At 71.2% G+C, this 113,118-nt stretch carries 107 protein-coding genes and 1 tRNA gene (2 of these 108 cut by a window edge); 44 read left to right on the top strand and 64 right to left on the bottom strand.

The annotated features are described in order from the left end of the window. A protein-coding gene (locus EDF48_RS15395; protein WP_131881046.1) for a phosphatase PAP2 family protein crosses the window boundary here: on the bottom strand, positions 1-599 show its 5' portion. The gene continues 100 nt to the left of window position 1, outside the view; only the first 599 of its 699 coding nucleotides appear in the window; it begins with the start codon at positions 597-599; its stop codon lies beyond the left edge, outside the window. 89 nt (positions 600-688) lie between these two features. On the opposite strand from EDF48_RS15395, the gene poxB reads away from it, so the two are divergent. Beyond that, the gene (poxB, locus tag EDF48_RS15390; protein ID WP_131881044.1) at positions 689-2,413 is read left to right on the top strand and encodes a ubiquinone-dependent pyruvate dehydrogenase; all 1,725 of its coding nucleotides are present in this window, start codon (positions 689-691) and stop codon (positions 2,411-2,413) included. Between the two features lie 66 nt (positions 2,414-2,479). Here poxB and EDF48_RS15385 read toward each other — a convergent pair whose 3' ends face one another. After that, complete coding sequence (locus EDF48_RS15385) at positions 2,480-3,163, bottom strand: SDR family NAD(P)-dependent oxidoreductase (RefSeq protein WP_123339147.1); 684 nt, start codon at positions 3,161-3,163, stop codon at positions 2,480-2,482. A 101-nt stretch (positions 3,164-3,264) separates the two neighbouring features. Here EDF48_RS15385 and EDF48_RS15380 point away from each other — a divergent pair, with 101 nt between their 5' ends. Both EDF48_RS15380 and EDF48_RS15375 read left to right on the top strand, forming a co-directional pair. After that, a complete protein-coding gene (locus EDF48_RS15380) occupies positions 3,265-4,107 on the top strand; it encodes a helix-turn-helix transcriptional regulator (RefSeq protein WP_123937270.1) in 843 nt (280 codons plus the stop codon). A 141-nt stretch (positions 4,108-4,248) separates the two neighbouring features. Next, the gene (locus tag EDF48_RS15375; protein WP_131881042.1) at positions 4,249-5,742 is read left to right on the top strand and encodes a putative Ig domain-containing protein; all 1,494 of its coding nucleotides are present in this window, start codon (positions 4,249-4,251) and stop codon (positions 5,740-5,742) included. Between the two features lie 91 nt (positions 5,743-5,833). Here EDF48_RS15375 and EDF48_RS15370 read toward each other — a convergent pair whose 3' ends face one another. Further along, the gene (locus EDF48_RS15370; protein ID WP_123937268.1) at positions 5,834-6,616 is read right to left on the bottom strand and encodes an SDR family oxidoreductase; all 783 of its coding nucleotides are present in this window, start codon (positions 6,614-6,616) and stop codon (positions 5,834-5,836) included. An 86-nt stretch (positions 6,617-6,702) separates the two neighbouring features. Here EDF48_RS15370 and EDF48_RS15365 point away from each other — a divergent pair, with 86 nt between their 5' ends. Then, a complete protein-coding gene (locus tag EDF48_RS15365; protein ID WP_123294637.1) occupies positions 6,703-7,551 on the top strand; it encodes a helix-turn-helix transcriptional regulator in 849 nt (282 codons plus the stop codon). A 10-nt stretch (positions 7,552-7,561) separates the two neighbouring features. On the opposite strand, the gene EDF48_RS15360 is transcribed toward EDF48_RS15365, so the two are convergent. The 4 genes from EDF48_RS15360 to EDF48_RS15345 all read right to left on the bottom strand — a co-directional run bounded on the left by EDF48_RS15360 (position 7,562) and on the right by EDF48_RS15345 (position 10,481). After that, the gene (locus EDF48_RS15360) at positions 7,562-8,200 is read right to left on the bottom strand and encodes a hypothetical protein (RefSeq protein WP_131881040.1); all 639 of its coding nucleotides are present in this window, start codon (positions 8,198-8,200) and stop codon (positions 7,562-7,564) included. Between the two features lie 205 nt (positions 8,201-8,405). After that, on the bottom strand, positions 8,406-8,711 hold the full coding sequence (locus EDF48_RS15355) for a Dabb family protein (RefSeq protein ID WP_165932417.1): 306 nt from the start codon (positions 8,709-8,711) through the stop codon (positions 8,406-8,408). 29 nt (positions 8,712-8,740) lie between these two features. After that, the gene (locus EDF48_RS15350) at positions 8,741-9,628 is read right to left on the bottom strand and encodes an SDR family oxidoreductase (protein WP_131881036.1); all 888 of its coding nucleotides are present in this window, start codon (positions 9,626-9,628) and stop codon (positions 8,741-8,743) included. A 121-nt stretch (positions 9,629-9,749) separates the two neighbouring features. Continuing rightward, the gene (locus tag EDF48_RS15345; RefSeq protein ID WP_131881034.1) at positions 9,750-10,481 is read right to left on the bottom strand and encodes a S1 family peptidase; all 732 of its coding nucleotides are present in this window, start codon (positions 10,479-10,481) and stop codon (positions 9,750-9,752) included. Between the two features lie 148 nt (positions 10,482-10,629). Between EDF48_RS15345 and EDF48_RS15340 the strand changes: the two genes are divergently transcribed. Further along, complete coding sequence (locus tag EDF48_RS15340; RefSeq protein ID WP_131881032.1) at positions 10,630-11,112, top strand: hypothetical protein; 483 nt, start codon at positions 10,630-10,632, stop codon at positions 11,110-11,112. A 16-nt stretch (positions 11,113-11,128) separates the two neighbouring features. On the opposite strand, the gene EDF48_RS15335 is transcribed toward EDF48_RS15340, so the two are convergent. The 3 genes from EDF48_RS15335 to EDF48_RS15325 all read right to left on the bottom strand — a co-directional run bounded on the left by EDF48_RS15335 (position 11,129) and on the right by EDF48_RS15325 (position 15,951). Continuing rightward, the gene (locus tag EDF48_RS15335) at positions 11,129-12,178 is read right to left on the bottom strand and encodes a carboxypeptidase-like regulatory domain-containing protein (RefSeq protein WP_131881030.1); all 1,050 of its coding nucleotides are present in this window, start codon (positions 12,176-12,178) and stop codon (positions 11,129-11,131) included. Between the two features lie 236 nt (positions 12,179-12,414). After that, the gene (locus EDF48_RS15330; protein ID WP_165918707.1) at positions 12,415-14,550 is read right to left on the bottom strand and encodes a metallophosphoesterase family protein; all 2,136 of its coding nucleotides are present in this window, start codon (positions 14,548-14,550) and stop codon (positions 12,415-12,417) included. A gap of 114 nt (positions 14,551-14,664) precedes the next feature. Next, positions 14,665-15,951 (bottom strand): HupE/UreJ family protein, encoded by a 1,287-nt coding sequence (locus EDF48_RS15325; protein ID WP_131881028.1) that lies wholly within the window; start codon positions 15,949-15,951, stop codon positions 14,665-14,667. Between the two features lie 122 nt (positions 15,952-16,073). On the opposite strand from EDF48_RS15325, the gene EDF48_RS15320 reads away from it, so the two are divergent. Then, positions 16,074-16,808 carry a hypothetical protein gene (locus tag EDF48_RS15320; RefSeq protein ID WP_131881026.1) on the top strand — a complete coding sequence of 245 codons (735 nt, stop codon included), beginning with the start codon at positions 16,074-16,076 and terminating at the stop codon, positions 16,806-16,808. Positions 16,809-16,831: 23 nt separating this feature from the next. Here EDF48_RS15320 and EDF48_RS15315 read toward each other — a convergent pair whose 3' ends face one another. The 5 genes from EDF48_RS15315 to EDF48_RS15295 all read right to left on the bottom strand — a co-directional run bounded on the left by EDF48_RS15315 (position 16,832) and on the right by EDF48_RS15295 (position 23,238). Next, complete coding sequence (locus tag EDF48_RS15315; protein ID WP_207895507.1) at positions 16,832-17,755, bottom strand: ROK family protein; 924 nt, start codon at positions 17,753-17,755, stop codon at positions 16,832-16,834. Continuing rightward, positions 17,752-19,440: an ABC transporter ATP-binding protein gene (locus EDF48_RS15310; protein ID WP_131881024.1), complete on the bottom strand. Its 1,689-nt coding sequence runs from the start codon at positions 19,438-19,440 to the stop codon at positions 17,752-17,754. The genes EDF48_RS15315 and EDF48_RS15310 overlap by 4 nt, the downstream gene beginning before the upstream one ends. Continuing rightward, positions 19,440-20,333, bottom strand: coding sequence for an ABC transporter permease (locus tag EDF48_RS15305; protein ID WP_111085912.1), 894 nt, complete (start codon positions 20,331-20,333; stop codon positions 19,440-19,442). The genes EDF48_RS15310 and EDF48_RS15305 overlap by 1 nt, the downstream gene beginning before the upstream one ends. A 55-nt stretch (positions 20,334-20,388) precedes the next feature. Further along, positions 20,389-21,348 (bottom strand): ABC transporter permease, encoded by a 960-nt coding sequence (locus EDF48_RS15300; RefSeq protein ID WP_131844871.1) that lies wholly within the window; start codon positions 21,346-21,348, stop codon positions 20,389-20,391. 93 nt (positions 21,349-21,441) lie between these two features. Beyond that, on the bottom strand, positions 21,442-23,238 hold the full coding sequence (locus tag EDF48_RS15295) for a peptide ABC transporter substrate-binding protein (protein WP_131881022.1): 1,797 nt from the start codon (positions 23,236-23,238) through the stop codon (positions 21,442-21,444). 216 nt (positions 23,239-23,454) lie between these two features. Between EDF48_RS15295 and EDF48_RS15290 the strand changes: the two genes are divergently transcribed. From EDF48_RS15290 to EDF48_RS15280, 3 genes are read left to right on the top strand one after another with little or no spacing between them, the layout of a single operon-like run. Next, positions 23,455-24,639 carry an ROK family protein gene (locus EDF48_RS15290; protein ID WP_111085915.1) on the top strand — a complete coding sequence of 395 codons (1,185 nt, stop codon included), beginning with the start codon at positions 23,455-23,457 and terminating at the stop codon, positions 24,637-24,639. Next, the gene (locus EDF48_RS15285; protein WP_207895506.1) at positions 24,632-26,197 is read left to right on the top strand and encodes a M81 family metallopeptidase; all 1,566 of its coding nucleotides are present in this window, start codon (positions 24,632-24,634) and stop codon (positions 26,195-26,197) included. Before EDF48_RS15290 ends, EDF48_RS15285 begins: the two co-directional genes overlap by 8 nt. Beyond that, positions 26,194-26,934, top strand: a complete 741-nt coding sequence (locus EDF48_RS15280; protein ID WP_131881018.1) for a copper homeostasis protein CutC — start codon at positions 26,194-26,196, stop codon at positions 26,932-26,934. The genes EDF48_RS15285 and EDF48_RS15280 overlap by 4 nt, the downstream gene beginning before the upstream one ends. Positions 26,935-26,983: 49 nt before the next feature. On the opposite strand, the gene EDF48_RS15275 is transcribed toward EDF48_RS15280, so the two are convergent. The 6 genes from EDF48_RS15275 to EDF48_RS15250 form a co-directional block, all read right to left on the bottom strand. Next, positions 26,984-27,523, bottom strand: coding sequence for a hypothetical protein (locus EDF48_RS15275; RefSeq protein WP_131881016.1), 540 nt, complete (start codon positions 27,521-27,523; stop codon positions 26,984-26,986). 2 nt (positions 27,524-27,525) lie between these two features. Beyond that, complete coding sequence (locus tag EDF48_RS15270; RefSeq protein WP_131881014.1) at positions 27,526-28,653, bottom strand: XRE family transcriptional regulator; 1,128 nt, start codon at positions 28,651-28,653, stop codon at positions 27,526-27,528. A gap of 135 nt (positions 28,654-28,788) precedes the next feature. Beyond that, positions 28,789-30,129: an extracellular solute-binding protein gene (locus tag EDF48_RS15265; protein ID WP_131844876.1), complete on the bottom strand. Its 1,341-nt coding sequence runs from the start codon at positions 30,127-30,129 to the stop codon at positions 28,789-28,791. 64 nt (positions 30,130-30,193) lie between these two features. Beyond that, positions 30,194-31,144: a carbohydrate ABC transporter permease gene (locus EDF48_RS15260; RefSeq protein ID WP_243698122.1), complete on the bottom strand. Its 951-nt coding sequence runs from the start codon at positions 31,142-31,144 to the stop codon at positions 30,194-30,196. Further along, positions 31,141-32,052, bottom strand: coding sequence for a sugar ABC transporter permease (locus EDF48_RS15255; RefSeq protein WP_123294575.1), 912 nt, complete (start codon positions 32,050-32,052; stop codon positions 31,141-31,143). Before EDF48_RS15255 ends, EDF48_RS15260 begins: the two co-directional genes overlap by 4 nt. Further along, positions 32,049-34,082, bottom strand: coding sequence for a beta-galactosidase (locus EDF48_RS15250; protein WP_131881012.1), 2,034 nt, complete (start codon positions 34,080-34,082; stop codon positions 32,049-32,051). The genes EDF48_RS15255 and EDF48_RS15250 overlap by 4 nt, the downstream gene beginning before the upstream one ends. A 216-nt stretch (positions 34,083-34,298) precedes the next feature. On the opposite strand from EDF48_RS15250, the gene EDF48_RS15245 reads away from it, so the two are divergent. The 4 genes from EDF48_RS15245 to EDF48_RS15230 all read left to right on the top strand — a co-directional run bounded on the left by EDF48_RS15245 (position 34,299) and on the right by EDF48_RS15230 (position 38,738). Beyond that, complete coding sequence (locus tag EDF48_RS15245; protein ID WP_131881010.1) at positions 34,299-35,321, top strand: LacI family DNA-binding transcriptional regulator; 1,023 nt, start codon at positions 34,299-34,301, stop codon at positions 35,319-35,321. An 81-nt stretch (positions 35,322-35,402) separates the two neighbouring features. Continuing rightward, on the top strand, positions 35,403-36,422 hold the full coding sequence (locus EDF48_RS15240; RefSeq protein ID WP_131881008.1) for a Gfo/Idh/MocA family oxidoreductase: 1,020 nt from the start codon (positions 35,403-35,405) through the stop codon (positions 36,420-36,422). Further along, positions 36,419-37,447 (top strand): Gfo/Idh/MocA family oxidoreductase, encoded by a 1,029-nt coding sequence (locus tag EDF48_RS15235; RefSeq protein WP_243698121.1) that lies wholly within the window; start codon positions 36,419-36,421, stop codon positions 37,445-37,447. The genes EDF48_RS15240 and EDF48_RS15235 overlap by 4 nt, the downstream gene beginning before the upstream one ends. Positions 37,448-37,496: 49 nt before the next feature. Further along, complete coding sequence (locus EDF48_RS15230) at positions 37,497-38,738, top strand: MFS transporter (protein ID WP_131881006.1); 1,242 nt, start codon at positions 37,497-37,499, stop codon at positions 38,736-38,738. A 15-nt stretch (positions 38,739-38,753) separates the two neighbouring features. Here the strand turns inward: EDF48_RS15230 and aztA are convergent, their stop codons facing one another. Then, positions 38,754-39,386, bottom strand: a complete 633-nt coding sequence (aztA, locus tag EDF48_RS15225; RefSeq protein ID WP_243698120.1) for a zinc ABC transporter ATP-binding protein AztA — start codon at positions 39,384-39,386, stop codon at positions 38,754-38,756. A 50-nt stretch (positions 39,387-39,436) separates the two neighbouring features. Between aztA and aztB the strand changes: the two genes are divergently transcribed. The 4 genes from aztB to EDF48_RS15205 are packed head-to-tail and all read left to right on the top strand — an operon-like array spanning position 39,437 to position 43,669. Beyond that, positions 39,437-40,315 carry a zinc ABC transporter permease AztB gene (aztB, locus tag EDF48_RS15220; protein WP_131881004.1) on the top strand — a complete coding sequence of 293 codons (879 nt, stop codon included), beginning with the start codon at positions 39,437-39,439 and terminating at the stop codon, positions 40,313-40,315. Beyond that, a complete protein-coding gene (locus tag EDF48_RS15215) occupies positions 40,312-41,538 on the top strand; it encodes an ABC transporter (RefSeq protein ID WP_131881002.1) in 1,227 nt (408 codons plus the stop codon). Before aztB ends, EDF48_RS15215 begins: the two co-directional genes overlap by 4 nt. 35 nt (positions 41,539-41,573) lie before the next feature. Beyond that, complete coding sequence (locus tag EDF48_RS15210) at positions 41,574-42,464, top strand: metal ABC transporter substrate-binding protein (RefSeq protein ID WP_131881117.1); 891 nt, start codon at positions 41,574-41,576, stop codon at positions 42,462-42,464. Between the two features lie 26 nt (positions 42,465-42,490). Continuing rightward, on the top strand, positions 42,491-43,669 hold the full coding sequence (locus tag EDF48_RS15205) for a hypothetical protein (RefSeq protein ID WP_131881000.1): 1,179 nt from the start codon (positions 42,491-42,493) through the stop codon (positions 43,667-43,669). Between the two features lie 80 nt (positions 43,670-43,749). Here EDF48_RS15205 and EDF48_RS15200 read toward each other — a convergent pair whose 3' ends face one another. Continuing rightward, positions 43,750-44,106, bottom strand: coding sequence for a VOC family protein (locus EDF48_RS15200; protein ID WP_131880997.1), 357 nt, complete (start codon positions 44,104-44,106; stop codon positions 43,750-43,752). Between the two features lie 177 nt (positions 44,107-44,283). Between EDF48_RS15200 and EDF48_RS15195 the strand changes: the two genes are divergently transcribed. From EDF48_RS15195 to msrA, 3 genes are all read left to right on the top strand, one after another. Beyond that, complete coding sequence (locus tag EDF48_RS15195; RefSeq protein WP_131880995.1) at positions 44,284-44,742, top strand: DUF4383 domain-containing protein; 459 nt, start codon at positions 44,284-44,286, stop codon at positions 44,740-44,742. A 123-nt stretch (positions 44,743-44,865) separates the two neighbouring features. Beyond that, the gene (locus tag EDF48_RS15190) at positions 44,866-45,687 is read left to right on the top strand and encodes an aldo/keto reductase (protein WP_123294565.1); all 822 of its coding nucleotides are present in this window, start codon (positions 44,866-44,868) and stop codon (positions 45,685-45,687) included. Between the two features lie 99 nt (positions 45,688-45,786). Then, entirely contained in the window at positions 45,787-46,308 is a 522-nt protein-coding gene (gene msrA / locus EDF48_RS15185; protein ID WP_131880993.1) for a peptide-methionine (S)-S-oxide reductase MsrA, read from the top strand. A 151-nt stretch (positions 46,309-46,459) separates the two neighbouring features. Here msrA and EDF48_RS15180 read toward each other — a convergent pair whose 3' ends face one another. Next, positions 46,460-47,461, bottom strand: a complete 1,002-nt coding sequence (locus EDF48_RS15180) for an aldo/keto reductase (RefSeq protein ID WP_131880991.1) — start codon at positions 47,459-47,461, stop codon at positions 46,460-46,462. Between the two features lie 159 nt (positions 47,462-47,620). Between EDF48_RS15180 and ppk2 the strand changes: the two genes are divergently transcribed. The 3 genes from ppk2 to EDF48_RS15165 all read left to right on the top strand — a co-directional run bounded on the left by ppk2 (position 47,621) and on the right by EDF48_RS15165 (position 49,664). After that, complete coding sequence (ppk2, locus tag EDF48_RS15175) at positions 47,621-48,529, top strand: polyphosphate kinase 2 (RefSeq protein WP_123339522.1); 909 nt, start codon at positions 47,621-47,623, stop codon at positions 48,527-48,529. 86 nt (positions 48,530-48,615) lie between these two features. After that, positions 48,616-49,152 (top strand): hypothetical protein, encoded by a 537-nt coding sequence (locus tag EDF48_RS15170; protein ID WP_131880986.1) that lies wholly within the window; start codon positions 48,616-48,618, stop codon positions 49,150-49,152. Next, a complete protein-coding gene (locus tag EDF48_RS15165) occupies positions 49,149-49,664 on the top strand; it encodes a DUF6611 family protein (RefSeq protein ID WP_131880984.1) in 516 nt (171 codons plus the stop codon). Before EDF48_RS15170 ends, EDF48_RS15165 begins: the two co-directional genes overlap by 4 nt. A 42-nt stretch (positions 49,665-49,706) precedes the next feature. Here the strand turns inward: EDF48_RS15165 and EDF48_RS15160 are convergent, their stop codons facing one another. Continuing rightward, positions 49,707-50,516 carry an N-acyl homoserine lactonase family protein gene (locus EDF48_RS15160; protein WP_131880982.1) on the bottom strand — a complete coding sequence of 270 codons (810 nt, stop codon included), beginning with the start codon at positions 50,514-50,516 and terminating at the stop codon, positions 49,707-49,709. A 77-nt stretch (positions 50,517-50,593) separates the two neighbouring features. On the opposite strand from EDF48_RS15160, the gene EDF48_RS15155 reads away from it, so the two are divergent. Beyond that, entirely contained in the window at positions 50,594-51,244 is a 651-nt protein-coding gene (locus EDF48_RS15155; protein WP_131880980.1) for a cyclase family protein, read from the top strand. Further along, entirely contained in the window at positions 51,241-51,927 is a 687-nt protein-coding gene (locus EDF48_RS15150) for an alpha/beta hydrolase (RefSeq protein ID WP_131880978.1), read from the top strand. Before EDF48_RS15155 ends, EDF48_RS15150 begins: the two co-directional genes overlap by 4 nt. Positions 51,928-51,957: 30 nt before the next feature. On the opposite strand, the gene EDF48_RS15145 is transcribed toward EDF48_RS15150, so the two are convergent. The 10 genes from EDF48_RS15145 to EDF48_RS15100 form a co-directional block, all read right to left on the bottom strand. Further along, a complete protein-coding gene (locus tag EDF48_RS15145) occupies positions 51,958-53,235 on the bottom strand; it encodes an amidohydrolase family protein (protein ID WP_131880976.1) in 1,278 nt (425 codons plus the stop codon). 20 nt (positions 53,236-53,255) lie between these two features. Further along, on the bottom strand, positions 53,256-54,074 hold the full coding sequence (locus tag EDF48_RS15140) for an ABC transporter ATP-binding protein (RefSeq protein ID WP_131880974.1): 819 nt from the start codon (positions 54,072-54,074) through the stop codon (positions 53,256-53,258). Then, complete coding sequence (locus EDF48_RS15135; protein WP_243698119.1) at positions 54,071-55,813, bottom strand: dipeptide/oligopeptide/nickel ABC transporter permease/ATP-binding protein; 1,743 nt, start codon at positions 55,811-55,813, stop codon at positions 54,071-54,073. Before EDF48_RS15135 ends, EDF48_RS15140 begins: the two co-directional genes overlap by 4 nt. After that, positions 55,806-56,867 (bottom strand): ABC transporter permease, encoded by a 1,062-nt coding sequence (locus tag EDF48_RS15130; RefSeq protein ID WP_111086468.1) that lies wholly within the window; start codon positions 56,865-56,867, stop codon positions 55,806-55,808. The genes EDF48_RS15135 and EDF48_RS15130 overlap by 8 nt, the downstream gene beginning before the upstream one ends. 79 nt (positions 56,868-56,946) lie before the next feature. Then, positions 56,947-58,527, bottom strand: a complete 1,581-nt coding sequence (locus EDF48_RS15125) for an ABC transporter substrate-binding protein (RefSeq protein ID WP_165932416.1) — start codon at positions 58,525-58,527, stop codon at positions 56,947-56,949. Positions 58,528-58,637: 110 nt separating this feature from the next. Then, a complete protein-coding gene (locus tag EDF48_RS15120) occupies positions 58,638-60,029 on the bottom strand; it encodes an amidohydrolase family protein (RefSeq protein ID WP_131880969.1) in 1,392 nt (463 codons plus the stop codon). Continuing rightward, the gene (locus tag EDF48_RS15115) at positions 60,022-60,627 is read right to left on the bottom strand and encodes an isochorismatase family cysteine hydrolase (protein ID WP_111086471.1); all 606 of its coding nucleotides are present in this window, start codon (positions 60,625-60,627) and stop codon (positions 60,022-60,024) included. The genes EDF48_RS15120 and EDF48_RS15115 overlap by 8 nt, the downstream gene beginning before the upstream one ends. Before the next feature lie 113 nt (positions 60,628-60,740). Then, the gene (locus EDF48_RS15110; RefSeq protein ID WP_131880967.1) at positions 60,741-61,259 is read right to left on the bottom strand and encodes a cytidine deaminase; all 519 of its coding nucleotides are present in this window, start codon (positions 61,257-61,259) and stop codon (positions 60,741-60,743) included. Then, the gene (locus EDF48_RS15105) at positions 61,256-62,017 is read right to left on the bottom strand and encodes an amidohydrolase family protein (protein WP_111086473.1); all 762 of its coding nucleotides are present in this window, start codon (positions 62,015-62,017) and stop codon (positions 61,256-61,258) included. Before EDF48_RS15105 ends, EDF48_RS15110 begins: the two co-directional genes overlap by 4 nt. Before the next feature lie 141 nt (positions 62,018-62,158). Continuing rightward, positions 62,159-62,659 carry a hypothetical protein gene (locus EDF48_RS15100; RefSeq protein WP_131880965.1) on the bottom strand — a complete coding sequence of 167 codons (501 nt, stop codon included), beginning with the start codon at positions 62,657-62,659 and terminating at the stop codon, positions 62,159-62,161. Positions 62,660-62,769: 110 nt separating this feature from the next. Between EDF48_RS15100 and EDF48_RS15095 the strand changes: the two genes are divergently transcribed. Further along, complete coding sequence (locus EDF48_RS15095) at positions 62,770-63,465, top strand: GntR family transcriptional regulator (RefSeq protein ID WP_200849186.1); 696 nt, start codon at positions 62,770-62,772, stop codon at positions 63,463-63,465. Positions 63,466-63,576: 111 nt separating this feature from the next. Here the strand turns inward: EDF48_RS15095 and EDF48_RS15090 are convergent, their stop codons facing one another. Genes EDF48_RS15090 through EDF48_RS15070 form a run of 5 tightly spaced genes read right to left on the bottom strand, consistent with a single transcriptional unit; the run spans position 63,577 to position 70,933 of the window. After that, a complete protein-coding gene (locus tag EDF48_RS15090) occupies positions 63,577-65,010 on the bottom strand; it encodes an amidase family protein (RefSeq protein ID WP_131880963.1) in 1,434 nt (477 codons plus the stop codon). After that, a complete protein-coding gene (locus tag EDF48_RS15085) occupies positions 65,010-67,019 on the bottom strand; it encodes a primary-amine oxidase (RefSeq protein WP_131880961.1) in 2,010 nt (669 codons plus the stop codon). Before EDF48_RS15085 ends, EDF48_RS15090 begins: the two co-directional genes overlap by 1 nt. Before the next feature lie 28 nt (positions 67,020-67,047). After that, positions 67,048-68,604: a gamma-glutamyltransferase gene (locus EDF48_RS15080; RefSeq protein WP_131880959.1), complete on the bottom strand. Its 1,557-nt coding sequence runs from the start codon at positions 68,602-68,604 to the stop codon at positions 67,048-67,050. Then, positions 68,601-69,695, bottom strand: coding sequence for an FAD-dependent oxidoreductase (locus EDF48_RS15075; protein WP_165932415.1), 1,095 nt, complete (start codon positions 69,693-69,695; stop codon positions 68,601-68,603). Before EDF48_RS15075 ends, EDF48_RS15080 begins: the two co-directional genes overlap by 4 nt. Next, positions 69,692-70,933: an aminotransferase class V-fold PLP-dependent enzyme gene (locus EDF48_RS15070; RefSeq protein ID WP_131844896.1), complete on the bottom strand. Its 1,242-nt coding sequence runs from the start codon at positions 70,931-70,933 to the stop codon at positions 69,692-69,694. The genes EDF48_RS15075 and EDF48_RS15070 overlap by 4 nt, the downstream gene beginning before the upstream one ends. A 100-nt stretch (positions 70,934-71,033) precedes the next feature. On the opposite strand from EDF48_RS15070, the gene EDF48_RS15065 reads away from it, so the two are divergent. Together EDF48_RS15065 and EDF48_RS15060 are read left to right on the top strand one after the other, a co-directional pair. After that, positions 71,034-71,540 (top strand): RidA family protein, encoded by a 507-nt coding sequence (locus tag EDF48_RS15065; protein ID WP_165932414.1) that lies wholly within the window; start codon positions 71,034-71,036, stop codon positions 71,538-71,540. Further along, positions 71,537-72,739, top strand: a complete 1,203-nt coding sequence (locus EDF48_RS15060) for an MFS transporter (RefSeq protein ID WP_159572869.1) — start codon at positions 71,537-71,539, stop codon at positions 72,737-72,739. The genes EDF48_RS15065 and EDF48_RS15060 overlap by 4 nt, the downstream gene beginning before the upstream one ends. On the opposite strand, the gene EDF48_RS15055 is transcribed toward EDF48_RS15060, so the two are convergent. Next, complete coding sequence (locus EDF48_RS15055) at positions 72,726-74,180, bottom strand: aldehyde dehydrogenase family protein (protein ID WP_111086482.1); 1,455 nt, start codon at positions 74,178-74,180, stop codon at positions 72,726-72,728. The two genes, EDF48_RS15060 and EDF48_RS15055, sit on opposite strands and share 14 nt — an antisense overlap. Before the next feature lie 46 nt (positions 74,181-74,226). Beyond that, the gene (locus EDF48_RS15050; protein ID WP_131880951.1) at positions 74,227-75,246 is read right to left on the bottom strand and encodes a phosphotriesterase; all 1,020 of its coding nucleotides are present in this window, start codon (positions 75,244-75,246) and stop codon (positions 74,227-74,229) included. A 224-nt stretch (positions 75,247-75,470) separates the two neighbouring features. Here EDF48_RS15050 and EDF48_RS15045 point away from each other — a divergent pair, with 224 nt between their 5' ends. The 9 genes from EDF48_RS15045 to EDF48_RS15005 all read left to right on the top strand — a co-directional run bounded on the left by EDF48_RS15045 (position 75,471) and on the right by EDF48_RS15005 (position 86,379). Further along, on the top strand, positions 75,471-77,099 hold the full coding sequence (locus EDF48_RS15045; protein WP_131844901.1) for an amino acid permease: 1,629 nt from the start codon (positions 75,471-75,473) through the stop codon (positions 77,097-77,099). Between the two features lie 13 nt (positions 77,100-77,112). Continuing rightward, a complete protein-coding gene (locus tag EDF48_RS15040) occupies positions 77,113-77,952 on the top strand; it encodes an urea amidolyase associated protein UAAP1 (protein ID WP_131880949.1) in 840 nt (279 codons plus the stop codon). Continuing rightward, positions 77,952-78,656: an urea amidolyase associated protein UAAP2 gene (locus EDF48_RS15035; protein ID WP_131880947.1), complete on the top strand. Its 705-nt coding sequence runs from the start codon at positions 77,952-77,954 to the stop codon at positions 78,654-78,656. Before EDF48_RS15040 ends, EDF48_RS15035 begins: the two co-directional genes overlap by 1 nt. Positions 78,657-78,682: 26 nt before the next feature. Beyond that, positions 78,683-82,348 (top strand): urea carboxylase, encoded by a 3,666-nt coding sequence (uca, locus tag EDF48_RS15030; RefSeq protein WP_131880945.1) that lies wholly within the window; start codon positions 78,683-78,685, stop codon positions 82,346-82,348. Next, on the top strand, positions 82,345-84,063 hold the full coding sequence (atzF, locus tag EDF48_RS15025; protein WP_131880943.1) for an allophanate hydrolase: 1,719 nt from the start codon (positions 82,345-82,347) through the stop codon (positions 84,061-84,063). The genes uca and atzF overlap by 4 nt, the downstream gene beginning before the upstream one ends. 23 nt (positions 84,064-84,086) lie before the next feature. Then, positions 84,087-84,779 carry a TetR/AcrR family transcriptional regulator gene (locus EDF48_RS15020; RefSeq protein WP_131880941.1) on the top strand — a complete coding sequence of 231 codons (693 nt, stop codon included), beginning with the start codon at positions 84,087-84,089 and terminating at the stop codon, positions 84,777-84,779. 45 nt (positions 84,780-84,824) lie between these two features. Then, the gene (locus EDF48_RS15015; RefSeq protein WP_131880939.1) at positions 84,825-85,433 is read left to right on the top strand and encodes a biotin transporter BioY; all 609 of its coding nucleotides are present in this window, start codon (positions 84,825-84,827) and stop codon (positions 85,431-85,433) included. 71 nt (positions 85,434-85,504) lie between these two features. Beyond that, positions 85,505-85,960, top strand: a complete 456-nt coding sequence (locus EDF48_RS15010) for a hypothetical protein (protein WP_131880937.1) — start codon at positions 85,505-85,507, stop codon at positions 85,958-85,960. Continuing rightward, positions 85,960-86,379 (top strand): hypothetical protein, encoded by a 420-nt coding sequence (locus EDF48_RS15005; protein WP_131880936.1) that lies wholly within the window; start codon positions 85,960-85,962, stop codon positions 86,377-86,379. Before EDF48_RS15010 ends, EDF48_RS15005 begins: the two co-directional genes overlap by 1 nt. 102 nt (positions 86,380-86,481) lie before the next feature. Here EDF48_RS15005 and EDF48_RS15000 read toward each other — a convergent pair. After that, a tRNA-Ser gene (locus EDF48_RS15000) sits at positions 86,482-86,571 on the bottom strand. Positions 86,572-86,714: 143 nt separating this feature from the next. Between EDF48_RS15000 and EDF48_RS14995 the strand changes: the two genes are divergently transcribed. Then, a complete protein-coding gene (locus EDF48_RS14995; RefSeq protein WP_131880935.1) occupies positions 86,715-87,680 on the top strand; it encodes an SGNH/GDSL hydrolase family protein in 966 nt (321 codons plus the stop codon). Positions 87,681-87,690: 10 nt separating this feature from the next. Continuing rightward, the gene (radA, locus tag EDF48_RS14990) at positions 87,691-89,052 is read left to right on the top strand and encodes a DNA repair protein RadA (RefSeq protein WP_243698118.1); all 1,362 of its coding nucleotides are present in this window, start codon (positions 87,691-87,693) and stop codon (positions 89,050-89,052) included. Between the two features lie 36 nt (positions 89,053-89,088). Here radA and EDF48_RS14985 read toward each other — a convergent pair whose 3' ends face one another. Then, positions 89,089-89,472, bottom strand: coding sequence for an SseB family protein (locus EDF48_RS14985; RefSeq protein WP_131880933.1), 384 nt, complete (start codon positions 89,470-89,472; stop codon positions 89,089-89,091). Positions 89,473-89,753: 281 nt separating this feature from the next. Here EDF48_RS14985 and EDF48_RS14980 point away from each other — a divergent pair, with 281 nt between their 5' ends. Further along, entirely contained in the window at positions 89,754-89,963 is a 210-nt protein-coding gene (locus EDF48_RS14980) for a cold-shock protein (RefSeq protein ID WP_017887662.1), read from the top strand. A 74-nt stretch (positions 89,964-90,037) separates the two neighbouring features. Next, on the top strand, positions 90,038-90,769 hold the full coding sequence (locus EDF48_RS14975) for a DUF3800 domain-containing protein (RefSeq protein ID WP_123339190.1): 732 nt from the start codon (positions 90,038-90,040) through the stop codon (positions 90,767-90,769). Positions 90,770-90,862: 93 nt separating this feature from the next. On the opposite strand, the gene EDF48_RS14970 is transcribed toward EDF48_RS14975, so the two are convergent. Continuing rightward, the gene (locus EDF48_RS14970; protein ID WP_131880932.1) at positions 90,863-91,531 is read right to left on the bottom strand and encodes a hypothetical protein; all 669 of its coding nucleotides are present in this window, start codon (positions 91,529-91,531) and stop codon (positions 90,863-90,865) included. 64 nt (positions 91,532-91,595) lie between these two features. Further along, positions 91,596-92,138 (bottom strand): amino-acid N-acetyltransferase, encoded by a 543-nt coding sequence (locus EDF48_RS14965; RefSeq protein ID WP_173170102.1) that lies wholly within the window; start codon positions 92,136-92,138, stop codon positions 91,596-91,598. A gap of 98 nt (positions 92,139-92,236) precedes the next feature. Here EDF48_RS14965 and EDF48_RS14960 point away from each other — a divergent pair, with 98 nt between their 5' ends. Next, positions 92,237-92,689, top strand: a complete 453-nt coding sequence (locus EDF48_RS14960) for an SRPBCC family protein (protein WP_131880931.1) — start codon at positions 92,237-92,239, stop codon at positions 92,687-92,689. Between the two features lie 85 nt (positions 92,690-92,774). On the opposite strand, the gene EDF48_RS14955 is transcribed toward EDF48_RS14960, so the two are convergent. Both EDF48_RS14955 and EDF48_RS14950 read right to left on the bottom strand, forming a co-directional pair. Further along, complete coding sequence (locus tag EDF48_RS14955) at positions 92,775-95,294, bottom strand: ATP-dependent Clp protease ATP-binding subunit (RefSeq protein ID WP_123294552.1); 2,520 nt, start codon at positions 95,292-95,294, stop codon at positions 92,775-92,777. A 222-nt stretch (positions 95,295-95,516) separates the two neighbouring features. Then, positions 95,517-95,993 carry a Clp protease N-terminal domain-containing protein gene (locus tag EDF48_RS14950; RefSeq protein WP_165932413.1) on the bottom strand — a complete coding sequence of 159 codons (477 nt, stop codon included), beginning with the start codon at positions 95,991-95,993 and terminating at the stop codon, positions 95,517-95,519. A gap of 70 nt (positions 95,994-96,063) precedes the next feature. Here EDF48_RS14950 and EDF48_RS14945 point away from each other — a divergent pair, with 70 nt between their 5' ends. Next, positions 96,064-96,996 carry an NAD(+)/NADH kinase gene (locus tag EDF48_RS14945; RefSeq protein WP_111086944.1) on the top strand — a complete coding sequence of 311 codons (933 nt, stop codon included), beginning with the start codon at positions 96,064-96,066 and terminating at the stop codon, positions 96,994-96,996. A 150-nt stretch (positions 96,997-97,146) separates the two neighbouring features. Here EDF48_RS14945 and EDF48_RS14940 read toward each other — a convergent pair whose 3' ends face one another. From EDF48_RS14940 to tilS, 14 genes are all read right to left on the bottom strand, one after another. Further along, on the bottom strand, positions 97,147-98,205 hold the full coding sequence (locus tag EDF48_RS14940) for a sigma-70 family RNA polymerase sigma factor (RefSeq protein WP_123294550.1): 1,059 nt from the start codon (positions 98,203-98,205) through the stop codon (positions 97,147-97,149). A 378-nt stretch (positions 98,206-98,583) separates the two neighbouring features. Further along, positions 98,584-98,715, bottom strand: coding sequence for a hypothetical protein (locus tag EDF48_RS19565; protein ID WP_258373406.1), 132 nt, complete (start codon positions 98,713-98,715; stop codon positions 98,584-98,586). A gap of 146 nt (positions 98,716-98,861) precedes the next feature. After that, on the bottom strand, positions 98,862-99,065 hold the full coding sequence (locus EDF48_RS14935; protein WP_131880928.1) for a hypothetical protein: 204 nt from the start codon (positions 99,063-99,065) through the stop codon (positions 98,862-98,864). A 29-nt stretch (positions 99,066-99,094) separates the two neighbouring features. After that, entirely contained in the window at positions 99,095-100,621 is a 1,527-nt protein-coding gene (gene lysS, locus EDF48_RS14930; protein ID WP_131880926.1) for a lysine--tRNA ligase, read from the bottom strand. Between the two features lie 217 nt (positions 100,622-100,838). After that, entirely contained in the window at positions 100,839-101,531 is a 693-nt protein-coding gene (locus EDF48_RS14925; protein ID WP_165932412.1) for a Rossmann-like and DUF2520 domain-containing protein, read from the bottom strand. Continuing rightward, positions 101,528-103,285: a PH domain-containing protein gene (locus tag EDF48_RS14920; RefSeq protein WP_131880921.1), complete on the bottom strand. Its 1,758-nt coding sequence runs from the start codon at positions 103,283-103,285 to the stop codon at positions 101,528-101,530. Before EDF48_RS14920 ends, EDF48_RS14925 begins: the two co-directional genes overlap by 4 nt. 8 nt (positions 103,286-103,293) lie before the next feature. Further along, positions 103,294-103,815: a PH domain-containing protein gene (locus tag EDF48_RS14915; RefSeq protein ID WP_131880919.1), complete on the bottom strand. Its 522-nt coding sequence runs from the start codon at positions 103,813-103,815 to the stop codon at positions 103,294-103,296. 58 nt (positions 103,816-103,873) lie between these two features. Beyond that, the gene (locus EDF48_RS14910; RefSeq protein ID WP_131880917.1) at positions 103,874-104,362 is read right to left on the bottom strand and encodes a DUF3180 domain-containing protein; all 489 of its coding nucleotides are present in this window, start codon (positions 104,360-104,362) and stop codon (positions 103,874-103,876) included. Continuing rightward, the gene (gene folK / locus EDF48_RS14905; RefSeq protein WP_131880915.1) at positions 104,359-104,916 is read right to left on the bottom strand and encodes a 2-amino-4-hydroxy-6-hydroxymethyldihydropteridine diphosphokinase; all 558 of its coding nucleotides are present in this window, start codon (positions 104,914-104,916) and stop codon (positions 104,359-104,361) included. Before folK ends, EDF48_RS14910 begins: the two co-directional genes overlap by 4 nt. Further along, positions 104,913-105,302: a dihydroneopterin aldolase gene (gene folB, locus EDF48_RS14900; protein WP_123294543.1), complete on the bottom strand. Its 390-nt coding sequence runs from the start codon at positions 105,300-105,302 to the stop codon at positions 104,913-104,915. The genes folK and folB overlap by 4 nt, the downstream gene beginning before the upstream one ends. Continuing rightward, complete coding sequence (folP, locus tag EDF48_RS14895) at positions 105,299-106,165, bottom strand: dihydropteroate synthase (protein ID WP_207913281.1); 867 nt, start codon at positions 106,163-106,165, stop codon at positions 105,299-105,301. Before folP ends, folB begins: the two co-directional genes overlap by 4 nt. A 9-nt stretch (positions 106,166-106,174) precedes the next feature. Beyond that, complete coding sequence (gene ftsH, locus EDF48_RS14890; protein ID WP_123294542.1) at positions 106,175-108,163, bottom strand: ATP-dependent zinc metalloprotease FtsH; 1,989 nt, start codon at positions 108,161-108,163, stop codon at positions 106,175-106,177. A 135-nt stretch (positions 108,164-108,298) separates the two neighbouring features. Beyond that, complete coding sequence (hpt, locus tag EDF48_RS14885) at positions 108,299-108,850, bottom strand: hypoxanthine phosphoribosyltransferase (protein WP_111086933.1); 552 nt, start codon at positions 108,848-108,850, stop codon at positions 108,299-108,301. Between the two features lie 9 nt (positions 108,851-108,859). After that, positions 108,860-109,879, bottom strand: a complete 1,020-nt coding sequence (gene tilS, locus EDF48_RS14880) for a tRNA lysidine(34) synthetase TilS (RefSeq protein WP_131880913.1) — start codon at positions 109,877-109,879, stop codon at positions 108,860-108,862. Between the two features lie 64 nt (positions 109,880-109,943). Here tilS and EDF48_RS14875 point away from each other — a divergent pair, with 64 nt between their 5' ends. Further along, positions 109,944-110,435 (top strand): inorganic diphosphatase, encoded by a 492-nt coding sequence (locus EDF48_RS14875; protein ID WP_111086931.1) that lies wholly within the window; start codon positions 109,944-109,946, stop codon positions 110,433-110,435. Positions 110,436-110,636: 201 nt separating this feature from the next. On the opposite strand, the gene EDF48_RS14870 is transcribed toward EDF48_RS14875, so the two are convergent. Together EDF48_RS14870 and EDF48_RS14865 are read right to left on the bottom strand one after the other, a co-directional pair. Beyond that, positions 110,637-112,085, bottom strand: coding sequence for an NlpC/P60 family protein (locus tag EDF48_RS14870; RefSeq protein ID WP_131880911.1), 1,449 nt, complete (start codon positions 112,083-112,085; stop codon positions 110,637-110,639). A gap of 33 nt (positions 112,086-112,118) precedes the next feature. Next, positions 112,119-113,118 carry the 3' portion of a M23 family metallopeptidase gene (locus EDF48_RS14865; RefSeq protein WP_131880909.1) on the bottom strand. It continues 278 nt past the right edge of the window, so the window shows 1,000 of its 1,278 coding nt (coding positions 279-1,278); its start codon lies beyond the right edge, outside the window; the stop codon is at positions 112,119-112,121.

The following is a 113,118-nucleotide window of genomic DNA, read 5'->3' as shown; positions in this document are numbered from 1 at the left end:
GCGTCGGTCGGGTAGTGCACGGCGTCGATCGACACCGAGAAGAACACGACGACGATCGCGACGATCCCGAGCGTCAGCGCCAGTCGGTGCCACCGGGTCTCGCGCAGCAGCCAGATCAGCGCGATCACGAACGCCGTGATGTAGACGGTGTGCCCGCTCGGGTACCCGGGGTCGGGCTGCACCGGGAACGGGTGCGGCAGGACGGCGACGTCGGGCCTGGCTCGGTGGACGATCTCCTTCACGACCGCGGACGGCACCCACGTGATGGCGATCGTGCCGCCGAAGGCCAGGGCCGGACGGAGACTCCGGGTGCGCCACCAGATCACGGCCACGACGACGACGGTGATCCCGATCGCCGGACCCGGACTGATGACGTGGTAGACCGCCGTGGTGAACGCCCCGATCGCGCCGGTGTGCAGCGCGTTCAGTGCCTTCGACAGTCCGAGGTCGACCGTGCCGAGGGCGAACCCGATGAGCGTGATGACGACCACGGCGATGACCGCGATCGCGACGGAGACGAGCGGGTAGGGCGACGGCTCGAGGATCCCGGCGCCGTCGGACTCCGGTCGGCGGGGGCGGAGCAGCGGCGCGTCGGTCATCCGACCATCGTCCCAGCCCGGACTCCGACCACGGGCCCGGCGAGCCTCTGAAAGCACTCAGCGCAGCCGCCCGCGAGTAGACAGGAGGCATGCCAACCGTTGCCGAGAACATCGTCGCCACCCTCCGCAAGAACGACGTCGCCCGCGTCTACGGCCTGCCGGGGGACTCCCTCAACGGCTTCACCGACGCGCTGCGCAAGGACGGCACGATCCGGTGGGAGCACGTCCGCCACGAGGAGGCCGCCGCCTTCGCCGCGAGCGCCGAGGCCGAACTGACCGGCGAGCTCGCGGTCTGCGCCGGCAGCTGCGGCCCCGGCAACCTGCACCTGGTCAACGGCCTGTTCGACGCCAACCGGTCGCGCGTCCCGGTCCTCGCGATCGCCGCACACATCCCCACCGCCGAGATCGGCTCCGGCTACTTCCAGGAGACTCACCCGCAGGAGCTGTTCCGCGAGTGCTCGGTCTACGTCGAGTACGTCGCGGACCCGACCCAGATGCCGCGCCTGCTCGAGATCGCGATGCGCGAGGCCGTCGAGAAGCGCGGGGTCGCGGTGCTCGTCATCCCCGGCGACGTCCTGCTCGCCGAGGCGAAGGACGACCGCACCACCCGCATCGAGCGCACGACGCCCCGCATCGTGCCGAGTGAGGCCGAGCTGCTCCGCACCGCCGAGCTGCTGAACGGCGCCGACAAGGTCACGATCCTGGCCGGAGCGGGCGTCGCCGGCGCCCACGACGAGGTCATCGCGCTGGCCGAACGGCTGCAGGCCCCGATCGTGCATGCCCTGCGCGGCAAGGAGCACATCGAGTGGGACAACCCCTACGACGTCGGTATGACGGGCCTGCTCGGTTTCGCGTCCGGGTACCGCGCCATGGAGGACGCCGACGTCGTGCTCATGCTCGGCACCGACTTCCCGTACCAGCAGTTCTTCCCGGCCAAGGCGAAGCACGTACAGGTGGACATCCGCGGGTCGCAGCTCGGCCGACGGCACCCGGTCGACATCGGCCTGGTCGGCACCGTGAAGGACACCGCGCTCGCCCTCATCCCCCTGCTGACCGGGTCGCACCCGACGACGCACCTCGACAACGCCCTGAAGCACTACCGGAAGACCCGCGAGAAGCTCGACGACCTGGCCGTCCCCGCGGGCCGGAAGAAGCCGCTGCACCCGCAGTACGTCGCGCGTGTGCTCGACCGGATCGCCGCCGACGACGCGGTGTTCATCCCCGACGTCGGCTCCCCCGTCGTGTGGGCCTCGCGCTACCTGACGATGAACGGCAAGCGTCGCCTGATCGGCTCGTTCGTGCACGGCACGATGGCGAACGCGGTCCCGCAGGCGATCGGTGCGCAGACGGCGTTCCCGGACCGCCAGGTGATCGCACTCGCGGGTGACGGCGGCCTGACGATGCTGCTCGGCGAGCTCATCACGATCGTGCAGAACAAGCTGCCCGTGAAGATCGTCGTGTTCGACAACTCGTCGCTGAACTTCGTCGAGCTCGAGATGAAGGCCGCCGGGTTCGTGAACTACGGCACCGAGCTGCAGAACCCGGACTTCGCCACGGTCGCCGAGGCGATCGGCATCAAGGGCTTCAAGGTCGACGTGTCCGACGACTTCGAGGACGCGATGGCCGCCGCGCTCGCGCACGACGGTCCCGCGCTCGTGTCCGTCCGCGCGAACCGGCAGGAGCTGTCGATGCCCCCGGCGGTCACGCTCGAGCAGGCGAAGGGCTTCACGCTCTACGCCATCCGCACGGTGCTGTCCGGTCGCGGCGACGAGCTGCTGGACCTCGCGTCGACCAACGCGCGTCAGCTGCTGTAGACGCGACCGCACGGCGGACTGGAGGCACGGTGCCAGCTGGCACCGTGCCTCCAGTCCGTCACGACGTCACCACCCGAGCGGCTGGCCGTCCTCCAGGAACACGCCGGTCGGGCCCTCCGGGCCCACGCTCGCGGCGGCCGCGACGGTCGCCGCGCTCACCTCGACGGGGCGACCGTGCGGGTTCGGCACCCCACCGAGCTCGGTCGCCGTGTAGCCGGGCTCGAGCACCACGAAGCGCACCTCGGGTGCGATGCGGGCGTACTGCACCGTGAGCATCGAGACGGCCGACTTGCTCGCGCCGTAGACCGCGGCCTGCACGGTCGACGCCGCACTGTCCGGGTCGTGGACCGCCGTGAACGAGCCGAGCGCGCTGCCGACGTTGACGACGAGGGGGCTGGCCGATCGGCGCAGGATCGGCAACGCGGCCTCGGTCGTGCGGACGATGCCGACGGCGTTCGTGTCGAACACGGCGAGCGCGTCCGGTCCGTTGAGACCCCACATCGCGATGCCGGCGTTGTTGACCAGGACGTCCAGGCCGCCGTTCGCGTCGATGTGCGCGAAGGCTGCGGCGACCGAGTCGTCGTCGCGGACGTCGAGCTGCACGGAGCGGGCGCCGATCTCGGCGGCGACGGCCGCTCCCTGGTCGGCGTCGCGAGCGCCGATCCAGACGGTGTGGCCGGCTGCGACGAGCTGGCGGGCGGTTTCCTTGCCGAGGCCACGGGTGGCGCCGGTGATGAGTGTCGTTGTCATGGGTCCAGCGTCACGCTCGACGCGGTCGGCAGGGAGTCGCCCGGTTGTCGTAGGACTGGTGGGGCCAGGACGCGGCCGCGACGTGCGCGCAGACTGGGGGCATGGCGGACACGGACTTCGGGCACACCCTGCGACGGCTCCGCGACCACGTCACCCCGGCTGCGGCCGGCATGACCGTCGGGCCACGACGTCGGGCGGCGGGACTGCGGCGTGAGGAACTCGCGGGCCTCGCGGGGATCTCCGCCGACTACCTGACCCGCCTGGAGCAGGGTCGCGCGACGTCGCCGTCCGCCCAGGTGGTCGAGGCGCTGACGCGTGCCCTCCGGGTCTCGGACGCCGAACGCGAGCTGCTGTACCGGCTCGCCGGGCACGCGGCCCCGGGCGCGGACGTCGTGCCGTCGCGGATCCCGCCGAGCGTGCAGCGGCTGCTCGACCGGCTGGCGGACACCCCGGTCGCGGTGCTCGACGCCGCCGGGAACCTGCTCGTGACCAACGCTCCGCACGAAGCCCTGATGGGGCCGATCGGCGGGATGCGCGGGAACGAACGGAACACCGCCTGGCGGCACCTGGTCGGTGCCGGCAGCCGCGCCGTGCACACGCCCGCGGAACAGGCGGCGTTCGAGGAGAACCTGGTCGCCGGACTCCGGATGACCGCGGCCCGCTACCCGCTCGACCGGCAGTTGCAGCAGCTCGTGCGGGACCTGCGGGCGGCGAGCCCGCGGTTCGTCGAACTGTGGGACTCGGGTGCGACGGCCCTGGGCGAGACGGCCCGCCGCAAGGTGATCGACCACCCCGACGTCGGGCTCATCACACTCGATTGCGACACCCTGGTCGTCGGGCCGGAGGACCTGCGGATCCTGGCGTACACGGCGGTGCCCAGGTCGGTGGACGCCGAGCGGTTGGCGCTGGCGATCGTGCTGGGGACGCAGTCGTTGGTGGAGTGAGCACTCGCCCCCAATTCGTGGGGGATGCTCGCGACGTGGCCCTCAGCCCGTTCCAAGGTTGGCTACGATCCGAGAGCGCCGGCTTCCGGCGATCTCAGACGTCCGGTCTCCTGCCGGACTGCACACCCGAGGGGACCACCCGTGCAGCACAGCACTGCAACACTTCGACGCGCCTGCGCGATCGGCGCGACCATCGCCGTCATCGGCCTGAGCACCGGCTTCGGCGCGTTGACGGCCACGACCGCCTTCGCCGACGAGCAGCCCGTCGCGCCGACGAGCACCGCGACCGCGTCCCCGGCGCAGGGCACTGACAGCACGGCCGACGGCGCTGACGAGTCGGCTCCGCCGGTTCCCGCGGCGACGTCCACGCCGACGGCCGAGGCGACAGCTGATCCCACCGCGGAACCGTCCCTGCCGGTCAGCACGCCGGCCGCGACTGCGACCCCCGATCCCACCGCGCCCGTCACAGCAGAACCGGCCGCGACGCCGACCGTGACGATCACCGGGGACGCGACCGTCGGCAGCACCCTGACGGCGACCGGGCACGACTTCACCGGCGAGCTGACCTACACGTGGGCCAGCGGCGACGCGATCCTGCCGACCACCACCGACTCGTACGTCGTCGCTGCCGCGGACGCCGGCAAGACCATCAGCGTCACGATCACCAGCGACACCGACGAGTCCGCGACGACCACGACGGCCGTCGTCACGCACGCGGCGGCCTTCCCGGAGGCCTCGACCGAAGACGACCCGATCACGTTCTCCGCGGTCGCAGGTGAGCGTTTCACCCACACGTTCGCCGCAGAGGGCTTCCCCGCACCGACGTACTCGGCCGCCTACTACTCGCTCGACGATCCGTACGCGAGCGAGGACGACGGTGACGAGTCCGGGTACCTGCCGTACGGCCTGTCCCTTGACCACGCCACCGGCGCGCTCTCCGGGAAACCCCGCTACTCCGGCACCTACGCGTTCCGCATCGTCGCGACGAGCGGCACCACGACCGCGTCGCAGTACGTCAACATCACGATCGACGCCGCCGCACCGCTCGGCGTGGAGGTCACCGCCGAGGACAAGGACACCTTCCTCACCGCGCACTCCACCAGCTGGGTCATCGAACGCGACGGCACCGTCTGGACGTTCGAGAACGAGACCACCCGTCAGCCCGACGGCGGGTACATCGGGTTCGGGGCCGGGTTCGAGGGCGGCCAGCCCACCATCGACCAGGGCGGGACCCTGCTCGTCAGCGGCCACCTGGTCGACCGCTTCGGCAACGAGGTCGACGACGCCGACGGCTACCCGGTGCCGTTCACGGTGACCTCGGATCACCCTTCCGACGTCATCACGCCGAGCCGCGATCCGTGGGTCGCGACCGACGTCACGTTCCCCGAGGCGTCGACGCACTCCCTCGAGGTCGCCTCGAGCGGGTTCGCCACCGCCTTCGCGGTCGACGTCCAGCCCACCGCGGCTCTGGCCGTCTCCCCCACGGGCACGGTCGCCACTCCGACCGTGACCACGGGCGAGCTCGCCTACACGGGGTCGGACGCGATGCACCTGCTCCCCTGGGCCGGCGGTCTCGCCGTCATCGGTGCCGCGGTCGTCGCACTGCAGGCCGTCCGCCGCCGGAAGCAGCACTGACGGGTGCACGAACAAAGGCCCCGCAAGCGGGGCCTTTGGCTGGCGACGTTCCGGTAGCCGGCCCGTCGTGCTTCCAGCGTAGCGGTGGGCGTCAGGCCCCGGCACCCCCGTCGACCGGAACGATCGCCCCCGTCACCATCGCCGCGCGGTCGCTGAGCAACCACGCGGCGACCTCGGCGACCTCCGCTGGCTCAGCCATCCGCCCGAGTGGGACCGAAGCGGTGATCTGGGCGGTGACGCCAGGCGTCGCCGCCTCCCACGCTTCGATCATCTCGGTCGCGGTGCCACCCGGCGTGATCCCGTTCACCCGGATGTGCTCGGGCGCCCAGGTCACCGCGGCCGTCTCGGTGATGCTGTTCAGTGCGCGCTTCATCGCGCCGTACGCCGGCAGCGCCGGGTTCGCGCGGCGGCTGCCGATGCTCGACGTGTTGACGATCGCGCCGCCGCCGGAGCGACGCATCAGCGCGGCCTCGGCGGTCATCGCCACCCAGTGACCGCGGAAGTTCACGGCGAACTGGGTATCGATGTCCTCGTCGCTGGTGGTGTCGAGCGGTCCGGGCTGCTGGATCGCGGCGCCGTTGTTGAACGCCCCGTCGAGTCGGCCGTGCAGCTCGTCGACCTGCTCGACGGCCGCGCGGATGCTGTCCGGGTCCGCGAGGTCGAGTGCGACAGCGTCTGCCGTGCCCCCGGCCGCACGGACTTCGGCGACGATCCCCTCGAGTGCGTGGGCGCTGCGGGCAGCGAGGACCACACGGGCGCCTTCATCCGCGAAGAGCCGAGCAGCCGCGGCGCCGATGCCACGGCTCGCGCCGGTGATGAGGATGACCTTGTCGGACAAGAGGCCGATCGGGTTGGATGTGATGTCGTTCGTCATGCGCTCAGCGTCACGCCGAGGGAGCGTGCGGATACAGGTACGAGCGGTACCAGGATCTCCGGCCGGAACCGGTGGAGACTCGGGTCATGGACAAGCCGGAACTCGCCGCCTTCCTCCGCTCACGACGTGAGCGGTTGCGCCCCGAGGACGTCGGACTGCCGACCGGGTCGCGCCGCCGGACGCCTGGCCTCCGCCGTGAGGAAGTAGCGGTCCTCGCCCACATCTCCACGGAGTACTACGTCCGGCTCGAGCAGGGGCGTGCGCCCCGCCCGTCAGCAGAAGTACTCGCCGGAATCGCAGGATCGCTCCTGCTGACATCGGCGGAGTCGGAGCACCTGCACGCCTTGTCCGGCACGGCACCGTTGCAGGTCGGCCGAGTCCAGCGTGACGTGCGCCCGAGCATCCTCGCGCTCGTCGAACGATTGCCGCAGACCGCTGCGATCGTCTTGTCCGCCAGCTTCGAGGTCCTCGCCTGGAACCCCCTCGCGGCGGCGCTCATGGAGGACTTCGCGTTGCTCGCACCGGCCGACCGGAACCTCGCCCGCCGCGCCTTCCCGACCGAAGCCGTCCACCAGGCAGCTCGGCCCTACGGAATCTCGGACGGCGCCGAGTTTCAGCGGCACGTCGTCATGCAACTTAGGACGAGCCGAACGCGGTACCCGGACGACCCTGACGTCGTCGGTCTCGTCGAGGAACTCCGTGACGGCAACCCGGTGTTCGCGCGCCTGTGGGATCGCCACGACGTGCAGACGACACCGGTGCTCACCAAGACGTTCGACCACCCAGCGGTGGGGGCGGTGACGGTCGACTGCGACAGCCTCGCGTTGACGGATCGGGACCAGCACCTCGTCCTCTACACGGCCCCGCCCGGGTCACCCGATGCCGACGCGCTCGCGCTCCTCGGCCTGCTGGGTGTCGATTCCCCCAGTCGGTAACGACGGCCCGTCAGGCGCAGTACTCGTACGGCGGCATGGCGACCGCACCCACCCAGATCATGCCGACCGTCGCGCCGTCCTCCCCGAGCTGGAACGTGATGTAACTTCCGCCGATCTGGACACTCCACAGCGAGAACGGTCCTTGTTCCTCGCCGTAGGTGCCCGTGTACTGCAGGTCCGGGTACGCGGACTGCACCTCGGCCAGCGCAGTGCCGACACCGATCCCGGCTGCGGTCTCGGGCGAGTTCGTCGTCACCGGTTCCGGGCTCAGACCGCCGACGGCGACACCGGCCACGTTGCCGCCGCGCGGGACGACAGCGAGCCAAGGCGCATCGGCGCTCTCCCAGAACGAAGTCTCCGGGCTGGCCGGGCACGCATCCGAGCTGCGGGTGTAGGCCGCAGACAGGTCGTCGATCTCCCCCTGGAGTTCGCCACCGAGGGCGATCGGGCCGACCTCCTCCGCCGAGATCGTCCAGGTGGCGGGGTCCGACAGGCTGAACGCCGCCTCCGTCGCGGTGGGGGTCGGCGTGCTCGTGTCTGCCGTCGGCTCCGGCGGCGCGACGGCACTCGCGGTCGCGGTCGCGATAACGGTCCGGGTCGGCGTCGAAACCGGCGCTCCGGAGCATGCTGCCAGCACAGTCGATGCCATGAGCGCAATGATGATCCCGGTGGTCCGGACGGCACCCTTCACAAGGCCGCCACCGTCGTCCAGCAGTGGCTTCGTACCGTCCTGCACGCGCGGGTTCTGGTTGCCGGGCATCGTCTGTTCCCTCCGACGGCGGATGTCGAGCAATCCACCGTACGTCGACGCCCGACGGGCAACGGGCCCCCCGGCGTCCATCGCAACCAGAGCGTTACTTGGCGGCTGCGTCCTCGACGTCGAACACCACGACCCGGGCACTCGCACCACCGATGAACTCCGCCACCGGCCGGTGCTCCGGATGCGGCAGGTACCCGGCGAGCGCTGCCCGATCGCGGAACCGGACCACGAGCATCCAGTGGAACCCGCCCTCCAGACGCTCGGTGCTCACGCTCGTCCCCGACTGCACGGACTCGACACCGTCGATCCGCGGCAGGTGCTCGCGCGACAGGGCGTCGGCCTCGGACGACCGGTCCGCTCCGTCCCACTCGACCAGCACGGTGTGCGTCACTCCTGACACGTGGTCTCCTTCGTCTGTCACGACGCCGATCAGAACGCGGGCGTTCCGCCGGCGATCGTGATCGTCGACCCTGACTGGTAGCTCGACTCCGGGCTCACCAGGTGCACGTACGCGGCACCGAGCTCGGCCGGCTGTCCGGGCCGACCGAACGGCGAGGTCTCGCCGAAGTGCGACACGGTTTCGGCGTCGTCGGATCCCGGCTGCAGCGGCGTCCAGACCGGTCCGGGGGCGACGGAGTTCACACGGATGCCCTTCGGCGCGAGCTGCTGGGCGACGGCCTCGGTGAAGAGCTTGATCGCACCCTTCGACACGGCGTAGTCGATCTTGTCGGCCGAGGGAGTCGACGCCTGGATCGAACCGGTCGTCACGATGGTGGAGCCCGGCTCGAGGTGCGGCACCGCTGCCTTGGTCAGCCAGAACAGCGAGTAGATGTTGGTCTTGAACGTCGAGTCGAACATCGACGTGTCGAGGGTCAGGATGTCCTCGTTGCTGTCCATCCGGCCGGCGACCATGACCAGGGTGTCGAGGCCGCCGAACTCGTCGACGCCCTTCTGCACCAGGTCCTTGCAGTACTGCTCGTCGGAGATGTCCCCGGGGAAGAGCACGGCGCGACGCCCCTCGGACTCGAGCAGGTCGCGGACCTGTTCGGCGTCCTCCTGCTCGTCCGGCAGGTAGGACAGCACCAGGTCGGCACCCTCACGCGAGAGGGCGATGGCGGCGGCGCGACCGATGCCGGAGTCGGCGCCGGTGATGATGCCCCGGTAGCCGGTGAGGCGTTCCCGGCCGACGTAGCTCTCTTCGCCGTGGTCGGGCTTCGGGTCCATCTTCCACGCGGCACCCGGCAGCGACTGCTCCTGCTTCGGGTACGGCGGGGCCGGGTAGAGGGTGTTCGGGTCGCGCTTGTCGTACTGGCTCATGCGTTCCACTGTCGTCGTCGCGCGTGGACGCGCGTTCAGCCGCTGCGGTCCTGGGACACGGCTGATGACTGACGGGAGGCCCGTGGCGGCGTCGCCACGGGCCTCCCGTCCATCAGTCGCTTCAGACGCCGGCCGTGGTCCGGATCCAGGACGAGGCCTGCGACAGCAGGGCGTAGTTCGAGCCAGCCTTGGTGTCGGCGCCGGGGTCGGCGCTGTCACCGGTGGAGCAGACGGCGACGACCTTGCCGTTCACGAGCAGCGGGCCGCCGGAGTCGCCGTGGTTCGAGGCGCCGGTCACGCCGGTGAGGTGCTGCGCACGACCGCTGTACGCATCGGTGCTCGCACCGGTGAGCGAGACGGTGGCCTGGTAGAGCCCGTCGGACTGGGTCGCGTTCGCGCGCAGGCCGTAGCCCTGGACGGTGCCGGTGCCGCTCGACTTGGCGGTCGCGGTGAGGTCGAGGGGCGCGTAGGTGGACAGCGAGTAGGCGGTCCGCAGGTGGACGAGCGCGATGTCGCCCGCGGGCGAGGCGCTGACTCGGTCGACGGCGACGGCCGTGCCCCGGTTGGTCGTGGAGTTCGAGTGGTAGACGTTCATCGCGCCGATGCCGTCGATGCAGTGACGGGCGGTGAGGATCCACGAGGCGTTGATCTGCTCGCCCGTGCAGTTGCTGACGTAGCCCGACGGGATGGAGCCGCCCGACGCTTCGAGCTGGACGGCCCACGAGGTGGTGGGGGCCTTCTCGCCACCGACGACCTTCGTGCTGGCCGGCAGTGCCGAGGCGGGTGACGCGGCGAACACGCCCGCGGTGATGACGGCCGCGGCGGCGAACGCGGCTGCGATGGACTTCTTCATGACGACTCCTCTGTCGGGGGAAGCACCTGACCCGTTGCGTTGTGCAACTGGTCAGCATCCTGACCCTCGTTCGGGGGCCGCGCCAGTCCGCACTTCGGCGGACGGGGCCGCCCAAGGATCGTGTCGACCGGGAAACCGAAGGAGCGACATGAGCACGAACACCGCTCGGAGGACGCGCCCGACCGTCGTCACCATCGCGTCCGGCATCTGGTGCGCTGTGGTGCTCGTCCGCCTCGGGTTCCTGGTCGTCGCGGTGGTGAACACCAACGGTGGGCTCGCCGTCGCACTGGTCGGCGCGTTCATCGGCCTCGCCTTCGCGGCCCTGTTCGTCTGGCTGGCGATCCGAATGGCCCGCGGATCGGGGTCCGCACGGCTCTGGCTCGCCATCGTGACCGGCTTCGCCGTGGTGAACACCGTGGTCGGGCTCGTGCTCGGCGCAGGGGCCGTGGGCTTCCTCTACCCGATCGCCCTCGTCGCTGCGACGGTCCTGAGCTACCTGCCGACCACGCGAGGGTTCTTCCCGAAGACCGAGCGCCGCGTTCGACCCGCCGAACCCCGCACGGTCGGCTGGGACCCGACGACAGGTGAACGCATCACCGAGCCGGCACCCACCGACGGACGCGCCGGCTGACGGATCAGCGGCCCCGTCAGTGGGTGCTCCAGAACGAGATCGACCGGCTCTCGTCGCGGATGACGATCGTGTGCGACGCCGCGCGGTCCGCGACGGGCCGGTTGCCCTCACCGCCGTACCAGTACGACACGTACCGGCGCTGGGTCGGCGACCAGCCGACGACCTCGACCTTGTAGCGTCCGGGGCTCAGGACTGCGCCGAAGGTCCCGCCCCGACCGGGCGACCAGTAGCTCAGGTGCGTGTCGAAGGTGCTGCCGATCGACTCCCCGTACACGTGCACGGTGGCGCCGGTGAAGTCGGTGTCGAGCTGCGGGTTGAGGATCCCGGTCAGGGTGACGCCCCGGGTCGAGCTCGCATCGATGCCGTCCACGACCGTCTCGGTGCGGCCCCCGGCCTGGTGCGCGACCCGGACGTACGAGCGCTCCGCAGTGGAGCCGGGATCGCGGTGGAAGCCCCACGACTCGTTGCGCAACGCCGGCCACGAGTCGAGCGTCTCGTCGTGCGCGTTGACCTGCACGCTGTAGTCGTCGCTCGGCAGGCCGTGCACCCAGTAGTGACCGTCGGGCGAGGTGACGGTCCGCCGCACGGTGCCGGTGTTCCAGCCACGGACGACGACCGCTGCGCCGGACAGGTCCGCGCCGTACGGGTTGTGGGCGGTGCCGCCGATCGAGGCACCCCGCCGCATCACGACCACGACGGTCTCGTGCCCGCCGGCGCTGACCACGACGCCGGTCCGCTCCGCCGGGACCACGTCGTCGAAGCCGTACGAGCCCTCGCGCTCACCGTGCAGCGTCCAGGTGCCTGCCGGGACCGCGTCGAACGTCATCCGGCCGCGGCGGTCGCTCGTCGCCGAGTCAGCGGTGCTGCCGTCCGGGGTGCGGAGGTCGACGACCACGCCCTCCATCGCGAGCGGCCGCTTCTCCGGGTCGGTCAGCATGACGGTGAGCGCACCGTCGTCCGGAGCGGCCACCGCCGCGGTGACGGGCGCGATGACGGGCGCGATGAGCACGCCGATCAGTGTGAGTGCGGTCGTGATCCCGACCGTCGCGCGTCGTCGTCCCGTCATGGTGTGCCCCTGGTCCCCTGGTGGGGCCGCCCCTGGCCCCGGTGGTGTGGAGCGTAGCCGCGACCCGCGCGGAGCGCGCGGTCGCTGTCACCGATCGCTCACAAGCACCATCTGTGACCGAACGCTCACACAACGCGTTCGGAGCCGATCGATCCCACGGAGACCTGCGGCCGCGCGGCACGAGGGCCCCGCGACCGGAGTCGCGGGGCCTTCGCTGGTGCGCTGGTGCGCTGGTGTTACTTGATGACGATCGACTGCACCGGGCTGGTGCTCGTCGTCAGGCTGTCGGTGCCGGCGAAGACGGCGTGCAGCTTGTGCGTGCCCTTCTTCAGCGCGAGCGCCGAGGTGACCTTGCCGTTCTTGACGGTGACGGTCGCCAGGCGCTTCGTGCCCTGGTAGATCCGCGCGGTGCCGTTCACGGTGAAGCCCGTGGCCTTGACCTGCACGGTCGCCTTGCCGCCGCTGTACTTGAGCGCCGTCCGGGACGGGGCCTTCGTGACGGTGACGGTGGTGGCCTTCGCGGTCGCCGAGTCGGTGCCCGAGAAGGTCGAGTCCGCGTTGACGAACTTGGCGGTGAGCGAGTGCGTGCCGATGGCCAGGGCGCTCGGGAGCGTCATGGTCGCGGTGCTGTTCTTGACGGGGACGGTGCCGAGGACCTTCTTGCCGTCCGAGACCGTCAGCGTGCCCTGCTGCTTGCCGATGCCACCGGCGATGGTCGCGGTGACCGTGGCCGGCTTCGCCGCGTTGACGGTCTGCGACGCGGCGGAGACCGCGAGCGTCGTGGCGGTCGCGGGCAGCGTGGCGTGCAGGTCGAACTGGTCGACGGTCGAACCGATCGCGGCCGGGTCGGCGGTGGCGGTCGGTTGGAGCGTCACGCCGCAGCTGTCGACGTTGCCGTGCTGGACCGCCGAGTTGAGCGTGGTGCAGTCGCCGGCGCGGATGTCCTGCACGGAGAGCTTCTCGTCGGTGACCGAGACCTTGACGAAGGAGCGGACGTGCTCCTGGTTCTCGACCGAGTTGGCCCAGTGGCGCTTGCCGGTCGGGTCGAGCGGGTCTGCGCCGTAGCCGCTCTGGGTGGCGTCCGGAGCGGTCAGGTCGTAGTACTTCGAGCCGGAGGCCGAGTTCGCCGTCATGTAGATGACGCCGCCGGGGCCGGAGAAGACCTCGGGAGCAGCGGGCTGCTCGTTGACGTTGGCCTTCTTGCCGTTCTTGATCGCGTAGCTGCGCGAGTAGGAGTGGTCGTGGCCCTGCAGGACGAGGTCGACACCCATGTCGGAGAACGCACGCGTGAAGTCGAACCGGCGCTGCTGGTTGTCCTTGTCGTTCGCGTGGTCGGCCGGCGAGTAGATCGAGTGGTGGTAGACCAGCGTGGTCCACTTCGCGTCGTCGCCGTAGCGGTTGATGACGTCGCGCACGTAGTTCACGTGGGCAGCGTCCGATCCGGCCGCGTAGGCGTTCGAGTTGATGTCGATGAACAGGACGCCCTTGTACATGTACCAGTAGTCGCCACCCGAGTTCGCGGTGGTGTTGCCGCCCGGGTAGAAGTCCGGCACCTTGAGCGAGTTCGGCACCTGGTTGTGCTGCTCGTACGCCTTGCCGCCGACGTCGTGGTTGCCGATGGTCGAGGCCCACGGGTAGCGCTTGAGGACGTCGCTGCTGTCGGCGAACGCGCCCCACTCGTACTCGTTGTTGGCGTGCTCGATCTGGTCGCCACCGGAGACCAGGAGCTCGGCGTCCGGCTCGGTCGTCGTGGCGTACCGCAGCGTGTCCGCCCAGCCGGCGCCGTCGTCGTCGACGTAGCCCGACGAACCGATCTGCGGGTCACCGAAGAACAGGAAGTCGAAGTCGCCGGAGAAGCTCTTCGTGGTGAAGGTGTACGACGCCGACCAGGCCGACCCGTCCGCCGCACCGACGTGGTACGTGTACGAGGTGTTCGGCTCGAGGTCCGAGATCGTGGCGTGGGCGTTGATGTAGCCCGACTCGGCGGCGATGCCGTCGATGCTCTTCGTGTTCGAGTCCGTCGTGCTCGTGTCGACTGCGGTGTTGGCGGCCTTCGACGCGGCGATCGTCGACTTGGCGTCGGTGAAGACCCCGTCGGTCATCGACGCGGTCTTCTGGATCTCGAGCGACTGCGCGACGTTCGTCGGGAAGTACCACGAGGCGATGCGCTGGCTCTCGGTGGCACCGACGCCCAGCAGGATGTGGAGCGGGCCGCCGGTGGAGATGTTGGTGGTGGGGGTGTTCGTCGCGGCGGATGCGACGTTCGTGCCGACCATCGAGGCGCCGGCGATGAGCGCGGCCCCGAGGACGGCTCCGCACACCCGGAGGGTGGTGGTTCTGCGCCGTGTGGTGGCGCCGGACAGGAGACTCATGGTGGTCCGTTTCTCAGACGTGGGATGGTGCAGCACGGAAGACTCTGCATGCACTGCGAAACGTCTTGGTAAACGCTGAGTGACAAGTCGTCGCTGTTCAGGAGCGGACCACCGTCATCCCGCTGCGAGCCGCTCGACGAACCAGATCATCCCCATCACGAACACCCCGGCGGTCACGACTCCGGTGACCCAGAGCGAGACCCGGTGGGCCTTCCGACGCAGGAGGGACAGCGGTGGGAAGACGATGACGATGATCGCGAGCTGCACGGCCTCGATGCCGACGTTGAAGACGAGGAGCGACACGAGCAGCTGCCACGAGAACGCCTCGTGGATGCCCAGCGCCCCGGCGAACCCGAGCCCGTGGATCAGCCCGAACGCGAACACGACGGCCAGGCGTGTCCAGCCCGCCCGGTCGAGCGAGAAGTGCCCGTGTTCACCGACCACGAGTTCGTCGGCGCGCGACCGGCGCCGCCAGAGCCGCCACAGGTACCAGCCGGCCACGGCGGCGATGGACAGGGCGATGAGCGGCTCGACGACGATCGCGGGCGGGCTGACCACCCCGAGCGCGGCGAGGATGAACGTGATCGAGTGCGCGATGGTGAACGCCGACGCGGTGTAGACCACCTCGCGCAGGCGCCGTGACCCGGCGATGAGCGCGACGAGGAACAGGATGTGGTCGATGCCGGTCAGCAGGTGCTCGGCACCGAGGCGGAAGAACTCCCAGAAGCGCTGCCCGGCCGACTGCTCGGTCGAGAACGACGGCTGCGAGGCGTCGAGCGTCGCTGATCCCTGCTTCGCGTCGACGTCGTAGGTGACGATCGTCTTGGTGTCGCGCACGAAGGTCTCACTGTCCGGGAACAGTGTCGACGTCACGACGTGTCCGGTCTGCGTCTCCGACGGCTCCGGGCAGGTGAAGTCAGCCGTCACGTGGGCGTACGGCACCTCGTCCTGCAGGTCGACCGTGACGCTGTCGCCGAGCACGCCCGTGCAGGCCTGCCCACCCGCGCCGGACACCGAGAACCGGTCGAACACGTACTTCCCGAGCGCGTCAGTGTGCGCCTCGGCCGCCGACACCATCCCCGGGAAGTCGCCGTCGTCCCAGGCCGCCTGACCCTGCGTGTGGAACGCGTCGTCGTGCTCGCTCGTGGCGACCGACACGAGCATCAGGTCGTACTCGAGCCCGAGCTCCGCGTGCACGACGGTCGGTTCCGTCGATGTCACCTTCGCGTAGACGACCGAGCTGAAGCCGTGCGCCGATGCCGGCGACGCCCCGGCCAGCACGCCGACGACGAGCACCCCGAGCAGCAGGAGCGCGGCGACGACCCGTGCGATCAGCGCGGACGGGCGGGACGGACGGGCAGGGCGGGCGCGCAGCAGCGCGACGGGGGTTCCGGAAGGCACGCGCAGACGATCCGGCCCTCGGACGACCGGCAGGTGAACAGGTGGTGACCAGCAGTGGGACAGGTGCCGGACAGCCGCCGGAGCCGGCCCGGTGCGGCACACCGACGTGTTTCGATGATGCAGTGACCCGCCTCGCTGCCCGGACGACCGTCCTGCTGACCACCGTCGCCCTCGTCAGCACCGGCGTCGCCCTGCTGGCCGGGTGCTCGGCGACACCCGGCGGGACCGACACTGGAGCCGGAACCGACGCCGGCGACGGCACCGGCACGTCGGCGACGGCGCACGCCACGGCCGGTGCCCTCGGCGCGGGCTTCTCCGACCCGACGCAGCCGCCGGCACCCGAGGCCACCATCCACCCGGAGCCGGGTTCGTGGTCCGGGGTCCACGCCCCCGACGACTACGACGTCGTACTCCTGTCGGACGCCGGTGACGCCGACGACGCCCCGACTCGGACCCTGCTCGACGCCGTCGCGTCGTGGGCGGCGGACGAGGACGTCACCGTCACGAGGGTGTCGGCGACGGACGCCGACGACCGGATCGCGGCGGTCACCCGGGCGATCGACGAGCGGTCCGACCTGGTGATCAGCGTCGGCAACCACATGGTCGACCCGCTCGCCGCGGTGTCGCCGACGGCGCTCCACCAGCAGTTCCTGGTCGTGGGTGCCGAGATCGCCGAGCCGACGTCGAACGTGACGGCCGCGGACTGGACCGGCGGCGGCTTCCGTGGCGAAGGACTCGGACCGTCGAGCCACTACGACCCGTCCACCTTCACGGAGGAGCGCGCCGACCGCGCACTGCGCGCGGGTCTGGCGGCCGTGCTGCACGACCTGCGCGGCATCGTCGTCTGGTTGCGCTGACCCGACCCGCCCCGGGTCCGTCGCTACGCCGGCTCGGCCTCGAGCACGAGCGCGCGCACCTGCGACGCGGCACCGAGCGCCACGGCGTCCGACCCGAGGGTCGACTGCGCCAGCCGGATCGTCGCACCGCTCACCGGGGGCTCGGCCGCGATCGCCGCGGTGATGGCCGGTTCGAGCAGGTCCCACGACCGCGCGATGCCGCCGCCGATCACGATCGTCGTGACGTCGAGGATCCCCGCGGTGAGCAGGGCGGCGCGCGCCAGGCCCCACCCCGCGGCCTGGAAGACGGCAGCGGCGTCCGTGTCACCGGCACGTGCGGCGACGGCGACGTCACGCGCCGACAGCCGCCGGCCGGATCGTTCGGCGTACCGGTCGGCGATGCCACGCGCGCCCGCGATCGTCTCGAGGTGTCCGATCTGTCCGCAGGTGCACAGCGCGTCACCGAAGCCCGGCACGTGGCCGATCTCACCGGCGGCGCCGCGCGGCCCCGCGAACAGCCGTCCGCCGAGCACGAACGCACCGCCGACCCCGGTGCCGAGGGTCATCCCGAGCACGTCGGACTCCCCCGCGACGGCACCCGTGGCGATCTCGCCGAGCAGGAACGCGTTCACGTCGTTGTCGAGCGTCGCCGGCACGCCGAGGGCGTCGTTGACCGCGCGGGTCACGCCGTAACCGGCCCAGCCGGTGAACGAGTTGCCCGTCACCAGGACGGTGCCCGTGGCAGCGTCGACCACGCCGGCCGCGCCCACCCCGACACCCGTCAAGGAGGCCCGGTGCCGGACGAGCAGGCCCGTCACCGCCCCGACGGCGGCCGTCACGATCGCCGCCCCGCCCGCGTGGGCGGGCGTCGGCAGGTCGACGCGGTCGATGACCTCGAGGTCCGGGGTCGTCAGCACGACCTTGGTGTTCGTGCCGCCGACGTCGACGCCGGCGATCACCCGGGTCACGCGGTCACCGCCGCGAGCGAGGCGAGACGCTCCGTCCGGCGCTGCCGTTGCAGGACGGGGTCCGGCACGGGTACGGCGGCGAGCAGGCGCCTGGTGTAGTCGGTCGTGGGGTGGAGCAGAGTCGTGCCGGTGGTGCCCTGCTCCTCGACGACACCCTGGCGCATCACCACGACGCGCTCGGCGAAGTGCTGCACGACGGCCAGGTCGTGCGAGACGAACAGGCACGCGAACCCCAGGTCGTCCTGCAGTTCACCGAGGACCTCGAGCACGGTCTCCTGCACGCTGACGTCGAGCGCCGAGGTCGGTTCGTCGGCGACGAGCAACCGCGGCTCGAGCACCAGGGCACGGGCGAGCGAGACCCGCTGGCGCTGCCCGCCCGAGAGCTCGCGAGGTGCACGCGAGGCGAGGGACCGCGGCAGCCGGACGGCGTCGAGCACCTCGTCGATCCGGCGGCGACGGTCCGCCGACGACATCCCACGGCGGTGCACGGCGAGCGGTTCGGCGATGCACTCCGCCACGGACATCCGGGCGTCGAGCGAGGCCACCGGGTCCTGCAGCACGACGCCGATGCCAGCGCGGAGTGCACGGCGGTCACGGCCCTTCGCGGTCCGCAGGTCCTGCCCGAACAGCGACACCGTGCCGGACGTCGGCGTGATGAGCCCGAGCGCCACCCGGGCCGCGGTGGACTTGCCGGAGCCGGACTCGCCGACCAGGCCGACCGTCTCGCCCGCGTGCACGGCGATGTCGATCCCCTGCAACGCGTGGACGGCGCGCGCCCCGCGCCCGAACGTCACCGTGACGTCCCGCAGGTCGACCACCGGGGCCGCACCGGGCCTCCCGGCCGCCGCGTCAGCGGACCCCGCGTCGACCGGGGCGGCGGGACGGTCGCCCGCCACGTCGAGCCGCGGCACCGCGGCGAGCAGCCGCTTCGTGTACTCGTGCTCCGGACGGAGCAGGACGTCCTCGACGCTGCCGGTCTCGACGATCTCGCCCTGCAGCATGACCGCGACGCGGTCTGCGAAGTCCGCGACGACGCCCATGTTGTGCGTCACGAGCAGCACGCCCGTGCCGGTGTCGACGGCGAGCTTCCGGAGCAGTTCGAGGATCTCGGCCTGCACGGTCACGTCGAGGGCGGTCGTCGGCTCGTCCGCGATGAGCAGCTTCGGCGAGTTCGCGATCGCCATCGCGATCACCACGCGCTGGCGTTGCCCACCCGACAGCTGGAACGGGAATGACCGCGTGCGCGACTCGGGGTCGGGGATGCCGACGCGGCGGAGCAGGTCGACGGCCTCGGCCGCGGCCTGCGCGGCGGTGACCGTTCGGTGGTTCCGGATCACCTCGGCGATCTGCGCGCCGACCCGGGTGAGCGGGTCGAGGGCCGTCGCGGGCTCCTGGAAGACCATCGACACCGTCGAGCCCCGCAGGGCACGGAGCGACGGTTCGGGAGCACCGACGACCTCGTGACCGGCGACGAGCGCGCTGCCGGTCGCGGTCGAGTTGCCGGAGAGCAGCCCCATCGCGGCGAGCGCGACCGTGGACTTGCCGGAGCCGGACTCGCCGACCAGGGCGAGCGTCTCGCCGGGCGCGACCGACAGGGACACGCCCCGGACGGCCGACACCGTGCCGGACTCGGTGCTGAACGAGACGCCGAGGTCGGTCGTCCGCAGGATCGGTTCGGTGGTCATCAGCGGCCCCTCACGTCGAAGGCGTCCCGGAGTCCGTCGCCCACGGCGTTGAACGCGCAGACGATCAGGATCACGGCCAGACCCGGCGGCACGATGAGCCACCAGCGTCCGGAGTACGCGGCGGTGAGTCCCGCCGAGAGCATGCCGCCCCAGTCCGTCGCGGGCGGCTGCACGCCGAGCCCGAGGTACGAGACGTAGGCGACGAGCAGGATCGCGTCGGCCACCTGGAACGTGGCGGCGACGACGATCGTGGACACCGAGTTCGGCAGCAGGTGCTTGCCGATCGCGCGGGCGTGCGAGCCGCCGATCGCGCGCAGGGTGAGCACGTAGTCGCGGTTCTTCAGCGTCAGGGTCTCGGCGCGGATCAGGCGGGACGGCACCAGCCACGACACCAGCCCGAGGATCAGGATGAGCCCGGCGACGCCGGGGGTCGTGATGGCCGAGATGACGAGCAGGATGAACAGCGCCGGGATCGCGATGCCCGCGTCGACGACGCGCATCATCAGCGCGTCGACCCAGCCGCCGACGTAGCCCGCGACGGAACCCCACAGGGTACCGACGACGGTGGCCAGGACCCCGGCGGCGATGCCGACCATGAGCGAGACCTTGCCGCCGTACATCAGCCGGCCGAGCACGTCGTGGCCGACGGCGTCGGTGCCGAGCCAGTGCGCCGCGCTCGGACCCTGGTTCGCCTGCTCGAGCAGGGTGTGGGTCTGGTCGGTCGGGTACAGGAACGGCCCGACGAAGCAGAACAGGACGATGACGACGATCACGGCCAGGCCGATCACGGCGAGCGTGTTGCCGCGGAACCGACGGGCGGCGAGCCGGAACCCGGTGGCCGCGACGGTGACGGGAGCGCCCGGTGCTTCGGGTGCCAGTTGTACGGCGCTCATGCGCGGCTCGCCTTCACGTCATGGGTGGACGCAGTGTCGATGATTGACGCGGCGGTCATGCGCGGCTCGCCTTCACTCGCGGGTCGATGAGGGACTGCGCGACGTCGGCGAGCAGGGTGCCGATGACGGTCGCGATGGAGATGACGAGGACGCAGCCGAGCAGCGTCGGGTAGTCCGACGACTGCGCCGCGTTCCAGAACAGGAGCCCCATGCCGGGGTAGTTGAACAGCTGCTCGGTGACGAGGGCACCGCCGAACAGCACGGGCAGGTAGTAGCCGAGCATCGCGACGACGGGCGTCAGCGAGTTCCGGAACACGTGCCGGCGCAGGATCGTCATCGTCGAGGCACCACCGGCGCGGGCGGTGCGAACGTAGTCCTCCTGCAGGTTCTCGAGCGTCGAGGCCCGCATGTAGCGGCTGAACACGGCGATCATCGCGAGCGCTCCGGTGACGACGGGCAGGACGAGCCCGGCGGGGTCCTGGAACACCTCGGCGAGCGTGGTGCCGCTCGGCGCCTGCGACGGCAGCCACGGCAGCTGCTGGCTGAACACGATGATCAGGATGAGGCCGAGGAAGAAGGCCGGCGTCGAGTAGAAGACGAAGGCCAGCGCGGTGGCGGCGTAGTCGACCGCGCCGTTGCGGCGGGCGGCCTGGAGCATGCCGACCGGGATCGCGACGACGAGGCCGAGGACGGCGGAGATGCCGGTGAGGACGAGGGTCTTCGGCAGGCGTTCCGCGATGAGCTGCGACACCGGTTCGTTGAGCGTGTACGAGGTGCCGAGGTCACCGGTGAGCAGACGGCCGAGGAACCGCAGGTACTGCACCGGCAGCGCCTGGTCGAGTCCCTGCGCCTGGTTGAACGCGGTGATCTGCGCGGGCGTCGCGGAGACGCCGAGGACACCGCGGGCGGGTCCGCCGGGCAGCGCGTGCAGCAGGCAGAACACCACGATCGTGACGATGAGGATCACCGCGAGCGCCTGCAGGACGCGCCTGGTGAGGTAGAGAGCTGTGGTCATGCGGCTTCCGTCGTCTGGGTTGTTGCGTCGGAGCGGACGGGAGGCGCGGTGCGCGTCGGGCGCACACCGCGCCTTCCGTCCGTGGTCACGGTCCTACTTGTTCCACTTCCACTGGGCCGGGTGGAAGTTGGCGAGCGAGTCCTGGTCGAACCCGGACAGGCCCTTCTTGACGACCGAGATCTGGTAGTCGGGGCTCGGCAGCCAGATCACCGGCAGGTCCTTCGCGACCGCGGCGCTGTAGTCCTGCACGGCGGTGGCGTCGGTCGAGGTGGTGGTCGCATCGATGAGGTCGTCGACCTGCTTGTTCGAGTAGCTGCCGAAGTTCGCCGAACCACCGGTCGAGAAGAGCGACTCACCGGTCGGGTAGGCCGGGAAGTACCAGCTGCCCGCGGTACCGAAGAACGACAGGTCCCAGTCGCAGCTGGCCTCGTCGCTCGTGCACGTCGGGGTCTGCGAGAGCACGCTCGACACCGGCGCGGTCTTGATGGTGAAGCCGATGCCGGTCTTCGCGAGCGAGGACTGGATCGCGCTCATCATGTTGTCGGTCACGGTCGAACCGGACTGCGACAGCACACCCATGGTGAACTTCGTGCCGTTCTTCACGCCCTCACCGCACTGGCTGTCGGACGTGCCCGGGTCGGTGCAGACCATCGTGCCGCCCTGCTCCTCCCAGCCGTGGCTGGTCAGCAGGTCCTTGGCCTTCGACGTGCTGAACGGGTACGGGTTGTCCTTCTGCACGTCGGAGACGTAGTCGGACTCCTGCGCCTGCGGGATCGGGCCGTAGGTCGAGGTGGCGGTGCCGTTGAAGACGACCTTCGACAGGGACTTCTGGTCGATCGACATCTGCACGGCCTGGCGGGCGTACAGCTGCTTGAAGACGGCGCCCATGTCCGGGTTGTTGAAGTTGTACGGCATGTAGGTGATGGCCCAGCCGGTCCACGGCTCGACCTCGTAGCCCTTCGCCGTGAACGAGGACTCCTGGTCCATGTCCGTGGCGTTGATGTAGCCGTAGTCGACCTCGCCGGAGCGGACCGCGTTCACCTCGGCGTCGGCCGTCGTGAACGGCAGCAGGTTGACGGTCGTGATCGAGGGCTTCTCGCCGCCGTCGTACTTCGTGTTCGCGGTGAGGGTGACCTTGCCGGCGGTGGTGAACGCCTTCACGCCGTAGGGACCGGAGATGGTCTTCCACAGGTCGTCGGTGGCGTAGTCGGAGATCTTGCCGGCCGCGGTGTTCAGGTACTTCCAGACCTGCTTCGCGCCGGCGGTGGTCTCGTCGGCGTCGGTGACCTTGGCGCTCGCGCTCGTCTTGTCCCAGGCGTGCTGCGGCAGCGGGATGATGTGGCTCAGCTGGTTGGCGAGCATCCAGTCCGAGTTGTACGCCTTGTCGAACGTGATCGTGAAGTGGGTGTCGTCGACGGTCTTGAACGAGGTCCAGTTGTCCGGCGCCTTGCCCTTCGAGTACGAGCCCCACTGGTCCTTGTTCGCCTTGATCAGGTTGAACCAGAACTCGACGTCGCGGCTCGTGATCGCCTCGCCGTCGGACCAGTGCCGGTCACCGAGGGTGATCTCGACGCTCTTGCCGTCGTCGGCGAACTCCGCGTCCGTGGCGACGGACCCGTCCTTGTTCCACGCGATCTTGCCGGTGGAGCCGTCGTACGCGACGAGCGGCTCGTACAGCGACTGCGCGATGGAACCGTTGTTCGTGTTGAGGTGCGCGGCGGTGCCGATCGGCAGGATCCAGTTGGGCGTGAAGTTCGCAGGAAGGGCGTAGTTGATCTCGTCCGGATTCGCGTTCGAGGTGGCGGAACCGCCCCCGGAACATCCGGCGAGCAGGGCGCTCACGGCGATCGCTGCTCCGGTGAGGAGCGCCCAGCGGCGGGGCTTGGTCATGTGTGTCTCCTGGTGCGTGGGAGTTCTGGGGAGGTGGAGCACGCGTGCCGAGCGGCACGGACACAGTCAATGGCCAAAGCCGTTGGAAAAACAAACATCTTCGTGTAAAAACTGCGTTTCTGCCGTTTGGACGAAAGGGTGAACGGGCCGTTCCGCCGGTTAGGCTCCGGGTGTTCGGTCGGTTCGACCGTCGTTTCCCCCGGATTGGAGAAAGTCGTGACGGACCTCTCTGCTCGCGTCCTCGAACTCGTCGCCTCGGGTCAGGCCGCGAGTCGCACCGAGATCGCCACACTGCTCGGCGCCGCTCCGTCGACGGTGTCGCACGTCGTCACCCAGCTGCTGTCGCACGGGCTGCTCGCAGAAGAGGGCACCGACGTCTCGACCGGCGGGCGTCCCCGCAAGGTCCTCCGCATCGGCGGCGTCGACGAGTACGCGGTCGCCGCCGACGTCGGCGGCGGGCACGCGCGGGTCGGGATCGTGCTGCCGGGAGGCGCGCTCGAGTCGGTCGCGAACGTCCCGTTCGCACTCTCCGACGGTCCGACCGCCGGCCTGCAGCGACTGGCCGGCCTGCTCGAGCGGCTCGCCGACGACCGTGGCCGCGCCGGTCTACGCGGGGTCGGGCTCAGCCTGCCCGGTCCCGTCGACGTCGAGGCCGGTGTCGTCGACCTGCCGAGCCGGATGCCGGGCTGGAACGGGTTCCCGGTGGCCGCCTGGCTGTCCGACCGCTTCGGCCTGCCGGCGATCGTCGACAACGACGCGAACTGCATGGCCGCCGGCGAGCAGAGCGTGCAGCCTCCGGGACGCCGGCAGACCATCACGATCAAGGCCGGATCGGCGATCGGCGCGGGCATCGTCATCGACGGCCGCCTGTACCGCGGGTCCACGGGTTCGGCCGGGGACATCACCCACGTGCGGATCGACGCCGCCGGTGACACCCCCTGCTCGTGCGGGAACACCGGGTGCCTCGAGACCGTCGCGTCCGGAGCTGCCCTGGTGCGGATCCTGTCGGGCGCCGGGGTCGACGTCTCCTCGACCGCCGACGTCGTCCGACTCGCCTCGGACGCCCACCCCGAGGCCACCCGTGCCGTGCGCCTGGCCGGTCGGTACCTCGGCGAGGTGCTCGCGGCCAACGTGAACTTCTTCAACCCGGACGCCGTCTACCTGGGCGGCATCCTCTCCACCCTCGACCCGTTCATCGCGGCCGTGCGCAGTCAGCTCTACGAGAGCTGCCACCCGCTCATGACGCAGCACCTGGCCATCGAGCCGGTGTCGCTCGGTGCCGATGCCGGGCTCGTCGGTGCCGGGCAGTTCGCACTGCAGCGGGGCCTCGCCGCGTCGCTCGAGGAGCTGTCCACCCCCATCCCGCAGTCCACCACCAGGAACAGGAGCGTCCGTGTCTGAGACCGTGCCCGCCACCCCCGCCGTCCCCGCCGTCCCCGCCGGTGCCCGTCGTCCGGTCGTCGCCATCGCCGGACTGGCCATCGAGACGTCGACCTTCACCCCCACCCGCACCCACGCACCGGCGTTCCACCCAGACCGTGGCGACGAGGTCGTGGCGCGGTACCCGTTCCTGTCCGCGATGTCGGACGCGGCGGACTTCCGCGGGGCGCTCATCGGGCACGCGCTGCCCGGCGGCATCGTGGACCGGGCGTCCTACGAGGAGCTCGCGGCCGAGATCGTCACGCGACTGCGCGCGATCGTCGACGCCGAGCACGTGGACGGCCTCTGGTACGACATCCACGGCGCGATGGTCGTCGAGGGCCTCGACGACGCCGAGGCGGACCTGCTCGGCCGGATCCGTGCGGTGATCGGCCCGGACGTCATCGTGTCGGCGTCGATGGACCTGCACGGCAACGTCACGCGCGAGCTCGCCCACCAGGTCGACCTCGTCACCTGCTACCGGATGGCCCCGCACGAGGACGCCATGGAGACCAAGGAACGTGCCGTCCGGAACCTGGTCGACGTGCTCACCGCGCGTCCTGCCGGAGCGCAGCGCCCCGTGAAGGCCTGGATCCCGATCCCCGTCCTGCTGCCCGGCGAGCAGACCTCGACCCGCCTCGAACCCGCCGCCTCGCTGTACGCCCAGGTGCCGCTCGTCGAGCAGACCGACGGCGTGCTCGACGCCGCGATCTGGGTCGGCTACGCCTGGGCGGACCAGCCCCGCGACCAGGCCGTCACCGTCGTCACCGGGTGGGACGAGGCCGCCGTCGCCGCCGGGGCCGAGCGCCTCGCCCGTGCCTTCTGGGACGTCCGCGAGGACTTCGTCTTCGTCGCACCCACCGGCACGTTCGACGAGTGCCTGGCCGCCGCGCTCGCGCCCGGCGCCGCACACCCCTACTTCGTGTCCGACTCCGGCGACAACCCCACCGCGGGCGGCTCCGGCGACATGACCTGGGGTCTGACACAGGTGCTCGCGAACCCGGCCTTCGCGAGCGCCGACGGCCCCACCCTGATCTACGCGAGCGTCCCCGGCGCCGCCGCCGTGGCGACCGCGGTCGAGGCCGGTGTGGGTGCGACCGTCACGGTGACCGCCGGTGCGTCGGTCGATGCCGTGCACGCCGGACCGATCACCATGACCGGGCGGGTCCACGCGGTCAAGCACGGCGACCGCGACGCCGAGACCGAGGTCGTGCTGCAGGTCGGCAGCGTCTTCGCGATCCTGACGAAGCTGCGCAAGCCGTACCACCACGAGCACGACTTCACCGACCTCGACCTCGCACCACGGCAGGCCGACGTCGTCGTGGTGAAGATCGGGTACCTCGAGCCGGAGCTGTTCGACATGGCCGCCGACTGGATGCTCGCGCTCACCCCGGGTGGTGTCGACCAGGACCTGCTCCGCCTCGGGCACCACAGGATCGAGCGGCCGATGTTCCCCTACGATCGAGTGTTCCCCGAGGCCCCGGACCTGACCGCCAGGATCATCCCGGCCTCGGACCAGCCACTCGGAGCCTCTGCATGACCCCTTCGCCCGTTGCACTCGAGATCGCGGTCACCTCGCCGCAGGGTGCGGTCGTCGCACGGGACGGCGGGGCCGACCGGGTCGAGCTCTGCGTCGGGCTCGAGCTCGGCGGGCTGACCCCGTCGCAGGCCCTGGTCGAGACGACCCACGAGACCGGGATCCCGGCGCACGCGCTGGTCCGGTGCCGCCCCGGCGGGTTCGTGCACACCCCCGACGAGGTCGAGCTCATGGTGCGCGAGGTCCGGACGGTCCTGCGCTCCGGTGCCGCCGGTGTCGTCGTCGGTGCGCTGCGCCCGGACGGGACCCTCGACGATGACGCCCTGCGCCGCTTCGTCGACGCCGCCCGCTCGGTCAGCACGACCGCCGAGATCACCCTGCACCGGGCGATCGACCACGCGGTGGACCCCGTCGCCGCAGCAGCCACGCTCGCCGCCCTCGGGTTCACCCGCGTGCTGACCTCCGGCGGCGCCCCCACCGCGGGAGCCGGCGCTGCCACGATCGCCCGGATGGTCGACGCCGCCGGGCCCGTGCAGGTCATGGCCGGTGCCGGTGTCACCCCGGCCGACATCCGGGCGTTGGTCGCGACGGGCGCCGCCGCCGTGCACCTGTCGGCCAAGCGTGCCGCGCCGGACAGCGCCCACGCCGGGGTCCCGATGGGCGGCGCCGACGACGGTTCCGCGCACTTCGTGACCGACGCCGAGGTCGTAGCGGCCGCGCGACGCGCCCTCGACGCCTGACACTGGTCTCAGAACAACTGCGCCAGCTCGCAGCGCGCCTCCGGTCCGATCACGACAGGTCGCGGGAGGACGTCGGCATCCTGAGGATCGGCCGATCGGCCTGCTCGATCGCGACGGCGATCGTGTAAGCCCGCTGCGCCGTCACCTCACCGAACGCGACGAGTTCCTCGAGGACAGCACGCGTGTCTCGAGTGACGATGCCCATGCGCCCGGCCACTCTGAGCGACCCGCCGTCCTCACTTATCCAGACGCTTCCCGCGAACTCCGCGCGGGTCCGGAGCAGGTGGAGCGTCTGGCTCTCACCGAGGTGTTCGAGGGGCTTCTCGTCGCTACCGCCGAAGCGGCCCGTGCGCACCGCTTCGATCTGCAGCTGATCGACTACATCGCGGAACTCGATCGCCGGACCGAACCAGTCGTGGAGGTCCAGCCGGGCGAGGTTCGGAACATGGGCTGTGGAACGCTCGATCTCGAACGCAACGGCTTCCACAACCCTCCCTGCACCGTGGAGGCTGGCACGCAAGAGGTCGAGTTCGTCGACGGCAGCGAAGTTGCAGATCAGCGAGTTGTCCGGAAACCAGTGGAGCGCCACGATCAGTTCTCGGTCATGCCGGCTTCTGGGACCGGTGTCGATCCGTCGTCCAGCGCGAAGAACTCCTCGGCATCCTGCGGTGCCCACCCAAGGAGCGTCGCGACGGGCTTCACCGTCGTGTCACCGTCGCGGTAGGCATCGAGGGCAGCGTTGACGAGCAGCCAACTCGGACGTGGCTCCCCCGCAGCGTGCGACAGGTCGACGTACTCGGCCGCTTTCCCGAGCTGCATGTAGATCGAGCGAGCGCGCAGGCCGATCAGACCTGCTCGGTCGGTCTCGCCGATGTGCTTCTCGTTGAAGAGCCGCCATGCCATCGACTCGGGCGAGAGCTGGAAGTGCCCGACCAGCTCCGGGAACGCCGCTGCCGTCGAGCGCCCGCCGATCGCCGCGCTGAGTTCGTCCGCGGGGGCGAGGAATGCCGCGGCGAAGCTGTTCGCGCGCCGCTCGACGTTCGAGCGCGCCGTCCCCATTCGTTCCTGGAGCATGCCCTGACGAGCATCACCGAAGGCGATGTGCGCGAGTTCGTGCGCGAGCGTGAACCGCTGACGCAGGGGCCGGTCGGTGGTCGCGAGGAGGATCACCCGGCAGTGCGCGTCCTCGTACGAGAGACCGTCGATCCCCTCCGGCAGGTCGGTGACGACGACCATCACGCCGAAGACGCGTTCGATGGCCGAGATGAGATCGTGCGTCGACAGGCCGCCGAGCGGTCGACCGATCTCCGTGACGAAGCGACGCGCGAGCTCAGCCGCCTCGACCGTGTACCAGCTCGACCGTTGGGCGAGCTGCGGGAGCTCAGGCAGGACCAACGGGCGGTCGACCGCTGCGAGGCCACGAACGCCAGTGGCGAGGAGTTCGACCGTCCTCGCCCCCGCTTCGTCATCGACACCAGCGAGCCGGGCGCGCTGGGCGAACACCGGTCGGAACGGCTCACGTCCAGTGATCAGCCAATCGACGCTGCGACGGCCCACGTCGGCGATCCTGGCCAGTTCAAGGGAGGAGAACCGTCGCCGACCCGAGAGCGACTTCGAGAGTTTGCTCGCGTCGATGCCGATGGAGGCTGCGAAGTCCGCTCGCCCGAGGTCGACCGATGTGATGACGGCTTCGACACGTTGTTCCAGGGATCCGGCCATGTCGCTAGCGTACTTGCGATTATCGCAAACGGCAACACATCACATGCCGCGCTTGCCAGCGTGACCGAGCAACGGACGGGAGGCACGGTGCCAGCTGGCACCGTGCCTCCCGTCCGCCGTCAGCGCGTCAGCGCGTCAGCCCTTGACCGGGATCGACTGCGCCTTGAGCGCCGCCACCGTCTTGGACTGCCCGGACTCGAGTGCCTCGAGCAGCGTGCCGTCACCGGACGCCGCCGAGCCGAAACCGTCGGAGACGTCCGAGTAGGTCTGCGTCATCGTCGGACCCCAGGTGAAGGGCTGGATGTCCTTCGCCGCGGTCGCGAACTCCTCGTAGATCTTCTGGTTGCCGTAGAACGGGAGTCCCTCGGTCAGCGCGGGGAGCTCGGCGCCGGTGGAGGACGCCGGGTAGAGGTTGGCCTCCTTGTTCAGTGCGGACAGCGCCTCGGTCGAGGTGTTCAGCCAGACCAGGAACTTCGACGCCTCGGCGGGGTGCTCGCTGCCGGCGAAGACGACGTTCGACGAACCGCCCCAGGCGGCCGACTTCGACTCGCCCTCGCTCCACTGCGGCATCGGCGCGACGGCCCACTTGCCGGAGGTCGACGGCGCACCGCTCGAGATGGTGTTCGCACCCCAGACGGCGGAGACCCAGGTCCAGTCCTGGCCGCTGTCGTACGCGGCGTTCCACTGGTCGGTGAAGCTCGGCAGGGTGTTGACGAGCTTCTTGTCGATCAGGTCCTGCCAGTAGTCGGCGACCTTCTTCGACTTCGCGTCGGTCAGGTCGACCTTCCACGAGTCACCCGAGTTCGCGAACCACTGGCCGCCGGCCTGTGACACGAGCCCGGCGAACTGGTTGACGTCACCCTTGGCGAAGTTCGTGATGTTGCCGCCGAGCGCCTTGATCTTGACGGCGTCCTCGGCGTACTCCTCCCACGTCTTCGGGGCGTCGAGCCCGGCCTTCTCGAACAGGTCCTTGCGGTAGTACAGCGCCATCGGACCGGAGTCCTGCGGCACGGCGTAGACGGACTTCGACTCGCCGAAGGTGACCTGGTTCCAGAGGCCGTCGGAGAAGTCCTTCTTCGCCGCCGAGATGCCGGAGCACGCACCGATGTCCTCGAGGCCGCCCTGCACCCGGAAGGCCGGCAGGGTGTCGTACTCGACCTGGCCGATGTCGGGCGCCTGCTTCGCCTTGAGCTGGTTGAAGAAGTTCTGGTACGTCCCGCTGTTGCCGTTCGCGACGATCGAGGTCTTCACCTGGATGTCCGGGTTCGCCTTGTTCCAGATGGCGACGACCTTGTCCATGTTCGGCACCCAGGTCGTGAAGTCGAGCGTGACCTTGCCGCTCGAGGGCTTGCAGCTCGCGGCTGCAGTGTCGGAGGAACCGCCGCCGCTGCCGCTGCCGCCGGCGCTGCAACCGGCGAGGGCGACGGTCGCGGCGACCGCCAGGGCGGCGACGCTGAGGAACTTCGTTGTCTTCATGCTGTTTCCGTTCGGGATGTGGTGTGGGGAGGGCTGGTGTGCGGAGGGAGTGCTGGTCGGGTGGCTACTTCAGACCGCCGGACCCGAGGCCGGAGCGCCAGAAGCGCTGCAGGCTCAGGAACGCGATGAGCAGCGGGATGATCGAGACGAACGACCCGATGAGCACGAGGGTGCGCAGGTCGGGGTACTGGTTCACGCTCGAGTTCCACGTGTAGAGGCCGAGCGTGACGGGGAACAGCGACGAGTCGCGGAGCATCACGAGCGGCAGGAAGAAGTTGTTCCAGACGGCGACGAACTGGAACAGGAAGATCGTCACGAGCGCCGGCGACATGAGCCGGACGGCGACGGTGAAGAACGTGCGGACCTCGCCGGAGCCGTCGATGCGCGCGGCCTCGATGATCTCGTCGGGCACGCTCGACGCCGCGAACAACCGCGACAGGTAGACGCCGAACGGGCTGACGATGCTCGGCAGGAACACCGACCAGAACGTGTCGGTCAGGTCGACCTGGCTGAAGATGAGGAACAGCGGCAGGGCGAGCGCCGTGGCCGGCACGAGGACGCCGCCGAGGAACGTGTTGAACAGCGCCTCACGCCCACGGAACCGGTACTTGGCCAGGGCGTACCCGCACATCGCCGACAGCACGGTGCCGAGCAGCCCGGCGACACCGGCGTAGGCGATGCTGTTGAGCAGCCAGCGCAGGTAGATGCCGTCCTGCCGGGTGAACAGCTCGGCGAGGTTCGCGAAGAAGTCCTGCACCGAGGTCGCGCTGAACCACAGCGAGAACGTGGTGTTGAAGTTCGCGGCCGTCTTGGTCGACGAGACCAGCAGCCAGAAGATCGGCAGCAGGAAGTACAGGGTGAAGACACCCATCACGATCATCGCGGCGCTGCGCGAGATGACGCTCTCCCGCGGCCCGCGTGCACCGTGCTGGTGCGGACGGGGGGCCCGGTTCGGCTCGAGCGGTCGGCCCGCGTCGCGCACGGTGTCGCCCGGGGTGGGTGCGTGGACGGTCACTGGGCGGCCTTCCGCTGGGTCAGTCGGAGGAACCCGATCGACAGGATGAACGTGGCGAGGGCGAGGACGACCGAGAACGCGGCCGCCAGGTTGAAGTTCGGCACCGACGAGGTCGAGTAGACGAGCATGTTGGGCGTGAACGTCGACGAGATCGTCGAGGTGAACTGCCGGAAGACGGTCGGCTCGGTCAGCAGCTGCAGCGTCCCGATCACCGAGAACACCGCGGTCAGCACGATCGCCGGCACGACCAGGGGGATCTTGATCGACAGCGCGATCCGGAGCTGCGAGGCCCCGTCGAGCTTGGCGGCCTCGTAGATCTCGGCCGGGATCGCCAACAGCGACGAGTAGATGATGAGCATGTTGTAGCCGACGAAGACCCAGGTCACGACGTTCGCGACGGCCCAGAGCACGGTGCCGGACCCCAGGAAGTCCACCTTCGAGGTCACGGCGGAGAACGGCGACAGGTCCGGGGCGTAGAGGTAGCCCCACATGATCGCGGCGATGACACCGGGGACCGCGTACGGCGCGAAGAAGGCCAGGCGGAAGAACCGCTTTCCGCGCAGCAGCGGGGAGTCGAGCAGCAGCGCGAACAGGAGCGCGAGCCCGAGCATCACGGGGACCTGCACGACACCGAACAGCAGCACGCGGAGCACCGAGTCCCAGAACGCGCTGTTCTGGAACACGAGCGCGTACTGGCTCAGCCCGCCGAACACCTGTGTCGGGGCGCCGAACGTGCCCTGGCGCTCGATCTTCTGCAGCGACTGCCACACGGCGTACAGGATCGGGACGAGGTAGAACGCGGTGAACAGCAGGGCGAACGGGACCACGAAGATCGCGATCGCCAGGCGGTAGCGGGAGCCCCCGCCCCGACGACGGACGGCGCGGGGCCGCTGGGTGGTGGTGGTCATGAACGGTTCCTGTCGGTGCGGATGATCTGGGTGCTGCCGGCGTCGAGGACGGTGACGCCGTCGACGGGTCGGTCGGTGACGAGCTCGTGGCCCGTGACGGTGTGCGAGGCGGGCTGGTCGGAGTGGTTGAGCAGGAACACCCACTCGTGCTGGTCGTCGCGGCGCCGGACGACCTCGACACCCGGTGCGGTCGCGGGATCCGGGGAGACGCCGGCCTCGGCGAGCACGCGGCGGAGCAGGTCGCGCAGCGCGTCGGCCTCGAGCACGGTGGACGTGTACCAGGCGGATCCGGCGCCGTGGTCGTTGCGGGTGACCGCGGCCGAGCCGGCGAGCGGGCCCTCGGCGTACTCGACGACGCTCGTGGCGCCGCGCAGCGCGACGGGCTCCGACCACACGGTGCCGGTGGTGCCGTCGGACAGCGCGATCGCCTGGTCCGCGGCGAGCGGCAGGAACTCGTCGACCCGGATGCCGAGCAGGTCGCGGAAGGCGCCGGGGTAGCCGCCGGTGCGGACCCGGTCGCGTTCGTCGACGATCCCGCTGAAGAAGGTGACGACCGCGTGGCCACCGGCGGCGACGTGGTCGGCGATCACGGCGGCGTGCTCGTCGCGCACCAGGTAGAGCTCGGGGACGACGACCGCGGCGTAGCCGTCGAGCGGGGCGCCCGGCGCGACGACGTCGACCGTGACCCCGAGGTCCTGGAGCGCGGCGTGGAACGCGTGCACCTGCTGCAGGTACCGGAGCGCAGTGGTGGGGTGGGCCTCCAGGTCGGCGGCCCACTGGTTCTCCCAGCTGAAGACGAGCGCGACCTCGGCGACGACCCGGGATCCGCGCAGTTCGCCGAGCCGCTCGACGAGCGACCCGAGGGCGACGACCTCGCGCCAGGTGCGCGAATCGGTGCCGGCGTGCGGCAGCAATGCAGAGTGGAACTTCTCGGAGCCCTGCACCGACGCGCGCCACTGGAAGAAGCAGACGCCGTCCGCGCCCCGGGCGATGTGCGCGACGGTGTCCTGCAGCATCTGGCCCGGTGCCTTCGCGACGTTGTGCGGCTGCCAGTTCACGGCGCCGGTCGAGTGCTCCATCAGCAGCCACGGCGCTCCGCCGGCGAGTCCGCGGGTGGTGTCCGCGGCGAAGGCGAGTTCGGCGTGCGGGCGGGGCAGGCGGTGGTCGAGGTAGTGGTCGTTCGCGATGACGTCCATGTCGGCCGTCCACGACCAGTAGTCGAGCGCGGTGATGTGCGCGGCGACCATGAAGTTCGTGGTGACGGGCTTGTCGCTCAGTTCACGGAGCACGGCGGCCTCGGCACGGTGGTGGCCGAGGAGTTCGTCGGACGAGAACCGGTCGAAGTCGATGGTCTGCGCGGGGTTCGTGGACGACAGCGTCGCGCGGGGCGGCAGCACCTGCTCCCACGCCGAGTACCGCTGGCTCCAGAACGAGGTGCCCCACGCGGCGTTCAGTTCGTCGACGGTGCCGTAGCGGGCACGGAGCCAGCCACGGAACGCCTCGGCCGAGACGTCGCAGAAGCAGTGCGCGTTGTGGCAGCCGAGCTCGTTCGACACGTGCCAGAGCTTGACCGCGGGGTGGTCGCCGTAGCGCTCCGCCGTGGCGCGGACCAGGGCGAGGGCGTGCTCGCGGTACACCGGGGAGCTCGGGCAGAACGCCTGCCGCCCGCCGGGCCAGCGCGTGGTGCCGTCCGCCACGACGGGCAGGACCTCGGGGTGCAGCGTGGTGAGCCACGGCGGGGTCGAGGCGGTGCCGGTGCCGAGGTCGACGCCGATGCCCGCGCCGTGCAGCAGCTCGATGACGGTGTCGAGCGCGGTGAAGTCGTACTCGCCCTGACGCGGCTCGACGTGCGACCAGCCGAAGACGTTGATCGCGACCAGGTTCACCCCGGCCTCGCGCATCAGCCGGACGTCCTCGACCCAGACCGCAGGGTCCCACTGCTCGGGGTTGTAGTCGCACCCGAAGGCGAGCCCGGTCGAGCCGAGCCCGAGCGCCCCGGTGGCGGGCGTCGGCAGGGTGGTCGTGGTCACGTCAGGGTCCTCGCTGATCGGGGCGACCGCTGCCGCTCCGGTCGTTGACGACCCCTTCGACGGCGAAGGTCACCCAGGTTCTGGGAGCGCTCCCAGTCCAGTCTGATCGAACGGGCTCGGATCGTTCTGGGAGCGCTCCCAGAGTGAACACCAGAAGCGGACCGCTGTCAACAAGACGCGTGCTGGAGCCCGTCCTGGGACGGATATGGTTGCCGCATGTCCGAGGTCCGAACCGCACGCCAGCGCGCCACGATCCAGGACGTCGCCGACGAATCAGGACTCTCCCGGGGCACCGTCTCACGGGTCCTGAACGACGAACCGTACGTGTCGCCCGAAGCCCGCGAAGCCGTGCAGGCAGCCGTCCGGCGCGTCGGCTACGTGCGCAGCGCGGCGGCCCGGAGCCTGGTCACCCGGCGCTCCGGAGCGATCGCCTTGATCGTGCACGAGCCGTCGGTCCAGGTGCTCGACGACCCGAACATCGGCAACATCCTGATCGGCACCAACACGGTGCTGTCGCAGGCCGACCAGCAGCTCGTCACGATCATGGTCGACTCGGCCCGCGACAACGAGCGCGTCGTCGAGTACCTGCGCGGCGGGTTCGTCGACGGTGCCATCGTGCTGTCCGCCCGCGACGGCGACCCGATCACCCGGGCGATCGAGGAGATCGGCATGCCGGCGTGCTTCGTCGGCCACCCGTCCGACGCCGCGAACATCTCGTACATCGGCATCGACAACCGCGCGGCCGCCGAGCAGATCACCCGGCGCCTGGTCGCCACCGGCCGAAAGCGGATCGGCATGCTCGCGTCCGGACTCGACCGCGACTCGGGGCAGGACCGACTGGCCGGCTTCACCGCGGCCCTCGGCGACCGCTTCGACCCCGAGCTGGTGGCCCGCAACCCGCTGTTCAGCTACACCGCCGGCGCCGACGGCATGCGTGAGCTCCTCGACCGGGCCCCCGACCTCGACGGGGTGTTCGCCGCCTCGGACGCCGTGGCTGCCGGCGCGATGGACGTCCTGCAGCGCAGCGGCCGGTCGGTCCCCGGTGACGTCGGCGTGGTCGGCTTCGACGACAGCGCCTGGGCACTGCGTTGCGATCCGCCGCTGTCGACGGTCCGGCAACCCGCGCACACCCTCGGCGAGAGCGCGGCGCAGCAGGTGCTCGCGCAGATCGCCGGTGCCGACGAGGGCCCGCACGGACTCATCCTGCCGACCGAGGTGGTCTGGCGCGGCTCAGCCTGAGCACCACCCTCCGACCGCCGGCTCGGTAGCATGGCCCGGTCCCCGTCACCGTCGACCGGTCCACCCCGCGAAGGAGCCCCGATGCCCCCGACCCCTCCCCGGATCGGCCTCGTCGGCGCCGGCGGCATCGCCCACGCGCACATGCCCGGCCTGCTCCGCCTCGGCCCGGTCGTCGTGTACGCGCAGGACGGTGCACCGGAGCTCGCGGCGGCGTTCGCCCCTGCTGCAGCCGCCGCGGGGTCGTCGATCACCGTCGTCGACTCGCTCGACGACCTGTTCGCGGCCGTCGACGTCGTGGACGTGGTGACGCCGACCTTCGCCCACGCCGAGGTCGTGCGGGCCGCACTCGCCGCCGGCAAGGACGTCGTGTCGGAGAAGCCGCTCGCCCGGACCGACGCCGACGCTGCCGACCTGGTGGCCCGTGCGCGGGACGCTGGCCGACAGCTCTTCCCGGCCCACGTGGTGCGCTTCTTCCCCGCGTACGTGCGCCTGCACGACGCCGTCACCACGGGCCTCCTGGGCGACCTGGCCGTCCTGCGGTTCGTGCGCTCCGGGGCCTTCCCGATCCGCACCGCGTGGTTCGCCGACCGGGCACTGTCCGGCGGCATCGTGATGGACCAGATGATCCACGACCTCGACATCGCGCGGTGGGTCGCCGGGCCGGTCAGCACGGTGTCGGCGGTCGGCGTCCGTGCCGGCACCGAGGCCGAGCCGGTGGAGGCAGCACACGTCCTGCTCACGCACGAGTCCGGGGCGATCAGCCACGTCGCCGGGATCTGGGGACCGCAGCACCTCGCGTTCTCGACCGAGTACTCGGTGACGGGCACGCGCGGCAGCCTGGCGCACCGGTCGCTCGACGAACAGGACTACGTCGCCGACCTCGCGGTGCCCGACGCCGCGGACGGCTTCCTGCCCGAGGTCGACCCCGCCGACGACCCGTACGGGCTCGAGCTGGCCGAGTTCCTCGGGGCGTTCGCCGGCGGTGCCGCTCCGCGGGTGACGGCGGCGGACGGGGCCGAGGCGGTCCGGATCGCGAACGCGGCACTCGAGTCGATGGACACCGGGCAGCCGGTGTCCCTGACGACGGGGGCTCGCGCGTGACCGCCCTGAAGATCGCCGTGATGTCGTTCGCCCACACCCACGCGATCGGCTACCTCACCGCCCTCACCGCGATGCCCGGGGTCGAGGTCCGCGGTGCCGATCCGGGCGGCGTCAGCACGGGCGAGACGGTCATCGAGCTCCGCGGCCGCGACCTGGCCGACGAGCTCGGGGTCGACTACGCGGACACCTACGACGAGCTGCTCGCCTGGGGCCCGGACGCCGTCGTCGTCACGAGCGAGAACGCCCGGCACCGCGAACTCGTCGAGGCCGCGGCCGCCGCCGGTGCGCACGTCCTGTGCGAGAAGCCGCTCGCGACCACGTGGGAGGACGGCCTCGCGATCCGCGACGCCGTCGAGGCGGCGGGCGTCATGCTCATGGTGGCGTTCCCGGTGCGGTTCACCTCGGCGTTCGACAAGCTCCGCGCGGCGCACGACTCCGGAGCACTCGGGCAGCTGTTCTCGGTCCGCGGCGCGAACAACGGCATGCTCCCCCTGACCCGGTCGTGGTTCACCGAGCCGGAGCTGTCCGGCGGCGGCGCGATCGTCGACCACGTCGTGCACATCGCGGACCTGCTCGAGGGCCTGATGGGGTCGGCACCCGTCACCGTGACCGCGGTGGCGAACCGCACGCTGCACGCGGCCCGGGCAAAGGCGGAGACCGCCGGACTCGTCACGATCACGTACGCGAACGGCGTCGTCGCCGCGATCGACTGCTCGTGGAGCAAGCCGGACACCTCGGCGGTGTGGGGTGGGCTGACGCTCGACGTCGCCGGGACGGGCGGCACGGTGTCGCTCGACTTCTTCGGGGCGGCTGCTCGCGGGATCGTCGCGGAGACCGGGCTGCCGATCGAGTCCCGCACCGGTGCCGACCCCGACGCCGTGATGCTCCGGACGTTCGTCGACGCCGTCCGGTCGGGCGTGCAGCCGCAGCCGGACGTGCACGTCGGGCTGCGGACACTGTCGATCGTGCTCGCCGCGCAGGAGTCGGTGGCGTCGGGCCGCACCGTGCCGGTACCCGCCGAGTAACGACACGACACGCGGGAATGGCCCGCGACCGGCACTGCTTGACGAACCCATGACCTCGTCAGCAGAGCGCCGCGGGTGGCTCGGTGTCACGTCCGTCGCACTCGGATCCTTCGTCCTCGTGCTCTCCGAGTTCCTGCCGATCGGACTCCTGCCCGCCATCGCCGCCGACCTCGACGTCGGGATCGGCACGGCCGGGCTCATGGTCGTCGCCACCGGGCTCGTCGGTGCCGTCGCGGCGCCGGTCGTCACGGTCCTGACCTCGCGCGTGGACCGCCGTGTCGTGCTCGCCTCGCTGACCGTGCTGCTCCTGGTGGCGGACGGGCTCGCGGCGATCGCGCCCTCGTTCGGTGTGCTGCTCGTGGCGCGCATGCTCCTGGGCGTCGGCATCGGCGGGTTCTGGGCGATCGGCGCCGGCATCGCCGGTCGACTGGTCCGGCCGGCCGCCACGATCCGGGCGACCTCGCTCATCACCGCCGGCGTCTCGGTCGCGACGGTCGTGAGCCTGCCGCTCGGCGCCCTCGTCTCGTCGCTCGCCACCTGGCGGCTCGCGTTCGTCATCGGCGGTGTGCTCGGTCTGGTCGCGCTCGTCCTGCAGCTCGCGATGCTGCCGCGCATCCCCGCGCAGCAGCAGGTCCGGTTCGCGACGCTCGGCTCGCTGCTCCGCGTCCCCCGTGCCCGTGTCGGTCTGATCGCCGCCGCGTTCCTGTTCGCCGCACAGTTCGCCGCGTACACGTACATCGCGCCGTACCTGCAGGACCTGGTCGGGGTCGGCCCGGACACCGTCACGCTCGCGCTGCTGGTGTTCGGCGTCGCGGGGATCGTCGGGAACTTCGCCGCCGGCTTCACCCTGGGACGGAGCGTGCTCGGGACGATCAGCGTGTCCAAGGTCGCCCTCGCGGTCGCCGTGGTCCTGCTCCCCCTGCTCGCGCACTCCGTCGTCGGGGTGTTCGTGCTGCTCGTGGTGTGGGGGCTGGTCTGGGGCGCGTTGCCGCTCGGTATGCAGACGTGGATGTCCACGGCCTCGCCCGCCGGGTCCGAGACCGGGCTCGCGCTGTTCGTCACGACCATCCAGCTCGCGATCGCCGCCGGGTCGGTGCTCGGCGGCGCAGCGGTGTCGTCGTTCGGCCTCGCCGCGGACTTCTGGTTGTCCGGAGGGGTCGCCGTCGTGGGCGCGATCGTGCTGGTCTCTCTCGGGCTGCGCCGCTCGAGCGCGGTGCCGGTCGCCGACGAGGCTCCGGCACCCGTGCCGGTGACGACCTCGACGGGTTCCGTCGCCGTCGCCTGCCCCTGACCGCCGCCCGCGCCGTCAGAGCGCGGGGAGGGTGACCACGGCGTCGGCTGCGGCGATCGCCACCGGATCGTGTGCGGCGTGCACGACCACCACGCCGTCGGCAGCCTCGGCGGCGAGCGCCGCCACCACGAGCGCCGCGGACGCCGCGTCGACGCCGGCCGTCGGTTCGTCGACAAGCAGCACCCGCGCCCGCTGCGCCAGCCCGAGTGCCACGAGCGTGCGCTGCCGCTGGCCGCCGGACAACGCGTCGATCGGGCGGTCGGCCAGGTCCGCGATCGCCATCCGCTCGAGCTGCGCGTCGACGACGACGCGGTCGTCGCGTCCGAGCGGTCGCCACCAGGCCCGGTGACGCCACCGCCCCATCGCGACGGTCGCGCGAACGGTGAGCGGGAGCGTGGTCGGCGGGACGGACTGGCTCACGTGGGCGACGCCGTCGGACGGGAGGCCCGTGATGCGCCCGGCGGTCGGCCGCAGCACGCCCGCCACCACGTCGAGCAGCGTCGACTTGCCGGATCCGTTGGGTCCGGTCAGCGCGGTGACCCGGCCGGCTGGGAAGGCCGCGTCGAGGCCGTCGAGGACGGTCCGCTCCCCGCGCAGGGCGGTCACCTGCTCGAGGCGGACGGCGGGCATCGGATCGGTCGCTGGCACCTGAACACGCTATCAGTATCGATAGTCGTTTTCATGTAGCGTCTCGGTTCGTGACCTGGCTGACCGACCCCTTCACCGTCGACTTCATGGTGCGTGCCCTGACCGGTGGCGCCCTGGCCGCGGTCCTGTGCGCCGTCGTCGGGACGTGGGTGCTCGTGCGCGGGATGGCGTTCCTGGGCGAGGCCCTGTCGCACGGCATGCTGCCCGGCGTCGCGATCGCAGCGCTCACCGGAGTCCCCGCGGTGCTCGGCGCCGCCGTGAGCGCCGGGGTGATGGTGTTCGGCGTCGGGGCGCTGCGACGGCGCGGTGGCCTGTCCTACGACACCTCGATCGGGCTGCTCTTCGTGGGCATGCTCGCGCTCGGGGTCATCATCGTGTCGGCATCGCGGTCCTTCGCCACCGACGTCACCGCGATCCTGTTCGGCGACGTGCTGGCCGTCACCCGCGCCGACCTCGGCGGCCTGGCGATCGCGGTCGCCGTCGCCCTGCTCGTCGCCGCCGTGTTCCACCGACCGTTCACGGCACTGGCCTTCGACGTCCGCAAGGCCGCGACGCTCGGCCTGCACCCCCGCCTCGCCGAGGTGGTCCTCATCGGACTGGTCACGCTCGCCGTCGTCGCCTCGTACCGTGCCGTCGGCACCCTGCTGGTCGTCGGGCTGCTGCTCGCGCCCGCCGCCGCGGCCCGCGCCTGGACGAAGCACGTCGCCTCGACGATGCTCCTCGGCGCGGTGCTCGGTGTCGTCGCCGTCCTGGTCGGCCTGCTCGTCTCGTGGCACGCCGGCACCGCCGCCGGCGCGAGCATCGCGGCCGTCGCCGTCGCCGGGGTCGCCCTGTCCCGAGGGCTGGCAGCCATCGCACGCAGCACCGCGCGCGCGACCACCAGGCCCGTCGGACACCCCGTCCGAGCACCAGCACGAGAGGCACCATGAACCACGACCCGACCACCGACCGCCCACGCACACGACTCCCGCGACTCCTGGGAGCCCTGGGCCTGACGACCGGCCTCGCGCTGACGGCCACTGCGTGCTCCACCGCGTCGACACCGCCGGTCGACGACGCCAGCGCGACCGCGGCCCCGCACGGCTGGGTGGCGGGCGCGACCGAGTCCCAGGAACCCCAGCTGGGCCTCCTGGCCGTCTCCGCGACCGGCCAGACAGCGTTGCACGACCTGCTCACCGGCGAGACGACCGAGCTGGACCGCGTCGGCGCAGCCGAGCACTCCGCGACCGACGGTCGGTTCCTGGTGACGAGCGACGGCGACCGCACCACGGTCGTCGACGGGGGCTCCTGGACCGTCGACCACGGCGACCACACGCACTACTACGCCGCCGAGCCGCGCGTCGTCGGGACGCTCGAGGGCGGCGGTCCGGTCCAGGTGCACTCGTCGGAGACGATGACCACGATCGCCTGGCCGGAGCGCGGCGAGGCGGTGGTGCTCGACCGCGCAGCACTCGGGCAGGGCGAGCTCGACGAGACCGCACGACTCGACGCGACCGTGCTGCTGCCGCTCGGCGAGCACCTGGTGGCCGCCGAGGGCGACACCGTCCGCGTCCTCGATGCCGACGGAGAGCAGACCGGGTCGACCGGGTCGACCAGCGCCGGACAGGCCTGCACCGACCCCGCTGGTGGGATCGTCACCCGCGCCGGCGCCGTGGTGGGCTGCGCCGACGGAGCGGTCGTCGTCGACGATGCCGGTGCGACCTCGTTCGTCGCGCTGCCGGACGACGCCGAGCGTCCGACCGCCTTCGCCGCACGGGCCGGCCGCCCCACGGTCGCCGGACTCGCGGGCGACACCGGCTTCTGGTTGCTCGACGTCCGACAGGGCTCCTGGCAGCACGTGCCGACCGAACGGCCGCTGCGTGCGGTGGTCGCCGTCGACGACCAGGACGAGCACGTGGTCGGGGTCGACGACGCCGGTCGGGTGGTCGTGGTGACCGCCTCGACCGGGAAGGTCGCGACGACCGACCCCTTGGTCGACAGCGACACCGACACCGACACCGCGCCGCTGCTGCAGCTCGACGCGCAGCGCGCCTACGTGGCCGACCCCACAGCCACCGTCGTGCACGAGGTCGACTTCGCGGACGGCGCCCGCGTGGCCCGGACCATCGAGCTGCCGTTCGCCCCCGTCGCGTTCGCCGAGGTGGGGCTGTGAGCGGAACCACGCCTGTGCGGCACACCGCGCGTGCAATGGCGGCGGCCCTCGTCGTCACAGCCGTCGCCGCCACGACAGCCGGCTGCACCACGACCGGGTCGGACCGCCCACTGGTCGCCGTGACGACGAACATCCTGGGCGACGTCGTGACCGAGGTCGTCGGCGACGACGTCGACGTCATGGTGCTCATGCCCCCTGGCGGCGACCCGCACTCGTTCGAGGTGTCGGCGCAGCAGGCGGCGCGACTCCGGAGCGCAGACCTGGTGGTCGAGAACGGCCTCGGGCTCGAGGAAGGGGTGGCCCACCACGTCCGCGCCGCGGCCGACGACGGCGTACCCGTCTTCACCGCCGGCGACGCGATCGACGCCCTGGAGTGGACCACCGACGACGACAGCGGCCCGGACCCGCACTTCTGGACGGACCCCGCGCGCATGGTCGACGTGGTCGAGGCCCTCGACGACGAGCTGGACGCCGTCGGCATCGACACTCCTGGCACCGAGGCCTACACCGACCGGCTCGATGCCCTCGACGTCGACATGACCGCCGCGTTCGACACCATCCCCGCCGATCGCAGGGCCCTGGTGACGAACCACCACGTGTTCGGCTACCTCGCCGACCGCTACGGGTTCCGGGTGGTGGGTGCCGTGATCCCGAGCGGCACGACCCTGGCGTCCCCGAGTGCCGCCGATCTGCGTGACCTGGCGGACGCGATCGAGCACGCGGGCGTCCCGACGATCTTCGCCGACGCCTCCCAACCCGCACGCCTGGCCGAGGTCCTGGCGGACGAGGTCGACGTGCAGGTGTCGATCCGCTCGCTGGCGACCGAGTCCCTGACCGAGGACGGCGCCGCGTCGACCTACCTCGGGATGATGCGCTCGAACACCGACTCGATCGTCGACGGCCTGACGCCTCCGATTTCTAGATGAGAATGAGAATCAGTACAGTGTTGTCCATGACCAGAACCAAGACCCTCCGCGCCGCAGCACTGCCGGCCGCGCTGCTCGGCACCGTTGCCCTGGCCCTGACCGGGTGCGCCACGAACGCCGCCGACGCCGAGAGCACCTCGGCCTCGAAGGCGGACAGCACCCGCATCACCCTGACCTACGACGGCGGCCTGCTCGTGCTCGACCAGGACCTGCAGGTCCTGGCCGACGACGCCGTCGACGGCTTCACCCGCGTGAACCCCGCCGGCGACGGCCGCCACGTGCTCGTCACGGTGCCCGAGGGCTTCCGGGTGCTCGACACCGCGGCGGACCCGGCCCTCACCGACGCGGTCTTCCCGGCCGACACCGGTGGGCACGCCGTCGTGCACGGCGACCGCACCGCCCTGTTCGCCGACGGCACCGGCGACGTGACGACCTTCGACAACACCGACCTCGACGGCGACGCCCTGCCCGACGCCCGGACCACCGAGTCCGAGGCAGCGCACCACGGCGTCGCGATCGAGCTCGAGGACGGCACGCTCCTGACCACCATCGGCACCGAGGAGAGCCGGAGTGGCGTCCGAGCCCTGGACGCCGACGGCAAGGAACTCACCCGCTCCGAATCGTGCCCGGACGTGCACGGCGAAGGTGCGGTCCAGGACGAGGTCGCGGTCTTCGGCTGCACCGACGGCGCCCTCGTATACGCCGACGGCGCGTTCGAGAAGCTCGACGCCCCGACCGAGTACGGCCGCACCGGCAACCTGTTCACCACGGACACGTCGTCGGTCGCGGTCGGTGACTACAACGACGACCCGGACAGCGAGGGCTACCTGCTCGACCAGATCGCGCTGATCGACGCGGCTTCGGGGAAGTACACCGTCGCGGACCTGCCCGACGGCGTCGGCTTCACGTTCCGCGACCTCGCACGCGGCCCCGGCGACGAAGCGGTGGTGCTCGGTGACGACGGCGCCCTGCACACCTTCGACGAGACCAGCGGGGAGCAGCTCGACTCGTTCCCCGTGATCGACGCGTGGGAGGGTCCGGCCGAGTGGCAGGACGCCCACCCCGCCGTGAAGGTCGCCGGCGACATCGCCTACGTCACCGACCCCGCCGAGCGGAAGGTCCACGCCGTCGACCTGACCACCGGCACGATCGTCGCCTCCAGCGACGCGCTGCCGGGCGTACCCAACGAGATCGCGGTCGCGTAGCGCTCTCCGACGGGACCGTATGACGGACGGGAGGCCCGTGGCGACACCGCACCGGGCCTCCCGTCCGTCCTGGGGTCGCGTCAGCCCTGCGGCGGCGCGTAGAACTGCAGGTCGTTGCCCTCGCTGTCCTTGAACGGGACGATCTTGCCCCACGGGTGCTCGCTGATCTCGCCCTGCCCGTCCGCACCGCGCTCGCGGATGCTGGCCAACTCGTCCTCGATCGACCCGTCCGGCTGGAACGTGATGACCGCTCCCCCGCCGCTCGACGGACTCGCCGACTCACGGCCGTTCAGCCCGATCATCAGACCGTTCGCGTCGATCTCGCTCCAGTCGTCGGACTCGTCCGTGACCGTCAGTCCGAGGGTGTCGCGGTAGAACGCGACCGCCCGCTGCATGTCGGTGACCGGGACCCATACCGCTGCGACTCCGCTTGCCATGGTGCTGCCTTCCGTCGGTGTTGCCGTACGGCGGAGCGTAGGCAGCACGCGATGCGCACCGACTCAGCGGTCCCTCGCGCGTTCGGAAATCGGATGGCACCTGCAATCCGACTGCGCATCGGCCTCGAATGCCCTGTGCGCGACATCCGTGGCGCGATCGACAAGAGAGGTCTCACCATGACCAGCAACGCAGCAACCGCTCGCAACCGCACCGGCTCGACGTGGACCCAGAAGGGTGCGCTCCTCTTCGGTGTCGTCTTCCTGATCGTCGGCATCGCCGGCTTCATCCCCGGACTCACGATGGACATGGGCTCGATGTCGATGGCCGGTCACGGCTCCATGGCCCTGCTCCTGGGCCTGTTCCAGGTGTCGGTCCTGCACAACATCGTGCACCTGCTCTTCGGCATCGTCGGACTCATCGCAGCCCGTTCGGCGTCGGGCGCGCGCCTCTACCTGGTCGTCGGCGGCATCGTCTATGCGGTCCTGTTCGTCTACGGTCTGTTCACGGCCGGCATGGCGGACCCCGCGAACTTCGTCCCGCTGAACAGCGCGGACAACGTCCTGCACGCGTTCCTGGCCGTCGCGATGATCGTCCTCGGCTTCGTACTGCCGCGCGTCGGCGCGCGCACGCGCTGATCGCTCCGGACGCGACCAGACGACCGACGGGAGGCCCGTGGCGACACCGCCACGGGCCTCCCGTCCGTCTCCGCGTTGCGTCCCGTGACCGCCCCCGGAACCGAGCGGCGTACTGTCCGCAACATGCCTGCTCTCACCGACACGTTCACCCTGTCCAACGGCCTGCACATCCCGAAGATCGGCTTCGGCACCTGGCAGATCCCGTCCGGCGACGACGCCTACGACGCCACGAAGACCGCGCTGGACGCCGGCTACCGCCACATCGACACCGCCCTGGCCTACGGCAACGAGGCCAGCGTCGGCCAGGCCATCCGTGACAGCGCCGTCCCCCGCGACGAGGTCTTCGTCACGACGAAGCTGCCCGCCGAGATCAAGACCGCCGACGGCGCCCGCGAGGCCTTCGAGACCTCGAGCCGCAACCTCGACGTCGGCGTCATCGACCTGTACCTCGTGCACGCACCGTGGCCCTGGGACGCCATCGGCTCCGACCACCGCGACGGCAACGTCGAGGTGTGGAAGGTGCTGGAAGAGGTCTACGACGCCGGCCGGACCCGCTCGATCGGTGTCTCGAACTTCGCCGTCGCCGACCTCGAGGACCTGCTCGGCCGCACCGACGTCGTCCCGCACGCCAACCAGATCCGCTGGTTCATCGGCAACACCCAGGACGAGACCACCGCGTTCGACCGCGAGCACGACATCCTCACCGAGGGCTACTCGCCGCTCGCCACCGGTGGCCTGCTCGAGAACACGCAGATCGCCGAGATCGCGGCGAAGTACGACAAGTCCGTCGCCCAGGTCGCGATCCGCTACCTGCTCGAGAAGGACGTCCTGCCGCTCCCGAAGTCCACCACCCCGTCGCGCATCGCCGCGAACGCCGACGTCGACTTCGTGCTGTCAGCCGACGACGTGGCCGCGCTCGACGCGCTCGAGGACACCACGAACTGACGCGATCCGACATCCGGCGACACGGGAACACCGCAGCCCCGTTGCCGGTTGCACCACACGGTGCCGCAGCCAGCGGCACGACGACCTCAGGAGGCCACCATGACCACCACCGAAACCGCCATCCTCGCCGGCGGCTGCTTCTGGGGAGCGCAGCAGCTCCTCCGCCGCCGTCCCGGCATCATCAGCACCCGCGTCGGCTACTCGGGCGGCGACACCCCGAACGCGACGTACCGCAACCACGGTGACCACGCCGAGGCGGTCGAGATCGTCTTCGACCCGTCGGAGATCTCGTACCGCGACCTGCTCGAGTTCTTCTTCCAGATCCACGACCCGTCGACGAAGGACCGCCAGGGCAACGACGTCGGCCGTGCCTACCGTTCGGCGATCTTCTTCGCCTCGCCGGAGCAGGAGCAGGTCGCGCGCGACACCATCGCCGACGTCGACGCCTCGGGCATCTGGCCCGGCAAGGTCGTCACCGAGGTCGAGCCCGCTGGTGACTTCTGGCAGGCCGAAGAGGAGCACCAGGACTACCTCGAGAAGTACCCCGCCGGGTACACGTGCCACTTCGTGCGTCCGGGTTGGAAGCTCCCGCACCGCGACGAGGCGACCGCGGCGGTCTAGGGGCAACCCACCAAGCGACGGGAGGTGGGCCCCACCCGCCGGTACCGGCGCACCGCGCCAGCGGGGCGACGGCCGTGACGGGAGGGACGGTGCCAGCTGGCACCGCGCCTCCCGTCTGCTCTTGGGTCACGCCCACTGCATCCGGCGCACGTCAGCCGCGTGGCACCAGTGCGTCGATCGCCGCGAGCTCCTCGTCGGTGAGCGGGGTACCCGCGAGCGAGTCGAGCGTGCCGTCCAGCTGACGGACGCTCGATGCCCCGACCAGCGCCGACGTGACGGCCGGCTGCCGGAGCACCCACGTGATCGCGAGCTGCGCGAGCGTCTGCCCGCGGGCCGCAGCGATGTCGTTGAGCGCTCGCGCCGTGGTCAGGTACTCGTCGTCGATGCGGTCCGCACCGAACCAGCGGCCCTCGGCTGCACGTGACCCCACCGGAACCGATCCGTCCAGGTACCGGTCCGTCAGCAGCCCACCGGCCAGCGGCGAGAACACGATCGCACCGGTGCCGAGTCGCGTGAGCTCGTCGAAGAGCCCGTCCTCGGGGACTCGGTCGAACATGTTGTAGCGCGGCTGGTGGATGAGCAGGTGCATGTTCTCGGCGGCGAGCGCCTCGGCTGCCGCGGCGGTCTGCTCCGGGTCGTAGTTCGAGATGCCCGCGTAGAGCGCCTTGCCCGAACGGACCGCGGTCACGAGCGCGCTGACCGTCTCCTCGATCGGGGTCTCGGGGTCGGGACGGTGCGAGTAGAACACGTCGACGTAGTCCAGCCCGAGGCGCCCGAGCGACTGGTCGAGCGACGCGAGCATGTACTTGCGGGAGCCCCGGTCACCGTACGGGCCCGGCCACATGTCGTAGCCGGCCTTCGTCGACACCACGATCTCGTCACGGTACGGACGCAGGTCAGACTCGAGGATGCGGCCGAACTGCTCCTCGGCCGACCCGGGAGGCGGACCGTAGTTGTTCGCCAGGTCGAAGTGGGTGATCCCGCGGTCGAAGGCGTGCAGCACGATGTCGCGCTGCGTGGCGAGCGCCCGGTCGGCGCCGAAGTTGTTCCACAGGCCGAGGGAGATGCGCGGCAGCATGAGGCCACTCCTTCCCACGCGCTGGTACGGGAGCTGCTCGTAGCGGTCGGCGGCAGGCAGGTGGACGTCAGGCATCGTTGCTCGATCCGGGGTCGGGGACAGGCCATCGAGAACGCTACCGCTTCGGGTCACGCAGCCGCTTGGTCACCTGAGGGACACGTCCGGTTGGGCAGTTGTCGGGTCACACAGGACAGGATGGGACCAGCCGACCGATCGGCGGGCAGAGGAGACACCGTGGACACAGCGCCGTACTCGCAACCACTCCGGGAGTACATCGAGCAGCTCCGGACCGAGGGCTACAGCGTCGCCGACGGGCACACCGCCGACCCGGACCTCATCGACCCGCACGGCAACCCCGTCCTGACGTGGCGCGACGACTACCCGTACGACGAGCGGCTGCCGCGCGAGGAGTACGAGTACGCGAAGTACCAGCTGCAGATCGAGCTCCTGAAGTGCCAGTACTGGCTCGAGGACACCGGCCAGAAGGTCGTCGTGCTGTTCGAGGGGCGTGACGCCGCGGGGAAGGGCGGCACCATCAAGCGGTTCACGGAGCACCTGAACCCCCGCACCTCGCGCGTGGTGGCGCTCAGCAAGCCGAGCGAACGGGAACGCGGTGAGTGGTACTTCCAGCGCTACGTGCAGCACCTGCCGTCGGCCGGCGAGATGGTCCTGTTCGACCGCTCCTGGTACAACCGCGCCGGCGTCGAGCGGGTCATGGGGTTCTGCGACGACGCCGAGTACGAGTCCTTCATGACCCAGGTGCCGCAGTTCGAGCGGATGCTCGTCGACTCCGGCATCCACCTGACGAAGTTCTGGTTCTCGGTCACCCGCCGCGAGCAGCGCACCCGCTTCGCGATGCGCCAGCTCGACCCCGTGCGCCGGTGGAAGCTGTCCGACATCGACCTGCTGTCCCTCGACCGCTGGGAGGACTACACCGAGGCGAAGATGGCGATGTTCACGCGCACCGACAAGCGGTACGCGCCGTGGACCATCGTGCGGTCGAACGACAAGAAGCGCGCCCGACTCAACGCGATGCGGTACTTCCTGACGCAGTTCGACTACCCGGACAAGGCGGTCGACGTGATCGGCAAGCCGGACCCGCTCATCGTGCGGCGCGGCAAGCGGGACGTCGACATCGAGTGAGTGGACCGTCAGGAGTCGGCCCTCGGGCGTAGGGGTTCCGTCAGGGCACCTTCCCCCTGGCCCGTCCTCGCGGGAACGTGTCCGGTGTGACACTGACAGCGATCATGCCGACGCTCCGCGCGTCCCTGCCGGATCCCATGGACCCGGTCCTGTGGCCGGTCCACACCGTGGCGACCACCGACGACCTGGTGGTCGCCGCGATCTCGATGGTCCGGCTCGCCGACCTGACCGGCACCCCGAGCGTCCACACCGCGGAGCAGTCGCCGCCGCGCTACCGCCCCCGCGGCTGGACCCCTCGTGACGTGAGCGTCGCGGTCGCGTCGGTCACCCGTGTCCGACGGCCGCGCACCGGGGTGGTGCTCCTGGAACTGGACGCGGTCCTGCCGACCTGCGCCGTGCTCGACCAGGTGCGTCTGATCGGACGCCGGAGCACCGCTCCCCTCGCCACGATGTACGTCGTGTCCCGATGTGACGGTCAGGCCGACGGCCCGTTCCACCGCCTCCCGGCTCCGCTGCCGGCCGACGTCCGCGATGGCGACCTGGTCTGCTTCCCCTGCCTGACGACCGTCCGGCACCGCGACGTCGTCCCCGTCCGCGCCGAGCTCCTGCCGGTGGAGCGGTGACCACGGCGACGGCCGTCCGCGACCGCCTGGTCGACGGGCCGCACCTGTGGGGCCGGTACACGATCCGGCCGGTGGGGCGCACGTTGTGGGCCTCGCGGACGCTCGTCGTGTTCCCGCCCGGGACCAGCAGGAGTGAACGCCTGCTGCTCCGGGCGTGGCACGTCTGGCCCGCCGTCGGGGCGTTCACCGCGCTCGTGGTCGTGGTCCTGGCGGTCTCGGTGCCGGCGGCGGGCATGCCCGTCGGACTCGCGCTGTACGCCGCGGGGTTCGTCGTCCTCGGCCGGGCCACTCGGCGGCTCCGTCCGCGGGTGCGATCGGTCACCGTGACCACGTTCCTGGGCAACGGTCGGCCGGAGGTGCACGGCGACGAGCGGCTCCTCGCCGGGTCGCTCGACGCGCTCTCGATCCTGGAGCGGGCGGTGCGGGCGCACCGGCTCGCGCCCGTCGAGTTCGAGCTCATCTGGGCGGATGTGTGGGCCGCACTGCCGGAGCAACCACCGCGGGCAGGGTGACCCATTGCGAGCACGGTGCCCCGCTGGCTCGGACCCGCAGGCTCAGCGCCGCCACGCCGCCCACTCGGGGTCGTGCCCGGGCCAGACCTCGACGCCGGACTCGGCGGCCAGGTCCGCCAGCCGGTCGATCGAACGCTGCGCCTCGAGCTCGTCCCCGGCCCTCCCCACCCACCCACACGGAGTCCGCTCGGTGAGGTTCCGCTCGAGGTCGGCGGCGTCGCACGCGAGCACCACGGTCCGATCCGGCAGGTCGACGCGGAACGACTGGTGCCCCGGCGTGTGACCGCGGGTGTCGAGGGCGGTCAGGCCGGGTGCCAGTTCCGTGTCCCCGTCGAGCAGGAACACCCGGACGTCGGCGTCGAGCACGTCGTCGACGACGACCGTCTCCCGCCGGCCGATGCCGCTCCGCAACCAGTCCCACTCCCGTCGCTGCAGCGCGACCGGGGTGCCCGGTGGGACGAGCCGCAGGCCGCCCGTGTGGTCGAGGTGCACGTGCGAGATCGCGCAGAGCGCCAGGTCGTCCCACGCCAGTCCCGCAGCCGCGACCCCCTCGGCGAGCGCGTCGCCCGGCGGCACGACCGCCGTGTAGCTCTCGTACTCGTAGTGCGCGGCGCGCGCCTCGGGGTCTCGCACGCGGTCGACGTTGAACCCGCCGTCGAGGAGCACCCAGCCGTGGTCGAAGACGACGGCCGCGGCGGTGACGGGTTCGAGGAGGAATCGTGCGGGATCGCCGCCCCGCAGGGAGATCGACTCGGGGATCGGTTCCCACCCGAGCACGAGCCGGACGAGCCCACGCGGACGACCGCCGAGCGCAGCTCCGGTCCGCACCGCTCCGTCGAACGTCTTCGCCATGCCCTTGCACCTCCGGCTTGATTGGATACAATTTGTGTCAATCCGAATCCATTGTGCCGGAGTTCCGGGAGGAAGCCATGACCGACGCGATCGACATCAACATCCCCATCTCCCCCGAGATGCTGCACTGGGGCCGGCGCCCCACTTTCGAGATGGTCGAGGAGATCGCGAACGGGTACCCGTCGGACGTCTCCCGCTGGCTGATCGGTGCGCACACGGGCACGCACGTCGACGCCCCGTCGCACTTCGTGCCCGGTGCGACGACCGTCGACGAGATCGCGCTCGAGAGCGTGGTCGGCCCGGTCCGAGTCCTCGACCTGCGACACGTCGTCGAGGAGATCACCGCCGACGACCTCGAGGAGGCGGGTGCGGCCGGCGCCGAACGCGTGCTGTTCCGCACGCGCAACTCGACCGACGCGCTGACCCGGAACGAGCGGTCGGAGACGTGGGTCGGGCTCGGGCCGAGCGGCGCGCAGTGGCTCGTCGACCGCGGGGTGCGCTTCGCCGGCATCGACTACATGACGATGGAGGCCCCGGCGCACACCGAGTCGTGGCCGACACACGTCGCCCTGTGCGGCGCCGGCGTCGTGATCCTCGAGAACGCGGACCTGTCCGAGGTCGAGCCCGGCGACTACCTGATGGTCTGCCAGCCGGTGCCGTTCGCGGGGCGCGAGGCCGCTCCCGCTCCGACCGTCCTGCTCCCCCTCGCCGTGGCGACCCACGCATGAGCGTCCACGTGGTCCTGGTCCACGGTGCCGGCGGTTCGCCGTCCACCTGGTCGTCCGTCGCCCCGCTCCTGCGCGACCGCCGCATCCCGTACTCGCTCGCCGACAACGCGATGACCTCGCTCCGCGACGACGAGGCCTCGGTCCGCGCCCTGGTCGACGGCATCGACGGCCCGGTCCTGCTCGTCGGCCACTCCTACGGCGGCGCCGTCATCACGAACGCGGGCACGCACGACCGCGTCGTCGGACTGGTCTACGTCGCGGCCTTCGCTCCGGACGCGGGCGAGTCGGTCTCCGGGATCGTCGAGACCCGGGAACCCGCTCTCGTCTCGCAGTACATGCACCGCGGCCCGGCCGGCGAGTGGATCGCACAGGACGACGAGGAGTCGCGGCTGGCGCTCGCCTGGGACGTCCCGGAGGACGTGCTGCTCGCCGCACGTGCCGAGGGGCGGGTCACCGCCGACGCCGCCTTCCAGCAGCCCACGGCAGAGCCCGCCTGGCGGACCCGCCCGAGCTGGTACCTGGTCGCCACGAGCGACCGGCACCTGCTGCCCGCGATCCAGCGCGACTTCGTCGCCCGGATGGGTGCAGTGGTCGACGAGGTCGACACGAGTCACGCCGTCGCGCACGCCGCTCCGGACCGGGTCGTCGCCGTCATCGAGCGCGCGGTGGCCGCGCTGCGCTGACCACCGCCGGCTGCGCGGGTGGCGCCACGGTCAGGAGGCCGTGGTCACCAGTCCGTCCAGGTCCTTGACCACACGACCCGCCTGCAGGACCGCGCGCACGCTGGCAGCGTCGGCCAGCGCGCCGACGTCGGCGAGCGGGTCGACGCCCGAGACGACCAGGTCACCGGCCTTGCCGGGCTCGACGGAGCCGAGCCGGGCCTCCAGACCGAGCAGCCGGGCACCCTGCAGCGTGCCGGCCGTGATCGCGTCGAGCGGCGAGAGCCCGACCTGCACGAGGCGGGCGAGTTCGGCGAGGTTCCGACCGTGCGGGTGCACACCCGCGTCGGTGCCGAGCGCGACGGGCACGCCGGCGGCGACGGCACGTCGCACGCTGTCGAGGCCGCGAGCGTGCAGTGCCGCGCGCTGTGCGAGGCGTTCCGCAGAGGCGGTGGACGGGTCGAGTTCGCGCAGGAGCGTGCTGAGGGTGGGGACGAGCACCGTGCCGCGTTCGACCATGAGCGCGATGGTCTCGTCGTGCAGGTCGTAGCCGTGTTCGATGCTGGCGGCTCCGCCGAGCACGGCGGCACGGACCGCGGCGTCGGTGAGCGCGTGGGCGGTGACCGGGCGGCCGCCGCGTTCGCCGACCAGGTGGACGACGAGCCGTACCTGGTCCTCGGTGATGCCGACGTCGTCCGGGTCGTCGGTCGGCGAACCGACCCCTCCGGACGTGGAGACCTTGATCGCGTCGGCGCCGGTGCGGAGCAGCGAGCGGACCGTCCGGACGACGTCCTCGTCGGTGTCGACGACGCCCGGCGCAGGCATTCCCGGCCGGACGGCCCAGGCCGGCAGCGACCCGTTCGGTCGGACCGGGTCGGCGTGGCCACCGGTCGGCGAGAGCATGGCGATCGCGAGGTGCAGGCGCGGACCGACGACCGTGCCCCGGGCGACGGCGTCGCGGTAGCCGGGGGTCAGCCCGTCCAGGTCCCGCGCGGTCGTGACGCCGGCGTGCAGGGTGCTCCGGAGCACCTCGGCGACCTCGAGCACGTGCTCCTCCGGGAACCGTGCCCGCTGCTCCTCGGGCGTCGTCGGCACCATGCTGAGGTGCACGTGCGCGTCGACGAACCCGGGCAGCAGCCACCGGCCGGACAGGTCGACCGTCGGCACGTCCGCAGCCGGGGCGCGCCGTGGACCGACGTAGGTGACGTCGCCGTCACGCAGCTCGACCTCGGCGTCGGCGCGCGGCGGAGCACCCGTGCCGTCCACCAGGGTCGCGCCGACCAGTCGGAGCACGCCGTCGGCGTGCGGGGTCGTCGGGAGTCGTGCCGCCACTGCGGGCCTTCCTGGGTCGGTCAGCCGGCCAGACTGAAACGGGCGGAACCGGGGTCCGCGTCGAGGAGACGACGCGTGTACCAGTGCTGCGGATCGGCGTAGATCTGCTCGACCGGACCGGCCTCGACGACCTCACCCTGGTACAGCACGACGACCTCGTCGCTCACACGCTGCACGACCGCCAGGTTGTGCGAGATGAACATCATCGTCAGGCCGAGGGACTCCTTGATGTCGGCGAGCAGCTCCAGGATCTGCGCCTGCACCGAGACGTCGAGCGCCGAGGTGATCTCGTCGGCGATGACCAGGTGCGGGTCGATGACCAGGCCGCGGGCGATGGCGATGCGCTGCCGTTGCCCGCCGGAGAACTCGTGCGGGTAGCGGTGCATCATGTCCCGGGACAGCCCGACGCGTTCGAGCCAGCCGCCGATGCGGTCCTCGTGGGTGGCGACGCGGGGGCGGACCGGGTCGATCGCCTCGGCGAGGGTCTGCGCGACGGTACGCCGTGGTGAGAGGGACGAGTACGGGTCCTGGGGGATCATCTGGATCCGGCGCCGGTAGCCGCGCAGGGTCGAGCGGTCGGCCGCCGCCAGGTCGACGCCGTCCACGGTGGCACTGCCCGAGGCGGGCTTCACGGTGCCGACGAGCACCTTCGCGAGCGTGGACTTCCCCGAGCCGGACTCCCCGACGACGCCGACCGTCCGACCCCGTTCGAGGCGGAGGTCGACGCCGTGCAGTACGGTCGTCGAGCCGAACGCGACGTCGAGGGCGCGGACGTCGATCATGGGGGCCGTGCCGGCGTCGGTCGCGCGGCGTTCGCGTGTCGTCGTGGTGTCGGTCATGCGTGTGCCTCCGCCTGCTCGGTGCGCGTGGACTCCGTGGGCACGGTCACGACCGGAGTGGCCGCCAGGAGCTGCTTCGTGTACGGGTGGTCGACGGTGTGCGGGGAGAGCCCGGCGACGTCGTCGATGCGCTCGACGATCTCGCCGTTCCGCATCACCAGGACCCGGTCGCACAGTGCTCGGACGACGCCGAGGTCGTGGGAGATGAACAGCACGGCGGTGCCGGAGTCCTCGTTCATCCGCTTGAGCACGGTCAGCACCTCACGCTGGACGGTGACGTCGAGGGCGGTGGTCGGTTCGTCCGCGATGAGCAGGTCGGGCTTCGTGCTCATCGCCGACGCGATCATCGCGCGCTGCTTCATGCCGCCGGAGAGCTGGTGCGGGTACTGGCGCAGTCGACCCTCGGGATCGGTCAGCATCACGGCGCGGAAGCCCTGTGTCAGGAGTCGGATCGCGTCACGTCGGCTGTGTCGCAGCCGCATCCGCAGCACGTCGGACAACTGGATGCCGAGCACCATGGCCGGGTTCAGCGCGGTGCCCGGGTCCTGGTAGACGAGCCCGATGCGGGAGGCGAGCACGCGGTCCGGCACACGACCGAGCAGGTCGACGCCGCCGAGTTCGAGCCGCCGCGCGGAGCCCTCGAGCCCCTCGCCCAGCAGCTTGGCGACGAGCGAGGCCGTCAACGACTTGCCCGAACCGGACTCGCCGACGATCCCGAGCACCTCGCCCCGCCGGATGGTGAACGAGACGTCCTTGACCAGGGCGCGTCCACTGGCGGCGTGCTGCACCGAGATGCCGTCCGCGACGAGCACGGCGTCGTCCTCGACCGCGAGCGTCGACGGGCCGGTCGCGCGGGTGGTGCGGGACCGCGTGGTGTTCGACCGCGGGTTCGCGGCAGCGGCCAGTCCGTCCCCGACGAGCAGGGCGGCGAGGGAGGCGAAGGTCAGCGCGACCGCGGGGCCGACGATGACGACGGGGTTCACGACGATCCGGTCGAGTCCGTCGTTGAGCAGGGTTCCCCAGTCGAACGCGGGGGTCTGCGCGCCGAGGCCGATGAAGGACAGTCCGGAGATCTCGACGAGCGAGCCGGAGAAGGCACCGGCGATCAGGATCAGCGTCGGCTCGGCCATGTTCGGCAGGACGTGCCGCATGGCGACCCGGTGCGCCGGGACCCCCATCAGGCGTGCGGTGGTGACGTACTCGCTGGTGGAGATCTTCGCCGCCAGGTTGGCGGTCAGACGGGCGAAGCCGGCGATGTTCGCGACCGCGATGGCCACGACGACCTGCACCATGCCCTGCCCGAGGATCGCTGCGACGATGATCGCGACGAGCATCGTCGGGTAGCTGACCGCGAACTCGATCCCGCGCAGCCCGAGCTCGCGCACCCGGCGGGGGGCGAGCCAGACGCCGATGCCGAGCGCGATGCCCACGATCGCGGACAGGGCCGTGGCGGCGAGCGCCATCAGGACCGTGGCCCGGGTGGCGACCAGGGTGCGCGCGAGCATGTCGCGGCCGAGGGTGTCGGTACCGAGCGGGTGCTCGGCGGTGGACCCCAGCCCAGAGGTACCGCCGATGCCCGTGGCCTGGGCGCCGAACACGAACGGTGCGACGACCGCCACGATCAGGATCAGCCCGAACATCGCCAAGCCGACGATCAGCCCGCCGTTCCACGCGAAGGTGCGGGGACGCGATGCCGGGTCGGTCGAGGCCGCCTGGACGGCGGTGATGGTGTCAGCCACGCTTCTCCCCGAGGGTGCGCGGGTCGATGAGACCCAGGATGATGTCGATGACGAGGGTGATCACGAGCGAGATGAGCCCGATCACGAAGACCGCGGCGCGGATCACGGGGTAGTCCTTGTCCACCGCGATCGCCTGCACGATGACGCCGCCCAGGCCCGGCCACGCGAAGACCGCCTCGGTGATGAGTGCCGAGCCGAGCAGGGCCGTCAGGATGATCCCGGACAGCGTCAGTGCGGTGGTGAGCAGGTTCGGCAGCATGTGCTTGGCGTAGATCGACAGCGCCGGCAGCCGCCACCCGCGGGCGGTGCGCATGTAGTCCTGCTCGAGGATGACGGCGGTCTCACGGCGGACGATGCGGGCCACCGAGCACGTGCCGCCCACGGTGAGCGAGGCGATCGGCAGGACCGCCGCCGCGCCGAAGTCGTAGGCCGGCGAGTACGCGGGCGGCAGCACGTGCAGCAGGACCGCGAAGACGACGACGAACCCGGTGGCGAGCACGTACGTGGGGATCGACGAGATCAGGCCGGTGACCGCCGAGAACGAGACGTCGAGCCAGCGGTGCCGGTCGCCGCGGGTGAGGACACCGACGGTCATGCCGAGTGCGAGTCCGAGGACGAGCAGCAGCAGGACCGCGGCGATCGTGATCGTCAGCGTGTACGGCACGGCCGTCATGACGATGTCCATCGCCGGTGCGCGGTACTTGTACGAGTCACCGAAGTCGCCCTGCACGACGCCGGCGACGTAGTGCCACAGCTGGACGGGGATCGGCTGGTCGAGACCGAGTTGGTGCCGGACGAGCTCGACCTGGGCGAGCGTCGCGGTGTCGCCGGCGATGGCCGTTGCCGGGTCGCCGGGGATGAGCTGCACGATGAGGAACGTCACGAGGACGAGCAGCGCCAGGTTGATGACGAGTCCGACGGCACGGCGGAGCAGGAAGCGGCGCCATGCGCCACCGAGACTCGCGGCCCGGGGTGCGGCGGCGGTCGGGGTTCCCGGAGACCCGGGGGTGCCCGGACCGGGCACGGGGAGATGGTCGACGGTGGTGGTGCTCATCGCGGGTCCTCCTGGTGCTCCGGTCCGGGCTGGGGTGGTGCGGTGGTGCGTGGTGCGTGGTGCTCGTTCGGTCGGGCGATCAGGAGACGATCCGCATCGCGGAGACGTCCCAGTAGCCCGAGAACACGTGGGTCGCGAAGCCCTTGCGGGCGACGTACCGGTGCGTGTCCGTGATGAGCGGGGTCATGTCGACACGCTCGAGGATCGACTTCTGCGCGGTGGCGAAGTCCTCGCACTGCTGGTCGGCGTCCGACGTGGCCATCGCCGCCTGGTAGGCCGCGAGTCCCTCGGGGTTGTCGCTCGAGGACACGTTCGTGCCGCCCTCGGCGTAGGTCGGTCCGACGTAGCGCGCGATCGAGGTGTTGATCAGCCCGGTCTGCGCGTCCTCGGCCGCCACGGCGACGTCCCAGGTCTTGGGCTCGGTGCGCATCTGCTTGGTCCAGTCGGCAGGGTCCGGTGCCGAGACCTTCACGGTCGCACCGGCGTTCCGCAGCGACTCCGCCAGGAAGTCGGCGGCGGGGTCCCAGTTCGACATGATGAGCAGGCGGATCGTCTTGCCCGTGAGCTCCTTCGTCGCGGCCTTCGCGTCGTAGGACTGCACGAGCGACGAGTCGTCCACCGCGCAGCGGTAGCTCGCCGCGTTCACCGTGTTCTGCTCGACCCCGAGTCCGTCGAGACCGGCGTTGTTGAACCCCTTCGTGTCGATCGCCTGGGCGACCGCGGCACGGAGCGGCTGGTCGTCGGCGAACACCGAGCCGGAGCCCTCTGCCTCGTTGAACACGAGGTTGTAGGCCGAGCTGGCGAACTTCACGGTGGAGTAGTCGTCGCCGCTGAAGCGCTCGGCGTTCGAGTCGTAGAAGCGTGCGACGTCGACACCGCCGGACTGCAGCAGGTTGGCGCTCGTGTTCGAATCGCCCTGCACGGTCAGGTTGATCGTCTTGGCCGGCTCACCGGTGACGGTCTTCCACGCCGGCCAGGCGTCGTAGTCGGACCGCAGCGCGTACGAGACGCTCTTGCCGGCCGAGGACTTCGCGAGCGTGTACGGGCCGGACCAGGCGCCGTCGACGGTGCCGGCCGCGAGGCCCTTCGTGTCGGCGAGACCGGCCGGGCAGATGATCCCGGTACCGGGGCGGGTCAGGCCGCCGAGCAGCTGCGAGTACGGCTCGCTGAGCGAGATCGTCAGCGTGCCGGCGGCGTCGTCGGCGGTGAACTTCGGGTCACCCGAGCCGAAGGCCTGGTTCTTCCAGGTCTGCGCACCCGAGTCGTCGAGGCCGACCAGGTACTCGAAGGACTTCTCGACGACCGTCGGCGTGATCTCGGTGCCGTCGGAGCACGTGGCGCCGTCGCGGATCGTGAACTCGTACTTCGACGCCGACTCGGCGTCCCACTTCGTCGCGAGCCCGCCGATGTAGCCGCCGTCGTCGCCCTCGCCCTGCCGGAGCAGGGTGTCGAAGCCGAGTCGTGCGACCTCGACGTCCGAGCTGGCCGAGGCCTTCGCGGGGTCGAAGGTCGCCGGGGCGTACCAGAGCTCTGCGTTGATCGTGTCGGTGCTCGACGAGCTGTCGCCGCCGTCAGCGGAGCCGGACGCGGTGCACGCGCTCAGGGAGAGTCCGACGGCGGTCGCCAACGCGACGCCGACGAGGATGCGCTTCCTCACCATGGTGCTGTCCTCCAGTGGGATTCGGGGTGATGCCAGGGAGTCAGTCCCAGGGTCGGGTCCAACTTGGATCCAATTTAGAACAATCCGCATCCAACTATGTTTCGAGTGGATTACATCTGCCCGGGACGAGCCGCGGCGTCGAAGACCGTCACGCCGCCGACGTCGGTGCGCAGGACCCGCGCCGCGGCGAACTCGTCGACCGTGCACGCGGCCGGGTCCACGTCGAGCAGCACCCAGTCCGCCAGGGCGCCGGCGCGCAGCACGCCGCGACGGTCCTCGGCGAAGGACGCGTGTGCGGCACCGCGCGTGTAGGCCTCGACCGCCTCGAGCACCGAGAGCGCCTGTGCCGGGCCGATCGGCTCGTCGAGGCCGCGCATCCGACGGGATGCGGCGACGGGGACCACCTCGCGCGGGTCGAAGGGGAAGTACGGCGCGTCCGAGCCCATGGCGACCGTGGCGCCGGCGTCGGCCCAGGTCCGCATCGGGTTGACCTCGTCGACACGGCTGCCGAGCCGGCGCTGCAGCCCGGCGGCGTTCTTCCAGGCGATCGAGGGCTGCAGCGACGCCACGACACCGAGGCGTGCCGCACGGTCGGCGCTCGCGACGCTCGGCTCGAGGTACGCGTGGATGAGCTGGCAGCGGAGTCCGGCGACCGATCGTCCCGTGTCCCGTTCCGCTGCCTCGAGCCCGTCGAGCACTTCGGCGACCGCACGACTGCCCACCGCGTGGACGCCGAGCCCCCACCCCGCGGCCACGCACGACGCGGCGAGCCGGGCGAAGTCGCTCGCCGCGATCCGCTGCACGCCGTGGTCGTCGCCGGTCCAGGGCCGTTCGAGCAGCGCCTGCCCCTTCATGCCCTCGCCGTCGTAGTAGACCTTGACCGGGCCGAGCCGGAGGCGGTCGTCGCCGTCACCGGTCACGCCGTCGATCGAGTCGAGCACCGCCAGGGCCGCATCGACGTCGGGAACCGCTGCACTGCCGAGCTCGGGGTAGGGCATCGCGACCACGCGCAGGGTCAGGAGTCCCTGCCGGTGCGCCTCCCGGTACCCCTCGAGCTCGGGCAGCGTGACGGCCGGGTCGACGACACCGGTGAACCCCATCGCGTGCAGCAGCGGCTGGATGCGGCGGATCGCGGCGAGCCGGTCCCCGAGCGTCGGCGGTGCGTCCCCGATCCAGTCCGGGGCGTCCGGGTCCGCGTCGCCGTCGGCGAGCATCGCGGCCGAGAACGTCGCGGCGTCGGCGTCGCCGTCCACGAGCTGCAGCGCTTTGAGTCCGGCGCGCTGCGCGTGCGCGTGGGCGTCGGTGAACCCCGGCAGGACGGTGCCCTCGACGTGGTCCTCGGCCGTGCCCTCCGGAGCCGCCGCCCGCACGTCGTCGAGCGTCCCGACCGCCGCGATCCGGTCGCCGACGACGAGCAGGGCCTCGGCGGTCGGCACCCCGGGGTCCATCGTCCGGACGTGTCCGACGACGAGCCGCGCGGACCGGCCGGCCGCCTCACACACCGACGGGCTCCCGCTCGTCGAGCCAGGTGCGCACGTCCGCAGCGGTCACGAGGGCGTCCCGCTGGAGGTACCCGATCGCCTCCAGTGCCGCGTCGTGCGCGCGTTCGCTCGACCCGGCGACGCAGTCGGTGAGGACCCGGACGGCGTAGTCGTGCTGGTGGGCGTCGGCCGCCGTGTAGTGGATGCAGACGTCGGTGAGTCCGCCGACGAGCAGGACGGTGCCGGCTTTGTACGCCTTGAGCACGATCTCGAGCTCGGTGCCGAAGAACGCCGAGTAGCGCCGCTTGCGGATGACGAACTCCTCGGGCCGAGGGTCGATCCACGAGGCCAGCTCGGTCTGCTCCTCGCCCTCGATGCAGTGCGGGCCCTCGGCGCCGTCGAGCTCACGGCCGATGTCGACGAGGTCCGGCTTGTGGACCTCCTGGATGAAGACGACGGGCACACCCGAGGAGCGGCAGTGCTCGATGAGGTCACGGACGCGCGGTGCGCGCTCGGCACGGCCGCCCATCACGGGGATGCCTGGCGTGGGCATCGTCGAGGCAGCTCCGCCCTGGATGTCGACGACGATCAGGACGGGGTTGCCGGAGACGGCGAGCATGCTGGTGGTTCCTTCCGGGACGGATCGTGCAGCGGGTGGGGACCGGTGCGCGCCGTCGCCGTCATCCTCTGACGGGATCCGGCACCGCAGGGGTCCGGGGTGTTTCCGCGGTGTTAAACCTCAGGTGTCGCCGAACCGGGCGGTGTCCCCGCGGGCGCCGTCACCGCTCCAGCCGCCGCCCGCGCGCTCCGCCGCCGCCGGAAGGGAAGCAGCTCGGCGACCCCGACCGGCCCGAACCCGTTCCCGACCGCGACCCACACCTGGGCGTCGGGCGCGTGGTCACCGAGCAGCTCCGCGCAGACCCCGCACGGCTCGATCAGGTGCATCGTCCCGCCCGGCCTGCGGAGCACCCCCACGACCGACACCACCGGCGACCCGGCGACGACGGCCGCACTCAGCGCAGCGGACTCGGCGCAGACCGACGCGCGACCGGCCGATGCCTCGACGTGCAGCCCGGTGACCACACTGCCGTCGGAGAGCCGGAGTGCCGCGGCGACCTCGTGCACCCCCGTGCGGTACCGCCGGTCGAGCACGTCGGTCGCGATCCGGAGCAGCTCCTGGTCCGCGGCGCCCATCCCGGACGGCGGGCCGGCGAGCACCGGTCGGTCAGACTCGGGCGAGCCGCTGCTCACGACCAGCCCAGGATCCGCGCCATGTTGCCACCCTCGACCAGGGCCCGATCGGCCTCGTCCGGGATCGCCTTCGCGATCTTCATGCGCTCGAGGTCGAAGTCGCTGCCCGGCCACTCCGACCCGAGCAGGATCTTCTCCGCGCCGAGGCGCGCGTACGCCCGCTTGACGTCGGACATCAGGGTGGCCGAGGTCTCGAGGTAGACGTGCGGGTTCCGCTCGGCGACGATGATCGCCTCGGGCACGTTCCACACCGCACCCATGTGGGCGATGATCGTCGGCACCGTCGGGAAGTTCTTCGCGATCTCCTCGATGGAGAACGGTGCACAGAACGCGTCGTCGAGTGCGTTGATCAGCACGGGCAGGCCGAGCTCGGCGCAGACCTCGAACAGCGGGTCGAGCAGGCCGTGGTCCGCGACGTGGTAGCCGTGCAGGCTGGGGTGCAGCTTCAGGCCGACCAGCCCGCCCTCGGCGAAGCGACGGATCTCGTCGGTCGCGTTCTCCCACTGCGGCATGACCTGGCCGAAGCCGAACAGCCGGTCCGGGTGCGCGGCGACCAGGTCCATCAGGAAGTCGTTCTCGATCCCCTGCGCGAGCGAGCAGACCATGGCGCGGTCGACCCCCGCGGCGTCCATGCGGTCGAGGATCCGGTTCGCGTCGAACGGCGTGTACGCCGGCGGCTCCTCGCCCGGGCGCACCCCGCTCAGGTAGTCACTGCGGCCGCGGCGGTCCTGCGTGGTGTTGTAGGCGTCGATGATCATCGTGGGCGTCTCCTCGTCGGCGGCTCGTGGGGCGGAACTCCCGCACATGTGATCCGATACTGCCAGAATTGGATCCAATTTGGTAGCACTGGGGTGCGAGACACCCAGCCTGGAGGCGCGACGCACCCCCGCCGCGCCGGCTCAGTGCACGACGACCATCGCGCCCATGGCCAGCACGCTCACCAGCGACGCCGCCCGGCGCACGGACTCGACCCGCGGCACCCGGCCACCGACGACGTTCCACAGCACCACACCGGCGTGCACCGCGACCGCCACCCCGACCGGCAGCAGCACTGCACCGTGGGAGTGCCCCGCGCCGGCACCAGCACCGGCATGGCCACCTGCGAGCAGCACGAACACCGCGCCGAGGAGCATCCCGAGCGCGTGCAGGTGGTCACCACCGGGGCGACTCCGGCGACGCCACCGGTCCACCGCAGCCGTGCCCATCGCGCATCCACCGAGCAGGAGCGCCCAGAACGGCGCCGGCACCATGTGGAGCGCCGACACGTGGACGTCGAGCATCGCGACGAGCATCACCGCCTCGGCGACGAGTGCGACCGGCCCGACACGTCGCCCGCCAGCGATGCCGAGCCCGAGCGCACCGACGGCTGCGACGAGCATGACGACGAGCAACACGGACATGATTGGATCCAATCACGAGCGAGTCGGATACGGCAACGGGATCCAACACCTGGCAGGATTGGATCCGCAGCGGGGGTTCGCTGTGACGACGTACCGAGGGAGACCACGACGTGACCACCAGCGACGGCAACGCACTCGTCGACGACCTCGCCGCCCGGATCCGCGCGAAGATCATGTCCGGCGAGATCCCCATCGGCGCACCGCTCCGCCAGGCCGACCTCGCCGCGCAGTTCGGCATCAGCCGAACCCCGGTCCGCGAAGCGCTCCGGCAGCTGCAGACCGGCGGCCTCATCGAGGTCGTGCCGAACCGTGGCGCCGTGGTCCGGGTGCCGGTGCCGTGGGAGGTCCGCGAGGCGTACGAGGTCCGCGCCGAGCTCGAGTCGCTCGCAGCCCGTCGCGCCGTCGACCGGCTCGACGACGCCACGATCGCGCAGCTCCGCTCGGTGAACCAGGCGATGTACGAGCGCTCCCTGGCGGCGGCCGAGGGCGAGCAGCCGAAGCAGCGCGAGGGCAGCGACAACGACCAGTTCCACGGGCTCATCTACCAGGCCTCCGGCAACACCCGGTTGACCCGGATGCTCGTCGAGATCAACGACGCCTTCCCCCGGAACGTCTCGGCCCTGGTGCTCCGCGAGAACTCCCGGCACCGCGAGGAGAACTTCCGCGAGCACGAGGAGCTCATCGAGGCGTTCGTCGCCGGCGACCGCGAGCGCGCCGCCGAGCTCATGCGCGACCACGTCCTGCGCGCCGGCGAACACCTGGCGCACTGGTACGAGCGCCGCTCCTCCACCGTCTTCACCGGCTGACCCGGCTGACCCGGCGCGACCAGCGGAAGCGGCGCGAGAGACCGGACCGCGCGGTCCCGCACCGACGGGGCGGGGCCGACCCGCGCCTCCCGACCGGACCGCGCCGGCCGTCTACAGGATCGGCGCCCGCCGGATCCAGCCGGTGGCCTCCTCGATCGCGCGCGTCACCGCGAGCAGCTGGGCCTCGCGGCCGTACCGCCCGACGACCTGCACGCCGACCGGCAGCCCCTCGGGCGTGAACCCGGCCGCGGTCACCACGACCGGGTGCGCCGTCAACGTCAGCCGGTTCGCGAGCATCTGCCACGTGAAGTAGCGGTCGAAGCGGTGGCCGTCGACCTCGTCGACCCACTCGACCTCGGCCGGCGGCGCGACCACCGGCGTCGCCGGCAGCACGAGCACGTCGTGCCGGTCGAGCACCGCAGCCGTGTCCCGGTACATCCGGGTCCGACGCTCGTACGCATCGGCGAGCTGCGCCGCCGTGGTGGCGCGCCCCTGCTCGACGTTCCGGACGTAGTCGGGACGGAACCCGCTGGCACCGGCGTCGACGGCGTGCCGGCCACCCAGGAAGAACTCGAACGTCTCGATGGTCTCCCACGCCTCGTCCGCACCCGCGAAGTCGGGCTCGTCGACCTCGACGACCGCGCCGAGCCCGGCGAGCTGCTCGCCGAACGCGCGGTGCACGGCACGCACGGCCGGGTCGATCGGCAGGCCGCCGGCGTCCTCGCTCCACGCGACGCGCAGGCCGTCGAGCTCCACCGGTCGGACCGGGTGCTGCGTCATGGCGGACATCGGCCAGACGGTCTTCTCGACGGCCAGGGCTTCCATGAAGCGTGCGGCGTCGGCGGAGTCACGCGCCATCGGACCGGTGACGCCGTGCGGCGTCCAGGCGTTGCCGGTCCGGCCGCTCGGCACCCGGCCCGGGCTGGGCCGCACGCCGACGACGTTGCAGAACGCGGCCGGGTAGCGCAGGCTCCCGCCGCTGTCGGAGCCGTCGGCGATCGGCAGGATCCGCCCGGCGAGCGCCGATGCGGCACCACCGCTGGACCCACCCGCGTGCCGCGAGGTGTCCCAGGGGTTCACGGTCGTGCCGAACACCGGGTTGAAGGTCAGGACGCCCTGGCCCATCTCCGGCGTGTTCGTCTTGCCGATGATGATCGCGCCGGCGTCGCGGAGCAGCGTCGCGAGGACGCTGTCGTGCTCGGCGGGGCGCGCGTCGGCGAACGCCGCCGACCCGTTCGTGGTCGGCAGGCCGGCGACGTCCATCAGGTCCTTCACCGCGGTGGGCAGGCCGTGCAGGAGCGGGAGCGGTTCGCCCGCGGCGCGTGCCGCGGCGGTGCGGCGGTCCGCCGCTTCTGCCGCGGCCAACGAGACCGAGTCGGGCTGCTGGGAGACGACGGCCTGGAGGCGCGGGTTGCGTTCCTCGATCCGGTCCAGGTGGGCGCGCATCACCTCCACCGCCGACACCTCGCGGTTCGCGACGGCGTCGGCCAGGCGGACGGCGGACCAGTCGGCGAGGTGCTCCGCGGTGTGCTCGGGCGCGGGCATCAGCGGCCGCCCTCGTGGTCGTGCTGCTGCTCGGCGTGGACGTGCCCGTCGTGCGCGGCGTCGGCGTGGTGGTCGTGCGCCGCGTGGTCGTGCGCCGCGTGGTCGTGGCCGGCGCCCGGCGCGCAGTGGTCGGTCGCCGACGGCGGGACGTCGAGCGAGGGGTTCCGGTCGAAGAAGCCGTCCGGTTCGAGCCGGAAGCCGATCGTGTCGACGGGCATGATCGGCCACTGCTCGGGCCGCGGGAAGTGGTGCACGCCGAGGACGGGCCACAGCACGAGGCGCTCGTTCTCGAGGGACCGGTCCGCCTGCTGCCAGACGTGCACCCCGTCGTCACCGAGCTCGCCCTGGTTCGGGTACTCGCCGGCGATGAAGCGCTCCTCGGGGTCGAAGACGCTCGCCCAGAGGTGCTTCGCGACGAACGGCGCCTTCCGCTCGACGATGCTGCCGGGGCGGACGTGCAGCTGCGCGGTGTTCTGGACCGCCAGGCGGTAGGCCGTGCTCTCGCCGTAGCGGTTCTGCGCGGACTCGCTCTCGATGCGCCAGTGCAGCGCGCGGGCCGGGTCGGTCATCCGGGCGCCGTCGGCCTCGGAACCGATCGGCGTCTCGACCGCGATGCAGGCGTTGCCGTAGGGGTTCAGGGCCTCGTCGGGCTCGGGCTCGGCGTGCACCTCGACCAGCCGGTTCAACGGCCCGTCGACGGCGGTGTCGAGCCGGACGGCGAAGTAGTGCTGGTGCGTCGGGGCCTGCACGTTCGGTGCGACCATCCGGCCGTACCGCGGGGTCTCGCCGTCGGCGATGCCGGACACCGACATCAGGCCGGTGAGCTTCACCTCGAGCTCGACGGAGCCGTCCTGGTACAGCGACCAGTAGAAGCCGTAGTCGTAGTTCGCCACGGTCGCGAAGCTCGAGATCACGAGTCGGCGGCTGCGACGGACCTCGGCGCTGCCGGTGCGGGTGTTGACGTGCTTCCAGAGGATCGAGTCGTCCTCCTCGTGCAGGCAGATGCCGTTGACGATGGTCTGCGGTTCGCCGTGGCCGTCCAGGAAGTCGACGTCGAAGTAGCGGATCTCCCCCAGGCAGTCGCAACCGAGCTCGAGGCTCGCGGTGAGCGGGCCGGCGCCGTACTCGCCCCAGTCGAAGAAGTTCTTCCGGTACGCGGTCGGGTCGCTGTCCAGGTACGGCACGTACATCTCGTTGACGGCCGCACGGTGCAGCACCGGGCGCTCGACGTCGCCGTCACGGTAGGACAGGTCGTGCAGCACGAGCCCCTCGCGGTGTGAGAAGCCGACACGGAACGTCCAGTTCTGCCAGCGGACCTCGTGCCCGTCGATCGTGAAGCCGGGACCGTTCGGCTGGACGATGTCGAGCGCGGAGACCTCGCGGTCGGGCCCCCAGGTGCCGGAGGTGTAGACGCCGGTCTCGCTCGCCATCGGGATGACGCCGTGGTCCTCGATCCGGATGACCTCGAGGGTGTCGAGGTCGAGGATCGGGACGAGCCCGGCGACGGGTCGTGCGTAACCGTTGTCCTCGGGGAACTCGCGGTACCAGACCGTGCCCCAGCTCAGGCGGCGGTCGGCGAGGTCCTCGGGCACGAAGCCCGTGATCGACTCCGGGTCGACCCAGACGAGCGACGTGTCGGTGATCCCGCGCTTCGCGAGCGCCTCGATGATGAGCGGCGACTTCCGTGCGGCCTGCGCGATGAGCCGTGCTTCGTCACTCGAGACGCCGGGGCGACGGTGGTCCACGTCGGTCCACAGCTCGACGATCGCGGGCGAGTCCGGGCCGGCGGTCCACCCGCGCACCTCCCACGCGGCGTGGGCGTCCGGGTCCATCACGACGATCCGCACCGGACGGGCGCCACCGGCGGTCGTGCCCCTGGCCTTCTCCTCGTCGAGCGCGATCCCCCAGAAGCGCGGCCGGGCCCCGATGCGCCCGGAGGCACGGACGGCGGTGACGAAGGAGGCGATCTCGACGGAGGTCAGCGGATCGAGGACGTGGGTGCTGCTCATGGGCTTCCTTCTCGGGTGGATCGTGCGGTCAGTGGGCGTCGAGGACGACGGCGCGGCCGTCCGCGCGGGGGTCGCTCGCGGCGTCGAGGTGTCCGTCCGCGTGCAGCCGGACGATCTGCACGTGCCCGGCCTCGTCGACGGGGCCGTCGGTGCGGGCGACCGGCAGGCCGAGGGCTTCGGCCGCGGCGATCGCGTCCTCGGAACCGGGTTCGGCGACGAGCGTCATCACCTCGTGCCCGAGGTCGCGCGCACCGATCACGAACCGCGGTCGGCCGAGGACCTCGTCGGGATCACTGCCCGCGGCGACCAGGTCACGGGCGAGCTGGGCGAGGATCCACGGCTGGGCGCTGCCGCCCTGGCACCCGAGGCCGAGCACCAGGTCGTCCGTCTCGGCGATCACCGGCAACAGGGTGTGCGGCGGTCGCAGGCCCGCTCCGACGTGGGCGGGGTGCGCGGGGTCGGTGCTGAAGGCGGAGCCGCGGTTGTGCAGGACCACGCCCGTCCCCGGGTCGAGGATGCCGGAGCCGAAGAGCTGGTAGACGCTCTGGATGAGCGTGACGACGGTGCCGTCGCTGTCCGCAGCGGTCACCGCGACCGTGTCGCCGAGGGCACGGCCGGCGCGGGGCAGTGCGCCGACCCGACCGGAGTCGCGTGGGTCGAGCATCGCTGCGACGTCGATGGAGCCGCCGCGGGGGTCGCCGAGTTCGGCCTGGCGGACGAGCGCGGCACGGTGCACGGCGTCGACGAGGTCGGCGGCCGCGGAGGTCGCGGTGCCGTGCTCACTGCCGCCGGCGAGTGCTTCCGGCAGGATCCCGAGCAGCACGACGCCCTGCGTGGGTGGCGGCGCGACCCACCATCGGGCACCGCCGATCGTCGTGCCGCGGGGCTCGACGAGCTCGGCGTCGTGCGCGGCGAAGTCGGCCTCGGTGTGGGTGCCACCGAGCTCCCGCAGCCGAGCGGTGATCGAGGCGGCGATCCGTCCCCGGTACATCGCGCCCGGGTCGGCAGCGAGTTCGGTCAGGGTCGCGGCGAGTGCCGGCTGCACGAGCGCGTCGCCTTCGGCCAGGAGCGCCCCGGCGTCGTCGGTGAAGACCTCGCGCATCCCGGGATCGGCGTGGAGCTCGTCGGTCCGGACCGCGATCGCACGGCCGAGTCCGGCGGAGACGGGGACCCCGTCGGCCGCGAGTCGTGCTGCGCGGGTCAACGGGTCGCCGAGCCCGAGCCGGCCGCCGAGTGCGTCGATCGCCTGCCACCCGGCGACGACGCCGGGGACCGTGACGGTCTGGGCACCCTGCCGGGGCATCCGGTCCTGCTGCGCGAGCGCCGCGACGTCGATGCCGGCCGGTGCGGCGCCGGCGGAGACCACGGCGACGACGGGCTGTCCTGGCCGACGGACGAGGGCGACGAGGTCCCCGCCGATGCTGCACTGGTGCGGGTAGACGACGGTCAGTGCGGTGGCCGCAGCGAGCGCGGCGTCGATGGCGTCCCCGCCGGCCGCGACCGCCTCGGCGGCGGCGTCGAGGGCGGCCGGGTGCGGTGCGGCGACGGCGACGCGTCGGGTGGAGGGTGCTGCTGGGGCGGTCATGCGGTGGTCACCATCCGTGCGGGGCTGAGGAACGCGAGGTCGGGGCGGTCGATGCCCTGCACCAGGTCGGCGACGGCCGCACCGATCGCCGGCCCGAACTTGAAGCCGTGGCCGGAGCAGGCTGCGGCGAGGAGCACCTCGGGCTGCTCGGGCAGGGCGCCGACGACGAACCGCTTGTCCGGGGTCATCGTGTACAGGCACGCGACTGCCTGGGCACCGTCGGTGACGATGCCGGGGACGAACCCTTCGAGGAGCTCGGCCAGGTGCGCGACCTCGGCCTCGGTCGGCGGTGCGACGGGCACGTCCGGGTCCCCCACGGGCCCGGCGTCGATGCCGATCTTCGCGCCGGATCCGGCGGTCTCCGGGAGCCCGAAGACGAGCCCCTCCGGCAGGTCGACCGAGAAGCACCCGAGCGCGGGTGGCTGCGCCACGGTCTGCCCCGTCGGCGCGGTGAGCGTGACGATGCGCCAGACCTCGAAGAACGCGGCGGCCTCGGGTACCAGGTGCGACGCCCAGGCGCCGCCGGCGAGCACGAGCCGTCGCGCGCGGACACTGCCGGCGTCGGTCCGGACGGTGACGACGCCGTCGTCGACCTGCCAGTCGAGCACGGTCTCGCCGTACCGCAGGTCGGCGCCGGCCGCCGCGGCGGCGGACTGCGCGAACGCGAGTGCCCGTGCGGCCTCGAGCACACCGGCGTCGGGGTCGTGGACCGCGCCGTACGTCTCGGGCGGACGCAGCGAGGGCGCGAGCGTCGGCCAGGCTGCGCGGTCGACCGGGAGGCTCGCCCCACCCTGCATCGTCGGCTCGCCCCGGTGCGCGTACAGTCCACCGGTCCGGTGCAGGAAGGGCGCGCCGGCTGCGGTCCCCCAGCGGTCCCACCCGCGGTACGCACGGTCGACGAGGTCGTTCCACACCGGGTGTGGGTAGGCGCGGCGGATCATCCGGGTGGCGCCGTGCGACGAGCCGCGCTCGTGCCCCGGTGCGAAGCGCTCCACCGCGACGACGTCGAGGCCGCGACGCGCGAGCTCGTACGTGGCGGCGGATCCGTGGATGCCGAGTCCGAGGACGACGACGTCGTGCACGGCCGTCACGCGCGGACCTCGGCGACGACGTCCGCGACGCCCTCGAGCAGGACCCGGACGTCCTCGTCGTCGTTGTACACGTGCGGCGAGACGCGGACGACGCTCGGCAGGCCACGGGCGCCCAGGTCCCACTGCGCGTGGCTCGCGGGGACGGAGATGGAGTCGATGCGGCGCTGCCGGAGCCGGGCCGAGACCTCCTTGCCGGCGACGCCGTCGACCGTGAAGGTGACGATCGCGGACGCTGACGCGGACGGGTCCGCCACGGTGACGCCGTCCACGGCGTCGAGCGCGGTGCGCAGGTGGGCGCCGAGGCCGACCAGGTGTGCCTCGGTCGCCGCCGGCCCGCGGTCGAGGGCCTCGCGCAGCGCCACTCCGAGGCCGAGCCGTGCGGCGACGGAGCACTCCCACGTCTCGAGCTGTCGCGCGGTGCCGTCCATCGTCCACTCATCCTCGCCGGTCCAGACGGCTCCGCGGACATCCGGCGCCCACGCACCGACGCCCTCGAGCATCCCGCGGCGCAGGTAGGCGATCCCGGTGCCGCGCGGCCCACGCAGGAACTTCCGGCCGGTGGTGACGAGGGCGTCGCAGTCGACGGCGCGCACGTCGATGTCGATCTGGCCGACGGACTGCGTGGCGTCGACGACGGTCAGGGCGCCGTGGCGACGGGCGACGGCGCTGATCTCCGCGATCGGTTCGACGAGGCCGGACGAGGTCGGCACGTGCACCGCGCTCACGACGACACGGCCGCTCGCTCCGGCGACGGCGCGGTCCAGGGCCTCGAGGTCCATGGCACCGGTGGCGTCGCTCGGCACGACCTCGAGCCGCACGTCGTCGTGCCGCTGCATGGCCAACAACCGGAGCGCCTGGCTGACGTAGCTGGAGCGGGGTGCGACGACGGTGTCCCCGGCACCGAGCCGCAGCGCGTCGAAGACACCGCGCAGGCCGCTCGTGGCGCTGTCGAACAGGGCGATCTCGTCCGGCGCCGACCCGAGCAGGGTGGCGGCTGCGGTGTAGACGCCGGCGACCTCGTCGGCGACCTGGTTGGCGGCTTCGTACCCACCCACCCGCTGTTCCCGGCGCAGGTGCGTGACCACTGCCTCCAGGACGCCGTCGCTGACCAGGCCCGCGCCGGCCGCGTTGAAGTAGTGGCGCCCTGCGGTGCCGGCGGTGCGGGACCGCTCGGCGGCCACGTCGATCGCCGTCACTGCCTGGGCGGCCATCGTGCCGTCCTCGAGACCGATCGTCATGTCGCGGGTCCTCCCTCGTGCGCGTCACCCCCGGACGCTGAATGGATCCCATCATAAACAGGTTGTATCCATTACCGCCACCGCCGGATACTGTTGTCCCATGGAGCACTCCGCTGAAGCCCGCGCGCAGGAACTCGGACTCGTCATCCCGGACTACGCGAACCCGCCCTACGGTGGCCGGTACGGCAGCTCGCTCCGCGCGTTCCACCGCACCGGCGACCTGCTGGAGCTGAGCGGCATGACCCCGGAGTCACGGGACGGCACGATGCTGCACCCGGGATCGGTCGGGGTCGACATCACCCTCGAGCAGGCTCGTGAAGCGGCCCGCTACACCGCGGTCAACGCCCTCGGCATGATCCGCTACGCCCTCGGCTCGCTCGACGAGGTCGCCGCACTGTCCCGCGGGCTGTGCTTCGTCCTCTGCCCGCCCGGGTTCGAGCAGCTCAACCAGGTGTCGAACGCGGCCAGCGACCTGCTGTTCGACGTCTTCGGACCGGACGTCGGTCGGATGGGCCGCGCGTCGATCGGTGCGACCGCCCTGTCACGGAGCGCCTGCTTCGAGCTCTGGCTCAGCCTGGAGTGCCGCCCCCGCCGAGCCGGGGAGTGAGACCGCTCGCCGAGACCGGCACGCGGGGGACCGCGTTCTGGCTCCTCGTCGTGGCGTCGACCGCCGGCTACGTCGTCAACGGTGCGAGCACCCCGGTGGTGCCACGGGTGGCGACGGACCAGCTCGGCGCCGACCCCGCCGTCGGTGGGCTGCTCGTGTCGCTCGCGGGGTTCGTGGCGATCGGCGCGATGCCACTCGCCGGAATCCTGAGCGACCGGCTCGGTCCACGACGTGTCCTCCTCGGTGCCGGGTTGCTGGCGGCGGCCGGACTCGGCATCGTGCTCGTCGCGCTGAGCGTCCCGAGCCTCGCGGTCAGCCGGCTCGTCTTCGGCGCCGGCAACGCGGCCACCGCCACCGCCCTCACTGCCTGGGTCGTCGCCGAGGTCCCGGTGACCCAGCGGAGCCGCGCACTCGGCCTGTTCGGGCTCGCCGTCTGGATCGGTCTCGCCCTGGGGCCCGTGGTCGGCGAGAACCTGTACCAGTCGGCCGGACACCGCACCGTGTGGGTCGTCGCGATCGGCATCCAGCTCGCCGGGCTCGGAGTGGCACTGCTCACGCGGGGCGGATCGGCTCCGGTGCACCGCAGCCCGGCGCGACCGGCCGGTGCGGGTCTCGCGGCGGTGCTGCGGGCCGTCGTACGACCGGGCGCGGCGGGACTCGTGGCCTGGGCGGCCGAGGGCTTCATGATCGCGTTCCTCATCCAGCACCTGGTCGGGCAGGGCGTCGGCGCGCAGGGACTGACCGGGGCCGCGAACGTCTTCACGGTCTTCGCAGCGAGCGTCGTCGGGGTGCGACTGCTCCTCGGCGGACTGCCGGACCGGATCGGGCCCGTCCGCACCGCACGAGGAGCCCTGGTCGTCCTCGCCGCAGGGCTGGTCGTCCTCGCGGTCGCACACGACTTCCCGACCGCGGCCGCCGGTGCCGTCCTGGTCGGTGCCGGGTACTCGCCGCTGTTCCCGACGCTCACGATCCTGAGCACCCGGACGCTCGACGACCGCACCCGGGCCACCGGCGTCGGCGTCTTCTCGGCCGTCACCAGCGCGGGCTACGCCGTCGGCTCACTCGTGGGCGGGGTCCTGGTGTCGGCGGTCGGTTCCGGGTGGGCGCTCGTCGTCCTCGCCGCCTTGCAGCTCGCCGCGGTGCCCGCACTCGGCAGGCACGACGGCGGCGGCACCGGTCGCGACCTCAGAGCGCGATGACGACGCTCTTCGACTCGCAGAACGCGCGCAGGGCCTCTTCGCCGAGGTCGCGGCCGAGGCCGGACTCGCCGACCCCGCCGAAGGACAGTGCCGGGTCGAACAGGTTGTAGGTGTTCACCCACACGGTGCCGGCGTGCAGCCGTTGGCCCATCCGGTGGGCGCGGGACAGGTCACGGGTCCACACCCCGGCGGCGAGGCCGTACGTCTGGTCGTTCGCGATGGCGATCGCCTCGTCCTCGTCGTCGAACGGGATGACACCGACGACGGGCCCGAAGATCTCCTCGCGCGCGATGGTCATCGTGTTCGAGACGCCGGTGAAGAGCGTCGGCTCGACGTAGTAGCCCGGGCGCTCGGGCACGCCGCCGCCGACCGCGACCGTCGCCCCCTCGGCCTTGCCCTGCTCGATGTACCCGAGCACCTGCTGCCGCTGCTCCTCGGACACGAGCGGTCCGACGGTGATCCCGCCGTCGAGCCCGTCGCCGACGGGGACCTTCCGGACGGCGGCGACCAGGCGCTCGGTGACCTCGTCGAGGACCGACCGCTGCACGAGCAGGCGGCTGCCCGCGGTGCACATCTGGCCGGAGTGCCCGAATGACGCACGCATGGCGGTGAGGACGACGGCGTCGAGGTCGGCGTCCTCGAACACGATGTTCGGGCTCTTGCCGCCGAGCTCGAGGGTCAGGCGCTTGAAGTCCGCACTCGCGGCGGTCATCACCTTGCGGCCGACCTCGGTGCTGCCGGTGAACGAGACCTTGTCGACACCGGGGTGCGCGGTGAGCGCGGCGCCGACCCGGCCGTCGCCGGTCAGGACGTTGACGACGCCGGCGGGCACACCGGCTTCCTCGCAGATCGCGGCGACCCGGAGCATCGTGAGCGGGGTCTGCTCGGCCGGCTTGACGACCACCGTGCAGCCCGCGGCGAGCGCCGGTGCGAGCTTGAACGCGCCGGTCATGATCGGGAAGTTCCAGGGCAGGATGAGCGCCGCGACGCCGACCGGTTCGAGGGTCGTGTACACGTGGTGCGCTCCGCCGTCGACGGGGACGACCGTGCCGGTCAGGCGCGAGGGAGCGCCGGCGTAGTAGCGGAACACCCGGGCCGAGGTCGCGGTGTCGGCGCGGGAGCGCTCGATCGGCTTGCCGTTGTCGCGGGTCTCGAGCACGGCGAGTTCTTCGAGCCGCTCCTCGATCAGGTCCGCGACGCGGTTCAGGATGCGGCTGCGGTCGTGCGGGCTCATCCCGCTCCACCGGCGGTCCTCGTGTGCCCGGCGCGCGGCGGCCACGGCGGCGTCGACGTCGGCGGGACCGGCCTGCGGCACCCGGGTGAGCAGCACCTCGGTGGCGGGGTCGAGCACGTCGAGGAGTTCGGCGCCGTCGGGTGCGGTCCAGGTGCCGTCGACGAGGAACGGCTCGAGCGGGGCCAGGGGTGCGAGCGTGTCTCTCATGACGGTTCCTCCGTGGGACGTGGGTGCGGTGGGTCGGGGTGCTCGGTCAGGGACGGTCGAGCAGTCGAGCGGGCTCATCGACCGTGATCCGGGTGAGGACCTCGTCGGGTACGCCGAGTGCGCGGAGGCCGGGGACGACCCGGGCGGTCAGGTGGTCGAGGCCGTGTCCGCCGTACCGACGGAGCTGGCCCTTCGTCCAGGTGGCGTGACCGAAGACCCAGCGGGTGTCGGGGGCGCTCTCGCGCAGGGCCAGGAAGGCGTCGAGCCGTTGCGGATCGCTGGCGTTGCGGATGCGACCGACGTGCGAGCCCTCGTTGCCGAAGCAGAGTTCGAGCACGGCTCCTGCCTGGCCGAGGTCGCGCAGGTAGGGCAGGTCGAGGAACTCGTCGACGGTCGAGAACACGACCCGGCTCGGGTCGACCCCCTCGGCCACGACGTGCGCGAGCACCTCGAGGCCGTTCCGGGCGTCGGCGGCCAGCCGGACGACGACGGCCGCGCCGGTGGTCGCCGCCGCTCGTGCAGCCGCCGTGAGACTGCGGCGTTCCTCGAGTCCGTCGGCGGTCGCGAACGCCGTCGTCGTCCCCATCAGGCCGAGCAGCCCGGCGCGGTACGTGGTGCCGGGGACCGAGTCCGTCAGTGCCCGTTCGAAGAGCCCCTGTCGCCCGTCGGTGTCCAGGTCGAGGTACCACTCGGGCAGCAGTCGTGGCAGGTAGGCCCCGTAGCCGGCGACGATCCCGACGCCGCTCGCCCGTGACAGCTCGGGCAGCCGGGCGTGGTCGGGGCCGAAGCCGAGGGAGCTCAGGTCGACGGCGAGCCCGAGGCCGCTGCTCCGCGCGGTGCGGAGTTCGTCGGCGAGCAGGTCGACGTCGTCGAGGCGCAGGTTGTCCGCGAGTGCGAGCTGGCTCCACCGCAGGGCGGCAGCCAGGTCCGCGGTGACCGCGAGGCTCGGCTCCAGCGCTTCGACACCGGGTCGCTGCAGGGCACTCGCGTCGGTCAGCAGGTGCTCGTGCATCGACACCGCACCGATCCCGGACGACTCGACGGGGCCGAGGACGGTCTGGATCACGACGTGCCTTTCGCGGTGGCGGACTTGACGGATCCAATCTACATCGGTTTGGATCCCTCTTGTCCACACGTGTCGCCGAGCTCCTCGCTCGACTCCGAACGTTTACACGCGGCCCCCTTCCGTCACGTGCCCGAAACAGCCGGGCAACGACGGCGACACGGGTCCGCACGACACTGGTCGCACTACCTGTCGCCCGACAGGTACTCCGCGAAAGGTCTGCAGCCATGCGCTCTCCAGAGTCACCGCTCCACGCACCGCGCGCCACGTCCAGCGTCGACCCCGTCGACACCCAGGGCTCCGCCCGACTCGGCTACGAGCAGGAACTCCACCGCGGGGTCGGCTCGTTCTCGTCGTTCGCGGCCGGGTTCTCGTTCGTCTCGATCCTGACCACCGTCTTCCAGCTGTTCGGCCTCGGGTTCGGACTCGGCGGTGCCGCGTTCTTCTGGGCCTGGCCGCTCGTCTTCGGCGGCCAGCTGCTCGTCGCGCTGAACTTCGCGCAGCTCGCCGCCCGGTGGCCGATCTCGGGCGCGATCTTCCAGTGGTCCAGTCGTCTGGCGGGCGCGCGCTTCGGGTGGTTCACCGGGTGGACGATGATCATCGGGCAGATCCTCACCGTGGCCGTCGCAGCCATCGCGGTGCAGGCCGTGCTCCCCGCGATCTGGAACGGGTTCCAAGTCGTCGGCGGCCCCGGAGCCGACCCCTCTCTCGCCTCGTCGACCGGTGCCGCGAACGCGGTGGTGCTCGGCATCGTGATGCTCGTCGTGACGACCCTGGTGAACATCACGAGCGTCCGGCTGATGGCGCGGGTCACGAGCTTCGGCGTGCTGATCGAGATCATCGGCGTCGTCGTGCTCATCGGCGCCCTCTTCCTGCTGCCGCACCGCAGCCCTGCGGTGGTGTTCACGACCGCCGGCTCGACGAGCACCGAACCGTACGTCTGGGCGTTCCTGGCCTCGTCCCTGATGGCTGCCTACGTGATGGTCGGCTTCGACTCCGCCGGCGAGCTCGCCGAGGAGACGCACAACCCCCGGCGGACCACCCCGAAGACCATCGTCCGCGCGCTCACCGTCTCCGGCCTCGGCGGTGGGCTGCTCATCATCGGTGCCCTGGTCGCCGCCCCGAGCCTGACCGACGGCAAGCTGGCGACGCAGGGACTCGCCTGGGTGATCACCTCGACGCTCGGCGACGTCTTCGGCCGGCTGCTGCTCTGCACCGTCGCGGTCGCCGTGTTCGCCTGCACCCTCGCCGTGCAGACCGCCGGTGCGCGCATGGTCTACTCGATGGCCCGCGAGAAGGCCCTGCCCTTCCACCGCACGCTCGCTCGGGTCTCACCCCGGACCGGGACACCGATCGCCGCGTCGATCGTCGTCGGTGTCGGTGCCGGCCTCGCACTCGCCGTGAACATCGGTCAGTCCGCGATCTTCACCGCCCTGTCCAGCCTGTGCATCGCGATGCTCTACCTGGCCTACCTCGGCGTCACCGGCCCCCTGCTGGTCCAACGCATCCGGCTCCGACGGTCCGGCTTCCCCGCCGGCGTGGACGAGGACGGCAAGCCGCTGTTCACACTCGGCCGGTGGGGCATCCCGCTCAACGCCCTCGCCGTCGCCTTCCAGATCGGCATGGCGGTCAACCTCATCTGGCCGCGCCCGGAGATCTACGACCTGACCGGGAACTCGTGGTGGCTGCAGTACAGCGCCCTGCTGTTCATCGGCGCCGTCCTGCTCGTGGGTTGGGTGTGGTCGGCCCGGCGGCACCGTGCGCACGGACCGATCACCCTCGCCGAGGTCCCGTCCACCGCGTCGGTCCCCGCCGTCCAGGCACCCGCCTCCGCGACCGCGACCGTCGAAGCCTGACCGAAGGAACCCCATGCGCGACCTCCACCAGACCGACAGTGTGCTCGCCTCGCGTTCCGATGCGCGCGCCCAGGCCGGGACGCAGTCCGAGTACATGCCGTACCTGCCGGCCTCGACGTCACCGTTCGCCCCCGACGGCGTGGACCGCGCACAGCTCGTCTGGGCAGAGACGGTGGCTCCCGGCGGGTACACGCACAAGGTCCTGGCCAGGGGCTCGCGGCTGCGGTTCGACGACCCGACGGGGCAGGCCTGCGCCAACCTCCTGGTGTTCAACGCGCTCGAACCGTGGGAGCGGTTGAACGTCGCCGACACGCAGAAGATCCCGTGGCAGGCCTACCTCGGCGTCGGCACGCCGCTGCTCAGCGGGGACGGCCGTGCCCTGGCGACGGTGGTCGAGGACACCTCGGGGCACCACGACGCCTTCTGCGGCACGTCGACGGACGCCTGGAACGAGCGGAAGTACGGCGGTGCGGCACCCGAGGGGCTCAGCCCGAGCGGCCGGTCGCTCTTCGTGAAGGCCGCCGCCAAGCACGGGCTGACGAGGCGTGACCTGCCGCCGAGCGTCTCGTTCTTCCAGGGTGTCCGGATCGACGACGAGGGGGCGATGACCTTCACGGGGTCGGCCGGAGCCGGGCACCACGTCACCCTCGTCGCCGAGCTGCCGCTGCTCGTGCTCGTCGCGAACGTCGCGCACCCGATCGACCCCCGGCCGGAGTACGCCGTCGGCCCGCTCCGGGTGCACGCCTGGCGTGGGGCACCGACGACCGACGTGGACGAGCGGTTCACGGCGACGCCGGAACTCACCCGCGCCTACCTGAACGCCATCGACTACGCGGAAGCACGAGGCCTCTGATGCCCGACACGACGACGCACACCCGCACCTCCACCGTCCCGGTCGGCGCCGTCCACGCCCCCGACGTCGCCCTGGACTGGAGCGAGTCCCTCGTGCCCGGCGACGTCGTCCGCGACGACCGGGTCGAGCCGCTCGCGCCCTGGTCCGCCGTCGTCCGCGCCGGCGAGGTGCTCACGATCGTCGACGTCGGCGGCAACCAGAGCGCCGACTGCCTGGTCTACGACGCGCACGACCCCGACGAGCGCTACAGCGTCCCGGACACCCTCGCGGCCCAGGGGAACGCCTACGTCCGCACCGGCACCGTGCTGATGTCGAACGAAGGGCACCCGCTCATGACGGTCGTCGCCAACGAGATCGACCGGCAGGACACCATCGGCGGCGCGTGCTCGAAGGAGTCCAACACCCTGCGGTACGGCCACCACACCCAGTACCAGCACGGCTGCCGCGAGAACTTCCTGGCCGAGGCCGGTCGGCACGGCCTCGGCGCCCGCGACATCGTCTCGAACCTCAACTGGTTCATGAACGTCCCGGTCGAGGCCGACGGCGCCCTCGGGATCGTCGACGGCATGAGCGCACCGGGCAAGCGTGTCGCCGTCCGGGCCGAACGCGACGTGCTCGTCATCGTGTCGAACTGCCCCCAGATGAACAACCCGTGCAACGACTTCTCCTGCACCCCGCTGCGCATGATCGTGGTCCAGCCGTGATCGCCGCACCCGACACGGAGGACACCGTGCCCCAGCCACCCGCGCTCTCCACCGACACCGTCCTCGTCGCCAACCGCGGCGAGATCGCCCGCCGGGTGATCCGCTCCGCCAAGGCCCTCGGCATGCGCACCGTCGCCGTCTACTCCGACGCCGACCGCGCCGCGCCGCACGTCCGCGAAGCCGACGTCGCCGTCCGCCTCGGCCCGGCGCCCGCCCGCGACTCCTACCTGCGCATCGACGCCGTGGTGCAGGCAGCGAAGGACACCGGCGCCGGCTTGGTCCACCCCGGCTACGGGTTCCTGTCGGAGAACACGGACTTCGCCCGCGCCTGCGAGGACGCCGGCATCCGGTTCGTCGGGCCGACCGCCGACCAGATCGTCCGCTTCGGCGCGAAGCACACCGCTCGCGAGCTCGCCGCCGCAGCCGGGGTCCCGATGCTCGCCGGCACCGGCCTGCTCGAGAGCGTCGACGACGCCGTGGCCGAGGCCGAGCGCATCGGCCTGCCGGTGATGCTCAAGGCCACCGGTGGCGGCGGCGGCATCGGCATGCAGGCGTGCGCGACCCTCGACGAGGTCCGCGAGGCGTACACGAGCGTCACCCGCACGGCCACCGCGGCCTTCGGGTCCGCCGGCATCTTCCTCGAACGCCTGGTGCGACCGGCCCGGCACGTCGAGGTCCAGCTCTTCGGCGACGGCCAGGGGCGCGTCGCGGTGATCGGCGACCGGGACTGCTCGTTGCAGCGTCGGAACCAGAAGGTCATCGAGGAGGCCCCGGCGCCCGCGCTGCCCGAGCACGTCCGCAGCGAGCTGCACGAGTCCGCCCGTCGCCTGGCCGCGAGCGTCGGGTACCGCAGCGCCGGCACCGTCGAGTTCGTCTACGACCCGGTCCGCGAAGAGGCGTCGTTCCTCGAGGTGAACACCCGCCTGCAGGTCGAGCACCCGGTGACCGAAGAGGTCTTCGGGGTCGACCTCGTCGAGCTCATGCTCCGCCTGGCCCGCGACGGCGCCGAGGGCATCGACGACGACGTCTTCGACCGCACCTGGACCCCGAACGGCCACGCCGTCGAGGCCCGTGTCTACGCCGAGGACCCGGCGAAGGGTTCGTTGCCCTCCAGCGGCCTCGTCACCCAGGCGGTGTTCCCGAGCGCGACCACCGAGTCCGGCGACCCGAGCGGACTCCGCGTCGACGGCTGGGTCGAGACCGGCTCCGAGGTCTCGGCGTTCTACGATCCGATGCTCGCGAAGGTCATCGCCACCGGCGAGACCCGCGACGACGCCCTCGACCGGCTGCGCGACGGCCTCGCCGCCACGCGGATCGACGGCATCGTGACGAACACCGGGCTGCTCCGAGCGCTGACCGACGACCTCGAGCTCCGCACCGCCACGCACTCCACCTCGACGCTCGACGAGACCGACGACCCGGACCCGCGCATCGACGTCCTCGCCCCGGGCACCATGACGATGATCCAGGACCTGCCCGGCCGGGTCGGGTACTGGCAGGTGGGCGTCCCGCCGAGCGGACCGTTCGACGCCGCGTCGTTCGCCGAGGCGAACCGCGCCGTGGGCAACCCCGACGGCGCCCCCGCGCTCGAGATCACGGCGACGGGTCCGACGCTGCGCTTCTCGACCGCCGCCGTCGTCGCGCTCACCGGCGCACCGGCGCCCGCGACCCTCGACGGCGACCCCGTCCCGCTCTGGGAGCCGATCGACGTCGGCGCCGGACAGACCCTGGCGGTCGGGACGGCGCCCGGGCCCGGCCTGCGCACGTACCTGGCCGTCCGCGGCGGCTTCGACGTCCCCACGTACCTCGGCTCCACCGCCACGTTCACGCTCGGCGGCTTCGGCGGCCATGCCGGTCGCGCGCTGCTCGCCGGCGACGTCCTGCGGCCAGGCTCACCGGACTCCGACGCCGCGCACCCGGCGTTCCCCGCCGGCACCCGCCTGGGCCTGGTCGGCGGCCCGACCCCGGCCGATCGGCGCACCGCGCTGACCGACACGTGGGAGATCGGCGTCACCGAGGGGCCGCACGCCGCCCCGGACTTCTTCACCCGCGCGGACCTGGACGTCTTCTACGCCACGGACTACGGCGTGCACCACAACTCGGCGCGCACCGGCATCCGGCTCATCGGGCCCCGACCCGAGTGGGCGCGGACGGACGGCGGCGAGGCCGGTCTGCACCCCTCGAACATCCACGACACCCCGTACGCGGTCGGTGCGATCGACTTCACCGGCGACACCCCGATCATCCTGGGTCCGGACGGGCCCTCGCTCGGCGGCTTCGTCTGCCCCGCCGTGGTCGCCAGCGGCGACCTGTGGAAGCTGGGCCAGCTCCGACCAGGTGACACGGTCCGGTTCGTCCCCGTCCGCGAAGCCGACGCCGCCGCGCTCGAGGCGAACCGGGCCTCCCGGACCGTCCCCCGCACCGGGGGCGACGGCGACGACGGCGTGATCACCCGCCTGGAGGCGACCGACGTCCGCCCGAGCGTCGCCTACCGACGCGACGGCGACGACAACGTGCTCGTCGAGTACGGCGACATGACGCTCGACATCGCGCTGCGCATGCGCGTGCACGCGCTCATGACGAAGCTGCAGCAGGAGGCGCCGAAGGGCATCCTCGACGTCACCCCGGGCATCCGCTCGCTGCAGGTGCACACCGACGCGTCGGTCCTGAAGGCCCGTGACGTGGCCGGGCTCCTCCGCGAACTCGAGGACGAGATCCCGCCCACCGACCAGCTCGTCGTGCCGTCGCGCACCGTCAAGCTCCCGTTGTCGTGGGACGACCCCGCCACACGCCTCGCCATCGAGCGGTACGTGAACGGCGTGCGGAACGACGCACCGTGGACCCCCTGGAACATCGAGTTCATCCGGCGCATCAACGGTCTGGAGAGCGTCGACGACGTCTTCCGCACCGTCTTCGACGCGAGCTACCTCGTGCTCGGCCTGGGCGACGTCTACCTCGGCGCCCCGGTCGCCACACCGCTCGACCCCCGGCACCGTCTCGTCACGACGAAGTACAACCCGGCCCGCACCTGGACTGCCGAGAACTCCGTCGGCATCGGTGGTGCGTACCTCTGCATCTACGGCATGGAGGGGCCGGGCGGCTACCAGTTCGTCGGGCGCACCGTGCAGATCTGGAACCGGTTCCGCCGCGGCGGACTGTTCCAGGAGGACCCGTGGGCGCTGCGCTTCTTCGATCGCATCGAGTGGTACCCGGTCGGCGCGGACGAGCTGCTCGAGCTGCGAGCCGAGACCGACGCCGGACGGGGCTCGTTCGAGACCGTCGACGGCGAGTTCTCGATCGCGTCGTACAACCGCTTCCTCGAGGCGAACGCGGGCTCGATCGCGGACTTCCGGGCGCAGCAGACGCGGGCGTTCGGCGAGGAGAAGGAGCGCTGGCGCGCGTCCGGCGAGTTCGACGTGCGCGACGAACCGGCCGCCGTCGTGGCGGACGAGGTCGTCCTGCCCGCCGGGGCGACGGCCGTGACCGCGCCCTTCACCTCGACGGTGTGGCAGGTGGACGTGCGACCGGGCGACCGGGTGGACGAGGGACAGAAGTTGTTGGCAGTGGAGGCGATGAAGATGGAGTCGATGGTGCACGCACCGGTGGAAGGCCACGTGTTGGAGGTCTACATCAAGCCGGGCGACCAGGTCGCACCGGGGCAGGTCCTGGCCGCGATCGGAGCGGGAGCGTGAGCGCGGCGAGCGCCGCTGCGGACCGCGTCCGCGACGCCTTCGACCGCATCGACGCCGTCGACCGGCCCGAGGTCTGGATCACCCTGCGCGACCGCGCCGCGGTCCTGCAGGAGGCCGAGGCCGTCGACCCGACGCTCCCCCTCGCCGGCCTGCTGTTCGCCGTCAAGGACAACATCGACGTGGCCGGCTTGGCCACGACCGCAGCCGCCCGCTCCTACGCGTACGAACCCGCCGCCGACGCGACCGCCGTCGCCCGCCTGCGCGCCGCCGGCGCGGTCGTCGTCGGCAAGACGAACCTCGACCAGTTCGCCACCGGCCTGGTCGGCACCCGGTCACCCTTCGGCGCGGTCCGGAACGCGTGGGACCCGACGCGGATCTCCGGCGGGTCGTCGAGCGGTTCCGCCACAGCCGTCGCGCTCGGCATCGTCGACTTCGCACTCGGCACGGACACCGCCGGCTCCGGCCGCGTGCCGGCGGCGCTCGGCAACCTGGTCGGCGTGAAGCCGACCAAGGGCCTGGTGCCGAACACCGGTGTCGTGCCGGCCTGCCGCTCGCAGGACTGCGTCACGGTCTTCGCCCGATCGCTCGACCTCGCCCGCACGGCGGCGGAGCTGATGGCCGGGCCGGACGACACCGACCCGCTCGCCCGAATCGACGTCGCTCTCGCCGACGTACCCGCCGTCCCGCGGATCGCGATCCCGCTGCCCTCGCAGCTCGAGGGCCTCGCGCCGGGCTGGGCAGAGGCCTTCGCCGCCGCCGTCGAGCGCTTCCGCGCACTCGGCCACCAGGTGGTCGAGGTCGACATCGCACCCCTGCTCGACGCAGCGTCGCTGCTCTACGACGGCGCGTTCGTCGCCGAGCGGTACGCCGCCGTCGGCGCGCACGTCGAGGCGCACCGCGACCTGGTCGGCGACGACCTGGACCCGTCGGTCGCCACGATCGTCCTGGGTGGCGCCCGACCCACGGCAGCGGACCTCTTCGCGGACCAGGAACGCCTCGACGTGCTCGGCGCCGCGGGACGCGCCGCCCTCGCCGGCACCACAGCGCTCCTCACGCCCACCACGACGTGGCACCCCACCCTCGACGAGGTCGCGGCCGATCCGATCGGCGCGAACAGCCGGATGGGTCGGTACACGAACTTCGCCAACCTGCTCGACATGGCCTCGCTCGCCGTCCCTTCCGGGTTCGTCGACGGCCTGCCGTTCGGGGTCATGCTGACCGGTCCCGCGTTCACCGACCGACGGCTCGCGGCGCTCGGCGCCGCGTTCCTCGCGCCCACCGTCGACCTGCTGGTCGTCGGAGCGCACCTCCGTGACCAGCCGCTGAACGGCCAGCTGGTCGCGTCCGGCGGATCGTTCGTCCGGGAGGCCCGCACCGCGTCCGACTACCGGCTGTACGCCCTCGACACGGTGCCGCCAAAGCCCGGGCTGGTCCGGGTGGGGCGGGTCGCGTCCGGCGCTTTCGCGCCGGGGTCGGGGTCGGCTTCGGGCTCGGGCTCGGGCTCGGGTTCGGGGATCGCCGGTGAGGTCTGGCGGCTGCCCGCCGCCGGGTTCGGCACCTTCGTGGCGTCCCTGCCCGCGCCGATGGCCATCGGCACCGTGGCACTCGAGGACGGCACCGACGTCACCGGGTTCCTGGTCGAACCCTTCGCCGTCGAGGGCGCACTCGACATCACGGCGTTCGGCGGCTGGCGGGCCTACCGCGAGCAGGCATGACGCCGCGCTGGGAGGATGACTCCATGTCCTCCGACGACCGACCGGCCAGGCCCGGTCGCCCGAGGGCCGTCCCGAACGCCGACTCGGCGCTCAGTCCCCGCGACCAGATCCTCGACGCCGCCGCCGCCCTGTTCGTCGAGAACGGCATCAGCGCCACCTCGACCCGGGCAATCGCGGAGCGGGTCGGCATCCGCCAGGCCTCGCTGTACTACCACTTCGCCGGCAAGGACGACATGCTCGTCGAGCTCCTGACGACCTCGGTCCGGCCGAGCCTCGAGCTCGTCCGCGAGCTCGAACAGCGGGTCCCGGCGTCCGCCACCGCCGCCGGTGCCCTGGCCGCGCTCGTCCTGATCGACGTGGAGACCCTCGCCCGCACCCCGCACAACATCGGCACGCTCTACCTGCTGCCCGAGGTGCAGGGCGAGCGCTACGACGGGTTCCGGGCCGAGCGGGTCGAGCTGCGAGACGCCTACGGGCGCCTCGGGTCGCTCGCCGCCGCCGCCGACGTCGATGCCTCGATTGATCCCGCCCGGCTCGGCGGGATCCTCATCCAGCTCGCCGAGACCGTCATCCAGCTCCGCCGCGTCGGAGGTGTCGAGGAGGCCGACCGCGACGCCATCGTCGCGACCTGCCTGCGGGCGTGCGGGCTCGACACCACTGCCGTGGCGGATGCCCGCCGCGAGGCCGGGTCACTGCTCGCCGCCGTCACCGTCTGACCAGCTCTTCCGTTCGTCTCCGTCGCCCCATCTGGAGGTTCTGCCATGACCGCACTCTCCCCCGCCGCACACCGTCCACTCGCCGACGCCCTGCTCCCCCGCACCGCGGTCGTGAGCACCGCGCTCGTCCTGGGTGGTGCGCTGCTCACCGCCGGCGCCGCACAGGTGTCCGTCCCGCTCTGGCCCGTCCCGATCACCGGGCAGACGCTCGCCGTCCTGCTGGTCGGCAGTGCCCTCGGTGCGCGCCGCGGTGCCCTGTCGATGCTCGTCTACGCACTGCTCGGAGTCGTCGGGCTGCCGGTCTTCGCGGGTGGCTCGGCCGGGGTCGGCGTGCTCGTCAGTCCCTCCGGCGGGTACATCGTCGGCTTCGTCGCCGCCGCTGCCCTCGTCGGGTGGATCGCCGAACGCTTCGGCGACCGCCCCCTGCGCAACTCCGTGCTGTCCTTCGCGCTCGGCACCGTCGTGACCTTCGCGGCCGGCATGGTCTGGCTCGCGGTGTCGCTCGGGCTGGACCTGCAGCAGACGCTCGCTTTCGGGCTGTACCCGTTCGTCCTCGGCGGTGCGGTGAAGGCGCTGCTCGGTGCCGGGATCATCTCGCTCGGGTGGACGGCGGCGGTCCGGCGACGCGTCGGTGGTCGAGACGTCGGGCGCTGAAGCGTCGCTCGCTGGGGTGTGTGAGGTCGGGCGTCGTGTTAGGTTGTGCACAACATGATCGAGCACAACCGATGACCCGGACCGCCGGGATCCTCCTCGCCCTGCACGGAGCGGGCACGTCGACGACGCGACCCCTGCGCGTCCGGGCGCACCGGATGGTGGAGCGTGGCTTCGCCCCCGGCCTCCCGCACGCCGTGCTGGTGCCCCTGCTGGAGATCGCCGCCGGCACAGCCCTCGCACGAAGCCAACGACGGTCGACGACAGCGGTCGCTGCCGCTGCCGCAGCGACCGCACTCGGAGCAGTGCGCACCGGCATCGACCTCGAGGACCGCACCGTCACCGCGGGAACCGTCGCCGCCGCAGCACTGGCCGTCTCCGGCGCGACGGCGGTGGCCCGCGCGCATCGCGTCGGCCTCCTCGCGGCGACCGGTGCAGTGATCGTGTTCGAGCTCACCCGCCGGCGTCGCATCCGCAGCGTCGGTCGACGCACCGCTCCACCCTCCCCTGTGAAAGGCACGTGCCCCTGATGACCTCCCGCCGCCGCACTTCCCGCTCGACCAAGCCCCGCACCGTCGTCCGCATCCTGCTGGGTGCGGCCATGTCCTGGGCCGGCATCAGCCACCTCACGGTCGCACGCCAGGAGTTCCGGGCCCAGGTGCCGGAGTTCGTCCCCCTGGACCCGGACGTCACGGTCCTGGCATCGGGCATCGCCGAGATCTCCCTCGGTGCCGCCCTGATGCTGCTGGTCCGCCGGCAGGCCACCGTCGGGTGGGTCGCAGCGGTGTTCTTCACCGCGATCTTCCCCGGCAACATCGCGCAGTGGATGCACCACCGTGACGGCTTCGGCCTGGACACCGACACCAAGCGGTTCGTCCGGCTCCTGTTCCAGCCCGTGCTGATCGCCGTCGCGCTCTGGGCGACGAACGCACTCCGCAAGCGGCGCTGAACCCGGCTGCAGAGCGCCCCGGTCGCTCACGTCCTCGAGGGCGATCGGTGCTGCATCTGGAAATGCAGAAAACCCCCGCGTGAACGGGGGTTTTCTGAGAAGTGGCGGTACCGGTGGGATTTGAACCCACGGTGGAGTTGCCCCCACACATGTTTTCGAGACATGATCCTTCGGCCGCTCGGACACGGTACCGGGAAAGAGTTTACACGATCCGGGAGGCCCGTCACGCCACCCGACGTCGGCTCGCCCTCCACAGGCGGTCACCCTCACGGCTCTTCCCACACCCACAGGGCGCCCACGTCGTCGACTCGGCCTGCGGGCGTACCGTCCACGGCATGAAGACCCGCACGCTCATCGCACTCCTGACGTCCGTCCTCGGTGGGGCCGGTGTCCTCGGGGCAGCCGCCGTCGGGGCCCGGGCCGGCGTCAAGGGTCAACGGGCGGCTGCGCAACGAGTGGTCGACATGCTGCCGATCCACGCCGACTGGTGGCACGAGCGACAGCAGCACGAGGGGCAGCTCCTGTACGTGGCGATCGGCGACTCGGCGGCGCAGGGCGTCGGTGCGACGGTTCCGTCGCGCGGGTACGTGGGCCTGTTGGCGCGACGGATCCGGCACCGTTCCCACGAGTCGGTGCGGGTCGTGAACCTCAGCGTCTCGGGCTCGACGACCTGGGGTGCCAAGCGCGACCAGTTGCCGAAGCTCCGGCAGTACACGCCCGACATCTGCACGGTGTCGATCGGGGCGAACGACATCGCGGACTTCGACCCGGACAAGTTCGAACGGAACATCCGGGCGATCTACGGCGCGGTGCCGTCGCACGCCGTGGTGGCCGAGCTGCCGTGCATGTTCGTGCCGGACCGTGAGCGCAAGGTGGCAGTGGCGAACGAGATCGTGCACCGCGTGGCCGCCGAGTTCGGGCTGACCGTGGCGCCGCTGCACACGATCACGAAGCGGGTCGGGGTCCGCCGCACGTTCTTCAACAGCTACGGCGACCTGTTCCACCCGAACGACCGGGGGTACGAGGTCTGGGCGAGCGCGTTCGAGCCGGCGGTCGACGCCCGGGTGGACACGGTCGCGGCGATCCGCCACTACCTGTCCGCGCGCGAAGCGGAGACCCTCGGGCGTGAGGCCGGGGCCGTCGCGAACGCTCGTGCCGAGCAAGACACCGACGGTGCCGAGGCACTCGACCACGCCAACCGACCGAGTCCCGTCGAACGGATCCGCAACCGGATGACGGGGTCGATCGCCCTGCCCGACGAGCCGGTGCACCGCTCCGGCGATGTCGGCGGCACGGCCTAGCCTCGACGACATGGCGCGCCCGCAGTCCCTCTACCGATGCACCGAGTGCGGCTGGACCAGTGTCAAGTGGGTCGGCCGGTGCGGCGAGTGCCAGACCTGGGGCACGGTCGAGGACTCCTCGGCGGTCTCGGCCAGCACACGTGGCACCGCGGCCGTCGCCGTCACGGGTGCCCGAGCGGCACGGCCCATCACCGAGGCCCGCGGCACGACGGTGCAGCGCTGGCAGACCGGCATCGGCGAGTTCGACCGCGTGCTCGGCGGCGGGGTCGTCCCCGGCGCTGCGGTGCTGCTGTCCGGCGAACCCGGTGTCGGCAAGTCCACGCTCCTGCTCGAGGTCGCTTCGCGCGCGGCCGCTTCCGGCAAACGCGTCCTCTACGTCAGCGCGGAAGAGTCCGTCGACCAGGTCCGGCTCCGCGCCGAGCGCACCGGGGCGATGCACGACGACCTCTACCTGGCGAGCGAAGTCGACCTCGGCGTCATCATCGGCCAGATCGACCAGGTCAAGCCGGACCTGCTCATCGCCGACTCCGTCCAGACCATCTCGTCCAGCTCGATCGACGGCATCGCGGGCGGGACCTCCCAGGTGCGCGAGGTCGCCTCGACCCTGATCCGCATCGCGAAGGACCGCGCCCTCCCCGTCCTGATCGTCGGCCACGTCACCAAGGACGGCACGATCGCCGGGCCACGCCTGCTCGAGCACCTGGTCGACGTCGTCTGCCACTTCGAGGGCGACCGGCAGACCGCGCTCCGCTTCGTCCGGGCTCTGAAGAACCGTTTCGGCCCCACGGACGAGGTCGGGTGCTTCGACATGGGCGGCGACGGCATCCACGAGGTCCCCGACCCCAGCGGCCTCTTCATGTCCAAGAACACGACCCCGGTCTCCGGCACGTGCGTGACCGTGGCGCTCGAGGGGCGTCGGGCGCTCCCGGTCGAGGTCCAGGCACTCATCGTGCCGAGCTCCGCGCCGCAGCCCCGTCGGGTCGTGAACGGTGTCGATGCCTCACGCGTGGCGATGCTGCTCGCGGTGCTCGAACGCCGAGCCGGCCTCAAGCTCTCCGATGCCGACGTCTACGTCTCGACGGTGGGCGGCATGAAGCTCACCGAACCCGGCGCCGACCTGGCGATCGCCCTGGCCCTGGCGAGTGCGGCACGAGACCGCCCGTACCCGCACACGCTCGCGGCCGTCGGTGAGATCAGCCTCGCCGGCGAGATCCGTCCGGCCACGGGCACGAAGCAGCGCGTGAACGAGGCGAGCCGACTCGGCTTCACGACCGTCCTCGGCTCGGACTCCGGGCATCTGCGCGAAGCACTGCGTGTGGCGTTCTCGATGACGCAGTCGGCCCGTGAGCGCGAGCTCGACCGCGCGTTCTGAGCCGACGGCCCACCGCGGACAGCCCGACGGCCAGCCCTAAGCGCGCAATGCGGCCAGCAGGTCCTCCGGGGTCGCCTGCATGGTGTTCGGCCCGGCGATGTCGAAGAACACGCCCTCGAGCATGTCGAGGTGGGCGTCGAGGAACTCCTCGAGCCGCGGTCCGTCGTAGACCATGACCTGCCGGATCTTCTCGTCCGGCACCATCGCCGTGTAGGCGTCCGCCGACGAGAACAGCAGCAGGATGCGCTGTTCAGAGCCTTCGCGCCCGAAGACCCGCACCTGCATGTCCTTCTTGCCGGTCACGAGCCGGGGGACGATCACGATGTCGTTGCGCAGCGCGAACGCCACCGCAGCGACGTCCTGCTTCGCGAGGGCTTCCTCGAGTTGTTCACTCCGGAAGCGCTGTTCCTTGTCTGCCATCTGAGCAATTCCACCAGATTTTCGTCGTTCAGTGACGCACGGGTAGCCAGTCGGCCCAGAGCACGCTAGCCTGATGGAACCGCTTCGGCGGCGCTCAACGTTCGAGCGAGGTGGTTTGCCCCTCAACTCGGACTACCAGGGTCACTGGCCATCAGGCCTGACCCCGAACCCGTCCCGCCGGCACCTGCCCGCGTGGCGCATCACCCCCGTCGACGTACGTCGGGGCTCCGCAGGTGCGATCGCACCATGGCGGAACGCAAGAAAGCTAAGGAAACGCCATCATGGCATCTACCGGTACCGTCAAGTGGTTCAACAACGAAAAGGGCTTCGGCTTCATCGCCCCGGACGACGGAAGCGCTGACGTCTTCGCGCACTTCTCCGCGATCGCCGGCAACGGCTACAAGTCGCTGGAGGAGAACCAGAAGGTGGAGTTCGACATCACCGAGGGCCGCAAGGGCCCGCAGGCGGAGAACATCACCGTCCTCGGCTGATCACATCAGCTTCGAACGGCCCCGTCGTCCTCTGGACGGCGGGGCCGTTTGCTGTCCACTGATGTGTTGGACCGGTGCGCAGTGGATACATCGTCTACGTCGACGAAAGCGGAGATCACAGTCTCACGCGCATCAATCCGGACTACCCGATGTTCGTGCTCGCGTTCTGCATCTTCCCCGTCGACGTCTACGTCGACCGGATCGTTCCGCTCGTCCAACGCCTCAAGTTCGACTTCTTCAACCACGACATGGTCGTCCTCCACGAGCGGGAGATGCGTCAGTCAGCTCCGCCGTTCGACATCCTCCTGAACGCCTCCGTCCGCAGCGATTTCATGGCAAGAGTCGACGCCGTGTTCGATGAGCGCTTCGGGGTGGTTGCATCCGCCATCCGGAAGCACGAGTTCGTCCGCCGGGTCGGGGAGGACACGAGTCCGTACCACGTCGCGCTCGAGTTCGGGCTCGAACGGGTCTTCTTGCAGCTCCAGGATCGAGGAGCGTCCCGGTGCGAGACGTTCGTGGTCTTCGAGAGCCGGGGCCGCTCCGAGGACAGGGAGCTGGAGGCCGAGTTCGACCGCATCATGAGCACCACGAAGATGCGTGGGATGGCCGAGACCTTCCGTTTCAAGATCGCGAGCAAGCAGACGAACAGTGCCGGGCTCCAGATCGCCGATCTCGTCGCTCGTCCGATCGGCACACATCTCCTCAAGCCCGAGCAGCCCAACCGCGCGTGGGACCGGATCCTCGAGCGCATGCCGAAGTCGCCGTCTGGTTCGGTGAAGGGCTGGGGCCTGAAGGTGTACCCGTGAAAGCGAGAACCCCCGGGGGTTCCGGGGGTTCGACGCCGATCGGGCATTCCCAATCCACTTGCCCCGAGGCTACCAGCCCGCGCGACGCCCGGGCTACTGCAGGATGAACTGCACCGAGGCCGTCGACTTCAGGTTCCCGACCGCGACCTGCAGGTGGTAGCTGGCCCCGTCGGCCGAGACCGCCGGGCGGGACGCATCGCACGTCGTGGTGGACGACCGGGTGCGGTCCCAGGCGATCGCGGGCGTGGTCAGGGTCTGCCCGGACTTGATCGTGACGTCCTGGTTCGTGCCGCCGGTCTGGCAGTCCTTCGACGACCAGTACTGCTCCTCGCCCGAGCTGATCGTCAGCACCTGCTGCGCTGACCCGAGGTCGAGGTGGCACGAGTTCGTGCCGGTGTTCTTGATCGACATGGCGATCTTCGGGTCCTCGGTGGGGCCGTACGCCTCCTTGTCGAGCACGGGCGTGAGGACGACCTGGTCCTTGCTGCACGTCGACCCGTCGGCAGCGCCCGACCCAGACGCCGACGCAGATGCCGACGCCGAACGGGACGGTGCAGCGGACGAAGCACCACCGGCCGAAGCCGGGGCCGAAGCGGACGGCGAGGACGTGGGCGCTGCCGTCGGGGTCGACGCGCTCCCTCGTCCGACGACGATGAGCACGACCACCACGATGATGATCACGAGCGCGCCGAGCACAGCTGCACGACGGCGCCAGTACACGACCGGCTTCTCGGGCCCGACGGGGTGACGCAACGACGACATGCGCACAGGGTAGACAACGGCGGATGCCCGGTGCGGGACCCCCGCCGGGTGCCGCGCGAAAGCGTCAGAGGATCTTCAGCATGCGGGTGTTGCCGAGGGTGTTCGGCTTGACCCGGGCGAGGTCGAGGAACTCCGCGACCCCTTCGTCCGACGACCGCACCAGCTCGGCGTAGACGGCGGGTTCGACGACCTGCTCGCCGATCTCCAGGTAGCCGTGCTTCGCGAAGAAGTCGACCTCGAACGTCAGGCAGAAGATCCGCGCGACGCCGAGTTCACGGCCGTCGTGTTCGAGCGCCTCGAGCATCCGGTGTCCGACGCGCTTGTGGATCCAGTCGGCGTCGAGGGCGAGCGTGCGCACCTCGGCGATGTCGTCCCAGAAGACGGCGAGGGCACCACAGCCGATCGGGACGCCGTCGGGACCCTCGGCGATCCGGAACTGCTGGATCGAGCCGTACAGCGCGACGTTCTCCTTGCCGAGCAGGATGCGCCGATCGACGTAGGGGGCGATGAGCCGCTGGATGTGCGGGACGTCCGAGGCGAGTGCCGGACGCACCAGGATCCCGTGCTCGTCACGTTCGTGGAACGCGTGCTTCCCGTGCTCTGTCATCCCGACAACCATAGCCGCGCGTGGACGAGCGGCAGCCGACCGCTCCGGGGGACATCCCGCTGTACTGCGCCCAGGCGCGGCCGCCTACCGTCCACACCATGCCTCAGATCATCGAAACCGTCGACGTCAACGTCCCCGTCTCCGCAGCGTACGGTCAGTGGACCCGCTTCGAGGAGTTCCCGCACTTCCTCGACGAGGTCGAGAAGATCGTCCAGGTCGACGACAAGACCACCGACTGGACCGTGAAGGTCGCCGGCCAGGAGCGCGAGTTCCGCGCCGTCATCACCGAGCAGCACCCCGACGAGCGGGTCGCCTGGGCCGTCAAGGACGGCGAGACCGACCACGCCGGCGTCGTCACCTTCCACAAGCTCTCCGACGACGAGACGCGCGTGACCGCGCAGATCGACTGGGAGCCGTCCGGCTTCCTCGAGAAGCTCGGCGCCGCGGTCGGCGTCGGTGGCCACGCCATCAAGAAGGACCTGCAGAACTACAAGGAGCGCGTCGAGTCGGCTCCGACCGACACGGGCTGGCGCGGCGACGTGCAGGCGTGATCACGGCCTGACACGTCCGCACACGGACAGACGGGAGGCCCGGTGCCAGCTGGCACCGAGCCTCCCGTCTGTCTGGTGTCGGGTCCTAGGACTCGATCTCGCCCTGGGGCGCGTCGGTCGCGGTCTCGACCGCGGCTGCGCCGGCGAGGACCTCTTCGCGGCCCGGCTGACGCCCGGTCTCGAAGTGGAACGCACCGTCGACGAAGTCGACCTTGACGTGGTCACCGGCGGTGAGCTCACCCTGCAGGATGTGCTCGGACAGCTGGTCCTCGACCTCGTGCTGCATCGCGCGACGCAGCGGGCGTGCACCGAGGGACGGGTCGAACCCGACCTTGATGAGCTGCTCCTTGGCGGGGAGGGTCAGCTCCACCGTCATGTCGCGGTCGAGCAGACGGTCGGCCAGGCGCTTCACGAACAGGTCCACGATCTGCAGCAGCTCAGGCTGCGACAGCTGCGGGAACACGATCGTGTCGTCGACGCGGTTGAGGAACTCCGGCTTGAAGTGCTTCTTGAGCTCCTCGTTGACCTTGCCGCGCATGCGGTCGTAGCCGACGGCCGAGTCACCCTCGACCTGGAAGCCCACCGGGCCACCGGCGATGCCCTGCGAACCGAGGTTCGTGGTCATGATGATGACGGTGTTCTTGAAGTCGACCACGCGGCCCTGACCGTCGGTGAGACGACCCTCCTCGAGCACTTGCAGCAGCGAGTTGAAGATGTCCGGGTGGGCCTTCTCGATCTCGTCGAACAGGACCACGGAGAACGGCTTGCGGCGCACCTTCTCGGTGAGCTGGCCGCCCTCCTCGAACCCGACGAACCCGGGAGGGGCACCGAACAGACGCGAGACGGTGTGCTTCTCGCCGAACTCCGACATGTCGAGGGAGATCAGTGCGCCCTCGTCGTCGAACAGGAACTCGGCGAGCGCCTTGGCGAGCTCGGTCTTGCCGACACCCGTGGGCCCGGCGAAGATGAACGAGCCCGAGGGGCGGTTCGGGTCCTTCAGACCGGCACGGGTCCGGCGGATGGTCTTGGACAGGGCCGAGATGGCCTCTTCCTGACCGATCACGCGCTGGTGCAGTGCCTTCTCCATGAAGACGAGACGCGAGGTCTCCTCTTCGGTGAGCTTGAACACCGGGATGCCCGTGGCCTGCGCCAGGACCTCGGCGATGATGCCCTCGTCGACGGTGCCGGACGCGGCGACGTCACCGGCACGCCACTGCTTCTCGAGGCGGAGTCGCTCGCCCAGGAGCTTCTTCTCCTCGTCACGCAGGCTGGCTGCCTTCTCGAAGTCCTGCTCCTCGATGGCGGCTTCCTTCGACCCACGGACCGTCGAGATCTTCTCGTCGAACTCGCGGAGCTCTGGGGGCGCCGACAGGATCGAGAGGCGCAGGCGTGCGCCGGCCTCGTCGATCAGGTCGATGGCCTTGTCCGGCAGGAAGCGGTCCTGCACGTAGCGGTCCGCCAGGTTGGCGGCCGAGACGATCGCACCGTCGGTGATGGACACCTTGTGGAACGCCTCGTACTTGTCGCGCAGGCCCTTGAGGATGTTGATCGTGTGCGGCAGCGACGGCTCGTTGACCTGCACCGACTGGAAGCGACGCTCGAGTGCGGCGTCCTTCTCGAAGTGCTTGCGGTACTCGTCGAGCGTGGTGGCACCGATGGTCTGGAGCTCACCGCGGGCGAGGAGGGGCTTGAGGATCGAGGCGGCGTCGATCGCACCTTCGGCAGCACCGGCACCGACGAGCGTGTGGATCTCGTCGATGAAGACGATGATGTCGCCGCGGGTGCGGATCTCCTTCGTGACCTTCTTCAGGCGCTCCTCGAAGTCACCGCGGTAGCGGGAACCGGCGATGAGCGATCCGAGGTCGAGCGAGTAGAGCTGCTTGTCCTTCAACGTCTCGGGCACGTCGCCCTTGACGATCGCCTGGGCGAGGCCCTCGACGACGGCGGTCTTGCCGACGCCGGGCTCACCGATCAGGACGGGGTTGTTCTTGGAGCGGCGGGAGAGGATCTGCATGACCCGCTCCATCTCCTTCTCGCGCCCGATGACGGGGTCGAGCTTGCCGTCGCGCGCGGCCTGGGTGAGGTTCCGACCGAACTGGTCGAGGACCTGCGAACCCTGCTGCGCGTTCTGCTGCTGCTCGCCGCCGACGGCGACCGCTTCCTTGCCCTGGTAGCCGGACAGGAGCTGGATGACCTGCTGGCGGACCCGGTTGAGGTCGGCGCCGAGCTTCACGAGCACCTGGGCTGCGACGCCCTCGCCCTCGCGGATCAGGCCGAGCAGGATGTGCTCGGTACCGATGTAGTTGTGGCCGAGCTGCAGCGCCTCGCGCAGGGACAGCTCGAGCACCTTCTTGGCACGCGGCGTGAACGGGATGTGCCCGGTCGGCTGCTGCTGACCCTGGCCGATGATGTCCTGGACCTGCTCGCGGACGGCGTCGAGCGAGATGCCGAGCGACTCCAGCGCCTTGGCAGCAACGCCCTCGCCCTCGTGGATCAGGCCGAGGAGGATGTGCTCGGTGCCGATGTAGTTGTGGTTGAGCATCTTCGCTTCTTCTTGAGCGAGGACGACAACACGACGGGCTCGGTCGGTGAATCTCTCGAACATGTGCTCTCCCTTGGCCCTTTCTGACGGAGCCGACAGCTGGTCCGGTCTCGTCTGAGTCCGGTCACGTACTCCGAGAGTAACCAGCGCTCCCCGTGCGGGCTGCCCCTGTTCGCCGTGGGCGTGACCTCACTGCGCGATGTGCGCAGTGAGCGAACGGAACAGACGACGGGAGGCCCGTGGCGGCGTCCGCCACGGGCCTCCCGATCGCTCCTGGGTCGCGTGTCAGGCGCGGCGCGCTGCCCGGCGCAGGGCACGCCGGAAGCGGCGCGGCTCGACGCCCAGGGCGTCGAGGACGTCGTGCGCCGAGCCCATGAAGGGGTCGTCGACGCCGTCGAGGACGGCCAGCACGACGTGCACCGGGCGGACGCGCTCGGCCGGACCGGCGAGGACGGCTGCTCGTGCGAGGACCCGGGCGGCCGCCGGGGTGCAGGCGACCCGGTCGTGCTCGTCGGGGCACGCGGCCCGCGCACCGACGAAGACGCTGATCTCGGAGCGGACGGCTTCGGGGCTGACCCCGTGCGCCTCGAGGACCGGGCGGAACCGGGGCATCCCGTTGCAGAGCGTGACGGCGGCGAGCAGGAGGTGCTCCGCGTCGACGAAGCCGAAGCCCGTCTCGTGGGACTCGAGGTCGGCGAGCAGCACGATCTCGCGACCCTGCCGGACGGTGGGGAGGGCGACGGACAGCTGAGCGATCTGCATGTATTCAGAATATCGCATGCGATGGCAATTGAACAGCCCTCGGTTCAGCGCGGCTCGGTACCATCCGGTCATGGATCAGCCCGTCGTCGGCCTCGTCGTCCACCCGACCAAGAACGTGCAGGAGTCCGTCACGACCCTGCAGCGATGGAACGCGTCCGGCCGGGGCGAGCTCGTCGCCCGCCGAGCCGACGCACAGCGGATCGGCGGGGGCATCACCGCGGTGGAGGACGACGACTTCACCGCACGCGTCGACCTCGTCGTGGCCCTCGGCGGCGACGGCACCATGCTCGGCGCGATGCGACTCGTGGCGAAGCGCCCGGTCCCGGTGCTCGGCGTGAACTACGGCAACGTCGGGTTCCTGGTGGAGATCGAACCGCCGGAGCTCGAAGCCGCGCTCGACCGGCTGTCGGCCGGCGAGTACCAGCTCGAGCCGCACCACGCGCTCGAGGCCCGGCTGTCCTGGAGCGGCGCACGCACGGACTACCTGGCGTTCAACGACCTGACGATCGTGCGGCGCCCCGGTTCCGGTCAGGTGTCGGCGGACCTCAGTGTCGGCGGGCTCGGCTACGGCTACTACCGCGCCGACGCCATCGTCGCCGCGACCCCGGCCGGCTCCACCGCGTACAACTACGCCGCGGGTGGCCCGGTGCTCTCCCCCGCACTCTCCGGGTCCGTCGTCACCCCCGTCGCCCCGATGGCGGGCATCGACCGCGCCGTGGTGCTCGCCGCCCGCGAGCGCTACCGGTTCGACATCGCCGAGGGCACCAGGAGCGCCGCACTCGAGGTCGACGGACTCGTCGTCGGCGAGGTCGCCACCGGAGCGCAGATCGACGTCCGCCTCCGCAAGGACGCCGGCAGCGTCGTGCGACTCGACGCCGAGCGGCACGGACGCACCGGTCGGGTGAAGCTGAGCCTGCTCGACCTGCCGGTCCGGCCCGACCAGCTCATCGAGCTGATCCCGAGCGATCTGCGGCAGAAGCTCGGGCGCGAACTCGACCAGTAGCGGTCCGGGCAAGCGTCCGGTGCCCACGAACGTGAATGGCCCGCTCGAGCAGTGCTCGAGCGGGCCTTCCCATCACCCCACCGGATCGTCTTCCCACAGACCGACCCGGGTTCCCCTGCCGACGCGAGCGCCGGCCGAAGCCTGCTGACCTCAGTCGGTCAGGTACAGCTGCATGTCCTGCGAGACCGCCTTGGCGAACAGGCGCAGCTTGGCGCGCGACTCCACCCGGCTGACGGCCTGGCGGGTCGTGTGCACGATCTTCGAGATCTCGTCGAGCGTCATCGGCTTGTCGTCGTCGAGGCCGTAGCGCATGCGGATCACGTTGGCTTCCTCGCTCGGCAGCTCGGCGACGATCGAACGGATGTCGCGGTGCAGGAGCGTGGTCTCGGTGAGCTCGTTCGGGGACGCAGCGTCCTCGTCCTCGATGAAGTCACCGAGCTCGCTGTCGTCCGAGTCGCCGACCACCGTGTGGATCGAGACCGGCTCGTGCGAGCGGCCCTTGAGGTCGACGAGCTCTTCCACCGTCATGCTCAGCTCGGCGGCGACCTCGTCGGGCATCGGCGCGCGGCCGAGGTCGACGGTCAGGTCACGCTCGGTGCGGGAGATCTTGTTGATCAGCTCGACGGTGTGGACCGGGATGCGGATCGTGCGGGCCTTGTCGGCGAGACCACGCGAGATCGCCTGGCGGATCCACCAGGTGGCGTAGGTCGAGAACTTGTAGCCCTGCGTGAAGTCGAACTTCTCGACCGCACGGACCAGGCCGAGGTTGCCCTCCTGGATGACGTCCATGAACGGCAGGCCACGCTGCGAGTAGCGCTTCGCGATGCTGACGACCAGGCGGAGGTTCGAGGTGATCATGCGCTCCTTGGCGCGCTCACCGTCGCGGACGAGCCAGCGGAGTTCACGCTGCAGGGTCTTCGCGAGGCCCTTCTCGGTCGCGAGCTTCTCTTCCGCGAACAGGCCGACCTCGATGCGACGGGCGATCTGCGCTTCTTCCTCGGCGGTGAGGAGCGAGAGGCGACCGATGTGGCGCAGGTAGTCGCCGACCTGGTCGACGGAGGCACCGCGGACGCCAGCGAGCTGCTCGTCGGCCTCGACCTCGGTGTCGAGGGAGGTCGTCGCGGACTCGGCGCCCTGGGTCTTCGATGCCGCTGCCTTCTTCGTGGTGGCGCGGCGGGTGGTGCTCGGTGCAGCCGGTGCGATCGTCATGGTGTTGCTCCCTGCGTTCGGCGGTGATGGCTTCGTGCGGTGGTGCTGGGGGTGTTGCTTCTGGGTGCTGCTTGAGGTGTTCACGAGTAAAGCGGTCCGGAGGTGTACCCCACAAACCGATCGGAATGATTCTCAGGCATCTCCGTGCTTCGTCATCGAAACCGTCCCCCGTGGGGTACAGCGATGCTGCCAGTGTGGTCCCCCGAACTGCCGCGGATCAAGGGTATGACGTGATGTTTCCGGCGTTGCAGGAGTGTTTCTCACGCGTTTCCGAACCTGTACCCCGCACCGCCGCGCCTTCCGGACATGCAAAAGGGGTACGTCCGGCCGGATCGATGCGATCCGGTGGTCGTACCCCGAAAACCGAGTGGGTGGGGGTCACCAGGAGGGTTCGAGCCACCCGTCCCGGCGCTTGGACGCCTCGAGGTCGGCGTCTCGGTCGAACTCGTCGTACTCGCTCTCGATGTCACCGACGAGGCTGCGACCCGTGAAGGGGTGTGTGGTTGCCATGCGGACGATGCTCACCCCGGCGCGCGACGGCGAGGTGAACGGCGCGTGACCGGTCGAGGGCGCACAGCCGTCCAGGGGGCACCGACGTCGAAGGCCGCCGACCACGATGGGGCGACGGCCTTCGGACAGGACTGGGTCGGGCGGCGCTACTCGGCCGAGGCCGGTGCCGGCGCGGGGACGCCGTGCTCCCGCTCGAACCGGACACGCTCCTCGGCCTCGACCTTGGCGTACGCGGCACGCTCGGTGCGGTCGGCCCGCATGATGGCGCGCATCACGAACCAGAAGATGAGGCCGACGACGATGGTCGGCGTCAGGGCGAAGATGATCCCGGTCACGACTCCATGCGGCACCGGAGCATCGTACCCCGGGGAACCGGGACTTACTTCACCAGGGGGAAGAGGATCGTCTCGCGGATGCCGAGGCCGGTGATCGCCATGAGCAGGCGGTCGACGCCCATGCCCATGCCACCCGACGGCGGCATCGCGTGCTCGAGGGCTCGCAGGAACTCCTCGTCGACGCGCATCGCCTCGGGGTCACCGCCGGCTGCGAGCTTCGCCTGCTCGACGAAGCGCTCCCGCTGCACGACCGGGTCGACGAGCTCGGAGTACGCCGTCGCGAGCTCGAAGCCGCGGACGTACAGGTCCCACTTCTCGACGATGCCCGGTCGGGTGCGATGCTCGCGGGTGAGCGGCGAGGTGTCGACCGGGAAGTTCATCACGAACGTCGGGCGGTCGAGCGAGTCGATCACGAAGTGCTCCCAGAGCTCTTCGACGTACTTGCCGTGCGTGGCGTGCGCGACCTCGACGCCCTCGGCAGCGGCGAGCTCCTGCAGCTCGGACAGCGGGGTCTCCGGGGTGATCTCGCGACCGGCCGCCTCGGACAGCGAGCCGTACATGTCGATGCGCGGCCACTCACCGCCGAGGTCGTACGTGCTGCCGTCGGGCAGGGTGACCTCGAGCGAGCCGCCGGTCACGGCCCGCGCAGCGCGCTGCACAAGCTCCTGCGTCAGGTCGGCCATCTGCTCGTAGTTGCCGTACGCCTGGTACGCCTCGACCATCGCGAACTCGGGCGAGTGCGACGAGTCGGCACCCTCGTTGCGGAAGTTCCGGTTGATCTCGAACACCCGGTCGATGCCGCCGACGACCGCGCGCTTCAGGAAGAGCTCGGGCGCGATGCGCAGGAAGAGCTCGGTGTCGAAGGCGTTCGAGTGGGTCACGAACGGACGAGCCGAGGCGCCACCGTGCTGGGTCTGCAGCATCGGCGTCTCGACCTCGAGGTACTCGTGCTCGGTGAAGGTCTGGCGGAGCGAGGACATCACGGCGGCGCGGGCGCGGACGGTGGCGCGTGCTTCGTCGCGGACGATGAGGTCGAGGTAGCGCTGGCGGACCCGCGTCTCCTCGTTCAGTTCGTTGTGCAGGTTCGGCAGCGGCAGGATCGCCTTCGCCGCGATCGCCCACTCGTCGACCATGATCGACAGCTCACCGCGGCGCGAGGAGATCACACGGCCGTGTACGAACACGTGGTCGCCGAGGTCGACGAACTCCTTCCAGCGCGCGAGGGACTCGTCTCCGACCTCGGCCAGGGACACCATCGCCTGGATGCGGGAGCCGTCGCCGGACTGCAGCGACGCGAAGCAGAGCTTGCCGGTGTTGCGCGAGAACACGATGCGGCCGGCGACACCGACGACGTCCTGCGTCTCCTCGCCGGTCTCGAGGTGCGCGTACTGGTCGCGGACCGCCGGGATCGTCGTCGTGATCGGGAGCTCGGCGGGGTACGCCTCGATGCCGGACTCGAGCAGCTTCGCCCGCTTGTCGAGCCGGACCTGTCGCTGCTCGCTGGTCTCCTGCTCGGCCAGTGCGGCGGCGGCGGCGATCGCGGTGTCGGTGGTGGCGGTCTCGTCGGTCATGCGGGTGCGGCTCCGATGGTCGTGGGGGTCGGGGGAAATGCTACCCGCGCCGCGCGCCCGCCCCCGAACCGCGCCCGGACGGGTCCCCTCGACTGGTCACGACTCCCCGCCGGCGCGGCGCCGACGGGTCACGTTCCGTCGGCCGGAGCGCTGCGGGCCGACGGCTCGTGACCACTCGGCGGAACTGAGCGGGGAGTCGTGACCGACCGCCATGCCCCTACAGCGTGGACTGCCCGTCGGCGGCCGTCAGTGCGTTGTCGACGGCGGAGCGGACGAGCGCACCGAGCACCCGGCCGGGGTGGTCGACTCCGATGCCGGAGAGCGTGCCCGCCGACTGGTCCACGATCGCCGCCGAGAAGCTCACGGCGGCGCGGACGGCGTCGGCGTAGGCGGGCCGGTCCCCCTCGGCGATGACGAACGGCTCGGCGCCCATCTCGACCACCAGGGCCTGCGCGATGGGCAGCACGGGTGACGGGGCGGTGACCGCGCAGTAGGCGTCACGGAGCCGCGACAGGTCGACGCTGGTGCCGGTGAACGCCATCGCGGGGTGGATGGCGAGCGGGATCGCACCGGCCGCCATCGCGGGGGCGAGGATGCCGACGCCGTGGTCCGGGCTGGTGTGCACGACGAGCTGCCCGGGCTGCCAGATGCCGGCGTCCGCCAGGCCCTGCACGAGTGAGGCCAGCTGGTCGTCCGGCACCGCGAGCAGGACGAGTTCGCTCCGCTCCACCAGGTCCGGCGTTGCGAGCACGGGAGCGCCGGGCAGCATCGCCTCGGCGCGGTCACGGCTCTCGGCGGACACGGCGGTCACGCCGACGACCGCGTGCTCCGCGTTCGCGAGTGCGGCGCCGAGCACGGGTCCGACCCGTCCGGCCCCGACGACGCCGACGCCGAGGCGCCCGGCCCTCATCGGACGGCCCCGGTGGGCGGGACGTCGCTCCACCCCGGTCCGGGAGGCACGGTGCCGGGCCGGTGGTCGGCGTCGGGTCCGGCAGGGGCTCCGGTCCCGGGCCACGGCACGTCCGCAGCGTGCCTGGCGGACGCGGGACGGGCCTCCCGTTCGCGCCACCGGTGGGACGTGTCGACCGCAGCGGCCTCGACGGCGCGGTGGGTGGTCTCGGACCACAGACGCTGCGCGTCCCGTGCGTCGAGCGCACCGACGCGGGCCGAGACCGGCCCGGCGACGGTGTGCACGTGGACGGCGGCGAGCCGCAGGGCACGCTCGAGCGGACCCTGCTCGACCTTGACGCTCTGCACCCGGGGCAGCGGCACGATGACGAGCGACCGCCAGACGGCGCCGAGCCGGAGCAGCACCGCGCCCTGCACGAACCGGTACCCGTTGCGTCGGAACGCGAACGGCCGGAGCCAGGCGCCGCGGCGCGGGGAGTGCACGAAGCCGCCCTGGTCGCCGCTCGTGGTGAGGCTGTCGTCGACGACGCTGACGGCCTCGGCGGAGCCTTCCCGCAGGGCCTCCTGCGACGCCTCGGGGCCGGCGACGGCAGTGCCGACCAGGCCGGGCAGGATGATGTCGAGGACCTCGCGGACGTCGGCCGCGGTGCCGACGGGCAGCACGATGGCGGAGGCCTGCTGGTTGCTCGACGCCCCGTTGCCCGCGTTCGTCGCACGGTTGATCCGGACGTCCCACCAACCGAACGGGCGCCAGAGCAGCGGCTGCGCGACGCTGACGGCGTGGATGCGGCCCGGGGGCAGCGTCTCGTTCGAGGTCGAGACGAGCCCGAACCCGATCCGGATGCCGTCGCGGGTCTCGGCGATCGTGTACTGCAGCGACCGCGAGAACTTGCGGACGTAGTAGCTGCCCGCACCGATCACGGCGGGGAACAGGCCGAACAGGATCCCGTACTCGCCGGTGAGCGCGACGCTGACGATCATCGCTGCCACGGCCAGCAGGATGAAGACGGTGGTGCCGGAGAGCAGCATCGACGCGATCAGCCGACCGGGCTTCACCTTGACGATCCGGGTGGCCTGCACCGCGGCGGCGTCGAGCTCGGGCGAGAACATCTCGTCGACGCGGTCCTGCAGCACACCGTTCGACGCGCGCGCCGGACCACTGCCACGGTCGTCGTCCTTCGCACCAGAGGCGAGCACGAGGATGCGCAGCCGCAGGTCGTCGGCGGCCTTCACCCCGAGGTACGCGAGCTGCACGTTGGCGTCGTTGCCAGCCTGGGCGATCTCGAGCTTCGCCGTGCCGAACACCCGCGGGATGAGCGGACGCGAGATGTTGATGCCCTGGATCCGGTCGAGCCGGGCCTTGCGGTGGTTCCGGAACAGCACGCCCGAGCGGACCTCGACGATCTCGCCGGTGACCCGGAACTCGTGCATCCGCCAGGACAGGTAGAAGAGCCCGATCAGCACGAGCAGGAACACCGCGACGCCGAGCAGCACCCAGCCGACGACGCCGTGCTCGTAGACGTAGCGGACGGGGTCGCCGTCCTGCTGCTCGCCGCCGGGGATGAAGAACTCGACGAGCTGGTCGCGCAGGCTGTTCAGCACGTAGCCGAGGATGACGATCAGGAAGATCCCGCCCTTGAGCAGCGGGGTCAGCGGGTGCAGGCGGTGCCACTCGCCGTCGGTCAGGGGCGCGGCGGCAGCGGCGTTCCCGCGCGTGGGCGGGGCGGGCGGCGGCGGGCCGGGTCGGAAGGTCACCGCGACCCCTACAGCCCGGCGCGGCGGGACTCGGCGAGCTCGACGAGCCGGTCGCGCAGTTCGTCGGCGTCGGTCGCGGGGATGCCGGGGATGCGGACGTTCGTGGCGGCCGCAGCGGTCACGAACTTCAGCTCGCTCATGCCGAGCGCCCGGTCGAGCGGACCGCGCGCCACGTCGACGAGCTGCATGCGTCCGTACGGCACCGCCGTGAAGCGCTGCCACATCAGGCCGCGGCGGACCACCAGGTCGTCGTCGCGCAGGGCGTAGCCGATCGCACGTACCCGACGGGGCGTCAGCGCCGCGGTGACGAGCGTGATGACGAGCACCACGATGCCGATGAGCAGCCAGACCGTTCCGGCGCCCGAGCCGAAGCCGGCGTTGACGACCCCGATCAGGACCAGTCCGGCGGTCACCACGAGGCCGATCACCAGGGTCGTGATGAGTTCGGTCCACACGAGCTTCGCGGACACCCTGGTCCAGTCGATGCCGGTCAGGCCGAGGCCCGGCTCGTCGAGTCGTTCACGCGCCATCGCGGGCCTCCAGTGGGTGTGCTCGGGTCAGTTCGCCGTCGTGCGGGGTGCGCTCGGGTCAGTTCGCCGTCGTGCCGTTCCGGGGGTCGCCCGGCTCGTCGTCGTCGCTCGGAGGAGCGATGCACATGCGCTCTGCCACGAGTGCGCAGACCGTCAGCACGATCCCGCCCCCGACGGCGACCACGTTCGGCAGGGTCGAGCCTAGCGAAGGCGTCACCGAGCGGGTCAGGAGGTACACGACCAGGCCGATCGCGAAGCCGCCGAACAGGACACCGCAGATGCTCGAGGCCTTCGCCAGCACCACCACGCGCGTGGCGTAGAGCGGGTCGACCGGCCGCTGCCGGCCCGCGCCCTCGCGGGCGTGCCGGCGGACAGGACGCGCCATGAGCACGACGGCGACGCCGATGAACGCGAGCGTGATGCCGAGCGGCACGGCGAGCAGCAGCGTCGGCGACTGTCGCGAGGCGAGCACGGCATCGAACGCGAAGCCCGCCACCGCGGTCACGACGGCGATGCTGAACAGGGTGGAGAGACGGGTCGGCTTCACGGCTGGGTCACGTTCCCTTCGGTGGTGGCCCGGGAGGCGCTGGGCACGTCCGCGAACAGGCGCGGCTCGTCGACACGCTCGGTGTCGTCCCCCACGGCGGCGAGCAGGTCGGCCACCGGCCCGGCGCCGGGCAGGACGGCCCCCGGGTCGGCGTCGAGCCACGGTGCGAGCACGAACGCGCGCTCGGCGGCACGGGGGTGCGGGACGGTGAGCGTGGCGGTGTCGATGTGCAGGTCGTCGACGGCGACGACGTCGAGGTCGAGGGTCCGGTCGCCCCAGCGGACGTCGCGGGTGCGGCCGTGCTCGTCCTCGATGCCGTGCAGTACGTCGAGGAACGCCTGCGGCTCGAGGTCGGTGTCGACGACCACGACGGCGTTGCGGTACCGCGGCTTGGTGTCGTCGCGGCCGTCCAGGGTCACGGCGACCGACTCGACCTCGTGGCTCGACGCCACCGGGTGGACCCCGGGTAGCGCAGCGACCGCGCGGGCAGCGGCGCGGAGGGTGCTCCCCCGGTCACCGAGGTTGGCGCCGAGCGCGACGACGACGCGGCTCACTCTTCTTCCTCGTCCGGCACGGTCGCCCCGCGGGCACGTCGGATGGTGATCGAGACGTCCGTGAACGGCACGGTGATGGGTGCCTGCGGCTTGTGCACGGTGACCTCGGTCGCCAGGGCCGCACGGTGGGTGAGCACCGCGGCCGCGATGCGCTCCGCGAGGGTCTCGATCAGGTCCACCGGGTCGCGTTCGATCTCAGCGACGACCTGCTCGGCGAGCACGCCGTAGTGCACGGTGGCGTCGAGGTCGTCGCTGCCCGAGGCCGCGCGGGCGTCGAGTTCCACGGCGACGTCGACGACGAAGTCCTGACCGTCGGCACGTTCGTGGTCGAAGACCCCGTGGTGGCCGCGGGCGCGGACCCCGACGAGGCGGATGGTGTCGTTCACGAGCGAGCTGCCCTCCAGGCGTCCCAGACGTCGAGCACGGCACGGGTCGGTGCCGGGTCGTGCACGCGCACCCCCCACGCGCCGCGTTCGGCGGCGAGCAGGCTGATGGCGGCGGTGGCGAGGTCGCGGTCCTTCGGCGGGGCGCCCTCGGGGCTGCCGACGCCGTCCAGGAACCGCTTGCGTGATGCGGCGACGAGCACCGGCAGGCCGATCGAGGCGAACCGCTCGTAGCCGGCCAGGATCTCCCAGTTCTGCACGCCCTGCTTGGCGAAGCCGAGGCCCGGGTCGATCACGACCTGCTCCTGGCGCACCCCGAAGACGATGAGCTCGGCGACCCGCATCTCGACCTCGCGCCGGACCTCGTCGACGGCGTGCACGTACTCGGCGTTGCGGTACATCCGGTCGCTGTGGCCACGCCAGTGCATGACCACGAACCCGGCCCCGGTCGACGCGACCACACGGGCCATGTCCGGGTCGGCCAGGCCGCCGGACACGTCGTTGACGATCGCGGCGCCGAGTTCGACGGCCCGTTCGGCGGTCGAGGCGTTCATCGTGTCGACGCTCACCGGGATGCCCTCGGCGACGAGCTGCCGGACGACCGGCAGGACGCGCTCCTGCTCGACCGGCACCGGCACGCGCTCCGAGCCCGGCCGGGTCGACTCCCCACCGACGTCGATGAGGTCGGCGCCCGCGGCGACGAGGTCACGCGCGTGCTGCACGGCGGCGTCGTAGGCCTGGTGCAGCCCGCCGTCGCTGAACGAGTCGGGCGTCACGTTGAGGATGCCCAACACCCGCGTGCGGTCCGGTGTCGGACCGCCGCGGGTGTCGAGCCGACGAGCACGTCTCGTCGGCAGGTCGGTCATGCCGGCCCCCTACGCCGGGGCGATACCCGGGTTGCCGAAGGGGCGACGACGGGGCTTCGAGGTCGACTCGCTGTCCGACTGGTCCGCTGCGGTGGCGGCGGCCTGCCCGGGCACGTCGATCGCGGGCAGGTTGCTCACCGGACGCTTGTCGCTGGAGAGCCACTGCGGGCGCTCCGGCAGCTTGCGGACGTCCTTGAAGATCTCCACGAGCTCCGGGGCGTCGAGCGTCTCCTTCTCGAGGAGCTCACCGGCCAGGCGGTCGAGGATGTCGCGGTTGTCGTTGAGCACCTGGTAGGCCTCGTTGTGCGCGGCCTCGAGCAGCGCACGGGTCTCGGCGTCGACGGTCTGCGCGATGTTCTCCGAGTAGTCGCGCCCGGTCCCACCGCTCATGTCACGGCCGACGAACGGCTCGCTCGACCCGGAACCGAGCTTGACGGACCCGACGGCCTGGCTCATGCCGTACTCGGTGACCATCTTGCGGGCGGTGCCGGTGGCCTTCTCGATGTCGTTCGAGGCGCCGGTGGTGGGGTCGTGGAACACGATCTCCTCGGCGACGCGTCCACCCATGGCGTAGGTGAGCTGGTCGAGCAGCTCGTTGCGGGTGACCGAGTACTTGTCCTCGAGCGGGAGCACCATCGTGTACCCGAGGGCACGGCCGCGCGGCAGGATCGTGATCTTGGTGACCGGGTCGGTGTGCCGCATCGCCGCTGCCGCCAGGGCGTGGCCGCCCTCGTGGTACGCGGTGATCAGGCGTTCCTGGTCGGACATGATCCGGGTCCGACGCTGCGGGCCCGCCATCACGCGGTCGACGGCCTCGTCCAGCGCGCGGTTGTCGATGAGCTGCGCGTTCGACCGGGCGGTGAGCAGCGCGGCCTCGTTCAGGACGTTCGCCAGGTCGGCGCCGGTGAAGCCCGGCGTCTTGCGGGCGAGCAGCTCCAGGTCGACGCTCGCGGCGAGCGGCTTGCCCTTCGCGTGCACCTCGAGGATCTGCTTGCGGCCGGCCATGCCCGGGGCGTCGACACCGATCTGGCGATCGAAGCGGCCCGGACGCAGGAGCGCGGGGTCGAGCACGTCGGGACGGTTCGTCGCGGCGATGAGGATGACGTTCGTCTTGCCGTCGAAGCCGTCCATCTCGACGAGCAGCTGGTTGAGCGTCTGCTCGCGCTCGTCGTTGCCGCCGCCGATGCCGGCACCGCGGTGACGACCGACGGCGTCGATCTCGTCGATGAAGACGATGGCCGGCGAGTTCGCCTTGGCCTGCTCGAAGAGGTCACGGACACGACTCGCACCGACACCGACGAACATCTCGACGAAGTCCGAACCGGAGATCGAGTAGAACGGCACGCCCGCTTCGCCGGCGACGGCGCGGGCGAGCAGGGTCTTGCCGGTTCCGGGAGGGCCGTACAGCAGCACGCCCTTCGGGATCTTGGCGCCGACGGCCTGGAACTTCGCCGGCTCCTTCAGGAACTCCTTGATCTCGTGGAGTTCCTCGATCGCCTCGTCCGAGCCCGCGACGTCGGCGAACGACACCTGCGGGTTCTCCTTGTTGTTGATCTTGGCCTTCGACTTGCCGAACTGCATGACCTTCGAGCCGCCGCCCTGGGCGCTCGAGAGCAGGAACCAGAACAGGGCACCGATGATCAGGAAGGGGAGCAGGACGCCGAGGAGCGACAGGAACCAGTTGCCCGTGTTCACGTGGTCGTCGTAGCCCTTGGGCAGGTTGGCGTCGTTGACGGCCTGGATGACCTCTTCGCCACGGGGCGTGGAGTAGTAGAACTGCTCCTGCTTGTCGCCGTCGCGGGTGATCATGTCGACCCGCTGCTCGGTGGAGTTGACGATGACGGACGAGATCTTGCCGTCGGCGAGCTGCTCGAGGCCCTTCTGGGTGCTGACCTCGGTCGTGCTGCCCTGGCTGATGACGCTCCAGCCGATGAAGATGCCCGCCAGCGCGATCAGCACGTAGAGGTACGGGCCGCGGAAGATGCGCTTGAAGTTCATGTGATCCGGGCGCGAGTGCCCGACACCTTTCTCTGCCGAAGTTGCGTGCAGGTCAGCATACGGCCGCGATTCTGTGGCGAGAATGGGTGTCCTCTGCGGGCGAACTCAACCCGAGGCAAGTACCCCCTGGACGGGTTACGAGTACACGTGCGGCGCCAGGACGCCGACACCGCGCAGGTTCCGGTAGCGCTCGTCGTAGTCGAGGCCGTAGCCGACCACGAACTCGTCGGGGATGTCGAAGCCCACGTACTTGACGTCGACCTCGACCTTGGCGGCCTCGGGCTTGCGCAGCAGGGCGACGATCTCGACGCTCGCGGCACCGCGGGACTGCAGGTTCTGCTTGAGCCAGGACAGCGTCAGACCGGAGTCGATGATGTCCTCGACGATGAGGACGTCGCGGCCGTGCAGGTCGGTGTCGAGGTCCTTGAGGATCCGCACCACACCGGACGACTTCGTGCCGGAGCCGTACGAGGACACCGCCATCCAGTCCATCCGCGCCTGCATCTTGAGGTGCCGCGAGAAGTCCGCCATCACCATGACGGCACCCTTCAGGACACCGACGAGCAGGGGGTCGCGGCCGGCGTAGTCGGCGTCGACGACCGCCGCGAGTTCGGCGAGCTTGTCGTCGATCTGCTCGGGGGTGAAGAGGACTTCGGACAGGTCTGCCTGGACGTCGGAGAGTTCCACCGGTCCAGCCTAACCGGCACTGAACGACAGGCGGTCACCGGATCGCGACGCCCGGACGCCCGGCAGGTCGATCGGCCCCTGTCCGCTCCAGTCCGTGACGAGCCGGCAGACCTCGAGCGTCTGCGCGCGCGACAGCGTCACGCCGAACTCGCTCTCCACCGCCAGGCGCACGAGTCGCTGCCGGAGCGCCGGCGGGTTCGCCCCGAGCGCCCGGACGGACAGGGAGATGCCAGCCTCGGAGTGCTCGGCGATGTCCTCCGCCATCTCCTCGGCGAAGTGGTCGAGTGCTGCAGAGTCCTCGCGCAGCTGGTCGGCCGTCCGCGCCAGCGCCTCGGGCACCCCGGCACCGAGTTCGCGCTCGAGCACCGGCATGAGGGTGTTCCGCACGCGGACACGGGCGTAGGCGGGGTCGTCGTTCTGCGGGTCGTGCCACGGCGCCAGCCCGGCGGCGGCGCACGCCTGCCGCGTCGCGTGCCGCCGCACGGTGAGCAGCGGGCGGCCGTAGGCCGGCCCCTGGTCGCGCCGTGCCAGGGGCAGCATGCCCGACAGGCTGTCCGGCCCGCTGCCGCGCAGCAGGCCCAGCAGCACCGTCTCGGCCTGGTCGTCCAGGGTGTGTCCCAACAGCACGAGAGGCGACCCGGTGGCGGACGCGACCTCGGCGATCGACGCGTGGCGGGCCTCCCGGGCGGCGCCCTCCGGACCACCGTCGGAGCCGACCGCGACCCTGCGGACCTCGACCGGGTCCAGACCCAGTTCGGATGCCTGCCGGGAGGCGCGGCTCGCGACCGCCTCGGAGCCCGCCTGGAGCGCGTGGTCGACGACCACTGCCCCGGCTCGGAGCCCCTGCTTGCCCGCCTCGAACGCGGTGGCCGCGGCGAGCGCGAGCGAGTCCGGTCCGCCGCTCAGCGCGACCAGCACGAGGTCACCCGCGGTGACGACGCCGTCGTCGAGCGCGGTGGCGAGCAGGTCGCGGACCGCCAGGCGGGTCTCGGCGACGGCAGGGTCCAGCCGGGGACGCGGAGAGTTCACCCGGTAACGTTAGCCGCGCTCTCGGGACCACCGACAGCCCCACCGACACACCAGGAGTACAGACATGGCCGCGTACGACGTCGTCGTCGAGATCCCCAAGGGCAGCCGCAACAAGTACGAGGTGGACCACGAGACCGGTCGTGTCTACCTCGACCGCGTGCTGTTCACGTCGTTCGTCTACCCGACCGACTACGGCTTCTTCGAGAAGACCCTGGCCGACGACGGCGACCCCGTGGATGCGCTGCTGCTCCTCGAGTTCCCGACGTTCCCCGGCGTGGGCGTCAAGGTCCGTCCGGTCGGCGTCTTCAAGATGAGCGACGAGGCCGGCAAGGACGAGAAGGTCCTCGTGGTCCCCGCGAAGGACCCGCGCTGGACGCACATCCAGGACATCTCGGACGTCGACGAGCAGACGAAGGCCGAGATCGCGCACTTCTTCGAGCGCTACAAGGACCTCGAGCCGAACAAGTGGGTCAAGGCCGAGGGCTGGGGCGACGCCGCCGAGGCCGAGGCGATCGTGCAGGCCGGCCAGGCCGCGTACGTGCCCGCTGGTCACTGACGCTTCCTGACGCCGAACGGCGCCCGCTCTCCATCCGGAGGGCGGGCGCCGTTCTGTGTTCGGGGAGTGCTTTGCCGTGCGGGGTCGGGCGGTGCGGGGGGCGTACCTGGTGGAAACGGGCGTACCTGGTGCTCTGATCCGGGCAGGTATGCCCGATCCCGCTTGCTACCGCAGCCGTTCTGGGAAAGACCGGGCTGCGAGCTACAGGGAGCCGCTCGGGCGGGCGACGTAGGGCAGGAGCTGGCTGGGGGTCCAGACCGCGCGCTCGACCACGCCGACGCCCGGTCGAGCCGCTTCGACCATCATCCCGTTGCCGGTGTAGATCGAGTCGTGGTAACCGCCGGAAGCGGTTCCGTTCGACGAGTAGAAGAGGATGTCGCCGGGCTGGCGCTGCGAGAGCGGCACGAGGCGACCGATCGAGCCGAAGTAGTTGTACTGCCAGACGACGTTGTGTCCGCCGGTCGCGATGCCCTGCGAGCTGTACGCCATCATCACGAGGCCGGAGCAGTCCCAGGTGCTCGGGCCGGCACCACCGAGGACGTAGGGCTTGCCGAGCTGCCCGCGGGCGTACGAGATCGCACCGGCGGCCTTCGAGGGGCTGCTCGGGGCGGGTGCCGGAGTGCTGGGCGCCGGGGTGCTCGGCTTCGACGGCGTCGGCGTGCTCGGCTTGGCGGGAGCCGGGGCGGGCGCGGGAGCGGGCGCCGCCGGCGTGCTCGGCTTCGACGGGGTGCTCGGGCGCGACGGGGTGGTCGTGCCGCTGCCGCTACCGCCGCCGGTGCTCGGGTTGGTGGTCGAGGTGTTGCCGTTGTTGGTGCCGCCGCTGGTGCCGTTGTCGGTGCTGGTGCCGCTGCCGCTGGCCGTGCCGGTGCTCGTCTGGGCCGCCAGGGCGGTCTCGGCCGCCTTGGCCTGCTGCGCACTCCAGTACGCACTCTCCGTCGCGACGCTCGTGCCCTTGAGGTACGCGAGCTGACGGAGGACCTCGTCCTGCTGGTCCTGCTGCTTCTGCACCCGGGCCTGGGCGTCGGCGGAGACGTCGTTGGCGGTGGCGAAGGCGGTCTTCGTCGCCTCGGTCGCCTTGCTCAGTGCCGTCGTGGCCACGGACTGCTGGTCGGCGAGCGAGTCCACGGTCTTCTGGTCGGAGCGGGCCTGGGCCAGGATCGTCGCCGACCGCTCGGACAGGTGCGACATCGTGCCGACGCGGTAGAGCAGGTCGCCGGAGTCGGAGGCGTCCGTGAGCATCGTCGTCGACAGGTCGCCGCCGCCCGTGCGGGAAAGCTCGACGACGAGCGCGGCCACCTGGCCCGCGGAGTCGTCCGCCTTGCCCTTGGCCCGCTTCGACTGCGCGGACAGGTCGGCGAGGGTGTCCTTCGCCTCCTGCTGCTGCGAGGCGGCGAGGGCGTACGCCTGCCCGGCCTGCTGCTCGACGATGCCGGCGCGGTCCGCGGCGGCCTGCAGCGAGGTCAGCCGGTCGCTCAGCTCGTCCACCGTCTGCTGCGCGTCGGCGGCATCCGACTTCGCGGCCTTGACGTCGTCCCAGGACGGTGCCGACGGCGCGGCCTGGGCGGGTCCGGCGATGACGACCGACAGTCCGATGCCGAGCACGGCGACGGTGGCGATCCCGCAGGAGAACGAGCGAGCGGACAGGGTCATGGCGGGGTCAACGCATCCCGGCTGCGCTGATGCTCATACCGAGATCCCCCGCGCTGCCATGAAGGGGACCGGGTCGACGGCAGCACCGTTGATCCGGGTCTCGAAGTGGAGGTGGCACCCGGTCGACCAGCCGGTCGAACCGATCTTGGCGATCTGCTGCCCGGCGGTGACGTGCTGGCCGCTGGCGACCATGATCCCGCCGTCGACGATGTGGCCGTAGGCCGTCGAGATGCCGCCGCCGTTGTCGAGGATGACCTCGTTGCCGTAGCCGCCGCCGTTGCCCGCGAAGGTCACGGTGCCGTCGTGGGCCGCGTAGATCGGTGCGTAGCAGGCGGGAGCGAGGTCGACCCCGGCGTGCAGTGCCGTGTAGTGCGTGTACGGGTCGACGCGGATGCCGTAGCCGCTGGTCTGGAAGCCGCCGGCCGGACGGACCCACCCGGCAGAGTTGGCCGTCCCGCCGCCGGTACCGCCCTGGCTCGTCGCCGCGGCCTTCGCGGCTGCCCTGGCGGCAGCAGCGGCGATGCGGGCCTGTCGGGCCTTCTCGGCGGCGACGCCCTTGCGGTAGTCGGCCTCGACACCGCGCTGCTTCGTGGTGAGAGCGGTCAGCTGGGCCTCGAGCCGCGACTCGTTGTCGTTCTGGGCGTCGACGGCGGTCTGCGCCGCGTCGGCAGCACCCTGCGCCTGCTGCATCTTCGACTGGGCCGCGTCGGCGAGGTCACCCAGCGCCGCCTTGGCCTTGTCCGCCTTGTCGGCCTGCGCCTGCGCGGTGCCCCGGTCCTGCGAGGCCTGCGAGTAGATGCCGTCGGCCTGCTCGCTGAGCTTCGACATGGCGCCGAGCTCGTAGAGCAGGTCACCGGAGTCCGAGGGGTGCGTGAGGATGTCGGTCGTCACGTCGTTGGCGCTGGCCCGACCGAGCTGCGCGGCGAGCTGACCGGCCTGCTCCTCGGACTGTGCGGCGGTCTGCTCGGCGTCGTCCGCCTGGGACTGGAGCGTCTTCTGCTCGAGGGTCGCCTCGTCGTACTTGTTCTGTGCC

This window comes from Curtobacterium sp. PhB191 (genome assembly GCF_004346515.1).
In the GTDB taxonomy this organism is placed as follows: Bacteria; Actinomycetota; Actinomycetes; order Actinomycetales; family Microbacteriaceae; genus Curtobacterium.
Note: the sequence above shows the minus strand (reverse complement) of the source record. Positions and strands in the feature narration are given on the sequence as shown.

What these genes read in the sequence shown, in the direction of transcription:
- poxB (WP_131881044.1), top strand. Translation starts at nt 689, where the DNA reads ATGCCAACCGTTGCCGAGAACATCGTCGCCACCCTCCGCAAGAACGAC.
- EDF48_RS15385 (WP_123339147.1), bottom strand. Translation starts at nt 3,163, where the DNA reads ATGACAACGACACTCATCACCGGCGCCACCCGTGGCCTCGGCAAGGAA.
- EDF48_RS15380 (WP_123937270.1), top strand. Translation starts at nt 3,265, where the DNA reads ATGGCGGACACGGACTTCGGGCACACCCTGCGACGGCTCCGCGACCAC.
- EDF48_RS15370 (WP_123937268.1), bottom strand. Translation starts at nt 6,616, where the DNA reads ATGACGAACGACATCACATCCAACCCGATCGGCCTCTTGTCCGACAAG.
- EDF48_RS15365 (WP_123294637.1), top strand. Translation starts at nt 6,703, where the DNA reads ATGGACAAGCCGGAACTCGCCGCCTTCCTCCGCTCACGACGTGAGCGG.
- EDF48_RS15360 (WP_131881040.1), bottom strand. Translation starts at nt 8,200, where the DNA reads ATGGCATCGACTGTGCTGGCAGCATGCTCCGGAGCGCCGGTTTCGACG.
- EDF48_RS15350 (WP_131881036.1), bottom strand. Translation starts at nt 9,628, where the DNA reads ATGAGCCAGTACGACAAGCGCGACCCGAACACCCTCTACCCGGCCCCG.
- EDF48_RS15345 (WP_131881034.1), bottom strand. Translation starts at nt 10,481, where the DNA reads ATGAAGAAGTCCATCGCAGCCGCGTTCGCCGCCGCGGCCGTCATCACC.
- EDF48_RS15340 (WP_131881032.1), top strand. Translation starts at nt 10,630, where the DNA reads ATGAGCACGAACACCGCTCGGAGGACGCGCCCGACCGTCGTCACCATC.
- EDF48_RS15335 (WP_131881030.1), bottom strand. Translation starts at nt 12,178, where the DNA reads ATGACGGGACGACGACGCGCGACGGTCGGGATCACGACCGCACTCACA.
- EDF48_RS15330 (WP_165918707.1), bottom strand. Translation starts at nt 14,550, where the DNA reads ATGAGTCTCCTGTCCGGCGCCACCACACGGCGCAGAACCACCACCCTC.
- EDF48_RS15310 (WP_131881024.1), bottom strand. Translation starts at nt 19,440, where the DNA reads ATGACCACCGAACCGATCCTGCGGACGACCGACCTCGGCGTCTCGTTC.
- EDF48_RS15305 (WP_111085912.1), bottom strand. Translation starts at nt 20,333, where the DNA reads ATGAGCGCCGTACAACTGGCACCCGAAGCACCGGGCGCTCCCGTCACC.
- EDF48_RS15300 (WP_131844871.1), bottom strand. Translation starts at nt 21,348, where the DNA reads ATGACCACAGCTCTCTACCTCACCAGGCGCGTCCTGCAGGCGCTCGCG.
- EDF48_RS15295 (WP_131881022.1), bottom strand. Translation starts at nt 23,238, where the DNA reads ATGACCAAGCCCCGCCGCTGGGCGCTCCTCACCGGAGCAGCGATCGCC.
- EDF48_RS15280 (WP_131881018.1), top strand. Translation starts at nt 26,194, where the DNA reads ATGACCCCTTCGCCCGTTGCACTCGAGATCGCGGTCACCTCGCCGCAG.
- EDF48_RS15270 (WP_131881014.1), bottom strand. Translation starts at nt 28,653, where the DNA reads ATGGCCGGATCCCTGGAACAACGTGTCGAAGCCGTCATCACATCGGTC.
- EDF48_RS15265 (WP_131844876.1), bottom strand. Translation starts at nt 30,129, where the DNA reads ATGAAGACAACGAAGTTCCTCAGCGTCGCCGCCCTGGCGGTCGCCGCG.
- EDF48_RS15255 (WP_123294575.1), bottom strand. Translation starts at nt 32,052, where the DNA reads ATGACCACCACCACCCAGCGGCCCCGCGCCGTCCGTCGTCGGGGCGGG.
- EDF48_RS15245 (WP_131881010.1), top strand. Translation starts at nt 34,299, where the DNA reads ATGTCCGAGGTCCGAACCGCACGCCAGCGCGCCACGATCCAGGACGTC.
- EDF48_RS15240 (WP_131881008.1), top strand. Translation starts at nt 35,403, where the DNA reads ATGCCCCCGACCCCTCCCCGGATCGGCCTCGTCGGCGCCGGCGGCATC.
- EDF48_RS15230 (WP_131881006.1), top strand. Translation starts at nt 37,497, where the DNA reads ATGACCTCGTCAGCAGAGCGCCGCGGGTGGCTCGGTGTCACGTCCGTC.
- EDF48_RS15215 (WP_131881002.1), top strand. Translation starts at nt 40,312, where the DNA reads ATGAACCACGACCCGACCACCGACCGCCCACGCACACGACTCCCGCGA.
- EDF48_RS15210 (WP_131881117.1), top strand. Translation starts at nt 41,574, where the DNA reads ATGGCGGCGGCCCTCGTCGTCACAGCCGTCGCCGCCACGACAGCCGGC.
- EDF48_RS15205 (WP_131881000.1), top strand. Translation starts at nt 42,491, where the DNA reads ATGACCAGAACCAAGACCCTCCGCGCCGCAGCACTGCCGGCCGCGCTG.
- EDF48_RS15200 (WP_131880997.1), bottom strand. Translation starts at nt 44,106, where the DNA reads ATGGCAAGCGGAGTCGCAGCGGTATGGGTCCCGGTCACCGACATGCAG.
- EDF48_RS15195 (WP_131880995.1), top strand. Translation starts at nt 44,284, where the DNA reads ATGACCAGCAACGCAGCAACCGCTCGCAACCGCACCGGCTCGACGTGG.
- EDF48_RS15190 (WP_123294565.1), top strand. Translation starts at nt 44,866, where the DNA reads ATGCCTGCTCTCACCGACACGTTCACCCTGTCCAACGGCCTGCACATC.
- msrA (WP_131880993.1), top strand. Translation starts at nt 45,787, where the DNA reads ATGACCACCACCGAAACCGCCATCCTCGCCGGCGGCTGCTTCTGGGGA.
- EDF48_RS15180 (WP_131880991.1), bottom strand. Translation starts at nt 47,461, where the DNA reads ATGCCTGACGTCCACCTGCCTGCCGCCGACCGCTACGAGCAGCTCCCG.
- EDF48_RS15160 (WP_131880982.1), bottom strand. Translation starts at nt 50,516, where the DNA reads ATGGCGAAGACGTTCGACGGAGCGGTGCGGACCGGAGCTGCGCTCGGC.
- EDF48_RS15155 (WP_131880980.1), top strand. Translation starts at nt 50,594, where the DNA reads ATGACCGACGCGATCGACATCAACATCCCCATCTCCCCCGAGATGCTG.
- EDF48_RS15150 (WP_131880978.1), top strand. Translation starts at nt 51,241, where the DNA reads ATGAGCGTCCACGTGGTCCTGGTCCACGGTGCCGGCGGTTCGCCGTCC.
- EDF48_RS15140 (WP_131880974.1), bottom strand. Translation starts at nt 54,074, where the DNA reads ATGACCGACACCACGACGACACGCGAACGCCGCGCGACCGACGCCGGC.
- EDF48_RS15130 (WP_111086468.1), bottom strand. Translation starts at nt 56,867, where the DNA reads ATGAGCACCACCACCGTCGACCATCTCCCCGTGCCCGGTCCGGGCACC.
- EDF48_RS15125 (WP_165932416.1), bottom strand. Translation starts at nt 58,527, where the DNA reads ATGGTGAGGAAGCGCATCCTCGTCGGCGTCGCGTTGGCGACCGCCGTC.
- EDF48_RS15115 (WP_111086471.1), bottom strand. Translation starts at nt 60,627, where the DNA reads ATGCTCGCCGTCTCCGGCAACCCCGTCCTGATCGTCGTCGACATCCAG.
- EDF48_RS15105 (WP_111086473.1), bottom strand. Translation starts at nt 62,017, where the DNA reads ATGATCATCGACGCCTACAACACCACGCAGGACCGCCGCGGCCGCAGT.
- EDF48_RS15100 (WP_131880965.1), bottom strand. Translation starts at nt 62,659, where the DNA reads ATGTCCGTGTTGCTCGTCGTCATGCTCGTCGCAGCCGTCGGTGCGCTC.
- EDF48_RS15090 (WP_131880963.1), bottom strand. Translation starts at nt 65,010, where the DNA reads ATGCCCGCGCCCGAGCACACCGCGGAGCACCTCGCCGACTGGTCCGCC.
- EDF48_RS15085 (WP_131880961.1), bottom strand. Translation starts at nt 67,019, where the DNA reads ATGAGCAGCACCCACGTCCTCGATCCGCTGACCTCCGTCGAGATCGCC.
- EDF48_RS15080 (WP_131880959.1), bottom strand. Translation starts at nt 68,604, where the DNA reads ATGACCGCCCCAGCAGCACCCTCCACCCGACGCGTCGCCGTCGCCGCA.
- EDF48_RS15070 (WP_131844896.1), bottom strand. Translation starts at nt 70,933, where the DNA reads ATGACGATCGGTCTCGAGGACGGCACGATGGCCGCCCAGGCAGTGACG.
- EDF48_RS15065 (WP_165932414.1), top strand. Translation starts at nt 71,034, where the DNA reads ATGGAGCACTCCGCTGAAGCCCGCGCGCAGGAACTCGGACTCGTCATC.
- EDF48_RS15055 (WP_111086482.1), bottom strand. Translation starts at nt 74,180, where the DNA reads ATGAGAGACACGCTCGCACCCCTGGCCCCGCTCGAGCCGTTCCTCGTC.
- EDF48_RS15045 (WP_131844901.1), top strand. Translation starts at nt 75,471, where the DNA reads ATGCGCTCTCCAGAGTCACCGCTCCACGCACCGCGCGCCACGTCCAGC.
- EDF48_RS15040 (WP_131880949.1), top strand. Translation starts at nt 77,113, where the DNA reads ATGCGCGACCTCCACCAGACCGACAGTGTGCTCGCCTCGCGTTCCGAT.
- EDF48_RS15035 (WP_131880947.1), top strand. Translation starts at nt 77,952, where the DNA reads ATGCCCGACACGACGACGCACACCCGCACCTCCACCGTCCCGGTCGGC.
- EDF48_RS15020 (WP_131880941.1), top strand. Translation starts at nt 84,087, where the DNA reads ATGTCCTCCGACGACCGACCGGCCAGGCCCGGTCGCCCGAGGGCCGTC.
- EDF48_RS15015 (WP_131880939.1), top strand. Translation starts at nt 84,825, where the DNA reads ATGACCGCACTCTCCCCCGCCGCACACCGTCCACTCGCCGACGCCCTG.
- EDF48_RS15010 (WP_131880937.1), top strand. Translation starts at nt 85,505, where the DNA reads ATGACCCGGACCGCCGGGATCCTCCTCGCCCTGCACGGAGCGGGCACG.
- EDF48_RS15005 (WP_131880936.1), top strand. Translation starts at nt 85,960, where the DNA reads ATGACCTCCCGCCGCCGCACTTCCCGCTCGACCAAGCCCCGCACCGTC.
- EDF48_RS14995 (WP_131880935.1), top strand. Translation starts at nt 86,715, where the DNA reads ATGAAGACCCGCACGCTCATCGCACTCCTGACGTCCGTCCTCGGTGGG.
- radA (WP_243698118.1), top strand. Translation starts at nt 87,691, where the DNA reads ATGGCGCGCCCGCAGTCCCTCTACCGATGCACCGAGTGCGGCTGGACC.
- EDF48_RS14985 (WP_131880933.1), bottom strand. Translation starts at nt 89,472, where the DNA reads ATGGCAGACAAGGAACAGCGCTTCCGGAGTGAACAACTCGAGGAAGCC.
- EDF48_RS14980 (WP_017887662.1), top strand. Translation starts at nt 89,754, where the DNA reads ATGGCATCTACCGGTACCGTCAAGTGGTTCAACAACGAAAAGGGCTTC.
- EDF48_RS14970 (WP_131880932.1), bottom strand. Translation starts at nt 91,531, where the DNA reads ATGTCGTCGTTGCGTCACCCCGTCGGGCCCGAGAAGCCGGTCGTGTAC.
- EDF48_RS14965 (WP_173170102.1), bottom strand. Translation starts at nt 92,138, where the DNA reads ATGACAGAGCACGGGAAGCACGCGTTCCACGAACGTGACGAGCACGGG.
- EDF48_RS14960 (WP_131880931.1), top strand. Translation starts at nt 92,237, where the DNA reads ATGCCTCAGATCATCGAAACCGTCGACGTCAACGTCCCCGTCTCCGCA.
- EDF48_RS14955 (WP_123294552.1), bottom strand. Translation starts at nt 95,294, where the DNA reads ATGTTCGAGAGATTCACCGACCGAGCCCGTCGTGTTGTCGTCCTCGCT.
- EDF48_RS14950 (WP_165932413.1), bottom strand. Translation starts at nt 95,993, where the DNA reads ATGCAGATCGCTCAGCTGTCCGTCGCCCTCCCCACCGTCCGGCAGGGT.
- EDF48_RS14945 (WP_111086944.1), top strand. Translation starts at nt 96,064, where the DNA reads ATGGATCAGCCCGTCGTCGGCCTCGTCGTCCACCCGACCAAGAACGTG.
- EDF48_RS14940 (WP_123294550.1), bottom strand. Translation starts at nt 98,205, where the DNA reads ATGACGATCGCACCGGCTGCACCGAGCACCACCCGCCGCGCCACCACG.
- EDF48_RS19565 (WP_258373406.1), bottom strand. Translation starts at nt 98,715, where the DNA reads ATGGCAACCACACACCCCTTCACGGGTCGCAGCCTCGTCGGTGACATC.
- lysS (WP_131880926.1), bottom strand. Translation starts at nt 100,621, where the DNA reads ATGACCGACGAGACCGCCACCACCGACACCGCGATCGCCGCCGCCGCC.
- EDF48_RS14925 (WP_165932412.1), bottom strand. Translation starts at nt 101,531, where the DNA reads ATGAGGGCCGGGCGCCTCGGCGTCGGCGTCGTCGGGGCCGGACGGGTC.
- EDF48_RS14915 (WP_131880919.1), bottom strand. Translation starts at nt 103,815, where the DNA reads ATGGCGCGTGAACGACTCGACGAGCCGGGCCTCGGCCTGACCGGCATC.
- folP (WP_207913281.1), bottom strand. Translation starts at nt 106,165, where the DNA reads ATGACCGACCTGCCGACGAGACGTGCTCGTCGGCTCGACACCCGCGGC.
- ftsH (WP_123294542.1), bottom strand. Translation starts at nt 108,163, where the DNA reads ATGAACTTCAAGCGCATCTTCCGCGGCCCGTACCTCTACGTGCTGATC.
- EDF48_RS14875 (WP_111086931.1), top strand. Translation starts at nt 109,944, where the DNA reads ATGGCCGCGTACGACGTCGTCGTCGAGATCCCCAAGGGCAGCCGCAAC.
- EDF48_RS14870 (WP_131880911.1), bottom strand. Translation starts at nt 112,085, where the DNA reads ATGACCCTGTCCGCTCGCTCGTTCTCCTGCGGGATCGCCACCGTCGCC.